Genomic DNA, 86,331 nt, shown 5'->3' with positions numbered 1-86,331 from the left:
GGGTACTATCAAAACAGATCAATCACTTAAAGTCATGTCCGAAAATCGGGGGCCACTTCTGTTATGCCTAATTTGAATAAGAAAAAGCGGCTTTAAGCCGCTTTTTCTATGGTATTTTGAAGTGCGTTTTCACACTTTTGAAGATTAATAGCTCAACGAAGCGAATCCAACTGGAGATATGTAACCGTGATTAACTTTTTCGGCGACAGTCTTCGATATTGGGTCTATGTAAAATTCTACAACTTCATCACTGTTGATTCGATTCATATATAACATGACACTTTGATCAGATTGAACCACGACACCATCGTTTGCTGTTAACCCAAGCTCACCATCTTGGTTAAGTGAGGTAAAGTCATCGTAAAGCTCAATTCCTGTATCAAAGTCATAAAATGTCTGAGTCTTAGTATCAAAAGCTGACACTTTGACTGTTACCCCTTTTTCTTGCCAAGATTGAATGTAATCGACACAAAACAAGGTGTGTTGCGACGCTCTTAACGCATCAAATGATGAATAGGGGCGATCTACTGATATAAGACTACTTTGACCAACGTAATCGTAACGAGTCCCATTTAATCGGTTGACGATACAACTCATATTCATATCGAAACCATCAATTTGTGGACTGCGCTTGTTGTACCATACTCGACTGTTTTCTGAGTCTGTAATTAGGTATTGACTAAGTGTAGATTCAAGCTTGTTTCCAACTGGCTCAACGAAAGAAAAATAGTCAGAGTTTGCCTTATCAATTCCTGCGAGTTTGCCATCAATTACTCTAAGGCCGTCATAACGTTGAAGAGTGTCTTGGTAGTCTATCTCCTGAAATTCATCTAACTTTGAAATATAAGCATAATGATTATATTCCTCGATTTCATATTCTGGAGGATCCTGATACTGAGCAAGAATGTTACCCTCTTTGTCTATCTGTATGTCTCGCTCATCAGCATAAACATCACTTTTTAACGTTTTAAATACAAAGGCATTATTTTTTAGCTCAGCTTTGAAAATACCTCGCGTATGCCAGTGAGTTCTATCGGTAATATCAAAGCTATACAACATATTGTTTGGGATTATATCACCCTGCTTCTGCTGACTAAGAAATGGACTTTCGTTTTGCAGGCCGTAGTCAAACTCTGATACTTTGCCATCAATAACGATAGGATAAAGTCGGCCAGTTTGCTTATCCATAATGACTGGGTAATCGCCGTGATAAACGATGCCATTCCAAGCTACCGTTGAATCCTTCATATTGAACATAATGTACTTTTGGTTTATATCAAAAACACGAGTAACGTTGGGCATTACTGGGGCATCACACTCCTCACATTCTTGAAAATCCACCTCGAACATTCGTTTATCGTCTGCTTCGTTACTGTAGGCCATCGCATCCAATGAAACGTCATTGGAGTCAACAAGCTCTATATCAGAAGGCTGAATAGTCTGAAAATTGACTTCCGGAACGCTGAGAGATTTTAGTGCCGGAAGGTTTGCAGGCTCAGGACTACTTCCTCCTCCCGTATTGGTAGAACTACCATCACCACCTGAGGAACCGCCACCACATCCAAATAACAAGGACGTGACCATCATAGGTAAAATAATTTTTGTAAACTTTGAACTTATACGAATACTTTGCTTCATAACTCATTACCCAGTTATTGCTAACAGAATTTGCAGCACGGTAACGAGGTGAAGAATAAAACAACAGAGAAACACTCCGAAACGCTCGGAAAAAATATAAAAATAGACAATTGCAGATATCAAGAAAAATAAAAATTATTTAAGCAATTGATTTTAAATAAACTAAAGCCATGGCGTGTTCAATTTTTGCAATCACTCTTTTTCTACAATCTTTCCCCATTTAAACTTTCTAGCCACTTAATGTGCAGTGATTGACGGTCAAGAAAGTTCAGCATCAACTCGCTATCGACCATTCATTAAGCAAAATTCGTTTCGCTAAGATTCCCTTAAGTTTCGCTTCTTACTTTTCTGATAGAAGAAAAAATAAAGGGGAATATCATGACATATCCAGCGACCACTGATACCAACGACTTCATATTAGACATTGTTGGCCCTATGCATCCTCTGTGGAGCAAAGTAACGAATCATGTGTCTCAACGTTATCGAGATGCATTCTTTGCCAACCTCAAACAGTTTATGCCAGCGTATCTGACGCTCATTGAAGGTAACGAGATTATTTCAGTGTGTGGCTTTCGTATTGCCCAAAACGAACCTTTGTTTCTTGAGCAATATCTTGAAGATGATGCGCACAAGCTCATTTCAAATGTTTTTGATTGCGATGTTAAACGCGCCAATTTAGTGGAGTTTGGCCACTTAGCCTCCTTTGCAAAAGGCATGTCATCACTGCACTTCTACCTGATTGCACAAAGGCTGGTCAGTCTTGGTTTTGAGTGGTGTATTTTCACTGCCACCGACCCTCTTCATGCCATGATGACGCGCTTAGGTTTAGAAGCTCACATTATCGCACCAGCTGATCAAAACAAAGTACCGGATGCTAAAGCGACTTGGGGATCGTACTACGAGCACCAGCCTCGCGTTCTTGCTGGCAATTTGGTTAAAGGGCTTGAACGCCTTAAAGCCGTTCAAAAAAGAATGCGTAAACAAGCTTAGTTATCAGTAGTAAATCACAACGATGACAACAAACAGGGGCGCTATGAACATTATCCTCAATGCCATCCAAAAATGGGCAAAGACACATCCAAACCACATTGCTTTCGTGGGTGTTCACGAAGGGCAAAGGGTGGAAATGACCTACTCTGAACTCATAAGCCAAATAGAACACGTCGCCAAACAGCTAAAAGCACAAGACATTAAAGCGCTGGCGTTACGAGCAGAAAACAGCATTCACTGGGCCGTTGTCGATTTAGCCGCTATGTCGGCAGATGTCGTTGTGGTGCCAATTCCAACATTCTTTTCTGATGCTCAGGTGTTACATACATTAGAACAATCGTGCGTCGATGCTCTGGTGGGTGATTGGCAAACATGGTTAACGGCTCACACCGAGCAGAATAAAATAACGTCCCCCAGCTCACTTTCAATCGCTCATTTACCTTTGCTGCGTAGACAGTCCGTTGGGCAAAAGGCTTACCTTGCTGGCACAGGGAAAATCACCTTTACCTCAGGCTCGACCGGTCAGCCAAAAGGCGTGTGTCTGAGTTACGAGCATTTAGGTAACGTGGCTCAATCTCTTGCTTTGACTGTACAAGGCCATGCTCAATCGCATTTCGTATTACTGCCGCTATCAACGCTACTTGAAAATATCACCGGCCTATACGTACCACTGCTATTGGGTGTAACCTCATCCATTCTGCCAGCCGAACAAACGGGTCTATTGGGATCAAACCAGTTCGACCCACACCGTTTTGCCAGCGCCTTAGCCACAATAAAACCAGAAAGTTTAGTTCTAACGCCTGCTCTCTTGCTTGCCCTAATTCAGATAGCCAAACAACAGCCAAATCTCACCAAATCGCTGAGCTTTATTGCGGTCGGCGGCGCAAGAGTCTCAGAGCAACTTATAAAAGCAGCTCAGGCTTTGGATCTTCCTGTTTTTGAGGGGTATGGACTCTCTGAGTGTGGTTCTGTGGTGTGCCTTAATACACCATCGGATTTTAAAATAGGTACATGTGGAAAACCATTGCCACATACAAAGGTTCGTCTCGCACAAGACGGCGAGCTCTTGGTCAAAGGCAACACAGCACTTGGATACTTAAATGAGCCATTCACACAACAATGGTTAGCGACAGGTGATTTAGCACAAATCGATGAGCAAGGGTTCGTCAGCCTACTAGGTCGCAAAAAGAACCTCGTTATAACCCTATATGGGCGAAATGTTTCACCAGAGTGGATCGAGTCAGAAGCAATGGCTTTTTTGCCAACAGTGCCACTGATTGTTACCGGAGACCATCAGCAAGCCTTATGTGCAGTTGCAAAACGACATAAGAATATCGAGCACGAGATTGCGAAATTAAACAGCACGCTGCCTGATTACGCTCAAATTCGCACATTGCTGCTGCTAGATAATCCAGCGGCGATCTCTGCTTGGTTCACAGATAACGGCAAACCCAAACGCCAAAACATCGAACAAGACGTGGAACACTTACTCAAGCGCAAGACCAACAACTTCACATGGGAACGCCAAAACATCCAACGTGTCGAGGTTCCTGTTTGCCATACACACGCCCATTTTCAAACCGCATCTTAATAGGAGAAGATCATGAGCTTATTTTTCGAACAACTCAAACAAGATACTGCCAAGGCGCAACAAGCCATGTTAAGTGCGCCAGTTATTGAGCAAGTGCAGCAAGGCAATATTTCTGAGCAAATGTACGTCGCTTTTCTCACTCAGGCTTATCATCACGTTAAACACACAGTGCCACTCCTTATGGCATGTGGCGGTCGTTTGTCAGCAGACTATGAATGGTTACGCGAAGCCATTGCTGAATACATTGAAGAGGAACAAGGTCATCAAGAATGGATCTTAGATGATATTCAAGCTTGTGGCTTCGATGCAGACCTCGTGCGCAATAATCAAGGCATGGGAAAAGTGTGTGATGCCATAGAGCTGATGGTGTCGTATTTGTACCATCATATCGACCGACGTAATCCCCTCGCCCTATTTGGTATGGTGTGGGTGTTGGAAGGCACCAGCGTTGGCATTGGTGGTCAAATGGCGGAGAAAATCCAGCAAACGCTAAACCTGCCATCAACCGCAATGACTTATCTGGTTTCACACAGCGTGTTAGACCAAGATCATTTGCAATTTTTTGCCTCTTTAATGAACCAAATCACCCGAGACGAAGACAAGCAAGTGATCATTGAGGCTGCAAATATGGTGTTCTCACTCTACGGACAAATGCTGCGAACTCTTCCCACCCAATCCACTCAGCAAGCGGCATGAGGTGTACCATGAAGATAGATAACAGCACAATCATCCTAACTGGCGCTACGGGTGGCATTGGCCAAGCCATTGCTCAGGCGTTGTCCAAACAGGGGGCGAACTTAGTACTGATTGGGCGAAATAAAAAGCGCTTAGCCGCACTCAAGCAAGCACTGCCCAATCAAGACAAGCATGCCGTCATTGAGGCTGACATTACATCAAAAGAAGGGCTAAACGCCATCAATGAATGGGTGCGAAGCAATACCAAAATCAACGCCTTGATCAACAATGCGGGCAGTAATGACTTTTCACTGCTCACTGATCGACGCCAAGCTCAAATCACAGATGAAATTCAACTCAACCTGATCGCCCCTATTTTGCTCTGTCAGTCATCATTGTCGTGGTTGGCGCAGCCGGGCGTTATATTAAATATTGGGTCAACATTTGGCTCCATAGGTTTTCCTGGCTATACCTCGTATTGTGCAGCGAAAGCTGGATTACACAGATTCACAGAAGCACTAGATAGAGAATTATACGCAACTGGCATCCGCGCTCTGTATTTGGCGCCCAGAGCAACAGAAACATCTCTCAATAGTGATGCTGTCAATGAAATGAATCGGCAACTAGGTAATAAGACAGACTCTCCGCAGGTTGTGGCAAAACACGTCATTACCATGCTGGAGAAAGAAATCTCTGCAAAGTGGATTGGGTGGCCAGAAAAGCTATTTGCTCGAATCAATCAGCTACTACCCAGTTTGGTTTCTTCTGCCATTCGCAAACAGCAAGACACCATCCACCAGTATATCAACAGAGTCAGCCACTAAGAGGATAGCAATCATGAATATCAAACCACGCGTTTACAGTTTGGCAATGTGTTTCGCGTTAGCTGCGCCAGTCACATTGGCAGAAAATACCCCTTTGCAAGAGATACAAGCTAAATGGGCAGAGTGCCAGTACCAAACACCTGACGGGGACGAAAAGGAATATTGTTTCCATCGCGCGATTGCCAAAACCAACATTTATCTCGACCGTACACCAGAAAACCCAGAACTCACCGTATGGCTAGCGATAAACAAAGCTTCTCTTGCTGGCGCTCAAGGTGGATTAGGCGCGCTCTCTCTTGCCGAAGAAGCTAAAGATCTGCTTGAGAAAGTCATCGCCTCCGCGCCACAAACTCTCGACGGTTCTGCATACACCAGCTTAGGTTCGCTGTATTATAAGGTTCCGGGATGGCCGATCGGCTTTGGCGATGATGAAAAAGCCGAAGATATGTTGAAAAAAGCGTTAGAGATCAACCCAGAAGGTATAGATCCTAACTATTTTTATGGAGACTTCTTAGCCGAAGAAGGCAGAGACAAAGAAGCAAAACTCTATTTGACTCGCGCCATGCATGCATCACCCCGCCCAGATAGACCTTTAGCAGACCAAGGTCGTAAGCTGGAAATTGAACAAACACTCGGGAGATTAAAATAATTCATGCGATTATTACTCGTAGAAGATGACAAGTTACTCGGCCAATCCATGGTGTCTTCTCTTGGGCACCATGGCTACACTGTGGATTGGGTTGAAAAAGGTACTATCGTAACCAGTGCCTTAAAAACCGACGACTTCACAGCGGTTATTTTGGATCTAACACTTCCAGATATCGACGGACTCAAGGTACTGCGTGATATTCGTAAAAATGGATTTAAACTGCCAGTGATGATACTCACCGCACGGGATGACATTCGCGATCGAGTGCAAGGCCTTGATGGTGGTGCCGATGATTACTTAGGCAAGCCTTTTGCACTCGAAGAACTACTCGCCAGATTGCGCGTGTTAATTCGTCGTCAATCTGGTTGCGCCGAGGAAATCATTCAAGTCGGCCAGCTGTCTTTATCATTGTCTAAACACATTGTTCTATATAACGATCAACCGCTTAAACTGACCGGCCATGAATTTAAAATCCTCACTAGCTTAATGACAAATGCCGGACGAGTACTCAGTAAAGAACAATTGCAGCAATCACTGCATGGCTGGGGTGAAGGTTCAAGTGACAATGCCATAGAAGTACATATTCACAACCTGCGCAGAAAAGCGCCTGATGTGATCATAAAAAACATACGCGGTGTTGGCTATGTCCTTCAAAAATAATAAATCTTACTCTATTAAACGGCAATTAACCTTGTCGGTTGGAATACTGGTTAGCGTACTCTTATTGATCTCTCTTTACTTTAGTTTCCATTCTGCAAAGCATGAAGTAGAAGAGGTTTATGATGCAAGGCTTGGGCAATCGGCAAAATTAATCTTACTCTCTCTTTCTCTCTCAACAGAAGAGCAAATATTTGCAAACCAGGGAGAAATCTACTTCGAGTGGATGAAAGACATTCAGTCCATGTCTCAAATCGAAGAAGATAAAGCAACAGAATTTGGCCACCCTTACGAACAAAACCTAGTGTTTCAATTTTACCGCAATAACCAGATGATCTGGAGCTCTGCTAGCGATCTAGAACCCCTTTCGTCATCTTTTGGCGACAATGGTTATGCAGATATCACCCGAGATGGTGTTGAATGGCGCACTTTCCAACTTTCTTTACCGAAAAATAAGCATAAAAAAGAATATGTTGTCGTTGCAGAGAAACAAGAAATACGCCAAGAAATCATCCAAGAAATTGCCTTATCAACCTCAATAGAACAACTGCTGTTGCTCCCCACTTTGCTCGTGTTACTTTTTTGGTTGATCGACAAACACTTCAAACCGATAGATGATCTTAGAAGTGCTATTGCACAAAGAAACGTGCACCGCTTGGATCGCATTCACGTCAAAGACGATACCACAGAGCTTTCCCCTTTAGTGGAGGCCTTAAACTCGTTATTGTCTGAACTTGAGCTCGCTTGGCAAAGAGAAAAACGTTTCACTCGCGCAGCCGCTCATGAACTGAAAACACCTTTGACAATTTTGCGACTCAATGTAGAAAGCGCGCTCGGTATTGATGATCCTAAGGAGCTTGAGCGATGCTTACAAAACACGCTATTAGGCATTGAAAGAACCGATCGACTTATTCATCAATTACTTACTTTAGCCAAAGTCGATAGTGTATCCGAGTGCATCCATGAACAAGTCCAACTGACACCTTTGCTACAAAACGTGGTTGCAGAGCTGGCTCCATTGACACTCAAGCATGATCAAGAGATTAGCCTGCTGTGTGAGAAAGCAATCACCTTATACGGAGATAGCATGTTATTGGAAGTGCTGTTTCGAAATCTTATCGACAATGCCATTCGTTACTCTGGACCTCGTAGCGATATCCAAGTAACCGTGTCCGACGATGAAGACTCACTGAAAGTGTTGGTTGCAGACACAGGTCCTGAGATACCGCTAGAAGTAAGAAATAGGCTATTTGAACAGTTTTACCGAGGCCATTCAGCCGAAGGGGATGGTGCTGGGTTAGGGATGTCTATTTGCAAAGATATCGTGGCTTTGCATTGTGCCGACATAGAATTACTGCCAAGAAGCAACAAGCAAAATACCTTTGTTGTCACCTTTCCCTGCAAAAACTAAACAGCCATCTTTATCTAAAAACAACTTACTGGATTAAAATAGCACTTCCAATAAAAGCCACCGTCATCATTGTCTGCAAGCGCGTTCGGAGAAGAAAAGGCCAATAATGTTAGTCCTGTTAGCACTAATAATCTGATTTTTGTCATATCAAAACCTCAAAATTTAATAAAAAATTAACAAAAACGAAACAATTCGATCGGATTTTATACATTATTTAAATGAAATCAAGTGCATTAGGTTAGTTCTAGAACGAATATCTATATCCAATCCTTTACGCTCACAAAATATGAAAGAGGATTTATGGTAATCGTGAAACTACGGTGTTGCCCAAGCCAGTATATTCCGGCTAGGCAGTTAAGAGGTGGCCATATGATCAGCGGTTAAAGTTGCTCAATCCAAATGCATCCCAAGAGGAAGGCTCTCCTTCCTTCGTCAGTGGATGTAACTTTTGATCAGGCTTTGCATAGCTCAAACGCCCGATTCTCTGTGTAATGTGGTAGCTGTCTAAGCCAGAAACCGTGACAATATCCAGTGCTTCAACATCAACATATCCGTCAGGCATCACTGCTGTATCAGACACCAGCACATTTTGTATCTCACCGATAACCATTTCAGTGCCATTCACAGCCAAAGTTTGATGGTCAACCAAATTCATCGCCAGCTTAAGTGGACTTTCCCTTACAAAAGGGGCATTAAATTCACTAATGTAATAAGGTGTTAGATTCGCCTTTTCAAATTCTGATTCAAGCTTGCTGTATCTTGCTGATGTCTGGTGCGCAGAAGCAAGAAAATCATGTGATACAGCATTTATCGTGTAACATTTAGTCGCCAAAATGTTTTGAAGGGTATGACGTTCAACACTGCTAGGCCTTATGATAAGCCCCATCAATGGTGGCGTTGACCCCAAGTGAAATGCTGAACTCACAATCGCCAGATTTTCATTTCCCTCCAGATCGCTTGTCCCTATTAAGTTTGCACTTTTAAAACCTGACAAACTGTTGATGAAACGAGATCGAATTCTTGATTCCATCATGGCGATGCTGTGAGCGTTGTAATTCATTCGCTGACTCCTTGACTACTTATCCTTGTGAGTTTTTTCTGGGCACACTTTGTATTGGGCATCGCAACGTGACTGGCCAGTAAAAAGACGCGAAATAAAATAACGATTATTTGCAAAGTATAGATAAAACCGGTCCGCTACAGGTTTGATAAATCGCCACCTTAACGGCGCATATATCCATCCACGACCGAGAATATCCCAAGCTCGATAAGCAGCATCGAGTCCAAGCCAAAGATGTCCTTGGTCATCAAGTGCATGGAGTATGTTGTTAGCTTCCAGTGGATCTATATTCGGATACGCGCTAAACGCGTCGCTGTGTATATCTATGGTCGCAATTTGGTCACGAGTATCTTTGTTTCTAATCGCGAGCATTTCTTTTACACACAGTGGGCAGGTCCCATCATAAAATAGCGTCAATTTAGTCATAGCTTTATTTTCGGTTTCTCTGAAAATGATTACGCAAGCCGGTTGCTATCGATCAGCACGTGAGCCCATAAGTAATCAAAAAATCATCATCGCTTTCTTATCTTACATTAGCTTATGTCCACCTATACTGTAAAACACAAGTCAATTAGACCTCAGATTATAGAGAGGGGACCATGACACAACTCACTACGCACGTTCTCGATACGATGAGAGGACGTCCTGCAGCTGGTATTAACATCGAGATATACCGTAAAGAGAGCCAAGACTGGATAAAGGTTGGCACAATGATAACTAACCGAGATGGCCGAACTGATAATGCCTTGTTGCAAGGGAGTGAATTCAAAATTGGGAAATATCAGTTGATTTTTTATGTAGGAGCGTATTTTGAGCAAAGCGAAGATCCCAGCTTTCTCGACGATATCGTTATTCGTTTTGGCCTGAATGATCCTCAGTCACATATCCATGTTCCCCTGCTGGTCTCTCCCTATAGTTTTTCTTCTTATCGAGGAAGCTAAACAAGCTGGGAGCTCGGCCATTCCATGCTCGTAATCGCCACACTTAATGGTGTGGTTTATCTGCGGTCAGATTATACTCCAGCGAAGGAAAGAGAAGTTTTGGCTTGGGCAGCTGATGATCTCGGCTCTCTCTGAGAATCACAAAATCTTGTTGTGTTGTGCGTATATTCATCATCGGGTTGTTTTGCTTTTCCTCGCCGATGGTGGTTTTGTAAACAAGCTCGCTTTCTTGACTAGGATAGTTGTGGCAAAGATAAACGGCTGTCGCGTCAGTGAGCTGATACAGCTTAGATAACGACTGGTACATTGTCAGCGCGCTCCCACCAGGGAAGTCAGCTCGTCCGGTGCCGCGATAAAACAATGAATCGCCGACAAAAATGGCGTCACCAATTTTAAAAGTCAAATCAGACGGAGTATGCCCTGGGGTCTCAATCACTTCAAGACGAGAGTGACCAAACGTCAAACATTCACCTTCCATTAGAAAAGAATCAAAAGGATAAAGCTCAGATAAACCAAGCTCATCTTTCCAATTTTCATAAATCTCTCTCACGCGATCAGAAATGTAAATCGGCGCTTGAAACACTTTGTTTAAATGAAAGCAACCAGACAAATGATCAGCATGAATGTGCGTTTCTAAAATCGCCGTGATGTGAAAATGGTGCTGCTCTACGTATTCAATGATACTCTGTGCAGACTCAAAGCTGATTTTGCCATGTTCCTCATCATAGTCAGCCACAGGGTCGATAATAATAGCATCACGAGTAGTTGAATCAGAAACGACATAGCTAATCGTACCTGAAGGTGGGTGAAAGAAATGCTGAATTTTCTGATTGTTCATGGTGACCTTTCCAGATTCGCTGTTTAAACCGAGTATCTAGTAGTTTAGCTATTTTAGCGTGATGGTAAGAAATATTGGCCATAATATTGTATTGCAGCCCCTCGTTACAGTGTCAAAATTAGGGGACAAACTCGAGGGGGGCTCATCTAAGTTGAAACAACAACATCCAATCATTGGCCCAGCCTTTTCCAGAATTTACAATGTGAATTTAGGAGTGTACTTGGATATAGAAAAACCATACTGATCGATGGTTTTTCAATTACCTAAATCCCGCCGCTTCTAAATAATGACTTTAAAACGATTGCACTCTAGTGATCATTTCCAGCATAAATCCACATGGGCTCCGTATGTCCAGCTCGTTCAAAACCAAGGGTCTTATAGAACTCTATTGCTTCAATATCTGAGGTTAACATTTGCTGGTGGAAATCTTTGTACTTAGACTGCATAACTTGCATTATCTTTCGCCCAACACCTAAGCCCTGATATTTAGGATGAACAAGTAAGTGTGGAAAATACACAACAAGAGAGCCATCGGATATTGCGTTACCCAGTCCTATTAACTCATTATTTACCCTTGCAGTTACTAAAGTGTCTGAATTCAATAATGCCGGTATTAGCTTGTCTGGACAATCCGCTGAGGACCACCCATTCTCTCGATACAAACTCACGACTTCTGATTCGTGAATTTCGTTGCTAATTTGCACTAATACGTCCATATATCCTCTTTTTGAACTAGGTATAACCGATACGCTCGCGATGTGACCGTAACCTAGAGTCTTGGTTCTCAAGCTTCACTAATCACACCGAAGTGCCATTTAAATTTTGTTTAATATCAGCAGATTATATTCAAAACTATAAACAAAAGCACTCGGATACTGTTAAGAAAAACAGATGCTCACAAGTGACAATTCCCCTCATGGATTGAACGCTTTCTTCTGCAAGAAGAAATATTGGACTAAGCGTAGTCAAGCTGAAAGTTAGACGACAGTACCTTACAAAGGTGCTAATTTGATATGAACGGAAAATCAACCGGTTACTGAATTGAAAGGTTTAACTCACCGTTTGTAGAGTTATTCTAAGACATGGTTGACGGAGTATAACCTAAGAAAACACCACAAAGTCATCGTTATCTGGATCATCATTCCAAACGTATTCCGTTAAATGGGCGACTTTCTCTGCATGATCGCGGCCATATAATTCTTCTAGCAATGCAAGCGACATATCGATTCCAGCGGATACACCTGAGGAAGTATAAATGTGTTGTGATTTAACCCAGCGAGCTTTTTTTCTCCACTCGGTTGACTCACTAAAGCTACTAACCCATTCAAATGAAACCTTATTCGTTGTTGCAGAATGGCCATTTAAAACCCCAGCTTGCGCCAATAAAGCGGCTCCTGTACACACGGAGACCACATATTTAGCTTTTCTACTTTGCTCTTGGACCCAGTCGATCAGGGCCGTGTTGTTGACTTCTTTCCTCGAACCAAGACCTCCTGGAATCATGAGAATATCGCATGGTTCAAAGTCATTAAAGCTATAATCACAGACGCTTTTTGGTCCAGCGCTACTTGCTACGATACCACCATTCTCAGATACGAACTTAAGCTCGATACCATTATTGATGTATCGAGACATACCAAACATTTCAAGAGGTCCAAACACATCAAGTAACTCAAAACCTGAATATAGGAGAGTTGCTACAGTCACCTTCTTTACAGATGTCAACGAGGTTTTATCCAAGCTTTCTCTACTAGACGCATTGTCACTTGTCATGTTAACGCACTCCATCAGGTTAGAATCATGATATCCAAAACAAAAAGCGCCCCTTTCTACTTCACTCACACAAACATGCCTTGGACAAATCTTGGGCTTTACCAATCTATCGGCATAGTAAAGTAAAAAAGGGCAACTATTTATTAAATAGGCAAAGAAATGAGTTCAACACCGAGTACGCCACTGATACCCATTACAACCAACAAAGACACTTTAAATACCGCTTTTGACCACGGAATATAGCTTTCTTCATCAATTTTTCTAAAGGTAACTTTCATCCACATAAAACATGCCAATGCGGCCACAACTAAGTATTCATACCCAGCTTCACCCAACACAAACAATGCCATTGCACTCACAGTGAAAGCGACAACATACGCCTTCATATGACGATGGGCCTTATGAATACCCTCTTTTACCGGTAACACCGGTATACCAGCATCTCGGTAGTCTTGCATCCGAAACATGGCAATAGCATAGGAATGAGGCATTTGCCACAAACAAAACATAGCGAAAAGCAAAATGGCTTCCAGACTAATGTAATTGGTTACCGCTAAATAGCCAACCAGTGGTGGAACGGCTCCTGAGATACTTCCAACCAAAGTACCGTATACAGAAGTACGTTTGTACCACATAGTGTAGAAAAAAACGTAAAAAATGTAGCCCAATAGGACAACAACCGCAGACAAAGGATTGGCCATCTGGAACAAAATGGCGGTTCCACTGAGCAGCAAAATCAGAGCGTAAACAAAAGCAACATCAATATTAATGTTCCCTTTGGCGAGCTCACGATTTTGTGTGCGCTTCATTTTCTGGTCGATATCTCGATCAAAAATGTTGTTCACCACACAACCCGATGCAATCACTAGTCCTACACCAGCAAGAGTTGCCAATAATAAAGCTACACTGACGTTCTCCGTTTTTGCGGCAAGGAAGAACCCTGCCGCAACAGATATCAGGTTGCCGAAAATGATGCCTGGTTTAGTAATAGACAAATAACTTTTCAGCATGCTCCGACCTACAACTTCATGTTCACGGTCATGTTGTAGATGATCCACACAGAACCTGCGATTAGGATCAGAACAACAATAGCGGTAAACATCAGCGATACAAAATTCCAGCGACCATCATCGGTCTTCAATTCCATATGCAAGAAGTACTTGAAGTGAACAAATATCTGCACAAGCGCACAGCCGAACAATAACACATAGGTTGTCGTATCAGGCAGTGATTGAGACCAGACAAAGTAGAAAGGTATTACGGTCAAAATCAAAGAGGCAATAAAGCCTTTGACATAATCTGACGCACCAGTTTCTAAATGTTGAGCCATTACATTACCCCCAACAAGTAAACGATAGTGAAGACACAGATCCATACGATATCAAGGAAGTGCCAAAACAGGCTTAAACAGTTAAAGCGCATTGCCATGTTATCGTTGAGACCTTTGGTCGATAGCTGGTGATAGCCAATTGCTAACCAGATAAGACCAAAAGTCACGTGAAGGCCATGTGTCCCTACAAGGGTGAAGAAAGCAGATAAGAACGCACTCTTCTCAGGACCGTAACCTTCAGCAATCAGGTGATGGAACTCGTAGATTTCCATACCAATGAAGCCAAGACCAAGTAGGAAGGTAACTTTTAACCAACGTTTTAGTCCCGCCACATCTTGGCGCTTCATGGCAATCATACCGAAACCAAAAGTAATACTACTAAATAGCAGCAGCATGGTTTCTACGAACACAAAGGGTAGCTGGAAGATGTCCTTACCCGTTGGACCGCTAATCGAGCCCGTCTCAAGTACCGCGTATGTCGCAAATAACGTCGCAAACAATACACAGTCACTCATCAAATAAACCCAGAAGCCAAACAGTTTATTACCATTTGCATCATGATGGCCGTGAGCTACAGGATTAGCTTGCATACGTCACCTCCAGTTCATCCTTCTTGTCGCGTTGTTGGGGCTGCTTTTTCGCTTCTTCAAGCTGAGCACGACGCTCTGCTTCGATTGCTTTGATTTCTTCTACTTCAACATAGTAATCAACATCATCGTTGTAGCTATGTTGGATACAAGTCACGACGATACCGATAAAGCTTGCCGCGGCTAGCCACCAGATATACCAAATCATTGCAAAACCAAAAATCAAAGCCCAAGCAGAAACATAAATTCCTGTCGGTGTATTCTTTGGCATGTGAATGCGCTCGTATTCAACTTCTTTGGTTGGGTCAAACTCACCGCTTTGCTTTTGATACCAAAATGCATCCAGTTCATTACCTTTTGGTAGGTGAGCAAAATTGTAAAATGGTGGTGGTGAAGAAGTCGCCCATTCAAAGGTACGTCCACCCCACGGGTCACCGGTAAGATCGCGGTTCTGCTCGCGGTCACGAATACTCACATAAATTTGAATAAACTGACACACCACACCCATAGCAATCACCCCTGTACCTGCAGCAGCAATCGCCAATAGAGGGAAGAACTCTGGGTTAATATCCTGACTCAAACGACGGGTCATACCCATAAAGCCAAGCGCATATAGAGGCAAGAAGGCCATCAAGAAACCAACGATCCAAAGATAGAAGGCACGTTTACCCCAAGCCTCATTCATCATGAAACCTGTGGCTTTCGGGAACCAGTATGTGATTGCCGCAAAACAGCCAAAGACAACACCACCAATGATGACGTTATGGAAGTGCGCGATCAAGAACACAGAGTTGTGCAATACAAAATCAGCACCAGGTACGGCCATCAGCACGCCTGTCATACCACCAACTGAGAAGGTAATTAGGAAACCAACCGTCCACATCATAGGCGTGGTAAAACGAATACGACCTTTGTACATGGTGAACAGCCAGTTGAAAATCTTCACCCCTGTTGGGATAGAAATAATCATGGTAGCGATACCAAAGAAGGCGTTCACATTAGCGCCAGACCCCATGGTGAAGAAGTGATGTAACCAAACCACAAATGCCAAAATGGTAATTACAACCGTTGCCCATACCAGTGAGGTATAGCCAAACAGTTTCTTACGAGAGAATGTCGCCGTGACTTCAGAGAACACACCAAAAATCGGAAGTACAAGAATGTATACCTCTGGATGTCCCCACGCCCAGATCAGGTTGACATACATCATGACGTTGCCACCAAGATCATTGGTAAAGAAGTGGAATCCTAAATATCTATCCAGCGTCAAAAGCGCAATCGTAACCGTCAAGATAGGGAACGATATGATGATAAGAATATTGGCACACAGAGAAGCCCAAGTGAACACTGGCATCTTCATTATTGGCATTGAAGGTGTACGCATACGCAAAATCGTGGCGAAGAAGTTTACACCCGTTAACGTCGTACCAACGCCAGATATCTGCAACGCCCATATCCAGTAATCGACACCGACGCCCGGACTGGCCTCGATACCCGATAGAGGAGGATAAGCCAACCAACCGGTGCGACCAAATTCACCCAAACCAAGTGACATGTTAGTCAAAATCACACCAACAATAAATAACCAAAAGCTGAGGTTATTTAGATATGGGAAGGCCACATCACGCGCACCAATTTGCAGTGGTACAATAATGTTCATCAAGCCAATAACAAGTGGCATGGCGACGAAGAAAATCATAATCACACCATGGGCGGTGAAGATCTGATCATAGTGATGAGGCGGTAAATACCCGGCTTCTCCGGCAGAAGAAAGCAATTGTTGACTGCGCATCATGACCGCATCGGCAAAGCCACGAATCAGCATTACCATAGCGACGGCAATGTACATGAAGCCAAGCTTCTTGTGGTCTACTGATGTAAACCACTCGTTCCACAGGTACTGCCATTTCCCTGCTTTAGTTATCGCGACCATAACCGCTAAACCAACCAAAGCGACAATCGCCAAGGTGATAACAATTATTGGTTCGTGATAAGGAATTGAGTCTAGAGTTAATCTTCCAAACATTACGATTATCCTTGGTTTTCAGGCAAACAGTTCATTGAACCAGGATGCTGTGTCACGACATCAGTAAACAAAAACGGTGGCACACTTGAGAATAGAGTGACTGGCTCTGCAACACTTGGTGATGCTAGAGAGCGGAATTGCTCCCAGTCTTCAATACGATCAGGGCTTGCTTTTACTTCTTGTACCCAATTAAGGAAAGCGGTTCGGTCAGTCAAAGCTGACGCGGTAAACTTCATCTGAGAGAAGCCCTCACCACTGTAGTTAGAAGCAAATCCTCTGTAATCACCTTCATGGTTAGCAATCAAATTGAGCTTGGTTACCATGCCTGGCATCGCGTAAATCTGGGTACCTAAACGTGGAATAAAGAATGCGTTCATAATGTTGTCAGAAGTAAGTCTGAACGACACAGGTACATCTTTGGGGAAAGCGACATAATTGACAGTGGCAATATTCTCTTCCGGATAAATAAATAACCACTTCCAGTCTAAGGACACGACTTCAATGGTAATGGGTTTTACATCACTCTCAAGCGGCTTAGAAGGCTCGAGTTCATGCGTTGAACGCCAGGTTATAACGGCAAGAATAGCGATAATAATAATAGGAATCGTCCATACGACGAGCTCTATCTTGGTCGAATGTGACCAATCAGGCGCATACTCTTGATCGGTATTAGTATCCCGGTATCGGTATGCGAAATACACTGTCATTAGAATCACAGGTATGACAACAATCAGCATCAATAAAAGAGCGGTAATAATTAGCTCTTTTTCTTGAACACCAATCGCGCCTTTAGGGTCCAGCAAAGCAGAATTACATCCTGAGAGAAAAAGAACGACCGCCGCCATACTTCCCCTCGACAAGATGCGTTTATATCTTGAGGCTTCCATTAACTTTCTCGATGTTTGTCCGAATGCAGTGTTAAACCACTGAAACTCGGTTGTTATATTCATTAGAATGTTTATGTGTTGAGCGTGTAACATCAGCCACAAAGAAAAAGAACAAAGTAAACAAATCAGCTAAATAGTTAATAACCATGCTATTTATGCGGTTTATTCTTTACACTTTGAAATACAATGTTACAAGCAGCGCATTATGCTCAGTTCAAGATCGAAGCTCACCCCTCGAATGCGCAAACTAACATTTCAATAATGAAAATAAAAACATAAACATCAATAAGGTCTAACCAAAATGAAAATAAATATCAATATTTACAAAGGGTAAGCGGAAATTTCTTCACCTAAATTGCTTGGGGAGACGCCACATGCCGGACAAATTACCACCAGATAGCTAGAGTGATCAACGTCTCAAATATCAAATCACATATTATCAATATGGTATTTGAGTCGCCTCTGTTTGACTTTAAAGTGCATTCATAAGAAGAGTTCAACTTGGAGGGATATGCTTGAAGAGCAGAAAGCTAAAACTTCACAAACAAAGTCTAATTCAGGTCTGTTAGCATAAGGTGACACTAACAGACCCAACAGTTAACATCATACAGACCAATCATTTAATACCATACTTGGCCAAAATGTTATCAAATGTGCCGTTAGATTTGATTTCCGCTAAGCCTTTATTAAAAGCATCAATATATTTGGCATTATTAGGGTTAGCTAATCCAGAGGTGACATGGAGAGGATTAACCGACAAGGCATTATTGGTAAATTCAAAATCCGCCAGATTCATTCCCGCCCCAGATAGCGTCGATTTCGCCACTAATTCATCTTCTAGAGTAAGATCAATACGCCCAGCAATGAGCTTTTTGGCGTTTGAAACTAAATCATTGGCTTCTGGTTTTTTGAAATTGCTCGCGCCAAGAAAATCATCCCCGTACCCATAGTTACGAATGATACCCACTGTCTTTCCCGAAAGGCTATCCATACCATTGTATTCATAGCCATCTCCCTTACGCTTGATAAACTTGAGCGAATTTTCAAGATAGGGCTCGCTATAGTTGAGAAAAGACGTTCTTTCTTTTGTAAACCAAGTTGCCACCAGCACATCAATACGACCATCTTTCACTTCGTTTAATGCTCTAGTCCACGGCATAATTTTGAAATCGACCTCATGGCCTTGAGACTTCATAGCTTCAATCAAAATTTCCACAGAGACACCTGGACTAGCGGTATCTTTTTGAACAAATGGAGCCCATGGATCTTGAGCAGCTGTTACCGTATCCGCAATGCTCTGTGCTGAAAAAAAAGTCACAATGACTAGAAGTAAAACGTTTTTCATAACAAATCCTCAATGATCTAACTTAAGTTCTGAATTTCGCCATGTGCTTAGCGATGCTCTGGCTCAAACTCAAAACTTCCTCTGTCGTTTTTGCATTTTGATCGGCACCAGAAGATACTTCATTGGTTGCTTCAGAAGCTTCAACAATCGCTCGACTGATTTCCTCTACTGCCATCCTTTGCTCATCGGTTGCTTGAGAGATTTGACCACTACGATCTGAAATAACGGTAATCAGGCTTTGCACTTCCCCAACTGAAGCTTGAGACTCACTCACTCGTGCTGCGGTGTCTTCTAAAAGAGTCGCGATACGTGTAAGTTCATCTTCAACTGATTTGGTTGCTGACCCTAATGCTGCAATATTTTTCTGAATCTGCTCTGTAGACTCACTGGTTTTCACCGCAAGATTACGCACCTCGTCGGCGACCACAGCAAAACCCCTGCCTTGCTCTCCCGCACGAGCCGCCTCAATCGCAGCGTTGAGAGCAAGCAGGTTAGTTTGTTCTGAAATGTCATTGATCACATTGAGCACGGTCGTTATCTTCTCACCTTCCTCTATTAGGATATGCATCTCAGCATTGACGTGATTCATCTCCTCACGCATGTTAATGATGTCAGCGGCAGAGTTTTCAATTGCATCATTAACACTTGACGCAAGCTCAGTTGCAGATTGTGCCTGATTGGCAGTTTCGGAAGCAGTATCTGCGACAATAGCCACAGATTGGTTCAACTCCGTTGCTGCCGCAGCGACTGTGGTGAGCTGGTGTTTCTGAGAATCTAGGCTATCGGCGTTTGAGCGCGCTATTTCCCCATTGGCCAGCGCTTTTCTACCGAGCACCTCCGACGATTCATTGACTTCTTGAACAATAACTCTCAGTGATTCGGTAAAGCTGTTTATTCCCTTGGTAATAGCATCGAACTCTTTGTATTTCGCTGGCGCTAATTTATTGGTTAAATCACCATCACCAGACGATAGATCTGATATGACATTAGTAAGCTGAGCGATCGGCCTAAGCACGGTGAAAGTTAGGGCTAAAATAATGACGATAGATAAAATGAGATCCAGCACCACGAGCTCTATAATGCTAGTGCGAAGAGAGTCTGAAAGCTTGGCGTCCATGGCGTGTGTATCAAAGTATACAACGACTTTACCCACACTGTTTTCTTCACCATAATCAACAAAGGTGAGTTCTGTCGTTTGACTCAGCTCCTCAGGGTAAGCTTCTTTATCTGCCACATCAACGAGCTGCCTCTCTTCCCCTTCGCCCTCTTTAGTCAAAAACAGTAGTTCTGTGCCTTGTGCATCAATGAGTTTGATAGCAGCAATCTCTGGAAGGTCTAACTCAGCGGACATGGCAACTTTGGCAGTATCCAAGTCAAAATCCCACACTGCCTTTGGTAAGCTGATCGACATGCGCTGGCTGGTGTTGTGAACATTGATTGCTAACTCTCGATGCAAATCCTGCTTAAAATTCTGGTATTTAATGAATGCAGAAACGAGCAGCACTAATGTCAGCGCCACAATAACTTGGACAATAAATACTACCTTTAACCTTTTCAAAACTGACCCCTCATGATTTTCGGCAGTTAATAAAAAAGTAGTAAGTGATTTATCAATTAGCAAATAAGATAGTAGAAGAGATTTAAATCACTATTATATGCTATTGATAGCATTAAAAATTATATAAATTGAAAACTGGGCAAAGTTTAGACGTGTATAAAATTGTGCCTAAACTTACGTGTCAGTGATGGACATTACTAAACCTAGAAAACTGGAAATGAAAAAGTAAAGAAGACTTATTTATAACAATCCTACCCGTCAAGCTATATAAAGCTACGGTAGACGCATACCTCCCGCTTTTCTCCTCTTACCGTGATTGAGCGATTTTCTTTGAACTGTATGCCAATCTTTTTAATCACAGAACGGGATTGTTGATTCTCAACAAGATGCTGGACTTCAACTTCAGAAACCTTGAGCTCACGCTTTGCGTAGCCAATCAGAGCTTGTGCCGCTTCTAATGCAATTCCCCGTCCCCAGTAATCACTCCCTAACCAGTATCCCAAAATAGCAACCCCATCCTTTAGGGAAGGAAAACTTACTGCACCAATAATGCTATCACTTCCTTTGAGGGTAATAGCAAAAACAACAGCACTCTTATGCTCAAATTTCACTGAATGAGTCTCTATCCACTCAGTGGCCATTTTTTCGGTGTAAGGATAAGGGATATTTGCTGTCATGTCCGAAATGGTTTTTTGGCCCGCCAGTAAAGCAACTCTCTCGCTATCTGATACACGAAAAGGCCTTAAAATGAGCTGTGGTGTCTCTATCGTGGGTTGCATAATTTACCTCTCTGAACATTTACAGTGTAAACAGCTAAAAAGTTTCGTTTGAAAAGCAAAATCCCAATAAAATATGGCCCTATTTCGTCAAACATGGATTTTCCTCAAACTCAAACATCAAATATTTCAAGTGTTGATTGAGCTGCTGTTTCTGATCGTGGCTCATGCTCTGAAACAAGCTATGTTGTACCTGAACATGCTTTTCTATCACCTCGTCTATCAAGGTAACTCCTTGTTCTGTCAGCTGAACGGGAAGGCTACGACGATCAGATTGGTTGTGAAGCCTTGAAATCAATCCTTTAGAACTAAGCTTATCTAGACGATTAGTCATCGCCCCAGAAGTCAGCAGCATAGAGTCGATAAGTTCAGAGGGAGTGAGCAGAAATGGCTCACCACTGCGCCTTAGCGTTGCCAATACATCAAACTCACCCAGCGTAAGATCATAACTTTTATGAAGCTGAGCAACTTGAGTCTCTATATGTTTGGCAACCCTTAGAAGCCTTCCCATTATCGCCATTGGTTCAGTATCTAATGCAGGCTTTTCTCTCGCCCATTGCGCTATCAGCTGATCAATAGCATCCATAAGCCACTCCTAACCGTGTTTACCAAATATCTTAATGTTAAGATACTTTACAAGAGTACACATACAGCGTACATTTCTGGAAAAGTATCTTAACATAAAGATAAATTAGCATGAATATACTATTAGCCATGATTCCAGCTTTTTTCTGGGGAACAACCTATGCTGTCACTCAGTTTACTTTGACAGATTGGCCCCCTCTTTTGCTTGGAGCTTTAAGAGCACTGCCAGCAGGGTTGCTTCTTTTGATGATTAAGCCATCGCTACCTAAACGGAGAGAATTATCAAGTCTTATTAAACTTGGACTGATTAATATCGCAGCTTTCTTTGGCTTGATCTTTGTTATGGCATTGAGGCTACCATCTGCGATTGCCGGCGTAGGTATGGTATCTGTACCAGTGTTTGCGATGTTTTTCCATTGGCTGGTACATAAACATCGCCCAAATTTTATTCAGGCTCTGTCTGGGGCAGCCTTAATTATTCTTGCTTGGTTGTTATTTTCACCAAGTCAGATAGCGCTCGATCCTATTGGACTAAGCGCTATGTTTTGCGCCATTATGTGTATCGTTATTGGCAGTGCTTTGACTAAATCACTAGGTAACAGAATACATTGGTGGACGGTTTTAACTTGGCAAATGATTTTCGGTGGTTTCATGCTATCAATTGCCGCAGTGATTGATGCGAATTTCTCACCGGATCAATATACTGACGCAATCAGTCATTTCTCTGCACAAAATGGACTGGGTCTTATCTGGGTGATCGGCTTAAATACCGCTCTTGGTTATGGTATGTATGTTTGGTTACTTCAACGCATGACTGTGGTTGATTTCACATTCGGTGGCATTGCCAACCCAGTCGCTGGAATTGTATCAGGAATGATATTGCTTGGTGAATCATTCACATACATGCAATACGGCCTGATGTCAGGAATGATTGCCATGTCTTTGCTACCACAAATCATATTGGCGATCAGGCAACATAAACCTGCCGTGGATAAAGTCGAGCTTAAGTGAGCAAAAAAAACCGAGTGCACAGCACTCAGTTTTAATCTTTGGGACTTAAAGCTCAGCGTTATGATAAACCTGCTGAACATCATCACAATCATCCAAAAGGTCTAAAAACTTTTGGAATTTCTCTGCATCTTCACCGGAAACAGGCGTATGATTCTGAGGAACAAAAGTGATCTCTTCAACATCCAAAGTTAAGTCTGGATATTCTGCGTTGAGGGCTGTTTTGGCTTTAAAGAATTCAGTATGAGGAGCAAATACTGTAATTACTCCCTCTTCCAGTTCAATGTCCGTTACATCCACATCCGCCATCATAAGTGCTTCTAACACCGCCTCTTCATCATCACCCTTAAATTGGAATACAGCTTGATGATCGAACATATGAGCCGTTGTGCCTGGTGAGCCGATTTTGGCACCGGTTTTAACAAAGCACTGACGAACATCTTGGAAAGTACGGTTGCCGTTATCAGTCAAACAATCAACGATAACGCTAGCGCCTCCTGGTGCGAAGCCTTCATAACGTGCAGGTTGGTAGTCTTCACCACCACCGCCACAGGCTTTATCAATTGCTTTATCTATCACATGCGCAGGAACCTGATCTTTTTTCGCTTTCGCTATCAGGTGTTTTAATGAAAGGTTCATATCTGGATCTGAACCGCCATTCTTGGCACACATGTAAATTTCTTTACCGTATTTGGAATAAACTTTAATTTTTGCGCCTTGAGTTTTAGCCATTGAGGCTTTGCGCACTTCAAAACTTCTTCCCATCGGGATGTTCTCTCTAAGTCAATTTAACGCGAAGGATTTTAGCAAAAAACAAAACCATTTCAATTTCTCGATTGGTTGCACTGGAGATTCAAGCCAGCCCCATTACTCGCTTATATTTAGCAACTGAGTCGAGAAAAACCTGTCTTTCATCTGGATCGTGAATCTTGTCGGCATTGTGAGTGACTTCATCGGGACTTGCTTTTGCTTCCCTAAGTTTCCAAACCAGAAATGATGCTTGTTTATCAAGCTCGATTTTGTTTTTTTCTTTTGTTGGGAGTGTGGATAGGTTTATCGACATTTGACCACAAAGTTATTTTAACAATAAGTAGCCATCATATCATATGCGATTCAGTGTGTGGTAAATCCCGGAAAAAATAAAGGGTAGCCAGCATGCTACCCTTCTGTTGACTGTGTGTGGAATAGAAACTAGTGCCAAATCCCAAGTTCTTTGGCTTCTTCGAGCGTCAAACCGCTTTCTCGGATCTCCTTCAAGGCTTCGATACGACGGCGAGCTTCCGCGGATTTGACAGTTTTTGTTTGTCTTTGCGATTCAACTTCATCCTGAATATCCCACTTATCAGTGATCTCAGTCATTTCATCATGGTCAATAGAATTAATGGACATTGTAACCTCCGAACAAACCATGCATTGACAGCTAACGTATAGCAAAACCATACTGCCCTTGTTAACAATTTTAGACTGATAATGTGATTAAGCTAATATTTTGAAATCGATTAATGCTAATTCGATTAGTAAAGTTAAAAATAAAGAGCGGATAGAAGCATTTAACCTGTCACTTATACCCTGTCTTACTAACTCAATAAAGCACTAATAAGCCAAGAAAAACTCTAAATTATTTATCAGGTGAATAACTCAATTTGTATAGCTGGTGCTAACAATCTTACGATTGCGTTTATTAGACTAAGTAACCGTGCAAACCTACTATTTACCAATCCATCAATAGTGTTAGCCTTCCGTAGATTTATTGTCCAAAACTCTACGGGAGAGAAAGTGCATGATTTCACCACAGGCAGAAACAAATCTGACGAACCAAATAATTGAAATAGAAAGTTTACAGGGGTTACTTGCAAGAAACTCTGAAAATTTACAGGTAGACTCTGGCCCATTATCAATTCGTCCCGCACTGACTATATTTGAACCAGCAAAAGGCCCTCTGCGACTCTATTGGGAATTATCTCTAACTATTACCGCTATTTCACAACTTCTAAAGAGCAACACTCCCAACCAAGAGAAGCTCACTCTGCTGGAAACAAGTATCACTGCTTTATCAGATCAAAGAAAACAACTTAAAGCTGTTTTGAATGAGCATAGCTCCTCCGCAAGGATAAAAAACAGTCTAAAAATTAATAGGCTTAATCGACAGCTTTGCAACCAAGCCATTAACTATATTAAGGCCCCAAGTCATCCTTCGGCAAATATAAAAAAAGCGCTTCTTCTTGGGGAACCGGAAGAGTTTAGACTGGTATCTAAGCCTAAATATAGTGAATTACCTCAATCTTCAAATTACCAAGGCCACCCACTTCTTCCTGATATTACTGCGAGCGAGAATTATGTTCATTTTGGTGATGAGTTAACGCCAGATCAACAACGATCAGTTCGTCTAAAAGCGCACCTTCTCGATTTGGAGTTCGCAGACCGACTCAATATAACGAATCACGATGACGAAATAAGTGACACCTTACAAAAAGCAATTGAACATGCCGGTTTGATCAAAGATGGGTTATGGGAAACCTTCGCATTGGGCAGAGTCAAAGACCAAAATAGGTTTGAAAATGAATACCGAATACTCTGCTCCTCACACTTCATGTTATATGCCGCGAGAATGCACCATATTACCGAGTGGCAGCACCCTCAGGTAATAAAGGATTATCTCGAACGCAACGGAGAAAGCCTCCCTTCGAAAGTACTTTGTCGATTCAGCGATGATAGTAGCCGTTTAGTTAGCTACTATTCGATACATACACGCGATATGCTAAAGAGTGTTTTCCCCAAGCATGCCAGTACAGGTAACATTACCCTCTTTCTTGATGATAATAGTAAAATTATCACCGACAACTTGAAATGGATTTTTAACATCTACACCACAGGTCAACGTGATTCACTCCCAGCATTACCAAACTTTCACTTTACCCAGCTGAAAAAATGGAGCGAATGTGCCGATCAGCATGAATACTACCAACAGTTCTCCGATTACAAAAACGACACGCTCCCTGATGCCCTTCTGCTCAAAGACTCACAAACCTTTGCATCTTCTACCTTTGCACAATCTTCCATCAACCCCATAGACACTCAAGAGAAGGTCGAAGTCCTTGGTCGTTTTGAGCTCATCAGGCCATTTTATAAATACGATGAAATAGAACAAATGTGGCAGCGGTTTGCGACTTTGGATAGTGATGACAAAAAAGCGGTCGCAATCTCTAATTTTCTCGTTCAGAGTGACGATCCACTCTTAGTCCTGTTCGGCGTTTTTTTTAGGGGAAAAGTCGTAGTAGAAAAAACGGGAGAAGCCATTTCCAATGTTTTTGCCACAATTAAAAACCTGTTCAAGAAGTATCATACGATTTCTGGGCGAATGACCCTAATCAAGTTAAACACAGATCAGGTTATGATCGTCTCAACACTCATGCATGATGCTGCTATTGCCTACGTAGACCTGACACAAGACAATGAAATAACTCAACTCGTCAATGAGTTAATCAACGCAGGAAATCAATCTGTCAATTGGATCAGCGAAACCAAAGACAGCGCGAGAGCCTTGCTGTCTCACCTTGGTTACAACTCGGACACCGTCCTACCAACACCAAAAACGGACTCTGATGACAACCATGTCATGTTCAGAAACTGCGCATTTGATAATGAAGCATGGGAAGTCAAGAATGAAAGCGTTTTAGTCAATCTCAACCTCGTTACCGCCCTTACACTCAATGCGATTCCGGGGATTCCCATCAACGACATTGTCACCTCGTACGATACTCTATATGACTGTGTTGAAGATGAAGCACGCGAAGTCATGCTATATAACGCTAATATTTATAAAGCATTTCTCAAGGACGCCGAGTGGTGGGAGAAGCTTCCCTCATTCGTGCCTTTCTTCGATTTATTCAACTCTCTAGCAAACGATCCAAGTTATGAGTTTGATCTTTCCTCTGAAATAGATGGTATCCTCTTTGACGTATTTGATCTTATCATTACCGCCGTATGTATTGGCATTCCTGTCGCAAAGCTCGCCACAGCAGGCAAAGCGGCATTTAGATCTTCAGTAAAGCTTCATATCAAAAACGGGCTGAAAGGCAACGCTTTTAAACGTGCTGTCTCTAGAGATATGTTGAAGCTCGCCATGCCAGTGGTGAAAAATACCACTCGAGAGTTGTTCGAGTTCCTCGTAGTACCGCTCCCTTCACTCAGCAGCGCACCAAAACGCATGAGAGAGTCTAACCTCTACTCAGATCCTAGCCGTGCTCGATACGCAAGTAGTACTCGATATGAGCTCGATTTAGCTCCCAGCAGAGATCCTTCATTTAAAACACTCGAACAAAAGCACACCTTGAAAAGTCATTTTATTCAAAGAGATTTGCGTGACGAGTTGATATCAAAAGGTTCAAACATCCCCAATAGAGGTGCTTGCCAGCAAATTTCGGCATTGTGGATAAAAGAAAAGCTGGCTAAAAAAATTTTTGGTCGAACGGAATTTCCCGCCCTTAAACACAAACCCGTTCAAGAAAGTAAGCGGGCAAAAAAATTGTTCGAAAAAGCCTCTCAACTACAACAAGCTGAACGCAAAAATAACCTTTATGATCCTCAGGATACGTTAGATTCAATCAAGCTAGAGTATGATCCACCGATATCAATAGTTCCCAAAAATCCATCGAAGCCGAATATCACTGATCAACAAAGATGTGTTAACAGTTTAGTGGGGGGGATTTCCCGAAGAGCCGCGCAAGGTGACCTTCCGGTTGGCTTTTCTCTCAACTTTACTCTCACTGGCTCAGAAGCGGGTCACAGCGTCAGTTTTTTATTGGACAAAAAAAGAGGTCTGCGTTTTTTTGAGCCAAACAGTGGTGAGTATTTACTTAAAGTATCTAGCGGCAACAAGGGCATAGATTCAGACAAGCTAACAGAGTTCTTCAATGACTATTTCCAATGCTTGCAGGAGAAATGGCCCAACTATATGCCGATAAAGTACGATGACATCATTATGATTCCGGTAAGGAAAGCAGGTGGCCAAGGCACTAGTTCTAATCCCCTACTCCGATATTCAAGCAACCGATATGAATTAGATACACCTCTATCACGTCCGCAAGCGAATATACATCAGGAAGGGGGAATAATAACCGAAAGATCTAGGGCATCAGTCGTAGAGCAAGGGAGTTTGGGAGGCATACGTCAGCACAATCAACCAGTTCCAGCAGTGAGGAGTAGTCGAGGAGATTATATCTTCTCGGATACTCCTATTGGCTCCAAAGACATCATAATTTCAGGCAATAGCCGCAGTAGTATTTTGGATCACCTAAATAGTAACGCGACACAAAGAGTTACCAATGACGTCGATAGCGGTGCAATCTATGCTGGGTGGACAAACGCCCCCAGACCGAATAATAGAATATTGAACCCTATAGGGGATTCAGCAAAAGCCACAATTAATGGTACAACAAACTTAGCAGTGAGAGTTGGAGGAATACCATCTCCAGATATTCCAGGTACAGACTTGAGTGCTGGAGGGCTTGCTAAACCAGCGGCAGGAGCTGGAGCTCGGGCAAGGATGATAAAAAAATGGAGAGGAGAGCAAGCTGCTCGCAATGTAAACTCACGAGCAGCACTTGGTATTTCCTACATGCCCCAAGACGGATTTGTTGAAGTTGGACGGGGCTCTGTCACTTTTGGTGATATTGCAAACAAAGTTAATCCGCTTTAGGCATATTATGAAAGCATGATCAAGTGAGAACCTTGATCATGCTTCTGAAAAAATCGACGAGGCAAAAAAAAAGCGAGTTCTAAGAACTCGCAAAAATATTCAGAATGAATGTAACAATATGAGCCAATCTACAAGGGATAATCCAGATCCCTCATTTATTAGAAAGGACAAAAGGTTGTCTATTCGTGATAGATAATATCTAACCAACACAGCATAAATGTCAGTTCACTGTCAGCAGAATGTAGTATGTATGTCTGATATTTTCTGCTGACCTTTTACTTGGTTAAAAAAATGAAACGTCTGCAAAAACTGATTCTAGCATTCATAGACACTACAACCACATTCCCAAAATCATTCCGTTCAAACCGAGACTTCGTCCAAAGCACGGAAAACGCTCTCATCTAAATGCCCTTGATAAACCTGTTTACACACTTTTCTTCTCACTGCCAGTCCTGCAATGAGGCGCTCGATAGAAAGATGTTTAGTCTCATTTTGACTGTTATAGAGCTCGATAAGTTTACTTAGGGTTTCATATGGAATAACGTCTTCCCCTACCCTTAAAAAATCAAGCTTCTCCATAAGCTCTTTACACTCTTCAAGAATAGAACTGTGTGAATGGCCAGTCATTGCAGCTAAAGCGGTTACAGAGCGTTCTAGAGCCTCTGACGAGGTATATTTAGACAAGGTAATGGTTATCTCATCAGCATTTATCTCGACCAAGTGTTTTTTCACCTTAACTCGACGTCCAAGTTTTCCTTTTGGTGAACGTTCTTTTCTCTGTATCGGTTCAAACTCTCCATCGATAATCTGAGACATTTCATCAAGCTGCTGCTTAGTCACCATTTCATTTCGTAATGGGTTCGGAAGCGTTGGAGCCATGTTACGTTTGCCAGCATTTGTCATTCGGGCTCGGGCATAACGCAATACCTCGTCAGCATCGCATTTTATGTCCACCTGATAATCTTGATTCTTACTACTTTGATTAACTGGAGAAATAGTTAAGTGATAACCCCAAAGATTGACTTCAAAGATCTCATCGCCTTTAGACTGATCTTCCGATAGCTTTCTCAGCTCGCGAATAAGATCCATTGAAAAACGACGCCACTCTATATTGCGTGCCAATTTCTGGTTCAAGGTGCTCAACAGCATTACATCCGTGTGGCGACGAGACATACGGCTGCGAAAATAGCTATACAGTTGGAAAACAAGTGTATGCTGTCTAAGTATTTCCGGAGGGAATAGAAAAAAGTAATCTCGCGTTAGCAATTCTTCATAAAAAGAAGGCTCCCAAACCAAAATATACAGGTTGGGTTTGATACGAATCTCACCATCTTCGCCTTCCGTTGGTGCTTCCTCTGATGCTGTAATTGTGCGTGCTAAAAAACGAAAACGATCACTTTTGAATCCTTCAGGCATATTTTCGCTAAGCCATCTGCCTGTCAATTCGTGCAGTTGAAAGTCTGTAAACTCGATTCTATCAATACTATCTCTTATCGAATCTCTCGCAGGACCACTGTCTTTCTTCCCTCTTAGTGACAAAATATCTGTGATATATAACGGGGTTTTGTTTGGCGCATGTCTAGCGTCAATATGATAATCGTGTTGATGGTGCTCATGGTATTGAACTGTTAGGGTGAACAAAGCGAACAAGGTCATAAGATCATCCACGGTCATAATATTTTTCGATGAGCGTGTTTCTATAACCGCTTTGGTACCAGAAATCGAAACTAAACTTTTTTGGTATTGTTTTCGAGTGCGAGGTGGAGCTAGAGCCTGATCAATAATCCCAGCCCAATTTGTTGGCGAAACAACAAATTGATCGGCTTCATCCTTCATCGCTGGTGGATTGTTTAATCCATGCTCATTAAGTAATCTCTTGTTTACATGAGTTTGTGCTAAAGCTTTTGAACGCTTTTGTTTCTCACTTTGTTTAACGGATTCTGTCATCAGACTTGTTGCACCCAAAACGGAGATCAACTTATTTGGGTTTACAAAACGGTGCAACATGGTTTTGCCTGCTAATCCGTGTTCAAACCTGACAGGAACTTGTTGAAATAAACCTATATTTACCGCAGCACGTAATCGTTGTTGAATTGCTGCTCGAGTCAGTTGTCCGTCAGTTGCATCAATCAACTCTGTTGTTGAAACCAGTCCATCTTTACTTGTAAAACCTTGCAGTGAAATGAGATTGAGCAGTTCAATTATACTTTTCGTTACACCCTTAAAATGCTGATATTGTTCAATCCAACTCACAGCAGCTTCTGACACTTCAAACATGTGCCCATCTTTGTGACTTCTAGGCGCTTTAATTAGGATTTTATCTTGTGAGGCCATGGTAAGACATCCATATAACGTAGACCGTAATTTCAATATTATTCCGAAAGGATAGGGAAAGTCACTTCATAAATAAAGAAAAAAATTGATCAATACTTCAGATTGTTGCCTGTATCTAGTTGGAGATGAAAACATCACTCATTTGGGTTCAGCTTTCATTCCACACTTAGCTGGCAAGTTAAAAAAATAGAATTCACTTTGTTGAAAAATATTCCAAACTGATCCTAATGATTAAAGTGATCTTATTTGATTAATTGATCTATTGATCTGGGTGTGTTTTTTTCAATAACATCTTGTTTTATAACATTAAAAAATAAGATGGCATGAAAGTATGATCAAGAGTACAACGAAACAATGATCATTGAATGATAGAAACATGATCAATCTTTTGTGAAACGATGATCACAATGGGAACGTATCTATGATCAGTATGACACTGAAAGTATGATCATCATATATTCACATATTGTCCACAGCCGCGAATCATGAAATTGTAAGTGTTTGTCGTTTTTGGTTTTTTGTAGAGCAATTTTTTCGAAACAATGATCAAGGGTACAATAAAAGAACTTTCGAACAGCCACATATTGGGAACAATAAACACCGAATTTACAATAACAACTCGCTGTACATTCTGCGGTTTATTATCTTTTTTTACGAAAGCATGATCAAGATAGTTGCTGATTTTTGTTTTGTCGTGTCTTTTGTCGTTTGAATCATGGGTGTATTTGTACCTGTTTGCTAAATGTCAGAGTTAATCTACGTTCGGCCGTAATCTGGTACGTTTTACTCATGCTTCCGTAAGGCTAAATTACTTGATCATTGATCCGATGTCTGATCAGTGAAGGAATGGTAGAGGTGATTTGCAAGCTATTAGATAACTAAGCTTGATCATTGTTCCTACCAGGCGTTTTATTCCCGAAAGCATGATCAACATGTTGTTCTTGATCATAGTTCCGACTTTAGGTTGCCACATATCGGGGAAATAAGGAAATTGCTTGTTAGTCGTTATGAAAGGAGTCCACTATTTTCGTTGTCGTAAGTCAAAATTACACTGACCGTAAAGTATGGTTAAGTATCAATCGTTCCGAGTTATTATTGATTCTATTTACATTGTAAATAAGTGACAGCGTGACATTTTAAATCTGCCCCATTGTAAGGTAAATACATGTTGTATTTTTTCAATTTTCTGACAGGTTTTCCTTTTAATCTGTTATTGTAGCTAGAAAACATGATATTAATGTGATTTTAATTCATAAATGTCCGTTCAGCTTTTTGTTGTTTTTGTTTTGTGTTGCTGTACAATTGATATCAGTGACTTAAAACGGATTGTGATAATGAAGAGAGATAAAACAATTGAAAATCTTGTTCAACTCGCAGAGCAAACTGCTCAGGTTCAGGCTGACCGCATAGAAATTGTTTTAGAGGAACGTAGTGACGACCATTTTCCTCCCATGTCAAAAGCTTTAATGGAAACTCGTTCGGGGCTTACTCGTAGAAAGTTAGATGAAGCGATAAGTAAACTTGAGGCTGCTGGCCATCAGTTTACAAAAAATAATGCGAATCATTATTCTATCTCACTCCAGGAAGCTCATATGCTTATGGACGCTGCTGGAGTGCCCAAGTTTCATCAAAGGAAGAATGCTACTGACAACAAGCCTTGGGTTATAAATGTACAAAACCAGAAAGGTGGTACTGGAAAGTCAATGACGGCGGTACACCTTGCTGCTTGCCTGGCTTTGAATCTGGATAAACGCTATCGTATTTGTCTGATTGATTTAGATCCTCAGGGTTCTTTACGTCTGTTTCTCAATCCTCAAATTAGCCTGACCGATCACGATAATATTTATTCTGCTGTCGATGTGATGTTAGATAATGTTCCGCAAGGTGTGAACGTTGATAAAGAGTTTCTTCATAAGAACGTTTTACTGCCAACTCAATACCCAAATTTAAAGACAGTGTCAGCGTTTCCCGAAGATGCGATGTTTAATGCTGAAGCATGGCAGAATTTATCTCAAAACCAATCTCTTGATATTGTGAAGCTATTGAAAGAGAAATTGATCGACCAAATTTCCGATGACTTCGATATCATCATGATAGACACTGGACCTCATGTCGACCCTTTGGTGTGGAATGCTATGTATGCATCCAATGCATTGCTTATCCCTTGCGCGGCTAAACGCCTTGATTGGGCATCGACGGTAAACTTCTTCCAGCATTTGCCAACGGTCTATGAGATGTTTCCTCAAGATTGGCAAGGACTTGAATTTGTTCGTTTAATGCCAACAATGTTTGAAGACGACAACAAAAAGCAAGTTGCTGTGCTGACAGAAATGAATTATCTACTTGGTGATCAAGTTACAATGGCGACGATACCCCGAAGTCGAGCATTTGAAACCTGTGCAGATACATATAGTACTGTGTTTGACTTAACAACAGGTGATTTTGAGGGGGGGAAAAAGACACTCGCCACAGCGCAAGACGCGATCCAAAAAAGTGCGTTGGAGCTTGAACGCGTCCTCCATAGTAACTGGTCATCACTTAATCAGGGATAAGTAAATAATGGCAATCAAAACTTCAGATCTAAATGCACGGCTATTTGGGAAAGCGAATAAGCGCCATGTTGCGAGTAGCCAAGAAGCCCAGAAGGCCGCCAAGGACCAAGTTCAGGTTATAGAATTGGCGGTCGCGGGTGAAGATGTTGTCACCTTTGAGCTGATGAGAATACCAGCTGATAAGGTTGCTGATGAAACTACAGTGTTTGCGGAGAATGCAAGGGAGCAAGCATTTCTAAACGAACATGCTCTGTCTGACATATTAAGCACACTCAAAGAGAGAGGGCAACAATACCCAGCTGTGGGCCGTAAAGGCTCTGATGGCAGAATAGAAGTACTAGATGGTAGCCGTCGTCGTATGTCTTGTATTTTAGCCAACAAAGACTTTCTTATTTATGTAGCGGAAGATATTAATAGCGAACATGCGAAGTTCCTATCCGATGTTGCCAATGCTCATAAACCTTTGTCTCTGTATGAGAAAGGTAAAGAAATGCGCGCTAAGCTCAAGAATGGAGAAGCGGAGGATCAAAAAGCGCTGGCAAAAATGTTTCAGTGCAGTGAAGCGTTAGTTAGTGGAGCGCTAAAGGCCGCTGATTTGCCTTTGTCCTTGCTGCAAGCCTACCCTAATGTTTCAGATCTTGGTCGTCCGACCATAGTGAAATTACACAAGCAGTTCAATGAATTGAGCGAATTCAATCAAGGTCAGTTGCTTAACAGATGCATGTCTTCTGAAGGACATGTATGGCAACGAAGTAAAGCTCAAGGAGTGGCCCGAATTACCAAAGAAGTTTCTGAAACTATTGAGCAGTGGATTGAGGAGCTTGCCCCTAAACAAAGTTCAGGTAATCGTAAAGTAGACTTTATTAAAGGCAGAGTAAGCTATAGCCGCAAAGGCACTGATTTGGCATTAAATCTTAAAAAAGTGGACGACCAATTGATGCAGGAGATTCTCAACTTTGTCTCTAACAAAATGCACGAATAAAGTGCTTTGCTATTTCGTTCTTTGACCGTTTTATTTATGTATTTTCTTTAAGGCCGCGGATCGCGGCTTTTTAGTACTCTTAATTCATCATCCTAGTTGTTATAATTCTTTTATTCTCTGCGGATTATTTTGCCATGTTTGATTACTTCTCTCACCTTATTAGATGCGCGCACCAGTCCAACCATAGATATGGTTTAGTTTTGAATGGGGATTCTGATTGGACCAATAGCACTATTGATTTAGTCAAAAGTTTCTATTCTTGTTCTGATATTGTTCAGTTAGGGGGGGAATGTAAGGATCTCCACACGCGCTATATTTCTTACAAAAATGGAAAAACGTTGTTAGGACAGGAGTGTGCACTACTGGTTTGCTATCTCTCTGATGGTTTTGATGCTAATTCGTTTTGTGCCGCAATGGGGGGGATACGAGGAGGTGGCCTAGTTCTCATCGTACCGTCATTCAACCATGTGGCTTTATTAGGGCAATATTGGCTGAACGCGGTTTTCAGTCATTTGATTAATATCGACCAGTTTAAGCCTCTACCCAAAGTAGAAGATGCTCGCTTATTGTCACCAACTCCCTTCTCTGATCAAACCATTGCGGTTGAAAAAATTCATAAAGTATCAACAGGGCATCGCAAGCGTCCATTTGTCATGACAGCCGATAGAGGTAGGGGAAAAAGTAGTGCATTAGGTATTGCAGCGGCTCAGCTGATGAAACAGCGACAGATGAGGATTCTGGTTACCGCACCTAGTTTAGCGACAGTCGCCGCTGTTTTTGAATTTGCGCATAAGAATCTTTGTGGTGCTAATGCTAAAAAAGGTCAGGTTTACGACTCACAATCATCGTTAGAGTTTATTGCCCCAGACGAACTACTGAAAAGCCAACCTGACTGTGATCTACTGCTTGTCGATGAAGCGTCTGCCATTCCAGTTCCTATGTTGAAGAAAATGGTAGCTCACTATCATCGATGTGTGTTTTCGACCACCATTCATGGATATGAGGGGTGTGGCAGAGGCTTCACAATGAAGTTTCAAAAATGGTTGGAGAAGAACCGGCCAGGAACGTCATTTTTCCATCTTAAGCAACCCATTCGTTGGGCCGAAAACGATCCATTGGAAAACTGGCTATTTGACGCTTTTCTATTAAATACAGAACTTGATTCGTTACAGTTTTCAAAGGGAACAGAAATTAAGTTGGAAAAAGTCAATAAGCAGGATTTGGTGCATCAGCCTTCGATACTGCGGGAATGCTTTGGCCTTTTGGTTAATGCGCATTATCAGACTACCCCGAGTGACCTTATGTTACTGTTAGAGCAAGCTTCGATACAGCTGTACTTAGCCTTATCCAATGGTTCATGTGTTGGCTGCATGATGACAATAGATGAAGGGGGATTAGACAACGGTTTGATTGATGCAATTCAACAAGGTAAGCGAAGGCCGAAAGGTCATTTGGTGCCAGTCACTCTGGCAAATCATTTTGGGATATCTCAAGCAGCACATCAACATAGTACGCGAATCATGCGTATAGCAACACATCCTGATGCCCAGAGATTAGGCATTGGGACGGAAATGATATCTCAGTTTATGCAAACTTTTGTTGGTGACTATGTATCTACCAGCTTTGGCGCAACCAAAGAGTTAATTCAATTTTGGGCCAAAGTCGGCTTTTATCCTGTTAGAATTGGCACCCAGAAAGATCATGTGAGTGGCTGCTATTCAGTTATCATGGTGAAAGGGGATGTTGATTGGCTAAAATGTGCAGTTAAGTGTAATTACCAATATCTACACTATATGCTAAGTACACTCTACTCAGACATTGAAGTAGACATTATTCGTAGTTTACTTGTGATAGATAATGCTTCCGACGGTTACAAAGAATATCAAGCTATGATTCGCTACTATAGTTTAGGGGGAAGTAGTTTTGAAAGCGTTGCCCCATTTTTGGCCCATTGGATTTTGTCAGATACTTCCATTGCCAAAAAAGCATCTGATTTGCTTCTACGTAAAGTATTGCAGCAAAAAAACTGGCATGAGTGTAGCAAAGAATTTTCAATTCACGGTCGAAAACAACTTGAGCACCAAATTAGAACGGATATAAGGCGTTTACTTAAAGCTGCTGAACAGTGAGTTTTTACAGTGTAAATTGTCCCTTTATTGTATGCTTTCATGTTTACACTGTAAATTCCCATATAATCACTCATCTATAAAAGTGCATTTACCATTAAAAAAATATGGTTTTTTACAAAGAAATTTGAACCATATAACATCTTGAAAATACAGTCTTTATAATTATTTTCCTATCATATCAAATGAAATCCGTTGCTTATTTTGTGTGAGCTTGGTTGGCGAAACACAGATTACTTTCTACACTCAAAATGAAGCGTAAAGCTTTCTTTAATGGCTAGGAAATATAAAATATAAAGGTTGAAACATGAATTGTTTACTTCCTGAGTCTCTAGACATATCAACAGTTCTAGATACAACGACTCTTTATCAAGAATGGCTTGCTGGCTCTGGCTCGATCGAACTGAACGCCGAAAAGGTTGTGAGGGTTGACGCGGCTGGATTACAACTGCTGTCTTGTCTTTTTATTTCCGCAAAAGAAAATCATCGAGATATATATTTGCTCAAGCCGACTGAGACACTGACGGATGGAATTCAAACGTTAGGGTTGTGTGATGTCTTTGAGCGAACTACGTCAGTTGGGGAGTAAGCAATATGACTAAGATTCTTGCAGTAGATGACTCTGTGTCCATTCGTCAAATGGTTAGCCACACATTACGGGATGCCGGATATGATGTGGAAACCGCAAATGATGGCCAAGACGCACTCTCAAAAGTTGCTCGCCATAAGTTTGATGTTGTTATTTCAGATGTCAACATGCCGATAATGGGAGGTTTTGAGTTAGTTAAAGCATTGAGAGACCAACCACAGTACAAATTTACCCCAATTTTAATGTTAACAACAGAGACGAGTACAGAGAAAAAACTACAGGGAAAAACAGCTGGAGCAACGGGGTGGTTAGTCAAGCCATTTAATCCAGAAACGCTATTAAAAACTCTAAAGCGCGTTATTTGATAATACTGCTCCAAACAACGTCATTGGGCAAAGGGTAGGCTTATGGCTTTAGACATGGAACAATTGCGCAAGATGTTTTACGAGGAATGTCGTGAAAATCTTGGGGTGTTGGAAGAGGTACTCCTCAATTTAGACGTAAATTGTGTCGAAGAGGAGTCCATTAATACTATATTTCGAGCGGCTCATTCAATTAAAGGGGGAGCTGCTACCTTTAATCTTCTGGATATCAGCGAATTCACCCATTCGGTTGAAGCCTATCTGGATTTAGTTCGCAACCACCAACGAGAGCTCACTGCCGAAAGCGTCGATCTACTACTTAAAAGTGGTGACTGTATTCATGCCATGCTTGAAGGGCATGAGCAGGGCAGTGAAGTTGATACTGAACTCAAAAATCAGGTCAGTGTGCAACTTAACTCTCTTTTGCAAGAAGATACCACTGCACATCACAACGCTCTTCCGGCTGATTCAGACAAATCAGTCGATATTCAGTCTGATGACAATGCGTGTTCAACTGATTGGTTAGTGAGGTTTGAACCCCACTCAGAAATGTTTTTTAGTGGTAATGACCCGTTAAGAATATTGAGAGAGCTAAAAGATCTCCATGAGTCGTGCGTCATCACTGCCAATCTTGAAAACCTACCTGAGCTTGACGGCGTTGAAGCAGAGCTTTGTTACTTGAAATGGCAAGCATATTTGCCCAGTGACGTCACTGAAGAAGATATACGTGAGATTTTTGAATGGGTAGAAGACGAATGTGATCTTTATATCGAACGAGTCTCTCCTAGAGAACAAAAAGACCAGCTTAAAGAACATGAGTCAGTAACTACGGCATCCGACAAGCACGACATTGAGAACTCTTCGCTTATTCCAGTAAAGCCTGATACCAAAGTTCAGAAAGCGGCTAAGTCAGATTCCAGTGTTAGCTCCATTCGCGTCGATATTGACAAGGTCGATGGTTTAATCAATTTAGTTGGGGAGCTGGTTATTACCCAATCCATGCTTACAGAAATTGGCAATGATTTTACTATCGACAAATTGGAAAAGCTCAAAGTTGGATTAGCCCAGCTGTTACAAAATAGCAAAGATCTACAAGAAAATGTATTAAATATCCGTATGTTACCTATGAGTTTTGCCTTCAGTCGATTTCCTAGGCTGGTACGTGACTTATCAAGCAGGCTTGGTAAACAGGTAGATTTGCAAATTCAAGGTGAACAGACGGAATTAGATAAGACGGTGCTAGAGCGCATCGTTGATCCTTTGGTTCACCTAGTAAGAAATGGCATCGATCATGGAATTGAGCAGCCAGATACTCGCGTAGAGCGAGGTAAATCTCCTCAAGGAGTTCTGAAACTCAACGCTTTCCATCAAGGAGGCTCTATTGTTATTGAAATCAAAGATGATGGTGCTGGGCTTAATTGCGACAAGCTGTGGAGTAAAGCGGTTGAGAAAGGAGTGTTAGCAGCAGACGTTCGTCGTGAAGACATGACTGATCAACAAATTATGAACTTGATCTTTGCTCCGGGTTTTTCAACGGCTGAAGAGGTCTCTGATATTTCGGGCCGAGGTGTTGGAATGGACGTCGTTAAGCGAAATATTGAAGAACTTGGGGGGCATATTGAAGTTGAATCAGAGCTTGGTATCGGTAGCAGTTTCACCATTAGCTTGCCATTAACTTTGGCTATTCTCGATGGTCAGTTAGTCAAAGTTGGTGGGGAAGTATACATCATTCCGCTTTTGACTATTGTTGAGTCCATTCAGATAGATACAAGATGCATAAAGTTGGCTTCTGGTGGAGTAGAGCTATATCGGTTGCGTGAGGAAAACATCCCTATATTGCGTCTTCAAGAAGAGCTAGAAATGGGGAAAAGTGGCTCCTTGGATGAAAGAATACTTTGTTTTGTTGAAGCGGCAGGTAACCGAGTGGGTTTGCTCATTGATGAACTTCTGGACCAACAACAGGTGGTTATTAAAAGCTTAGAGTCTAACTACAACAAAGTGTCAGGTATATCGGGAGCAACTATTTTAGGCGATGGCTCTGTTTCGCTTATCTTAGATGTTCAGGGATTGATAACGCATTTTCTTAAGCGTGCTTCTGATTCACCGCACAAAGGCCTTGCGGCGTAGAGGGCGATTAAATGGAAACTGAATTGGTTATTGATGATTTAGCACAGAGACAATCTTCTCCGGTTCAAGAGCATATGCGCCTTGAGAACACCAACCAAGAGGGAGTTTCTGAAAGTGCGGATTTCCTTAGCTTCAAGCTAGATAGTGAACTGTATGGTGTTGAGATCAAAGATGTTGAAGAGATCCGAGTTTGGGAAAGGCCTACGCCAATTCCCCGCTCCCCCAACTTCGTCAAGGGTGTAATTAATTTGCGCGGGATGATAGTGCCTGTGGTTGATCTTCGCAGTCGTTTTGGAGTGGGACAGTGTGAGTATCTACCAAGCACAGTCGTTATCGTGCTTCGTTACGCATCCGATGATAGTGAGAGACTTATGGGACTAGTTGTGGATGCGGTCAGTGACGTTGTTAGTCAAGGACAAAATGAGTTATACCCCAGTGTTGGTGAGTCTGTTGTGACCCCCTACCTCCAAGGGTTACTGAATGTCGGTGACCAAGTGATGTCTCTATTGAATACGGAAGAGTTACTTAACATTGAACGCGTGTTGGAGAGAGAATCATGATCATGCCGCAGGAATTTCTCAGCTTTGTGTTAGGTGAAGATGAGTATGGTGTGCCCATCCTTGATGTTCGAGAAGTGAGAGGATGGGGGGCTGTTAGAGAAGTTCCTAATTCCCCTTCTTATATGCTGGGTGTATTGGAAATTAGGGGTGAGTACGTTCCTATCGTTGACTTACGTGCTCGCTTTGGTTTGCCTCCAGCAGAAATTGGTGCAACGACCGTTGTGATTGTACTCAATGATGCTCAGATGCACCCATTAGGCATTATTGTTGATGGGGTTTCTGAGGTATACCCACTGACAGATGAACAAATAAAACCTGCGCCACGTGTGTCGCATTCGGTTGACCATAGCTATATCCGAGGAATTGCCTCGGTTGAGAATGGTCATTTGATTTTAATAAAACTTGAGGCTCTGTTCGATGTGGCAGAGTTGGCCGAATTTGAACAGCAAGAACAGAGTTTGGCTTGATAAGTTATAGGAAACAATCAGTGAGAGGTGACTCATGGCATTTTGGAATCGCACAGCCAAATCGAATGTGGTGGATCAGTTTGAAACAGCCGCATCAGACAGTTTAATGGAAGCATATGAACCTGAAGAAAGAGGGCCATCAAAAGAGCAACTGTATTCAGCTCTTAATGCGGCTCAAACAGCATTAATGATGATCGATCGAGACTTTAACATCACGTATGTGAACCAAAAGTCGATAGATTTACTCAAAACTCACGAAGCCTTGTTTCAATCGATTTGGCCAAACTTTCGCGCTGATGAAGAGTTTTTGATGGGCTATTGTATTGATGGCTTTCATGCGAACCCCGCCCATCAGCGTCAATTATTGTCAACGCCATCTAATTTGCCTTACACCACCAACATTACCGTAAAAGATGTCCAGATAGAGCTAAATGTTGGCGCAATAATAGATACAAACGGAAATTACATTGGTAATACCTTGGAATGGTCTGATGTGACGGATGCACTTAAGCAACGTGATGATATAGCGCGTTTACGTGCAGCGGTGGATCAAGCTCAAACTGCAATGGTAATGATTGATCGTGATTTCAAAATTACTTACGTCAACCAATCGACCATTGAGTTATTTGGTAAGCATGAAGCAACCCTTAGAACGGTTTGGTCTGGCTTTTCCGCCTCTGAAGAGTGGTTAATGGGACGATGCATTGACGAGTTTCATAAAAATCCAGCGCATCAAAGACAGCTCCTATCAACACCAAATAATCTGCCTTATAAAACCGATATTGATATTGCTGACATAAAAATTGAGCTGAATGTTGCCGCAGTGATGGACTCAAAAGGTAACTACATCGGCAATACCCTTGAGTGGGAAGATGTGACAGAAAAACGGGCCAGAGATCAAGAGGTGGGGCGATTAGCATCGGCCGTAAAAGGGATGACAACTAACCTCATGATGGCAGATAAAGAGGGCATAATTCAATACATCAATCCGTCGTTAGCTAGTTTATTGAAGTCGAGAGAAAGCGAGTTGCAGAAAGTGCTACCCGGTTTCGATGCTAGTAATTTGGTTGGCAAAAATATCGATGTGTTTCATAAAAATCCAAGTCACCAAAGAAACATTATCAATAATCCAGATCGTTTACCTTTTTCCTCAAACATTGCGGTTGGGGGATTGGAATTCAATTTAACCTGTATAGCCATGCATGACACGAGAGGTAACTATATTGGGCCTGCACTCCAGTGGGAAGATATTACTGAACAGCAAGATGGTCAAAGGCAGGTGGAGTCCTTGATTCAACGTGCTATTTCTGGTGAATTGAATGAGCGCATTAATACCTCTGTATACAGTGGTTTTATGAAAGAGTTAGGGGATGGAATCAACAATCTGCTTGATACTATGGTTGCACCTATAGGCCAATGTATTGATGTGATGAGCCGAGTTGCTGATGGTGATTTAAATACAAACATGCCAGAAAACAAGGGTGAGTTTGGTCGGTTGTCAGATGCGGTCAACACCTCGATTATTAATCTTCGCAATATGGTGGAAAAAATTACTCACTCTTCTGCTCGAGTCGCGACTGCTTCTACCGAAATTGCGGAAGGTAACAACGACTTAAGCCAACGTGTAGAGGCACAAGCTTCCAATTTAGAAGAGACGGCTGCCAGTATGGAGCAGATGACTGCTACGGTTAGGCAAAATGCAGACAATGCGAAAGGTGCCAATACATTAGCGGAAGATGCGGCTAAAAAAGCCAGCAAAGGTGGAGATGTCGTTGGGCAGGCTGTGTCGGCTATGTCTGAAATAAATAATGCCAGTAAGAAGATTGCCGATATCATTGGTGTTATCGATGAAATTGCCTTTCAGACTAACTTACTAGCACTTAATGCTGCGGTTGAGGCTGCTCGTGCTGGAGAGCAAGGTAGAGGTTTTGCTGTCGTAGCGGGTGAAGTTCGTAATCTCGCACAGCGAAGCGCTGCAGCAGCCAAAGAAATTAAAGGCTTGATCAATGACAGTGTAGAGAAGGTCGATGAGGGGTCTAGACTGGTTGATGAATCTGGTGAAACGCTCAATGAAATAGTAGAAGCGGTGGAAAAAGTGACTGAGCTAATCGCTCAGATTGCGTCTTCCAGCTTGGAGCAATCGACAGGAATTGACGAAATAAATCGTGCTATTTCTACTATGGACGAGATGACTCAGCAAAATGCTTCCTTGGTTGAACAAACCTCGGCAGCTAGCCAGTCACTGAAAGATGAAGGTAAGCAGTTGCTTCATCTAATGAATTTCTTTGCATCTGATGACAATGTGGCAACTTTTGAAGCCAAAAGACCAACAAAATCTAAAAGCAATGTAAGAGAAATTCGAGCTCCAAAAGTAGCGAACTCCGGCTTTAAGGCCAGTGAGGAAGGGGACGAATGGGAAGAGTTCTAAGCCGTGATGATGAGGCTGTGTCTGACAGAGAGTTTGAGCTAACCGACCAGGATTTTAGATTCATTCAATGGTTTATGCACAAGCACGCGGGCATCTATTTCTCAGATCGTAAACGCACTATGGTTTATGGACGAATTAGCCGTCAACTGAGACGGCTAGGCTTAAATCGTTTTACGGATTACAAACAGCTTATTGAACAAGATAGTGAAGAGCGTGTTGGCTTCATAAATAGTTTGACGACGAACAAAACCCAGTTTTTTCGTGAATATCATCACTTTGAATTTCTTGAAAATGTCATGTTCAAAGAATGGGAAAAGCAAGGACTGAAAAATATTAATGTGTGGTCTGCGGGTTGTTCAACAGGAGAAGAACCCTATAGCTTTGCTTCTTCGCTCTTTGTCAAAAAAGCATTTGACCTGTTTCAGGTCCAGATACATGCAACGGATTTGGATACTAAGGTCCTTTCTCATGCTAAGCAGGGTATCTACAGCGATGAGGCGATTGCCTCTATTCCTGTGAAGTACTTGCAGCCGTGTTTTTTTAAAGGGAAAGGTGCTCAGCAGGGAAAAATAAAAGTCGCGAAAGGTTTACAAAACTATATAAATTTTCAGCAACTTAATTTGTTGGACGAGTGGAAATGGAAGGAGCCTTTTGATCTTATCTCATGCCGAAATGTGATGATTTACTTCGATAAGCAAACTCAAGAAAAATTGATCAGTAGATTTTACCAACAACTTAAGCCTCACGGAATCTTGTTCTTAGGTCACTCGGAAAGCGTCGGGTCTTGTAGCGACCTCTTTAGGCATCTTGGGAAAACCATTTATCTCAAGCAATAGGAAGGATTATGAATGGGCTAAAGGATGTAAAGCTCGTTAATGATGAGCGACATTTTAACCGCTTCTATCACCCTCAAAGGGAAATGCATATGGTAAAAGTATTTCCGGGAGGGCTTTATTGGACGCAGCAAGAGGATGAATTAATTGCCACGGGGCTTGGTTCTTGTGTTGCGGTATGCATTTGGGATGAGTTTGCGAGTATTGGTGGTATGAATCATTTTTTGCTCCCATTTTGCAGTTACTCTGAGATCAATGCTTGGCGGCCAGCTGAACTTATTTCTACGCCTTCTCGTTATGGTAGCCATGCTATGGAAATGCTCATAAATGCTCTAGTTTCTCATGGTGCTCGTCGCTCAGAGTTAAAAGTCAAACTGTTTGGTGGCGCACAAATGATGGGTAGACATTCGATGATTGGCGAAAAAAATGTTGCTTTCATTCTGGATTATGCTGAGCGCGAACAGCTCAATGTAGTAGCTCAGGATTTGGGAGGCATGGAGCCCCGAAGAATTATATTTAATCCTATTTCAGGAAAGGCTTGGCTAAAGAGAGTGCCATATACAGAAGTTCACCACCTTCAGCAGCAAGAAGACAAGTATGCAAGTCAGTTAGGCAGAGAAACTCTCAGCTCACACGATGATGAAGTGGAGATGTTTGAATGAAAAAGATCAAAGTATTGATTGTCGATGATTCACCGGTTTTTAGGGCCTTACTTGAACAATTGATCAATTCAGATCCCATGCTTGAAGTGGTGGCATCTGCAGAGGACCCTTATCAGGCCCGTGACCTCATCAAGCAATACAATCCGGATGTGATCACATTAGATATTGAGATGCCGAAGATGAATGGTGTCCAATTTCTTAAAAATTTGATGCGGTTGCGACCGACCCCCGTGGTGATGATTTCTACGTTGACTCAGCATGGCGCAGAACCAACACTTACCGCTTTGGAACTTGGAGCGGTGGACTATTTCCCTAAACCCGCTGTCCAAAATACGGCTGAAATGGTCGATTACAAAGACCTTGTTAACGATAAAATAAAAATGGCAGCGGGAGCGAATGTATGCCAAGAATCAGGTCATGCGTCATCGTCTCAAGCTATCGTCTGCAAAGGCAAAACGTCCGTCGAAATTATTGCAATTGGGGCGTCAACTGGCGGTACAGAAGCGGTTAGACAAGTTCTTTCGGCTTTGCCTGCAGGTCTTCCTCCAATAGTAATTACCCAGCACATTAGTGCCATGTTTAGCGCTTCTTTTGCCCAAAGATTGAATGAAAATTGTGCTATCGAGGTCAAGGAGTTGTCAGTGAATAAAGCTCCTCTCGTCAATGGGTGTGCTTACGTTGCACCTGGAGACAAGCACCTTGTCGTTGTTAAGCAAGGACATCATCTATATTGCCAGCTTGATGATAGACCAAGTGTTAATCGACACAAACCTTCAGTTGACGTGATGTTTGATGCTGTGGCAGAGACCGTTGGGCCGAATGCTATTGGTGTCATACTCACAGGAATGGGGCAAGACGGAGCAAAGGGAATGCTCAAAATGAGACAGCAAGGAGCAAAAACAATAGCACAAGATCAGGCATCTTCAGTGGTTTGGGGAATGCCTCGTGTAGCAGTTGAAATGAATGCAGTGCAGGAAGTAAAAAGTCTTAAGCAAATTCCACAACAGATATGTGATTGCCTAGATGGTCATTCATGAGCTGTTCGAGTGAGGGTTAGGGGGAAGTTATGAACAAAATAATAATGGTTACGAAACATCGCTACGGTGTTGCAATCGCTATTCAGCTATTGCTGCTGTCAATAGGCATGGTTCTGTCTTCTTCGCTAGCCAATGTTGCCATGATGATTCTTGCGGCGGCTGTTCCTTGGTTTGTTATTCCTAGAAAACCTCTCGAAGAGCCTAAATCTGAGCCTAGCTTGAAACCTATTAAAGATGTGCAGTCTGCGGCGAAGGACATCAGTGAATTGATCGGCCGCATATCACAGCAATTGAATGAGCCGCTGACTCTACAAAACAGTGTTGTATCTGAGTCGGTTGAGACTTTAAATAATAGCTTTTTTGAGCTGCAAAGTATGGCGGAGAATCAAAATCATATTGCTGAATCACTTGTGGTTAAGACATTAGGAAATAAAGATGATGCTTATGATATCACGCAAGTTTTACCTAAAACCGAAGCCATCATCCGTCAGTTTGTCGATACACTCATCACAGTATCGGAGAAAAGTATTTCAGCAGTACACAGTATTCACGATATGTCGGATAAGCTGAACACAGTATTTAAGCTGCTTGCGCAAGTTCGAGGGCTTTCTGAACAAACGAATTTGCTTGCTCTTAATGCAGCGATAGAAGCGGCGCGCGCAGGTGATGCAGGACGAGGCTTTGCCGTTGTTGCTCAAGAGGTGAGAAACCTTTCGGTTAAAGCGGAAGAGTTAAACAGTCAGATCGAAAAAGAAATCAACATTGCACAAGATACGGTTAAAGAGGCGAACAAGACGGTTGGTGAAATGGCTTCGATCGATATGACGGATGCGATAGAGTCAAAAGAAAAAGTGGATGATATGTTGCTTGGAGTGCAAAAGACCAACGCTATGGTTGAACAAGAAGTCCAGAAAATTAAATCGATTGGTGTGGAACTACACAGCAAGGTTGGTGATGGTATTCGAGCACTGCAGTTCACTGACATTATTATACAGCAAGGTCAATACGCGAAAGCCAGTACCGAGTTCTTAGATCAGATGAAGAGACTCTTTGGTGACTATGCCAGTGGTAAGGTCGATGGGCATGGCTTTAATCAGGCTATTGGTGATATTTGGACTAATATTGAACACAGAAGTGCACCTGCCGCTTCACAAGCGAGTATAGATGAGGGTGAAGTCGAATTTTTTTAGCGTTTTAAGTGGATAAGAAAAAGCATATAAGCCTTGTCGGCTTAATAAGGAGATACTATGTCAGTTGAGTCAGAAATCGATATGGGCGCCAAACATGTCACTATCGTAATAGAAGGAGCATTTGGTTTTAGTCTTGTTCAGGATTTTCGTCGTTGTTATTCCGATAAAAAGGACTATCGGTTTACGATCGATTTGCGCAAAGTGGATTATATAGATAGTGCGGGCTTGGGAATGCTATTAAATATGCATAATTACCTTGAGCAAGATGATGGCATGATCCGAATTACCAACACTCTCCCTCAGGTTCGAAAAATACTTTCCATTTCTCGTTTTGATAAAAAATTTGCCATCGAGTAAACATCAAGGAGAGTCGTATGCATGTCATGATAGTCGACGACCACGCGACGAACAGAGAGTTGTGTCGGTTTATGTTAAGTGGCATTACAGAAAAAGTAACCACTTTTGAAAATGGTGAGGGAGTGGTTAGTGCTATGCGGCAAATGCCACTCTTGCCTGATGTGATTCTTCTTGATGTTGTAATGCCAGTGAAAGATGGATTTAGTACCGCTAAAGAAATTCGAGAGGCATTTCCAGGCACACATATGCCGATCATTTTTCTTACGGTCTTAGACGATCATGACTCATTTGAGAAATGTATGGCGCTTGGTGACGACTTCATTCCTAAACCAGTAGAGCGCAGCGTATTGTTAGCTAAGGTTCAGGCCCACTATCGTATTGTAAAGATACACAACCAAGTGAGAGAACAAAGAGATGAGCTGAGTCGTTTTCATGAGCAGGTCCGTTATGACTATGCGATTGCCGAATCGATTTTTTCTAATTTGATGGATGAAATGAGTTCTCAGCTAAGCAACATCTATGGTATCGAATACAAATCGACGCCATCGACAGTCTTTAACGGTGATATGATAGTGGTTGCTAATCGTCCTCATGGGGGCGTTTATGTCATGATAGCGGATGCCACGGGTCATGGGCTTCCCGCTGCTATTTCTGCTATACCGGCAACACGCGCTTTCTTTTCTATGGCAGCCAAAGGTTTGTCACTTGGAGAAATCGTTCGCGAACTCAATGACGTTTTAGTTAGGTTTTTGCCTATGGGAATGATGTTAGCTGCAAGCGTGTTTGAGATAAGAGCGAATGGCTTCGAGGTCTCGTGGTGGGGAGGTGGATTACCTGACGGCTATTTGTTAGATAAAGATGGCACTATTGTGCGGAAATTAGTGTCAACCCATATGCCTCTTGGTGTGTTAAAAGAACATGAGTTTGAAACAGACCTTGTACACTATAAGCTGGAGCCGGATCAAAAGATAGTGTGCTACACCGATGGTGTGGTTGAAGCTGAAAATGGTATAGGGGAGCAATATGGTCAGCTGCGTCTTGAAGAAGCGCTGACTTCTGGACGTGCAATAATTCCGACCGTTTTTGAATCAGTGAAAAATTTTTCCAACCGAAATGTGGGTGATGACTTATCCATATTGTCGATGACGTTTCCTATTTCAAATATCGATGATGGAAATGTCAAACAAAATTATTTCTATCTGAGTCAGACGCGATCTCAGTCCACAATACAATTTCCAGCTTCGGTACTAAAGTCAGTCACTGTCATGAATGAAGTTCGGCAGTTTATAAGTGGTGTGATGTCGGGGCCACATCTTGATTTAGTTTGTTCTGTATTGTCTGAATTGTTTGCCAATGCTATTGAGCATGGGTTGCTTAGTATGGACTCACGAATCAAAGAAGAACCAGATGGCTTTTTTACTTTTTATCAGCTCCGCGAGCAAAAGCTTCAAGAGTTGCCTGATAAATATTGGGTCTCTTTGTCCATTGATTATCAGCCTGAGAATAAAAAGGTAATTATGGTTCTTGAACATAATGGTGAAGGTTTCGATCACGTTAAGTTGAAAGCAGGAACCGATAAATCATTGACACATGGCCGTGGTATAATACTTGCTTCCGAATTATGTGATTCTTTGGAGTATTCAAAGCAAGGTAAATGTGTGACAGCGGTCTATTGTTTGGATTCTAAGCACCATTTTCCTAGTTCTGACTAATGATATTTACAGTGTAAAAGTAGCAGAGAAGTGACCTAGCCCCTACTTTGCTATAAATTAAATATTGTATTCCAATAGGATTATATAAACTAAACTTAAAGGGGCAAACGCAAGCAGGCTGTAAATGTGGAACGAGTTAGTCAGCTTATCTGATGATAATAAACATGTTATAGCCAAGTTACCACAGGATATGAATCCTGAGGGGAAGCTTGACTATAAGGGTGTTGAAGAAGCGTTGAAAGAAATTGGCGCCACCGACTTTTGTATACTAACAGACGAAGTCACTCGTTTTGTAAATTGTGCAAATGAAGGGAAAAGTGAAGCGCTGATCGGATTCTCTATTGCCGAAGTTAGGGATGCTGAGGTTGAAGTCGTATTATCTGAACAAGATATGCTAGCAAGTATGGTTGTGACGGGAGCTTATCGTGGTGCTCCCCTTAAGGGGCCCCAAATTGTTCATGCGCTTGCTCGGGCCCATGTTATCAAGGGAATAAATAAGCTTGCGTTAAAGAAAGTGCTCGTTATGAGTCATCAACTCAAACCCGGTGAAACCTTTACACAGCCTGTAGCAAAGGGCAAAAATCCAGTTCAAGGGCAAGACGCCAAGTTTATTCCTCTAGTCAAAGACGTTACTAAACAAGTTCTCGCGCCGAAAGAAGATGAAAGCGGCAAAGTCGATATGTTAAACCTTGGTGAAACCGTAACGATTGAAGCTGGTGCTGGTTTGATGAAACGCATCCCGGCAACTAAGGGAGTGCCTGGGGTGACTGTTCAAGGCAAGCCTATTCCACCTAAACCTGGCAATGATGCCACCCTCAAAGTTGCAAAAGGCTCGGAAATCTCTCCTGATGACCCAAATTTGTTAATCGCACAGGTTTCTGGTATGCCGATTATAAAAGAGCGTTCTGTAGAAGTGGAAGATGCCCTTTGTCTTCCATCAATAGGTGTTGCGACGGGGCACATAAAGTTTAAAGGCAACTTGATTGTTACTGGAAATATTGAATCAGACATGGTCGTTCGTACGACAGGAAATCTCACAGTGGGTGGTTTTATTGAATCGGCAGACATACAGGCACAGGGAGATATTGAAGTTGCAAAAGGCATCATAGGGCACAACGTTTCTGAAGGTGAGGAGAAAAGCTGTAAGGTTAAGTCGGGTGGTTCGATCACCGCTAACTATGCTCAGTTTTCAGAGCTTCAAGCCGCAGAAGACATTAATCTCGCCATACACTGTATGAGCAACGAGTTGAGATGTGGCAAGAACCTTACCGTTTCCGATGACGCTGGCAAACAAGGCACATTGAGTGGTGGCAGTGCGAAAGTAGGCGGGAAGATTGTTTGTGTCAATTTAGGTGTAGAAGGGGATACTGCAACTTATGTAAACGCCTTTGCTCGTTATGCGAACTTCAAAGAACGACAACAAAAGTATAAAGAAGAATATACAGCGGCCCAAGAAGCGACGATGAAAGTCGTGAGAAAAGAGCTTGAGTTCAAGAAAAGACCCAAAGCAGAGCGTACTGAAGAGGAAGAAGCTGACATTGCTAAACTAAAGCAAGAGTCTAATGAAAAATTAGAAAAAGCTAAGATGGCGAGAGATCGGCTAGAAATTGAGCTTGAAGAGGCGTTAGAAGAAAATACCATAGAGGTTAAAAATAAGGTATACACCCATGTTACCGTGCAGTATGGGGAAGAAAAGGTTATTACAAAACGTGTCCATGGAACCAGTACGTTCAGCTTTAATCAGTATGAGATTAAATGTGCTTCAGCCATGGACGAAGAAGCGTTAGAGCAAGATTAATCACCAAATCACATAACAACCGCTTTGACATGGAATCAAAGCGGTGAGAGTCATATCTCGATGACCGTCATCTTTAACTGTTTTCTCCTGAAATTGGTACGACCAAGATGTCGACTGGCGAGCGATTGATGAGCTGCCGGGAGTAAGAAATAATTTTGCTCCAAAAATCCTGATGGTGTCCACACAGCAATAAATCCACATGATACTTTTCTATCGTTTCAGAAAGTTTATTGGCTAAGTTACCGGTCCCAACGAGAAAATGCCGGATTGGAAAGTCGACATTCGCTTCAAATGACCTTAATTTTTTCATCGCAAGATCACTGACTGGCCTAACACTAATATCAGAGTGAATATCGACAAGGTCTGGATAAATCTCCCCATGAGAGCCGTCAATGTGAATAAATGAGATATCAGCGTTATGCTGCTTAGCCATGAATATTGCCCTTTCTATCAGCAAGTTGCTGTCATTTGATAGCTCTAACGCAACCATTATATGTTGATATTGCATTGCCATTTCCTTCTGTTGTCCCTGACGCCTACATCATAAAATTAACGCAAAAAAAATAGTGTTCACGAGATCTCGAATATACAACTTGATGAATCTTTGGCTAGCAACAGTTGACACTATCAATACAAACTTGTCGCCGAGTTTGTTAGAGTATCGCCAATTAAAACAGCCTCTCCCTTTCATTTTTTGCCCTGCTTTTGGCAGCTGTATTTTTATAAGATTCTATGAAGCTAAATCGATGTATAAACCGCCTGCGTAACTACGACTTTGAGATTAGTTTGTTCAAACGCCGAGCTGGTGTAGCCTTTATCACCATGATAGGGTTATGTTTTCTGCTTGTTGCAAACTTATATCAACTTGAAGTCAAAAATTTTTCTTACTATCAGACACGAGCAAACGATAACCGAATTCAAGTTTTACCTATCTCTCCGCCACGAGGGCTGATCTATGATAGAAATGGTCATCTTGTCGCTCAAAATGTGCCTGTTTACGTTTTAGAGGTTATTCCAACTAAAGTGACCTCTTGGCGCGATTCTGTGCTTCATGTATCAAATTATATTAATCTATCGTCGGAGCAACGCCAGGCACTTCTTGAACTTCGCCCGATAGGACATAAACCACAAATCATAAAGTCAGATATCAGTGAAATAGAAGTCGCTCAATTCTCTGCCCATCAACATGAATTCCCAGAGTTTAGAATCAGTGCCGAAATGAAGCGATATTATCCTTACGGGGATGCGTTAACTCATGTTGTGGGATACGTAGCACACATTAATGATCGAGATATAGAAAATTTGAAACAAGAGGGAGAGTTTGGCAATTATCGAGCAACCAAAACCATTGGTAAGCTTGGTATAGAACGATATTACGAAAAACTCTTACACGGACAACAGGGTTATGAGGAAGTCGAAGTCAATAGCCGAGGGCGCGTGATACGCACCTTGAAGTATGTTCCTCCTATTGCAGGAAAAGATCTTGTCCTCAACATTGACATTGGATTGCAACAACATGTCTACCAACTTTTGGGAGATAGGCAAGGAAGTGCTGTTGTCCTTGATCCTAAAGACAACAGTGTTCTCGCAATGGTTTCAAGCCCTAGCTATGATCCTAATCCATTTGTTGGGGGGATTTCGAGCTCCGAATACAGTCAACTATTAAAAGATCCGCGCCACCCACTGCTCAACCGAGCAACGTTAGGAGTCTATCCACCTGCCTCAACGGTAAAACCATTTATCGCTATTGCGGGCTTAAGTGAAAAAGTTATCAGTCCTGAGACTGTACGTAATGATCATGGCCGTTGGCAAATTCCTGGCTCTGGGCTTCACTCAAAGGCTTGGAGAGATTGGAGGCGTTGGGGACATGGTAATGTCGATGTTACTTTGGCAATAGAAGAGTCGGTTGATTCGTTTTTTTACCAAATTGCATACGATCTTGGCATAGACAGAATATCAGACTGGATGGGAATGTTTGGATTTGGTCAGCGCACTGGTATTGATGTTTTTGAGGAAACGGCGGCAAATATGCCAACCAGAGAGTGGAAGCAACGCAGGCATCATCAGCCTTGGTACAAAGGAGATACGGTTCCTATTGGTATAGGGCAAGGGTATTGGACGGCCACGCCGCTTCAACTGGCCAAAGCAACATCAGTACTGGTGAATCATGGTAATGTAACCTCTCCCCATTTGCTTAAAGCCGTTATTGATCATGGACAAAGCCTTGAGTCTGCTCAACTTGTCGACTACCCAAAAACCAATGCCATGAATCAAGTAAAGGATATTTATTGGAACATATCACTCAATGCTATGCGGCTTGTGAATCAGGGCTCAAGAGGTTCTGGACGAAGATCGTTCAAGGGCGCGCAATATTGTAGTGGAGGAAAATCAGGGACGGCACAGGTCTTTGGATTAAAGCAAGATGAGATCTACAACTCGAAAGAGTTAAGTCATCATCTACTCGATCATGGCCTGTATACAGGATTTGCCCCATGCAATAACCCTGAATATGTGACTTCTGTCGTTATAGAGCATGGCAATGGTGGCTCTAAGGTTGGTGCGCCGTTTGTTCGGAATGTTTTTGATTATTTGCTGGTTAATAAAAATACCTAGTGGACGTATAAATTTTCTTTTGATGCCAAAACAAATGATGTGACTTTTGAGATTTTACAGATATAAAACTAGACTCATATGGTCTATTTGTTTTCTAGAGAATGCTCAAATGAAAAACATTCTGTCCAATATTTCTGTGACCAATCGATTGCTGACTATTTCCATCGTTTTCGTTTTGACAGTCGTAATTATTGCCATCAATGTGGTATCAACACTCGAAATGAATGCGCAAGATGGGACGGTGATCAACGTGGCTGGCCGCCAGAGGATGCTAACCAAAAAGTTTGCCAGTGAAGTGATGCTCTCTTTGCAAAGGGAGAATAAGGTGACGGCTCCCCAGCTTAGTTACGACAATACAATTAAGCTCTACGAAATATCACTCCAAGCGTTAAAAACAGGAGGTCAGACATTTTCAGACTTATCCATGCAGACGCCCATTGATTTGGTGAAAAGCACTGCGACGGAATTTAACAACAAGCTGTATACTGTTGAGCAGTTATGGTTTGCACAAAAGGCAATGGCTCTAGAGTTACTACAAAGTTCAAGATTACCTTCCGAGGAAAAAATTGATGCCTTCATGCTGGCGAATCATAAAACGTTGGCAGCCATGAATCAGGCGGTACTCAGCTACAATAAACACTCGGATAACAATATCAGTGCGTTGAAGAAAGACATTACCCTAATATCACTGGTCAGTTTATCGCTGACGATCATTCTTCTCTACCTGATTGGGCGAAGTTTAATAGAGCCAATTAATAAGTTAGTGACTATTACTCGAGAAATTAGTAAAGGTGACTTAGAAGATAAAAGTCACTCCGCAGAGCTGACCAATAGGAGTGAATTAGGGTTATTGGCGACCAATATTTTTTCTATGAGACATGCCTTGTCGTCGGTGGTTAAAGGACTAAAAACGAGTGCAGACAGCATTTCGCGTTTATCTAACCGAGTTGAATCCTTGGCCCAAGAAGTCGACAGTAGTTATGACGATGAAAAAAGAAAATATGATGAGATTGCAAAGATATCTGATGAATTATTTGCATCATTTGAGCGTGCTTCTCAAGTGGTGGAAAATACACTGGAGTCTGCGGCTGAAAGTCAGAAAAGTGCCCAGCTCGGTTTAGAAACCATCCATAACAACATAAAGGCAGTCGAATTGGCCTCGGCTGAATCAGAAAAAGTATCTCAAAATATTCAAGAGCTTAGCCAAGTTGCAGAAAAAGTTTACAGTATTATCGATGTGATTCAGATAATCGCTGAGCAAACGAATTTACTTGCTCTAAATGCGGCGATTGAAGCGGCGCGAGCGGGTGAACAAGGGCGTGGGTTTGCGGTTGTTTCGGATGAGGTGCGTGTGTTGGCGAGCAAGACTAATCATTCAACTGGCGAAATCAGCAATTTGCTTAACGAATTAACTGAGCGTGTTAAGGTATCGGTAGACTCTGTTGCTCAGTTGCAAAAGGAAGTTGAGAACAGTAAGCAGTGCAGCAGTTATACGGCGCAAAATATCGAGCGAATTTCGAACTCAATTTCACTAACGGTGGGCCAGCAGCATGAAATAGCGGCATTGATTGATGAGCAGTCAAGACGTATCCACGAGCTCAGAGAGGCCCAGAGTTATTTATCGAACTTGCTGAAAAACACCAATAAGAAAATCAAGGACAGCTCATTTATTGCTGTAGATATGAACGATATGGCTAAGGGAATTTCCTCGACATTGGATGACTTCTCTTTATCAGCGAGCAAGTAGATCCGTCGTTCGATTAGATTTTATTTATTTTTGAAAAGAAAAGCTGGCAACAATGCCAGCTTTGCTCTTTGTGTTTGAAATTTATCTACTTTTGGATGTACTTTTGCTTACATCTTTCCAGAACTGGATGCGAATGCGGTGAAGCTGAGCTTTTCTCATTTTTTTCATCAAATTCCCTCATGTAGCAGCTTGGTTTTATCCTGATATCTATAAATCAAGTACTTAATGAACAAATTTACTGTAGTGAGCCTATTTGAAGAACGCCACATATTGAGATGCAATTTTTACTACGACTCAGAACTTTTTGCTGTGAAAGTGAAAGATAACGCACTTTCTTGGAACTGCAATGTAACTTTCATTAGATCAGGGATGCGTATTCATTACAAAAGAAACAATAGTTTAACCTCGTTGTCATTTTTTCGGTCTATCCTCTCCCAAGACTAAAAAAACATACACAAGGAATTTGCAATGAAAAACCACGAAGAGCAAGAGTCGCAATTTAGTCAAATGATCGATGCGAGGCTATCTCGCCGACGTTTTTTAACTGGGACTGCTGCTGTGGGCGCTGGCGCTTTTTTATCACTCAATCCTATTGCTAAAGCATTTGCTGCTAATAAGAAAAGCACTTTACTGAATTTTGATCCGGTACCTGCTTCAACTGAGGATACTCTCGTTGTTCCTAAAGGTTATAAAGCGACGCCTTTGGTATCTTGGGGAGATCCTCTTTTTGTAGATTCACCTGAATTTGATCCAAGTGGAAAGCAAAATTCGAAAGCTCAGTTACAGCAGTTTGGTGACAACAATGATGGTATGAGCTTATTTCCTATCAGCCAAGAGAGAGCGGTGATAGCAGTCAATAATGAGTATACCAATTATGAATACCTCTTTGACCATGGTGGCAAATCCATGACGGCGGATGATGTTGCTAAGTCACAAGCGGCGCACGGGGTAACGGTATTTGAAATCGTACAATCTAATGGCCAATGGCAATTGGACAAGAGTGGTCAGCGTAATCGCCGAATTACAGCGAATACGGAGATGAAGTTAACGGGGCCAGCAGCCGGTCATAGTTTAATGAAAACCAAGCTCGATCCATCTGGTATGAAGCCTCTTGGCACCTTTGCTAACTGTGCGAATGGACAAACTCCATGGGGAACTTATCTTACTTGTGAAGAGAATTTTGACGGTTATTTCGGGAGTGTTAAACCTGTCGAGGTATCGGATGATCACAAGCGTTATGGGATATTGCCAGAGCAGAGTGAATATCAATGGCATAACAAGGATGAGCGCTTTGATATTTCTCTTCACCCTAACGAGCCTCACCGCTTTGGCTGGATAGTAGAGATTGATCCCCACGATCCTACCTCAACACCTGTTAAAAGAACCGCTCTAGGTCGTTTTAAGCACGAGAATGCTGCGGTAGTTGTTAACGATGATGGTCATGTTGTGGTTTATATGGGAGATGACGAACGCGGGGAACATCTGTATAAATTTGTTTCTAAGAATAAGTATCAAGTCGGCAATGATCAACAAAACAGAAATCTACTCGAAGAAGGAACCTTGTACGTCGCTAAATTCGATTTTGATAAAGATGAGCTAAAGGGTCACGGTCAGTGGGTGGAGCTTACGTATGGGAAAAATGGTCTAGTTAAAGCGAATGGTTTTAGTGATCAGGCTGAAGTTGTGACGTTCGCGCGCCGTGCTGCAACACATGTTGGAGCAACAACAATGGATAGACCAGAGTGGGTTGCCGTTCATCCGGACAAGAAATTTGTCTTCTGTACCCTAACCAATAATAAGAACCGAGGTGTAAAAGAAGGGCAGCCAGTTGGTGGTCCTAATCCACGTAAAAAGAACCATTATGGTCAGATTGTTCGTTGGGCACCAGCAAACGGAGACCATACTGCTGAGTCGTTTGAATGGGATCTCTATCTTATTGCAGGTAACCCAAGTGTACACAAAGGCAATTTGTATGCAGGGAGTAATAATATCAACGCGGATAATATGTTTAACAGCCCAGATGGTATTGGTTTTGATAAAGCTGGTCGTTTATGGATTCAAACCGATGGTGATTATTCCAATAAAGGTGACTTTGCTGGACAGGGCAATAATCAGATGCTGTGTGGCGATCCTATTACTGGTGAAGTGCGTCGTTTCCTAACTGGACCAATAGCGTGTGAAATCACGGGATTAACTTTCTCTGAAGACTACAAAACGATGTTTATAGGTGTGCAGCATCCTGGAGATGGTGGTGCACCGTCTCATTTCCCTGCTGGTGGTAACACTAAGCCACGATCAACCATTATGGCTATTACACGCGAGGATGGCGGTGTCATTGGAGCATAGTGTTAATCGCTATAGAGTTGTAACTATATGAATGGAAAAGGAGCAGGAATGCTCCTTCTTCTTGTGCAAAATTTCTTTTGATAGAGCCAAGGTCTTAATCTGATCGGCCACGACCAGCAATCTTCCATTTATCAACCACCAGTCCGTTTTTCACAACATGCAAATAATCAAAGTTATTGAGTGTGGTATCGCAGTGACTTGGAGTCAGGACTATGGTTTGACCTATTTTTAGAGTCTGGTCAGAGCTAAGGTGCAATATACCGTGTTCATCACCGCCACATTGATAGGTAATATCTTGTCGAAAGTCGACCGTTGGCATTCCTAGGTCTATGGAAAGGGACTTCATTCCGGCGTCAATGACCGCACGATTTGGTGTTGGGTGACTGATCACTGTACTGAGCACTTTTAATGCGGGACTAAATTGCAAGTTTCTGTCTTGATGTTCTTCATCCCCGATGTTGGAGTACGAAGCATCCATAAATAGATAGGAACCAGCTTGTATTTCTGTGTAATTCAAGCCTTTATATGCTTGGTATGTGCCGGTACCACCGCCACTGATTATTTTTGGAGTCAGGTTACGTGGTTTAAGCTCAGTGTCTATATAATCAAATAAGGCAATAACAGCCGAACGTGCTTGTTTCTGCCGTTCATCAAAACCTTTGATAAGTTGAAGGTGGCCACTGTATGCTTGTATACCTAAGTAACGGACTCCGGCTGTGTTGGTGATTTTATCAATGAGTGCTGTTAGATTGTTACCGACAGCTACACCACATCTTTGTTGACCGCTTTCTACTTCGATTAACAGGTTGACCTCTACGTTTGATTGACGTGCTAGCAGAGCAATCTCATCAACATGCTGGGGGTGGTCTATAACCTGATACAACTGAGCTTCAGGATACTGAGTATGAAGCTCTATTAAACGTTGGATCTTTGTGTCGCCTGCAATAGGCGTTGTGATTAGGATATCTTTAATTCCCCCTTCGAGCATGACTTCTGCTTCACCAAGTTTTGAGGTACATATCCCTTTGGCGCCAAAATCAATTTGCTTTTGTGCGAGTTGTGGAATTTTATGTGCTTTGGTATGAGGCCTTAGTGTCAATCCAAGATGGTCAATTCTTCGCTGCATTTCTGCTAAATTTTTTTCGACAGTGTCTATATCAATAAACAAAGCTGGTGTATCTAGGTTTTCCAATTTCATAGTCTGATACTTATTAATTTATTGCGTTTTAGGAGTTATAAGATTTGTCGTATTGGCTTAGTTTTGCCTAAAATTAAATTATCGCCCTTTGCAGCCGTTAACAAGTTAGTAACCTTGTTTTGTTTTGCGACTCATTTTGAAAGCGAGATTGTTTTAATAATGCCATAACATCTATCTGTATGAACAGTATAAGTTTTTGGAGAAATGTGATGGATATATTTATGGCATACCGTTTGCGTCATTGAGATCATTCATGCATTTAGATTCAAAGGAGGCGGTTATGGCTCACTCAGTTAACTCTCATGCCAGTCATCGTAGTATCAACATCTCTGGACTACGAATGTTTGCCGACAACGCACCACATCTCTGTGATGCCAATAGATCCAACCTCAAGCTCGACGAATTCATTAATAGCTATGGCTTCCCATTACTCGTGGACTCTGGGTTATTTGAATTACCCGAACAAGCTTGCCCATACACTAAGTTTGATACTGACAGTGTTGTGGCGGGTAAAGAAACCTTGGGCTCGCTTACCGTTGATTGTAATGGCCGGTGGTGTTACTCGGTCTATAACATCAAGATGCAGTTTTTAAAACTCGGTGAGAAGAAAATGGAACAATTCTCCCTATATACGGAGCAAGGGCAACTCTTGACCATTTTCTTGACCCTAGTGGGGACACAAGGTGGTGCAGCAGTGAAAACAGTGATGACTGAAACAACAGGCTTTTAGAGTGTGTTGATATCTAGGCAGTGTTCAGTTGTACTGCCAATTCACGCCCATTTCCTCGGAATTGATCAATGGTTGAGGTGAACTCAGCTGGAATAAGGAGCAATCTCGAATCTGGGTGCTCGGCGAGATAGGTGATTTTTGATTCTTCATTATTGAGTTCGTCCCAATCACTATTGATTGAACGAGCCAGATGAATGGTTGTGGCCATTTGGGGAGATAATTCTGCATCTCTTGGTTCATGAAAGTTTGCTATCGCATCAATCATTGGTGCTGGAAACTTCCAAGTTTTTGCCAGTTTTGCGCCCAACGTTGGCGCACTGATATTGAGCAATTCTTCTTGAACAGATATGGCGTCTTCGCCATTTTGTGTTCTATTCGCTATTTCAATCGCAACGTCTGGCACGAGTGTATGAATCATGAGTTCACCGATATTATGAAGAATACCTGTTGTAAAAACTTCATAGGGATCGATTTGGATTTGCTCTGCTATTTTACTTGCGATCACCGATACCTCAAAGGTGTCTGCCCAATATTGATTAAGATCTAAGGTTTTAAGTTTGGGAAAAGCACTTGAAAGCACAGAGGCGACAACTAAGGTTCTTACTGGCCCTGTGCCGACACGCAGTAGAGCTTGATGGACGGAAGATACAGGGGTGCTACCACCAAAATGTGCAGAATTTGCCATGCGCAGCATCCGAGCACTGAGCACTTGATCGGTCGAGATTTTTTGAGACAGTTGCTCGAAATCGACTTCTTTATGATTAACCATGTTGAGCAAGTCCTGCAGTACTTTTTGTATGCGAGGCAGTTCGTTGATACGAGATAACAGACTTTCTTGTGCCATTGATACACCCTCTTAAAACTGGTCGCCACTTATAAAGGATAGCATGTTAGATTGAGTACAAAAGGGACGGTAAACGAGGCGGCTTGGCACAACAAAATGGCGCTTTGTTGTCAGCAATTTGAGTGTTCGTGAGTATGATTTATTGTTAGAATTAGTCGAGATAGTCGGGGAGCTTATGTAGGCATAGCCTTTTAAGCTGAGATCGCAGTGCGAGACCCGTAGAACCTGATTCAGTTAATACTGGCGTAGGGAACTATTTGCTCTAATCACGCAAAATAATCATGTTTAGGCTCTACTGATAAGCATTTTGTTGTGATGTCTTCACTTATGGCAAAGAGTTTTCTTCCCATTTAAAGATAGGAACTTTTATGTCACGCACACATTATGATTGCCCCATTGTACTTACCATTGCGGGGTCAGATAGCAGTGGAGGGGCAGGAATTCAAGCAGACATTAAAGCCATTTCAGCAACAGGCAGTTATTCGTGTTCGGTGATTACTGCCATTACTTCTCAAAATACCCTTGGTGTGAAGGCCATTCACCAAGTGCCACTTAAGCACATTGAAAGTCAACTCGATGCAGTATTGAGTGATCTGAATGTTGTCGCGGTTAAAGTGGGTATGTTAGTTGATTCCAATACCATTAAATTAGTTGCGGATAAACTTAGGCAATATCGACCTAACTATTTGATATTAGACCCAGTCATGGTCTCGACCAGCGGTCATATACTTTTAGAATATTCGGCTATTGCAGCGTTGAAAGAAGCGTTAATTCCACTGGCCGATATAGTAACGCCTAACTTACCTGAAAGTGCAGCGTTGACAGGAATGCGTGAACCCACGATGGATTCTCAAGTAGAAGACATTATTGAACCATTACGTCAACTGGGATGTAAGGCTGTACTTTTAAAAGGAGGGCATATGGAGTCCTCCTCAAGTAGCTCTGATTTGCTGATCTTGCGTGATAGTGTTGAATGGTTGTGTTCAAGTCGTTACGCAACCAACAATACGCACGGCACTGGCTGTACACTTTCCTCTGCTATCGCATCATATTTAGCTCAAGGATATACCTTACATAAAGCGGTTCATTTGAGTAAACAGTATATATCACAAGCGATTGCCCATTCGGGTAAGCTCAATGTGGGAAAAGGGAAAGGGCCTGTACATCACTTTTTTGATGGCCATGCCGATATTCGTGGAGGTCATTGAGAAAGTCTAGATATCGCTTGGAATTTACATTGTAAAGTCAAAGCTCGATGCTTTTTATTCAGTGCTGAACTTAAGTTATTGAATAATATAACAGTACTTTGTGATGGCTTTAACATGTTAGGGTGAACTTTCACTGATTTGACATTGATCTGGCAAATTGCAACTAATACTTCGATTAATATTTTGCCTCTAAAGGTTTTAGTGCGGAGTATGAATGGTGAGTCATTCTCTATCTAGCAAACAATATGGTGTGACACTTCTCGTCTTATTTTTCCTCGGAATTGTATTCTTGAGTGTGTTCGTTAGTGATATTAATTTACTTAGCTCTGTGCCCAGAATAACGGGCTTTAGTGTCACCGCGCTAACATTTTCTGCAGGTCCAATAGGTTTTGTTGTTTCTCTTACTTTTTTAGTGATGCTTACTTGGAAGATTGTGCCCAGTCGAGCTGAATGGGTGAAGAAAATGATCCATTTAGGTTTAATTCTGGTGGTGGGGTTCTTGTGTAAAACGGGGTTTAAACAAATGACCCAAAGCCCCCGACCATACACTGAAATTTTGGCACAAAACCTGTTAATTCCTCAGCCTTCTCACTTCTATAATTTGAGCGCATTGCAAAAACAGCAAGTGATTGATGAAATGGAAGGTATGGTAAGTCGTTGGAGAAGGGATCAGTGGCAAGGAGAAAGAGATTATTCCTTTCCTTCTGGCCACACCATATTTGCCGCAATTTGCTTGGCATTTTTTGGAAATATATTTCTTCAGAATCGACGTTATCTACTGACTTTGGCGCTAAGTACGTGGGCTATAGGGGTTGCGTATAGCCGTTTGTGGCTTGGCATGCATAGACCAATTGATCTTTTGGGTTCGGTGGTGTTTGTGCTGTTGGTTTACTTTGTTTCCGTTAAGTTGGAGAAATTGAGCAACAAAATCTTGGCTCGTTGTTTAAAAGCAAAAGTGGCATAGACAGTTTTTGTGGTAAACGGTTAGGAAACATATTCAAGTTTCCTAACCAGTAAAATCAGTGCTAAAGATCACGCATGAGCGTTTCATATTCTTCATTCGCCTCTGAGATAAGCTGATGCAGCTCATTGGCGTCTTTATCATCAAGGTCCAACTGCCATTGATGCTTTGCCTCTTTCCCTTTTACACGAGTCTTGCCGGCTAATTTCTCAAAGCTAATATCACAAAGATCGGTTTGATGATGTTCCTTTTTTTCAATAATATCAACATCTAAAACTCCAATAGGATTAACCTCTATATGAGCATGATAGTGATTTGTATCTCTTAGTTCGTAGTCTCTAAATGTCGAAATCATGTGTAACCTCCTGGAAATTTGTCGGCGAGTTTTTCAATTGTAGGTCACAGATCTAGGTATGGTTATAAATAATTTTGAAGCTTGATCTGGGTTAAATAGATGTTCAAAATTCCGTCACGGATTTCAGTCTTTTCTCAATCGCATTGATGGCATAAACAACAGAGGCGGGAGGCGATTTGGCATAAGGGTGCAAGACGTAAACATTGTTTATTGTTAAGTGGTGATCGTTGAAACAAGGCTTTATATCCGAATATTGAGAAAGGACAAAATCCGGTAGTAACCCTACGCCCATTCCATGTTGGATAAGATGAGCTACTTGGGTTACGCTGTTTGCTCTATGGTAAGCGGTATAGTTTAGCTCTGTGGCGACACAAGAGTCCTTGTGATAAAGATAGTGAACAATTTCTTTAGGCTGCCAGTGGTTTGCAATGTAGTTAGCTTTGGTGGCATCTTGGTGCGACTGTATAGACTGGCAAAGCACATCGTGAAAACGACCAATTCTTTTTTGTTTTATATTACTATCTGGCGACTTTCCAACTCGAACGGCAATATCAATGTCATGCTGAAGTAAATCCAGTTGCTGGTCATCAGCAATTAAATTGAGTGATACCTTCGGGTATTGAGAAAGTGCGCAGCTTAAAGCTGGAATGACGATGTTGTCCATTAAAGCAACCGGAGCGGTGACTGATAGTTTGCCTCTAGGCTCCTGCTGCAATTGATGAATATCTTCCCACGCTCGGGACATCACATCGTTTAGTGCCACGCAATGCTGATAGAATTGTTCACCTGCGGTAGTCAATGATTGCCGGCGTGTGGTGCGTTTGAGTAAATCTACATTAAGCTCACTTTCAAGGTGTTTAAGGTGACTACTGAGTACCGACTTAGATAGCTCAAGTTTCTCCGCTGCCTTAGAAATGGATCCCGAGTCCACAATTGTTTTGAAGATCAGCATTTGTTTGTGTTTATTCATAAGTGATTTCTTTTTTATGGATCGCGTTTCTAACAAGGTTAACCTATTGGTTATCTTAGCATTATAAAGTCAATCTCTTTAGGCGAGCACGTTGATTCCATCCAATCTTTTGGTGTCATACCAATGGCATTTTTTGTTTTCATTTGAACAGAGTCGACCATTTGCAGTAGTGCCTTTGAAAAAAGTAACTTGTTGACTCTCTTAACGCTGTTTTTTTCGTCGTTTTTTAGTGCCCAGTGAAGAGCAAAAGCGTTAAATACATTCTTTTCTTCGATAGACGGTACCATGGATTTTATATGGTTTGTATGGCCTAGTTCCGCTGAGATATGCAGAGGAGTAAAACCACGGCCATCACGCAGTGTGTCATTGGTGGGTAAAAACTTACTTAGATCTACATTGCTGTGAAACGCACCAAAATGGCATGGTAGTTGACCAAGTTTATTTCTTTGATGAATTAAACTTGGCAATCTTTTAGCGATTGAACTAGAAATAGGAGAGTTAATCATCAATGCGTAATGCAGAAGATTGTTATCTATTGAATCACGAATATTATGCATTTCTTTATTGGCTACCATGTCAATAAATTGCTCGGATTCTTGGTTGTCTAAAGCTTCAATAGGGTTGAAAAAGAGATTAAAAAGGGTAACGGAGCCTCTGTTTTAGAGTGAATGTTTCTTCCTACAGGGCTTAGGAGAGGGTAAGCTCTCCAAAGTAAGTTACCTAAGCTGTGTTTGTCCCCAATAGGTAAAGAGCTCATATAGTTTTGTTTTAATCACGAGAAAGCAACTTTTGCTCTAGTTGCATCTTGATATCTTCAATGGCTTCTGTCGCTGCACTGCCTTGCTGTTTCGAAAGGTTTAATGCCCATTTTCCAAGAGAGCAGTAAACATCGATGAGCATACCGTCATCATCTGTTAAAGCATCTAAGTGTTTCCTTACTGTTTCGGAATCCCCTCGTGCTATTGGGCCTGTCAAAGCGGACACGGTTCCCAATGTAAATACATTGGTAATAGTGCCACGAACAATGGGCTCCATCACTTTGAGCGCTGTTTGTCTATCAAGACCAGAATCAATATACATTGAGGCTGCAGCTTCTATCAGAGCAACGAGATTATTGCATGCCATCACTGTTGCGCCATGATAAAGGGCTTTTTTATTTGTGTTGATTGTAAAGATTTGCCCACCAATACTCTGAAAACATTCTTCTAATATGTCTAGCGCCTTTTTATCCCCTTCTACAGCGCAAAACGTCCCTTCAAAATCCGATACTGCGATAGCGGGATCGGCAAAGCTTTTGACCGGATGTACACTTGCTATATGGCACCCGTACTTTTGGGCTCGTTTAAAAAGGCTTGAAGGTGCAACGCCACTGCAATGAAAAATCACGCTACCTTGTTTAAAGTTGTGAACATCCAACATGTGATCGCAAACTTCACTAAGAACCCCGTCCGCCGTTGTTATCATATACAGGTCGGCTTGCTCCATGTCACTTAAGTTGGCAATTGGAGTTCCTTCGCCAATAAATAAAACAGATTTTTCAGCACTTAACTTGGTCCTGTTATAAATTGACCCCACTTGCACAACTCTGGCGTCGACAAGCAGTTTTCCTATGGTTTGACCAACACGTCCTGCGCCTAGAATGTTTATTTTCATACTGATTCCCAAGCTCGATTATTAACGCATATAAGCGGGACACTCATTTTGTCATTTCCTGATTAAGATAAGAATGTGGTCAACACATTATCGGGGAAGTCGTGCTAATTCAATGTTGACTTTTTTGTAGTGGTTGATTTTGCTAATTTAGCATTTCATGGATAGCTAACACGAATGCTAAAATAGTACTATGAATAAATCCACCTTATCACCTTTAATCTAGCCTACATTGACTCTAATAATATCAACTAATATAAACGTAAAAGATATTACAATCTGGGACTCAGCGTTTACCTCTATTAAAGCTCGAATCGATGACTTAGACAAACTGCTGGCTCAAGGTGTGAACTTAATTGGAAAAATTCCAGGTCACCGCAATAGGAAGTCAAGCACAAGCAATGATAGCTAAAATTGCTCTTAATAGGAAAAACTTCATTTATTCGCGTTTGGTAATAGGCACTAGAGCGTGCTCAGAAATAAATATCCACAGTTTGATGGCTGAATCAGCCTTTAAATAAATTTGCCGATATTCAGCAAAAACACCTTTTTCTAGCCTAAGTCGACGACAACATTTATCAAACTTGGCCGTTCATCAAAACAAACCTCAAGGTGATTAGGATAGTGGATTTTTTTCTTGGCTGGTGTGTCCTTCATTTTTTTAGGGCACACAATTACTCGCCGATCTTGTTGTTTGCTTAATCTGTTCGGAAATATTACGAAGACAGCGCCTAGCACTGGCACTGACTCCCGATAACTGATGAAATCCGTGAATAACACCTAAATAACGTTCACAATACGCTTCTACACCCGCATCGAGTAATTGTTTATAGCATTGCTCACCTTCATCTCTTAATGGATCAAATTCGGCCGTAATAATATAGGTTAGTGGCAGTCCCTTAAAATCTGCACAAACAAGTGGGTTTAGCTGGGAGTTTTGATCAATCGAGCTTTTTTCAATATTCGCAGTGTACAGTGAAAAACCCGAAAGTAGCATATTTGCTGTGATAATGTAATCTGTGCTGTTTTCGACGTAACTCATAGATTTACCGAAGGGGTCCAGCATTGGGCAAATCAAGATTTGCATTTGAGGCAGCCAGTTTTTGTTTTGTTTTAGACGCAAAGATGTGGTTAAGGCCAGCTGACCACCAGCACTATCCCCAACGAAAGCAATCATATTTGTGTCACCGCCGTAATTGCTACCGAACTCCTTTATTGCAAGTACAGCATCATACACATCATCATGTGCTGCTGGGTAACAATCTTCGGGTGCCAAACGATACTGGATACAGATAACTATAGTGTTCGACAAACTGGCTATTTGCCTCAATTGCTGCTCGTGAGTTTCAAATCCTCCACTAATAAAACAGCCGCCATGGAAATAGATAGTAATGGGTAAATCCGTTGTGCTATTTGGTTTGTATATCTTCAAAACAGTCCCATTAAGCTCATCAATGAACTCTTCAAACATTTCAGGACTTCTACCAGATAAAACGGTGCTAGATAGGTAACCCGCTCTTCTACTATCAATATCGAACGTTGAAGGGCATTGTTTCCCGTCAGCTATGAAGCCCTCGACCAACTCTTTGATTCCCGACTCTAATTCATTAAGCACTTAAACTGCCCCTAGACATTCAATTACGTTCAATCATTTTACGTTAATAGTGTATATATGCACAGTTTAAATTGGGTGTCTATTAGTGCTGGAATTCTAAGCAAGACTATTGGGAAAATTGGAAAGGGCCACTTATGCGCTATAGTGCCCTATGTTTAACTACTTATCTCTGCTGCAATTAAAACTTTTTGGCCACTTTTTCGACAGCGCATCCTTAATAAGTAGCTCTCAAGTTTCGGGTATAGAATAAAAAGCGCTTTAGCATCTGAGAGTTTTTCTAAATAATCTAGAATAGGTGTTAGCAGAGCATCTGCTATGCTGTATCGGTCACCACATATAAAAGTGTTATTGCCCAATTGTTGATTCAAGATGCTGAAAGTTTCTTCAACTTTAGGTTTGGACTGTTCAAGTTTGTCCCAGCGAATGTCTCCATCTCTGCCCTTTGGAAAACTAAATTCTAGTAAATAATCCCTTATCAGAGCCTTATCAATATAGGTAGAGATGGCTGCACACCATTGGTCCACTTGGGCACGTTCGAAGTGGTGGCTGGGTTGGAGCTTCTTGCCTGAGAATTCACTATCCAAATAGCGGCAGATAGTGGTAGATTCAAAAATTGTCCGTTCGCCATGTATTAGAATTGGGACCTTACCGAAAGGGTGTAGCCTGTAATGAGTGACGCCTTTATACTCTAGAGTATGATCTGGAAAATCGAAGCCAAGACCGTAGTTAATTCCTTTTTCTTCACAACACAAAGCAACGGCACGAACAAAAGTACTGTATTGCGCACCAATAATGTAAACACCTGACAACTTACTGTAACTCCATAGTTTTTTGTTATGAAATCATGTTAATTTCCCACAAAATATGTTCAAGAACATATTTTGTATTAGAATGACACTTCCGTTCCTTTCACTTTGAATGAGATTAGCAATGCCTTGGAAGCCGCAACATACGCTTGATACACGAGAAAAAATCCTATCAAGTGCTGCTAAATTATTTACCCATAGAGGTTATGACGGAGTGGGCATCGACGAAATCATGTCTGATGCAGGCTTAACTCGAGGGGTATTTTATAAGTACTTTTCTAGTAAGTCAGACCTCTATTGTGACGCGCTTTTAAAAGCTGCGCAGCATAGTCGTAACCAGTTATTGCTTCATTGTAAGGGTGATGGCGAGCTACTTGAACAAGTCGAGCAATACCTGAGTGTCGAGCATAGAGAAGGAAAGCATGCCTATTGCCCACTAGCCTACTTGGTAACAGACATAGCCCATCAGGACGAAAAAATAAGAGACACTTACACTCAAATTTTTCAAAAGTTTGTAATGCAAATTCAAAAGCAAGGCAACGGTGCAGTTAGCCACAGAAAAGCCATACAATCAGCAATAATGATGATTGGAGGATTGGCTGTATCTAGGGCTTTAAACGACGATGAGTTAGCTAAAGACGTTCTATTATCATGTCAGCAGCAATTAGATACGAAGGGTGATTTAGTCGAGCATAGTGCATGAGGGCCTAGAGGTTATCTATTTTCGCTGTGCTTTACGCAGCTTCTCATTAAGCCAGAGGGAATAACGCTTTTGGCCTTCATTCTCTCAAACAGTAGCGAGTGTTTGGGCAGGTACCCAGCCTACGAGCCCGTCTTGGTTTCTGACCAAGCACCATTCGTTCAATTCACATATCAATATCACTCGCTCACCCACAACAGTATCTAATTCTCGAGCACTGTAGTCTTGATTTGCGGTACCGACAGCAGAGCTTACATCGAAATCGATATATTGGATCGGAGCCCAACCCACATTACCATTGCTTGTTGTAGTTCGTATCCACCCTTCAAATTCTGTATCCATCTCTCCTATGGTAACTTTATCGCCGATGTGAAATTCTATTGGGTTGGGGTAGTTCGATTTATGCCCAGTGATTACGATATACTTCATTGTCATTGTCATTGTCATTGTCATTGTCATCATATGTTGCCAACATATATCGATTAGCCAATCAGCCCAACACGCTACCATTCTAAAAATTACGGCTAATCCCGGTGCGGGCAGGAGCTGGGGCAGAGATCACTCTTCTGTCGCTTCATGGATTGCTTGCTTGGTATCTTCCCATACTTTGGATGAGTCGTCTTTTACTCCCTGCCACGTATTTGAGCAGCCAGCCATGAACACAATTAGAGCGATAAATGCAATTCTCACGTTTTTTCTCCTTTAGATTGCTTGTTGCTTACTATATCAAAAGTGAAGGTACTGAACAGGCTCTTATGCCTTCTTTGCGCAGTAGAGCGAATCAAATGCATCGAGTAAGTGAATAATCTGGCTGTGCCAATTGAAATCGGTTTATACTTCGATTGTTTTGGAAATGCTTTTATTTAGGAGCGATGAATGAAACTTGAGGAAGTTGCCAAGGCGTTGAAAGAGCTTGGTCATCCCACCCGGTTGTCTATTTACAAGTGTGTTGTAAAAGCGGGAATGAAAGGGGTGTCTGTAGGCTCGATCCAAGACAAGTTGGATATCCCAGGTTCGACTTTATCTCATCATATTTCGAGCTTGGCGTCGGCAAATCTCATCACTCAGCGCCGAGAAGGGCGAATACTGTATTGCGTGGCAGAATATCAAAATCTTTCTGAGGTGATTTGTTTTCTTCAGGCTGAGTGCTGTGTTAATGAGTCGTGTTAACGAACCCTTTTTCGCTTAGGATAATTTACTTGGGAGAACCACATGATTTCAGCCTTTTATGCTTCGATATTAGCTGGGTTAATGATCTGGCTTGCTTTTCAGGTCATTAAGCAGCGTCGTAGCGCGAAAGTTGCTTATGCAGATGGTGGGGTCAGTGCGCTTCAAGTGGCACGCAGCGCCCATAGTAACGCGGTGGATTATGTTCCGATCACACTCATTCTATTAATGTTGGTTGAGTATAATGGGGCGAGTCCGTGGATGATTCACGCCGTTGCCATGTTGTTTGTGATGGGTCGATTGATACACGCTAAGGCTATTTTGGCAGAGAGTTTGAAAGGGCGAGTAAAAGGCATGAAGTTAACCTTTTTATCCATGGTGTTACTGATGGCTTTGAACATGTTCTACCTACCATATGACAAATTCTGGTCACTAACATAGAGCGAAGTTGAGTTTTCTCTGATAGCCGATTTCCGGTTTCGATTGTTGTGCGCTTGACATCATCATGTTAAGTCTTGAGGAGCTTAACGTTTTTCTAACAAAAAAACTATTTCACACAATTTCTGTGGGATCATCAAAGAAGCCGTTAGGCCTTGATGAGGAAATATTATAATGAATCGAAACGATAACGTCCCTTTGCCTACCAATACAAGCGAGTGGCTGTTTAATCGCAACAGTCTAATTGTACTTGCTGATATTGCCCTATTTGCAGTCTTATATTTCACCTTGCCATTCGACCCAAAAGTGGTACTGGGTTTAAGTATGCTCGCCTTTATTGCCATTCTTTGGCTTACAGAAGCCTTGCATGTCACTGTTACAGCGATTCTCGTTCCCGTGATGGCCGTTTTGTTTGGCATTTTTGATACGCAAACCGCACTTAATAACTTTGCCAACTCGATAATTTTTTTGTTTTTAGGTGGCTTTGCCCTTGCTGCGGCTATGCATCGCCAAGGGTTAGACAAAGTTATTGCAGACAAAGTGTTGCTGGTTGCTAAAGGAAAGTTGAGTATTGCTGTCTTTATGCTTTTTGGTGTGACTGCGGGCCTATCCATGTGGATTAGTAACACAGCAACAACAGCAATGATGTTACCACTGGTTCTCGGTGTTCTCAGTAAAGTCAATTCTGAAAGTGGCCACAAAACTTATGTTTTTGTTCTACTTGGTACCGCATACAGTGCCAGTATTGGTGGTATAGCGACGCTTGTCGGTAGCCCACCCAACGCCATTGCAGCAGCAGAGGTGGGGCTAAGTTTTACCGACTGGATGAGCTATGGCTTGCCTACCGCAATAGTACTTCTGCCCGTTGCTATTGCGGTGCTGTTTTTGGTGTTAAAGCCTAATCTATCCGGTCGGTTTGAATTGAATCATGCGCCTGTTACTTGGGATAAAGGCAAAATGGTGACGCTTGGAATCTTTTCATTAACCGTGTGTCTATGGATTTTTAGTAAGCCAATCAACGCGTTTATTGGTGGATATGCTAAGTTTGATACCCTTGTCGCTTTGGGGGCCATTATCGCGGTAAATTTTGCTCGGGTTGTTCATTGGAAAGACATCGAGAAAACCGCTGATTGGGGGGTGTTGCTCCTATTTGGTGGTGGTATATGTTTGAGTAACGTGCTCAAAGCAACGGGAACGAGCGTATTTCTTGCCAACGGATTGAGTGAATTGATCTCAGATTTTGGCCTTGTCTTTATTGTTGCAATTATTGCCGCTTTTGTGGTGTTTCTTACCGAATTTGCCAGCAATACGGCAAGTGCAGCTTTGCTTATCCCGATATTTGCCAGTGTGGCACAAGCGTTTGGTTTGTCGCCGGTTGTATTGTCAGTATTGATAGCGGTTGCTGCATCATGTGCGTTTATGTTGCCAGTGGCCACGCCACCGAATGCTATTGTGTTTGGATCTGGTCATATCAAACAGACAGAAATGATGCGAGTGGGCTTGGTGTTAAATATTGCCTGTACTATTTTGCTCACACTCATTGCTACGTTGTTTTGGACATAGTTATCGATTGCAAGTGGGTATCTATCGGAAATAGCAAGCCTTTTGGGCGGTGAAATTTTGCTTAGCTTTGATTTAGCTCAAGGTATGGCAATGGCGAAATCAAAAAGTGCCGCTCATACTTAACGGGAGAGAATAAGGAGATCTTTGGATGAAAAATGAACTTGATCTGACCAAAGTACTGCATGCCTACGAGACGGTGATATCAAAAGGTACACCTACTGAGCACGGTAAAATGTACGAGGGTGTAGAAGCCTTTTCAGATTATGACGGCTATAGTGTGTATTTGCGTGGAAATGGTGTAGAGCTTAAGGTGGGCTTTCACAATACCTATCATCTTGACTATGACCAAGAACACTTGCGCGATAGTTTCCTTAAAAAGGTGTCTATGCTGGCTAAATAACAAAAAGCCCCTAGGCGGGGCTTTTTGTTTCAGATTAATCTTCTTCTACTAAAGTGCTGTCGCTGGAATAGTCTTCAATTGCTTCAGGCTTGCTTCGACCATTCAATGTGTGGAAGCGCTTTCTTCCTCGAGCGAGCTGAACGTATTTTAACCATACTCGTTCTAGCTTTGATTTCGCTTTTGAGGGGTTCTCCAGTACTTTAATGAAGTGTTTTTCCTCGGCATTATCAGGCTCAATGAGTCCAGTTTCTAAACCCTGCATGGTGTCACCATAAAGAGTTAGAATTTCTTCTTCGGCCAGCGTAAAATCGCCAGATTTAGCGAAGCCACGCGGGAATTTATCATTGTCAAAAAAACGTTTTTTGCCGTGACGAAATAAAGTGTCAGACATATCAGGTCGCCTCTGTTACCCTTCTTAGTTGATCTAATTCGAAAAGTAGGCGTAAATTTAACAAAAGAAAAACAAAACGTTTTTATCGTATCCATTAAACACTTTTATTATTGTTATAATGCTGTTTATTTATCAGAAAATAGGTTGAAACCCTTAATGTTGGTTAGAATCGAGGTCTTTCATGGATGTTAAAGTCTTCAAGACATTTTTAGAGTTGGCGAATGTTCGCCACTTTGGGCGTGCTGCTGAAAACCTCTATATTACTCAAGCGGCGGTGAGTGCTCGTATCAAACAGTTAGAAAGCTACTTTGATACCCAACTGTTTATCCGAAATAGAAACAATATCAAACTGACATCATCTGGTGAACGTTTAGTCAGTTATGCTGAAGTCATGGTTGCAACTCTTCAACAGGCTAAGTTAGAACTCTCGCTTGAAAGTGGCAAAGCGCTGCAATTAACGATGGGGGGAACGCCCAATGTATGGGATGCGTACCTACAAAATTGTTTGAGTGTTGTGACCGATTCATTCAGTGGTTATGGTTTTATTGCCGAAGTCATGGGTCGAGAGTCTCTCAATCGTAGTTTGCAGGAAAGAACGTTAGATATGGCTTTTGCCTTCGATCAAATTAAGGCTGATGAGTTGTATTGTAAACGAGTGGCTGATGTCGTCTTGGTCTTGGTCTCTACCCATGTACACAGTGTAGAGACGGTTTTTGAGGATAAGTATGTGTATGTTGATTGGGGAACCAAATTCGCCTCAGAACATGCAGAGCGGCATCCTAAGATTCCTGCCCCCTATCTGAGAACGTCAACAGCACGTATCGCATTAGATTATATATTGGAGAAAGGTGGAAGTGCTTACTTACCTACATCACTTGTTGCTCCTTTTATCGCTAGCGAGCAGTTGTTTAAAGTGGATGGTGTCGATGACTGGAACAGGCCTATCTACTTGAGTTATCGTAAAGCGAGTTCTTCTATTGAGGCTATTGAACAGGTTGAAGAGCTGGTCAGTGATATCGATCCAACTACCGCATATTCATTACAACAAATGGCGGATTTTCCCTCGGATGAATAGTGTTTAGAGCTGCTGATTTTAGCTTATCTGATTGGAGGAGTTTGATTACCCCGAACTCCTCTCGTGACATAAAAAATCAACTCAAGATTTATTGCCCCATTAGTTGAAGTAGGTTTTCCGCTGTTGTGACCGCTTCTTTACGATTGGTAATCGCAAGTTTTTGATAAAGATTGCGAATATGGGTTTTAATCGTTGTCCCAGCAACATCGAGATCTTGGGCAATCTGTTCATTGCTAAACCCTGAATAAATTAAGCCGAGCACTTGCCACTCTCGCTGAGTCAAGGGGCTAGTACGCACTAGTTCGGGTACACTCGGATGGCGGATTAATTGATCAACAAACTCCTCGTCAAAGTGCACCGATCGGCTTCTTTGAGTATTGGAGATTTCCTTGAGTAATTGCAAAGCTCGATGGCGTACGAGCTCGCTCAGTTCATTGCTATTTACCAGCTTATCTAAAACAGAGCTAATACGTGTCCCTTCAACAAGAAAGTTGCCTAGAATCCCTGTTTGGTTGGTGAGTTCTAAAGCTTGTTTCAGCAGTAATTTTGCCTTTTCTTCATCGTGTTGAGTGGTGGCAAGGACAGTTTCAATAATTAAATTGCGATTTTTGTCAGTGACTAAATGATTTATATTTGCCTGTTGCTGTAAAAAGTCCAAGCTATCGGCGGCTTCGTCTAGCAGACCCAAATTTATTTGGGTGCGGGCAATGTTTCTCCATTGAAGCTGGGTAAAGTGGTTACAGGCTTTCTCTGGTCTAGAGGCTGTTTGTAACCAGTGCTGCATAGACTCCTTGTCATTTCGGGCTTGCCAGAACAAAATGAGTGACAATGAAGCGTTGGCAGTCCAGTCGAAGTGGTAGGTAGATTGTTGCAGTAAGTGAATGATATGATCGATAAACTTATTGGCCTTATCAAGCTCGCCTCGGGCAATTGAGATACGAGCCAACATAGAATAACAATGAAGATGTTTGTTTTGGCTGGCATCCCCAAGCACGGTGAGGCCTTTGTAGGAACACTCTTCAGCTTCATCAAGTCGATTCCAGCACCAAAATACTTGTGCGCGAAGACGCAGAAGAAATTCATGCATCGGTACTTGGTGCAATTGGTGCTCTTCTACCAACTTAAACGCATTCTCTTGTACTTCGAATGCGGCTTGTACGTACCCTTGGGCAATAAGTATTTCGCTTTGTTGGAGCATGGCCCATAAAGCTTGATGGTATACCTGATACTGCCTTGCTAACTTTTCTGTTTGTTGCATCATAGGAAGGGCTCGGCTTAGGTGCCCCAAAACATGATTCACTTCACCAATGACGGAAGTGGCGACTATGCGACTTCTATATACGCTGCTGTCGAGTTGTCCGAGGGCTAATTCCGCCAACTCCAACGCTTTTTCTGGCTCATTTTGGTTTATGGCTACCTGAGCTCGTAATGCGTTTAGCTCCCCCATCTGTTTTGTGCTTAATGAGACATTAAACGCTTCCATCTTTTCTTTGGCAACAGACAATAAATCACCGACATCATTATATCTATGCTGGCTTTGGGCTAGCCAAGCTTGAAGCATGAATAACTTGGGTTCACTGTATAGCAGCTCAGGAGTTAGACTCTCAATGGCATCTTCTAATGTTTGAAGCTCACCACGATTAAACATGTCCCAGCCATATTGGCATACTATTTCAGCTGTGAGTATCAAGTTACTGGCTTTTTGAATGTGATAGAGAGCTTGATGGGGAGACGATAATTTTAACCATGCTTGCGCGGCAGCTTGGTGGAGATCTTCCTCTTGGTGAGGGATAAGAGCTGCCCTTTGATGAGTCAGGAACTCTGCAAATAAGTTGTGAAAACGAAACCAGTTTTGCTCACCTTCCAAAGGGTGTATAAACAAACCATAGCGATTAAGAGACTCAATAATATTTAAAGCATCTTTTCTCTGCGTGAGTTCACACGCTAAAACATCATTAAAATGGTCTAGAACAGAGCACTGCAATAAGAATTGGCGGGTCTCTGAGTCGAGTTGTTCGAACACTTCTTCAACCAAATAATCCCATAAGTGACTGTGGTTAAATTGCGTGTATGACTCGAGTGATTGGGCTAAGCTCTTGTGTTGGTGCTGGGCTTGTAAGGCGATAAGCTGCAAAGCGGAAGGCCAACCCTCTACATAATCACGTAAATGACTCACCGTCGTATTATCGATTTTACCTGACACTCTAGAGCTAAAAAAGCGAGTGGTTTCCTCACAGTCAAAAGCAAGAGATTCATGATCGACTTCTATCATCAGATCGCGTACTCGTAAGTTGGCCGTACCTAGGGGAGGAGTCGCTCGGCTGGTGACAACCAAAGTGAGATTGTCGGGTATATGTTTAATAAAAAAGCGCAGGGACTCGTGGATATCGTTGTTTGAGATGAGGTGATAATCATCAAGGACAAGGTAACATTGATGATGGCAATGCACGAGTTCAGCACAAATTTGGCTAAACAGTGAATCAAGGGAAGAAAATTGTCTTTTTTCGGCTAACTTTTGTGAGGTAGAGCATGCGTTATGCGTCGTTTTGTTTAGCGCTCTTAGCAAGTAATTCACAAATCGAAAAGTGTCGTTATCACTCTCATCAATGTTATACCAGCCAACATTGGGCTTATCCGCTAACCATTGTGACGCCATGGTTGTTTTTCCGTATCCCGCAGGTGAGCGAAATAGTATCAATTTATAACAAGGTGCATTTTGCAGTAAATCGAGTACTCGCGGACGAATAATTGAATGGTGTAAACGACCCGGCCGGGTTAGCTTAGAAGGAATCCACATCTTTTTCCCCTCATCTCCGATAGCCCAAATAAGGAATTTAGCGTTGGAGAATATCTGATAGTGATATGGATGTTACTTGAGAACTAAAGTGGCAGTTATTGATCAGGCATCAAATTTTTGTACATTTCACATTTTGACCGCTTCTACGCCCTAAAACTGAGATGTAAATCACCGTGTGTTGGTTCAAATAAAGTGCTGAGCGTCATGCTCTGCACCTATTTTGATGAGAATTACTTTCTAGAATCAATCAATGTGTGATCAGATATGCATATTAATTAATTTGTTAGAATTTTGGCATCTGTCAGTTTCAAACAGAGATTATGGTTAAACACGTCGTGTGATGTGATCTCTGTCACCACAGCCTTGATTAACGTCAATGTATTTGAGAGTTAGATCACTGAGGTTATGAGTAGAAGTATTCTACGCCCTGAAAGCTCCTCCTAAAAGCTAACCAAATTGGGAGGATGTTTCTGTTATTGCGTCATTGCACGATACCACCTAAATGGATTAAACCCGACAAGTGAGATTTCTCTAATGAAACCGACTCAACAGAAAAATTTTGATACGGCAGCATTTAAGCAAAGCGTTAGGAAGCATTTAACCTCAACTTATGCCACTACCGAAGAAAAAGCGGGCAACCGAGCATGGTATTTGGCGATGGGAAGCGCGTTGGCTGAGCTGACGACTTTCGACATGCTTCAAACTGAGCAAGACAGCAGAATTAGCAATGCGAAAAGCGTCAACTATTTATCTCTAGAGTTTCTTATTGGTCGTTTAACCGGAAATAATTTAATTAGCCTTGGTCTCTACGAGCAAATTGGTCAAGCCATGACGGAACTTGGGCAGAATATCACGGATCTCCTTGAACAAGAGCGTGACCCATCACTTGGAAATGGTGGCTTGGGGCGTTTAGCTGCGTGTTTTATGGATTCTTTGGCGGCGCAAGAGTTTCCGACCGTTGGTTACGGCCTTCATTATGAGTATGGGTTATTCAAACAATCTTTTGTTGATGGGCATCAGCAGGAGGCTCCTGATGAATGGCGTTGTATTGAGGGGTATCCATGGGAGATTGCCCGTCCTGAGCTTGCACAAGAGATTGGCTTTTATGGGCATGTTGAGGTTTATCGAGAAGAGGGCAAAGAAAAGCGGCGTTGGGTGCCGAGTATGTCAGTTAAAGCTATGCCATGGGATTTACCTATAGTGGGTTACCAATCTGATACGGTATATCCATTGCGTTTATGGGAGTGTCGGGCCATCGCGCCATTTTCACTGGCGAGCTTTAACAATGGCGACTACTTTGAAGCACAGCACGCTTTGATCGATGCCGGTAATATCACTAAAGTACTGTATCCCAATGACAATCATGAGAAAGGCAAAACGCTGCGTCTTATGCAGCAATACTTCCACTCTGCGGCCTCAGTGAGAGATATTTTACGTCGTCATGAAGAGGCTGGACACACTTTAGCGTCTCTACCTAAATACGAGACTATCCAATTAAACGATACTCATCCAACCATTGCGATTCCTGAATTGATGCGTATCTTAATTGATGAGAAAGGTTTAGCTTGGGATGATGCCTGGGCGATCAGTTCACAAACCTTTGCTTACACCAATCATACTTTACTTCCCGAAGCGCTGGAAACGTGGAGCGAATCATTGATTCAACGATTACTGCCGCGTCATATGGAAATCATCTATCACATTAACCATTTGTTTTTAAATGAGGTACGCCGAAAATGGCCAGGGGATGTGGCGAAACAACAGAAGCTATCCATTATTGAGGAAGGTTTCCACCGCATGGTGAGAATGGCCAATTTGAGCGTTATTGGCTCTTATGCGGTGAATGGTGTTGCGGCCCTTCACTCTGAGTTGGTCAAGCGTGATTTGTTTCCTGAGTTTGATGAGCTGTATCCATCGAAGCTTCAGAATGTCACCAATGGTATCACCCCTCGGCGGTGGTTGAAGTTCTGTAATCCTGCTTTATCAGATCTTATTTCAAGCAAAATAGGCAATGAATGGCCCGCACATTTAGAGCAGCTAGAACAAATTGCTCAGTATGCCGATGACGAGCAGTTTCAAAAGCAATTTATGGCGGTTAAGAAGCATAACAAGCAACGTCTTGCTCATTGGGTAAAGGAGAATTTGGATATTGAGCTTGATACCAACGCCATTTTCGATGTGCAGATAAAGCGCTTACATGAGTATAAGAGACAGCACCTAAACATGCTGCATATCTTGTCTCTTTATCACAGATTACTCAATGATCCTGACTTTGATATGGTGCCGCGTGTCGTGTTCTTCGCCGCTAAAGCCGCTCCCGGTTACCATTTAGCGAAAGATATAATATTCGCGATCAATAAAATTGCCGATAAGATTAACCACGATCCGAGAATTGGTAATAAGTTAAAGGTGGTATTTATTCCTGACTACCGAGTGAGTATGGCCGAAATTATTATTCCTGCAGCCGATATTTCTGAGCAAATATCAACAGCGGGCAAAGAAGCTTCTGGAACCGGAAATATGAAAATGGCGCTCAATGGGGCGTTGACAATAGGTACGATGGACGGAGCGAATGTTGAAATTCGGGAAGAGGTTGGGGATGAGAATATTTATATTTTTGGTCTTGAAGTTGATGAAGTCGAAAGGTTAAAGGGACAAGGCTATAACCCATTCGATTTTTATCATGCTGATCCTCTGCTGAAAGCGTCGCTAGACCTTTTACTTGGCGATGAATTTACACCAGATGAGCCTGAAAAGTTACGAGCGACCTATGACAGTTTGTTGGATGGAGGCGATCCCTATCTGTGCCTTGCTGACTTTGCTTCATACGTACAAGCGCATCAGGATATGGATAGACAATACCGTGATTCTTCTGGTTGGGCTAGAAAAGCAATACTTAATACTGCATTGGTTGGCAAATTTAGCTCTGATCGTTCTATCAGAGACTACGTCAATAATATTTGGCAATTGGAAGCGGTTAAGCGCTAGTTATTCTTATTTAAGCCAAGTCTGTATGGTCTTGGCTCACTAGTCACAGCTCAATACATGGAAGGTTGGGAGTTTTGGGAGATAGCGATGACACACAAAAATGCATTAAAACAAGTCGCTGAAATGGCAAATATTGCCACGAGTTATGTCAGTGCATGGGGAGAAGAAGTCGAAGTTGAGGAGCAAACCGTTCGAGAGATACTGACATCCTTAGGTTACGATACCGCGTCAGATGAAAAATTAGTCAGCTCAGCGCAAAAAAAGCATAAGAAGGAGATACTTGACCCTGTGCTGGTTGTTCACGATAGTGAGCCTGTTTATGTGAACATGAACTTGGGATTGAGTGCTCGCGAAAGTGAGTTCAGTTGGCGTCTTGAGACAGAGCAAGGGAAAATACTTGAGGGTTATCTGCAGTCACAAATTGTACGTGATGAACGAAAGTTTGGTGGGCCTTTGATATTCGAATTGCCCAGTGGTTTAGAGTGGGGCTATCACAAACTCACAATGATTCGTAAACGCCGTAAGTCTCCTTATACAATGCAGTTAATTGTGACCCCAAAATCGTGCTTTAAGCAACAAGATATCGAAAACGGCAAAAAAATGTGGGGACCTAGTGTGCAGCTTTATACGCTTCGCACTCAGCACAATTGGGGTATAGGTGACTTTGGGGACTTGAAACAATTGGTGTCTGACATTGCATCAAGAGGGGGTGATTTTGTTGGACTAAACCCGATTCATGCGTTGTTTCCTGCTAACCCTGAAGCCGCAAGTCCATATAGCCCTTCCTCACGACGCTGGCTAAACATTATGTATATTGATGTTAGTTCAGTTGCCGAGTTTTCTCTGTGTATTGAGGCTCAGCAAACAGTGGGCAGTGCTGAGTTTCAACAGCGCCTTCAGAAAGTGCGAGATGCGCATTGGGTAAATTACACTGAAGTGGCTAAGCTGAAGCTCAGCGTTTTGCCACTGCTTTATCGCGAATTCAAAATGCGCCATCTTGATAAAGGCACTGAGAGGGCAGACGCATTTTTAGCCTTTGTTGAACAAGGTGGTGATAGCTTGTTACATCAAGCTGCTTTTGATGCACTGCATACTCGTTTATGCAATGGGGACTCCGAAGTTTGGGGCTGGCCCGCTTTTCCACAGGAGCTTCGCAGCTTTGACAGCAAGGCGGTTGAACACTTTATTGCTGAAAATATCGATCAAGTACATATGTACATGTATTTGCAGTGGGTTGCTGACATACAAATTGGTGAAGCTCAGGAACTCGCTGATGAGAAAGGAATGTCGGTGGGTTTATATCGTGATTTAGCGGTGGGTGTCGCGAACTCTGGTGCTGAAACATGGGCGGATAAGGGGAATCTAGTGATGGATGTCAGCATTGGGGCGCCACCCGATGTGTTGGGACCTTTGGGACAAAACTGGGGCTTACCTCCGTTTAACCCACAAACACTCAAATCCACGGGTTATGAAGCTTACATTAAACTCCTGCAAGCCAATATGAAGCATTGTGGTGCCTTGCGTATTGACCATGTGCTTGGACTGTTGCGTCTGTGGTGGATTCCAAAACAAAAAAAGGCGACTCAAGGGGCATACCTCTACTATCCGGTTGAGGATATGTTATCGATTTTGGCCCTTGAATCTCATCGGCATCAGTGTAGTGTCATCGGTGAAGATTTAGGCACAGTGCCAGATGAAATCGTTGAACTATTGGCTGACGCAGGTGTTCATTCTTACAAAGTGTTTTTCTTTGAAACATCGAAAGAAGATGGCGGGTATCTTTCCCCTTCTCACTACACCCAGCAGTCCATGGCGGCTCTATGTACCCATGACATGCCAACATTACGTGGCTTCTGGCACTGTGATGATCTTAAGATGGGTCAGGAACTGGGTTTGTATCCCGATGAACATCAGTTGCAAAATTTGTTTAGTGATCGACTCAAGAGCAAGCAAGGGATTCTTGATTCGGTCGCATGGCATGGTTATTTGCCTGAGGGAGTTGGTCATGATGCCCAATATGTTCCTATGGATTCCTATCTTGCTGAAGGCTTGCAACAGCATGTCGCGGCAGGTTCGTCGGCTTTGCTGAGCGTTCAGTTAGAAGATTGGTTAGAAATGGATAAGCCAGTCAATATTCCAGGTACGGTCGATGAATATCCGAATTGGCGGCGCAAACTGTCGATGAATCTTGATGATATTTTTGCTAGAGAAGGGGTGAATCGAATCACCACCAAGTTGACCCAAGAGCGAGCTAAAGCCAGTTAGGTATTGGTTGAATTATCATCGATAGAGATTTAGATATAACCCTAAATCACACTTTGAGCTTAAAAAGAAGCCCGCATTTTGAGCGGGCTTACATGGATAAAACGAGAGGTTGTCTCGTTTCAAAGACAAACTCAAAATAGAGTGTTTCGGCCTCGTTATTTGCGTGAATCCACATGTTGAATTGATCAGTTGCCGGCACAGTTAGGCTAGGGAGAAAATTTCTTGAAAACGGTAATGCGAGATAAAAATAACGCTATGTACAATCAACTCTCGAGCGCATCTTGCGCAGATCCTTTTTCATTCTTAGGTCCTTATCAGGCAACGACACGAGATGCATTGCGAGTTTGGATGCCAGGTGCAGATAAGGTTGAGCTGATTATTGAAGGAGAAAGTCGCCATGTGTTAAAGCGAGAAGGGGCATCCGGTTTTGTGCTTCGTCAACAACGCGACTTGAGTCAAACCCATTATAAACTCGCGGTGACATGGCAGAATCAAGAGCAAATTCTTGATGATCCGTATCAATACCATGCGATATACGCAGACTATGAGGACTTACATACGCCCAAACGCATGTATCACCACATGGGCGCCCAGTTTGTGACCTTAAAACGTGCTGATAAAGATATCAAAGGAATACGATTTCTTGTTTATGCACCCCACGCATCGGCGTGTAGCGTGGTTGGAGAATTCAATCAATGGGATGGTCGTCGTACGCCCATGCAAAGGCTAGATTACGGTATATGGGGTATTTTTATTCCAGACTTAGAAGAAGGCATAAAATACAAGTTTGAACTCAAAGGACCAGATGGAAAGGGATTACCACATAAGGCAGATCCTTGGGGGGCGTACGCTGAGCAGTACCCTTCATTTGCTTCATTGACATACGATCATAACCGATATTGCTGGCAAGACTGGCAGTGGAAGAATCGGCCTGTTACTCAAAAAACAAAGCAAGCGTTATCTTTTTATGAACTGCATCTGGGCTCTTGGCGTCGAAATGAAAATGGTCAGTTTCTTGGCTACCGAGAGCTAGCTGCGCAGCTTATTCCTTACGTAAAAGATATGGGTTATAGCCATATTGAGCTTATGCCAGTCTCTGAGCATCCATTCTATGGTTCTTGGGGCTATCAGCCAGTTGGATTGTTTGCACCAACGAGTCGATTTGGGTCACCGGATGATTTTAAGTACTTCGTTGAACAGTGTCATTTAGCGGGCATTGGTGTAGTGATTGATTGGGTGCCTGCCCACTTTCCTTCGGATGATCATGGTCTGGCAAACTTTGACGGTACACCTTTATTTCATGATCCCGATCCTCGTCGTGGTTGGCACCAAGACTGGAACTCATACATTTATGATTTAGGGCGTGAACATGTGCGCCGTTTTCTCGTTGCAAACGCTCTGTATTGGTTTGAGCAGTTCCATATTGATGGCATTCGTGTTGATGCCGTAGCCTCCATGTTGTATCTCGATTATTCACGCAGCCATGATCAGTGGCTCCCAAATGTGGATGGGGGAAATGAAAACTACGATGCCATTGCAACCTTAAAATGGCTGAATGAAGAAATCTATCTTCATTTTCCTAATGCAATGACCATTGCTGAAGAATCGACCGCTTTTCCTGGTGTTTCGGCTCCGACGTTTTTAGGTGGGTTAGGTTTTGGCTTCAAGTGGAATATGGGTTGGATGCATGATTCATTGTCCTACATGAAAGAAGATCCTGTGCATCGCCAATACCACCATAACACCATCACTTTTCCTATGGTTTATGCCCACAGTGAGAATTATATTTTGTCTTTATCTCATGATGAAGTTGTGTATGGTAAAGGTGCAATCCATAGCAAGATGCCGGGAGATGAATGGCAGCAAACGGCTAATCTTAGGGCATACTTAGGTTATATGTATGCTCAACCGGGTAAAAAGCTAAATTTTATGGGCACAGAGATAGGCCAAACAGCAGAGTGGAATCATGAGGATCAATTGCAGTGGTTTTTACTTAAGTTTGAACGCCATCAAGGTATCCAATCGTTAACTCGTGATCTTAATAGACTCTATGCGTCTCAGCCTGCTTTATATGAACTTGATTGTGAACCACGTGGTTTCGAGTGGCGGCTGCAAGACGCTGCGCAAGCGTCTATTTTGGCACATGAACGTTTGAGTGATAATGGCGAGCGTATTTTGGTAGTCACCAACTTTACCCCTGTCCCACATGACAATTTTCGTTTAGGTGTTCCATTTAGTGGTGAATATCAATTGTTACTCAATACAGATGACAGACGGTATGCGGGCAGTGGTTATCAGGTGCCGAGCACGATTATGTCAACGTATGTTGAGAGTGAAGGACAGCCTCAGTCTCTATCGATGCGTATCCCGCCACTGGCAAGTGTATTTTATAAGTTAAAACGCGCTGGCTGATATAAAAAGTAAACGCCCAATAACGTTAAGTTAATGGGCGTTAGGACACGAATTCAAGGTGTCATGTGAATTGAATGGCAACCTTTATTAGCTGTTCACCTGAGCGTGTTTGTGTTCCGGCTCGGTGTGCCTTCTACTCCAGCGATCGACAACCATTGCGCCAATTAAATCACCTTGGACGTTTACCGCTGTCCTAAAGGTATCAAGTGGTCTTTCGATGATAAGAAGAATAGCAATTGCTTCAAGAGGTATCCCCGCGGCTAAAAGAACTAATTGCATTCCAGACATCGAACCTGATGGCATTCCCGGGGCTCCCACCGATGATACCATGGCCATAAGGAAAATCATTACGATAGCGCCAGTTGAGAGATCAATCCCAAATAGCTGAGCGAGGAAGACCGCAGCGACACCTTCAAATAGGGCTGTGCCATCCATATTCATCACAGCTCCCATCGGCAATACCAGACTGCTAGTTGAATCGGATACGCCGAGCTTTTCTTTGGCGGTTTGCAGGCTAAGAGGTAAGGTAGCAGAGCTTGAAGAAGTCGCTAAAGCCATCGACATTGGGGCTGAAATCGCTTTAAACAGCGAAATTGGCGATGTACCTGTTGCCAGTTTTGCAATCACAGGCAGTACCACCAAGCTATGTATCATAGTGAGGCCAAACACCAATAGACCAAATTCAAACAGCTGGCTGAATAGAGCGCTGTCTGACTCAATCGTCAATTCAAAAACAATGGCAAATACAGCAAATGGAGCTAGGCGAATAATCCCACTAACAAGAGTCGATATGCTTTGGTTTATACCTTTGACAACCTCAAAGACTGGATGAGAATTGTCGAGAGTTGCAAGCAAGGCTATAGCAATCAGGATTGAAAAGGTCACGATGGCAAGTAGATTGCCGCCAGATAACGCTGCGATAGGATTCATTAACGCCATGGAAAGCAACTTATTCAAAATGCTCACGCCTTGAGCAGAAGAGTCGTCAATCAGGGTCACACTATCAGCGGGCGGCGGCGCTGAGGTTAGTGGTGTCCATTCTGGCATCATAAGAGCAGCGCCAAGACCAATACAAATAGCGACAGTTGTCGTGATTAGGTAGTAAACGACAGCAACAGAACCGATCTGCTTTAGTCTTACTAAGCTGCCGATGTTGCTAATACCTTCTATTAGGCTAAACATGACCATGATGCCAACAATAGCCTTTAGTAGCCCTAGATAAATAAGTTTAATGAGTGAAAGTGGTTCACTTAGCGCTAGCAAGGTGTGTTTTTCAACGGGCAATAGTTGAGTTGCAGCCCAAGCAAATAATGCAGCAATAACAATTTGGGTCGTTAATGATTGTTTTAAAAAGGCTCCCATGCCTTGTTCCTTGTATCTATGGTTAGTGCTACCTAACAGTAGGCAATGATAAATAAGAGGCGAAGAGTAAAATAAAAAGCATCTAGTTGAAACTAGCTTTTTGTTACATAGCCAAAGATAAAGTTATAAAAACGTACTCAGCTACCCAGATTAATCTGTTGTGGTTAAACCTGTAATTATTTTTTGTATTTCATCGCTGTATTTTGGCTATCTATCTATTTATGAGCCTTTCAGCCACTATTGTTAAAACTGATGAAAATCCTATCTATTCCTTACTCCCCCTAGTCTTTAGCGTTCTGATGATTCGGTATTAACCTGTTGATTTTAACAAAATTGACATTTTTAAAAGGAAGAAAAAACTTCCTCTAAAGTTAGAAAATTCCCATCTAAAGGTCGTTTTTATACTTACAAATAGTGTTTTTATAAAGTTTTATTACACTTTTATTTCACTTAGCGTTACTTTTTCTGTGGTTATTTTGCGTGTTAAAAAAACCAATATAAATAACTTTACTAATAAAATGGTATGCATACGTTAAGGATATATATTATGAAATTCAATAAGCTTAGTATACTCATCGGTGTCGCTTTGCTCCCGTCATGGAACGTACTAGCGGATACAATAGAGCAAACATTAACTTTCTCTCCTGATAATTGTGCGCCAGGCTGGTATTGCCAATATAAAGCAAGCCCTAGTGATCAAGATGGAGAAGTGGACCCCAATGGTTGGACACATAAACTAATTCCTTAAGTGGTTGATCCAGCTTATG

Annotated in this window: 75 protein-coding genes and 1 riboswitch; of the genes, 42 read left to right on the top strand and 33 right to left on the bottom strand. The window is 42.2% G+C overall.

The features are described 5' to 3' along the window. Positions 1–144 precede the first annotated feature (144 nt). Complete coding sequence (locus QQK21_RS03650; protein ID WP_284190839.1) at positions 145–1,638, bottom strand: hypothetical protein; 1,494 nt, start codon at positions 1,636–1,638, stop codon at positions 145–147. Positions 1,639–2,016: 378 nt separating this feature from the next. Here QQK21_RS03650 and QQK21_RS03645 point away from each other — a divergent pair, with 378 nt between their 5' ends. The 7 genes from QQK21_RS03645 to QQK21_RS03615 are packed head-to-tail and all read left to right on the top strand — an operon-like array spanning position 2,017 to position 8,435. Continuing rightward, positions 2,017–2,628: a thermostable hemolysin gene (locus QQK21_RS03645; RefSeq protein ID WP_284190838.1), complete on the top strand. Its 612-nt coding sequence runs from the start codon at positions 2,017–2,019 to the stop codon at positions 2,626–2,628. Positions 2,629–2,671: 43 nt separating this feature from the next. Continuing rightward, positions 2,672–4,219 carry an AMP-binding protein gene (locus QQK21_RS03640; RefSeq protein WP_284190837.1) on the top strand — a complete coding sequence of 516 codons (1,548 nt, stop codon included), beginning with the start codon at positions 2,672–2,674 and terminating at the stop codon, positions 4,217–4,219. A 12-nt stretch (positions 4,220–4,231) separates the two neighbouring features. Then, positions 4,232–4,915: an iron-containing redox enzyme family protein gene (locus QQK21_RS03635; RefSeq protein WP_284190836.1), complete on the top strand. Its 684-nt coding sequence runs from the start codon at positions 4,232–4,234 to the stop codon at positions 4,913–4,915. 8 nt (positions 4,916–4,923) lie between these two features. Then, positions 4,924–5,718, top strand: coding sequence for an SDR family oxidoreductase (locus QQK21_RS03630; protein ID WP_284190835.1), 795 nt, complete (start codon positions 4,924–4,926; stop codon positions 5,716–5,718). 46 nt (positions 5,719–5,764) lie between these two features. Then, positions 5,765–6,367, top strand: coding sequence for a tetratricopeptide repeat protein (locus tag QQK21_RS03625; RefSeq protein ID WP_431313097.1), 603 nt, complete (start codon positions 5,765–5,767; stop codon positions 6,365–6,367). 3 nt (positions 6,368–6,370) lie between these two features. After that, positions 6,371–7,027, top strand: coding sequence for a response regulator (locus QQK21_RS03620; protein ID WP_284190833.1), 657 nt, complete (start codon positions 6,371–6,373; stop codon positions 7,025–7,027). Continuing rightward, on the top strand, positions 7,011–8,435 hold the full coding sequence (locus QQK21_RS03615) for a sensor histidine kinase (RefSeq protein WP_284190832.1): 1,425 nt from the start codon (positions 7,011–7,013) through the stop codon (positions 8,433–8,435). Before QQK21_RS03620 ends, QQK21_RS03615 begins: the two co-directional genes overlap by 17 nt. Positions 8,436–8,808: 373 nt before the next feature. Here the strand turns inward: QQK21_RS03615 and QQK21_RS03610 are convergent, their stop codons facing one another. Then, positions 8,809–9,495: a flavin reductase family protein gene (locus QQK21_RS03610; RefSeq protein WP_284190831.1), complete on the bottom strand. Its 687-nt coding sequence runs from the start codon at positions 9,493–9,495 to the stop codon at positions 8,809–8,811. A 15-nt stretch (positions 9,496–9,510) separates the two neighbouring features. Further along, on the bottom strand, positions 9,511–9,921 hold the full coding sequence (locus QQK21_RS03605) for a thiol-disulfide oxidoreductase DCC family protein (RefSeq protein ID WP_284190830.1): 411 nt from the start codon (positions 9,919–9,921) through the stop codon (positions 9,511–9,513). A gap of 173 nt (positions 9,922–10,094) precedes the next feature. On the opposite strand from QQK21_RS03605, the gene uraH reads away from it, so the two are divergent. After that, complete coding sequence (uraH, locus tag QQK21_RS03600) at positions 10,095–10,436, top strand: hydroxyisourate hydrolase (protein WP_284190829.1); 342 nt, start codon at positions 10,095–10,097, stop codon at positions 10,434–10,436. Positions 10,437–10,479: 43 nt separating this feature from the next. On the opposite strand, the gene QQK21_RS03595 is transcribed toward uraH, so the two are convergent. From QQK21_RS03595 to QQK21_RS03540, 12 genes are all read right to left on the bottom strand, one after another. Further along, the gene (locus QQK21_RS03595) at positions 10,480–11,274 is read right to left on the bottom strand and encodes an MBL fold metallo-hydrolase (RefSeq protein ID WP_284190828.1); all 795 of its coding nucleotides are present in this window, start codon (positions 11,272–11,274) and stop codon (positions 10,480–10,482) included. 308 nt (positions 11,275–11,582) lie between these two features. After that, entirely contained in the window at positions 11,583–11,990 is a 408-nt protein-coding gene (locus QQK21_RS03590; RefSeq protein WP_284190827.1) for a GNAT family N-acetyltransferase, read from the bottom strand. 385 nt (positions 11,991–12,375) lie between these two features. Continuing rightward, entirely contained in the window at positions 12,376–13,047 is a 672-nt protein-coding gene (locus QQK21_RS03585) for a DJ-1/PfpI family protein (protein WP_284190826.1), read from the bottom strand. A gap of 143 nt (positions 13,048–13,190) precedes the next feature. Next, the gene (gene cyoE / locus QQK21_RS03580) at positions 13,191–14,057 is read right to left on the bottom strand and encodes a heme o synthase (RefSeq protein WP_284190843.1); all 867 of its coding nucleotides are present in this window, start codon (positions 14,055–14,057) and stop codon (positions 13,191–13,193) included. A gap of 8 nt (positions 14,058–14,065) precedes the next feature. Next, entirely contained in the window at positions 14,066–14,377 is a 312-nt protein-coding gene (gene cyoD / locus QQK21_RS03575) for a cytochrome o ubiquinol oxidase subunit IV (protein ID WP_284190825.1), read from the bottom strand. Beyond that, positions 14,377–14,967: a cytochrome o ubiquinol oxidase subunit III gene (cyoC, locus tag QQK21_RS03570; protein WP_284190824.1), complete on the bottom strand. Its 591-nt coding sequence runs from the start codon at positions 14,965–14,967 to the stop codon at positions 14,377–14,379. Before cyoC ends, cyoD begins: the two co-directional genes overlap by 1 nt. Then, positions 14,957–16,990 carry a cytochrome o ubiquinol oxidase subunit I gene (gene cyoB, locus QQK21_RS03565; protein ID WP_284190823.1) on the bottom strand — a complete coding sequence of 678 codons (2,034 nt, stop codon included), beginning with the start codon at positions 16,988–16,990 and terminating at the stop codon, positions 14,957–14,959. Before cyoB ends, cyoC begins: the two co-directional genes overlap by 11 nt. Before the next feature lie 5 nt (positions 16,991–16,995). Then, a complete protein-coding gene (gene cyoA, locus QQK21_RS03560; protein ID WP_284190842.1) occupies positions 16,996–17,877 on the bottom strand; it encodes a ubiquinol oxidase subunit II in 882 nt (293 codons plus the stop codon). Positions 17,878–18,493: 616 nt separating this feature from the next. Next, on the bottom strand, positions 18,494–19,222 hold the full coding sequence (locus tag QQK21_RS03555; protein ID WP_284190822.1) for a transporter substrate-binding domain-containing protein: 729 nt from the start codon (positions 19,220–19,222) through the stop codon (positions 18,494–18,496). 22 nt (positions 19,223–19,244) lie between these two features. Next, positions 19,245–20,780 (bottom strand): methyl-accepting chemotaxis protein, encoded by a 1,536-nt coding sequence (locus tag QQK21_RS03550; protein ID WP_284190821.1) that lies wholly within the window; start codon positions 20,778–20,780, stop codon positions 19,245–19,247. Between the two features lie 263 nt (positions 20,781–21,043). After that, complete coding sequence (locus tag QQK21_RS03545; RefSeq protein ID WP_284190820.1) at positions 21,044–21,559, bottom strand: GNAT family N-acetyltransferase; 516 nt, start codon at positions 21,557–21,559, stop codon at positions 21,044–21,046. A gap of 79 nt (positions 21,560–21,638) precedes the next feature. After that, on the bottom strand, positions 21,639–22,142 hold the full coding sequence (locus tag QQK21_RS03540) for a MarR family winged helix-turn-helix transcriptional regulator (RefSeq protein WP_284190819.1): 504 nt from the start codon (positions 22,140–22,142) through the stop codon (positions 21,639–21,641). 110 nt (positions 22,143–22,252) lie between these two features. Between QQK21_RS03540 and QQK21_RS03535 the strand changes: the two genes are divergently transcribed. Next, positions 22,253–23,152, top strand: coding sequence for a DMT family transporter (locus tag QQK21_RS03535; RefSeq protein ID WP_284190818.1), 900 nt, complete (start codon positions 22,253–22,255; stop codon positions 23,150–23,152). Positions 23,153–23,197: 45 nt separating this feature from the next. Here the strand turns inward: QQK21_RS03535 and QQK21_RS03530 are convergent, their stop codons facing one another. The 3 genes from QQK21_RS03530 to QQK21_RS03520 all read right to left on the bottom strand — a co-directional run bounded on the left by QQK21_RS03530 (position 23,198) and on the right by QQK21_RS03520 (position 24,538). Then, the gene (locus QQK21_RS03530; RefSeq protein ID WP_284190817.1) at positions 23,198–23,914 is read right to left on the bottom strand and encodes a YebC/PmpR family DNA-binding transcriptional regulator; all 717 of its coding nucleotides are present in this window, start codon (positions 23,912–23,914) and stop codon (positions 23,198–23,200) included. Between the two features lie 88 nt (positions 23,915–24,002). Further along, positions 24,003–24,212 carry a DUF3283 family protein gene (locus QQK21_RS03525; protein WP_284190816.1) on the bottom strand — a complete coding sequence of 70 codons (210 nt, stop codon included), beginning with the start codon at positions 24,210–24,212 and terminating at the stop codon, positions 24,003–24,005. A gap of 128 nt (positions 24,213–24,340) precedes the next feature. Next, the gene (locus QQK21_RS03520; RefSeq protein WP_284190815.1) at positions 24,341–24,538 is read right to left on the bottom strand and encodes a PA3496 family putative envelope integrity protein; all 198 of its coding nucleotides are present in this window, start codon (positions 24,536–24,538) and stop codon (positions 24,341–24,343) included. Positions 24,539–24,929: 391 nt separating this feature from the next. On the opposite strand from QQK21_RS03520, the gene QQK21_RS03515 reads away from it, so the two are divergent. Beyond that, positions 24,930–28,847, top strand: a complete 3,918-nt coding sequence (locus QQK21_RS03515; RefSeq protein WP_284190814.1) for a hypothetical protein — start codon at positions 24,930–24,932, stop codon at positions 28,845–28,847. Positions 28,848–29,207: 360 nt separating this feature from the next. Here the strand turns inward: QQK21_RS03515 and QQK21_RS03510 are convergent, their stop codons facing one another. After that, positions 29,208–31,181: a replication initiator protein RctB domain-containing protein gene (locus tag QQK21_RS03510; protein ID WP_284190813.1), complete on the bottom strand. Its 1,974-nt coding sequence runs from the start codon at positions 31,179–31,181 to the stop codon at positions 29,208–29,210. A gap of 1,334 nt (positions 31,182–32,515) precedes the next feature. On the opposite strand from QQK21_RS03510, the gene QQK21_RS03505 reads away from it, so the two are divergent. The 16 genes from QQK21_RS03505 (at position 32,516) to QQK21_RS03430 (ending at position 50,963) form a co-directional block, all read left to right on the top strand. Next, positions 32,516–33,733 carry a ParA family protein gene (locus tag QQK21_RS03505; protein ID WP_284190812.1) on the top strand — a complete coding sequence of 406 codons (1,218 nt, stop codon included), beginning with the start codon at positions 32,516–32,518 and terminating at the stop codon, positions 33,731–33,733. Between the two features lie 7 nt (positions 33,734–33,740). Then, positions 33,741–34,715, top strand: a complete 975-nt coding sequence (locus QQK21_RS03500) for a ParB/RepB/Spo0J family partition protein (protein WP_284190811.1) — start codon at positions 33,741–33,743, stop codon at positions 34,713–34,715. Between the two features lie 134 nt (positions 34,716–34,849). After that, entirely contained in the window at positions 34,850–36,844 is a 1,995-nt protein-coding gene (locus QQK21_RS03495) for a tRNA(Met) cytidine acetyltransferase TmcA (RefSeq protein ID WP_488803713.1), read from the top strand. A gap of 304 nt (positions 36,845–37,148) precedes the next feature. Continuing rightward, a complete protein-coding gene (locus tag QQK21_RS03490; protein ID WP_284190809.1) occupies positions 37,149–37,430 on the top strand; it encodes an STAS domain-containing protein in 282 nt (93 codons plus the stop codon). A gap of 5 nt (positions 37,431–37,435) precedes the next feature. Continuing rightward, a complete protein-coding gene (locus QQK21_RS03485; RefSeq protein ID WP_284190808.1) occupies positions 37,436–37,795 on the top strand; it encodes a response regulator in 360 nt (119 codons plus the stop codon). A gap of 42 nt (positions 37,796–37,837) precedes the next feature. Further along, positions 37,838–39,919, top strand: a complete 2,082-nt coding sequence (locus QQK21_RS03480) for a chemotaxis protein CheA (protein WP_284190807.1) — start codon at positions 37,838–37,840, stop codon at positions 39,917–39,919. Positions 39,920–39,993: 74 nt separating this feature from the next. After that, complete coding sequence (locus QQK21_RS03475; RefSeq protein ID WP_284190841.1) at positions 39,994–40,479, top strand: chemotaxis protein CheW; 486 nt, start codon at positions 39,994–39,996, stop codon at positions 40,477–40,479. Beyond that, positions 40,476–40,946, top strand: a complete 471-nt coding sequence (locus QQK21_RS03470) for a chemotaxis protein CheW (RefSeq protein WP_284190806.1) — start codon at positions 40,476–40,478, stop codon at positions 40,944–40,946. The genes QQK21_RS03475 and QQK21_RS03470 overlap by 4 nt, the downstream gene beginning before the upstream one ends. A 34-nt stretch (positions 40,947–40,980) precedes the next feature. Further along, entirely contained in the window at positions 40,981–43,374 is a 2,394-nt protein-coding gene (aer2, locus tag QQK21_RS03465; RefSeq protein WP_284190805.1) for an aerotaxis transducer Aer2, read from the top strand. Next, positions 43,359–44,210: a CheR family methyltransferase gene (locus QQK21_RS03460; RefSeq protein ID WP_284190804.1), complete on the top strand. Its 852-nt coding sequence runs from the start codon at positions 43,359–43,361 to the stop codon at positions 44,208–44,210. The genes aer2 and QQK21_RS03460 overlap by 16 nt, the downstream gene beginning before the upstream one ends. An 8-nt stretch (positions 44,211–44,218) precedes the next feature. Then, on the top strand, positions 44,219–44,869 hold the full coding sequence (locus tag QQK21_RS03455; RefSeq protein ID WP_284190803.1) for a chemotaxis protein CheD: 651 nt from the start codon (positions 44,219–44,221) through the stop codon (positions 44,867–44,869). Continuing rightward, positions 44,866–45,906, top strand: coding sequence for a protein-glutamate methylesterase/protein-glutamine glutaminase (locus QQK21_RS03450; protein WP_284190802.1), 1,041 nt, complete (start codon positions 44,866–44,868; stop codon positions 45,904–45,906). Before QQK21_RS03455 ends, QQK21_RS03450 begins: the two co-directional genes overlap by 4 nt. A gap of 29 nt (positions 45,907–45,935) precedes the next feature. Beyond that, positions 45,936–47,096 (top strand): methyl-accepting chemotaxis protein, encoded by a 1,161-nt coding sequence (locus QQK21_RS03445; RefSeq protein ID WP_284190801.1) that lies wholly within the window; start codon positions 45,936–45,938, stop codon positions 47,094–47,096. Positions 47,097–47,153: 57 nt separating this feature from the next. Next, positions 47,154–47,453 carry an STAS domain-containing protein gene (locus QQK21_RS03440; protein ID WP_284190800.1) on the top strand — a complete coding sequence of 100 codons (300 nt, stop codon included), beginning with the start codon at positions 47,154–47,156 and terminating at the stop codon, positions 47,451–47,453. A gap of 17 nt (positions 47,454–47,470) precedes the next feature. Next, a complete protein-coding gene (locus QQK21_RS03435; protein ID WP_284190799.1) occupies positions 47,471–49,165 on the top strand; it encodes an ATP-binding SpoIIE family protein phosphatase in 1,695 nt (564 codons plus the stop codon). Between the two features lie 124 nt (positions 49,166–49,289). Further along, positions 49,290–50,963 (top strand): flagellar assembly protein A, encoded by a 1,674-nt coding sequence (locus QQK21_RS03430; protein WP_284190798.1) that lies wholly within the window; start codon positions 49,290–49,292, stop codon positions 50,961–50,963. 73 nt (positions 50,964–51,036) lie between these two features. Here QQK21_RS03430 and QQK21_RS03425 read toward each other — a convergent pair whose 3' ends face one another. Continuing rightward, complete coding sequence (locus QQK21_RS03425) at positions 51,037–51,471, bottom strand: universal stress protein (RefSeq protein ID WP_284190797.1); 435 nt, start codon at positions 51,469–51,471, stop codon at positions 51,037–51,039. A gap of 224 nt (positions 51,472–51,695) precedes the next feature. On the opposite strand from QQK21_RS03425, the gene mrdA reads away from it, so the two are divergent. The 3 genes from mrdA to QQK21_RS03410 all read left to right on the top strand — a co-directional run bounded on the left by mrdA (position 51,696) and on the right by QQK21_RS03410 (position 57,669). Next, on the top strand, positions 51,696–53,576 hold the full coding sequence (mrdA, locus tag QQK21_RS03420) for a penicillin-binding protein 2 (protein WP_284190796.1): 1,881 nt from the start codon (positions 51,696–51,698) through the stop codon (positions 53,574–53,576). Positions 53,577–53,685: 109 nt separating this feature from the next. Beyond that, positions 53,686–55,323, top strand: coding sequence for a methyl-accepting chemotaxis protein (locus QQK21_RS03415; RefSeq protein WP_284190795.1), 1,638 nt, complete (start codon positions 53,686–53,688; stop codon positions 55,321–55,323). Between the two features lie 468 nt (positions 55,324–55,791). Further along, complete coding sequence (locus QQK21_RS03410) at positions 55,792–57,669, top strand: PhoX family protein (protein WP_284190794.1); 1,878 nt, start codon at positions 55,792–55,794, stop codon at positions 57,667–57,669. 94 nt (positions 57,670–57,763) lie between these two features. On the opposite strand, the gene QQK21_RS03405 is transcribed toward QQK21_RS03410, so the two are convergent. After that, a complete protein-coding gene (locus QQK21_RS03405; RefSeq protein ID WP_284190793.1) occupies positions 57,764–58,867 on the bottom strand; it encodes a DSD1 family PLP-dependent enzyme in 1,104 nt (367 codons plus the stop codon). A gap of 280 nt (positions 58,868–59,147) precedes the next feature. On the opposite strand from QQK21_RS03405, the gene QQK21_RS03400 reads away from it, so the two are divergent. Beyond that, a complete protein-coding gene (locus QQK21_RS03400; protein WP_284190792.1) occupies positions 59,148–59,597 on the top strand; it encodes a VCBS domain-containing protein in 450 nt (149 codons plus the stop codon). Between the two features lie 13 nt (positions 59,598–59,610). Here QQK21_RS03400 and QQK21_RS03395 read toward each other — a convergent pair whose 3' ends face one another. Beyond that, positions 59,611–60,441: an HDOD domain-containing protein gene (locus tag QQK21_RS03395; RefSeq protein ID WP_284190791.1), complete on the bottom strand. Its 831-nt coding sequence runs from the start codon at positions 60,439–60,441 to the stop codon at positions 59,611–59,613. A 155-nt stretch (positions 60,442–60,596) separates the two neighbouring features. Then, positions 60,597–60,710, top strand: a riboswitch (TPP riboswitch). A 99-nt stretch (positions 60,711–60,809) separates the two neighbouring features. On the opposite strand from QQK21_RS03395, the gene thiD reads away from it, so the two are divergent. Both thiD and QQK21_RS03385 read left to right on the top strand, forming a co-directional pair. After that, on the top strand, positions 60,810–61,649 hold the full coding sequence (gene thiD, locus QQK21_RS03390) for a bifunctional hydroxymethylpyrimidine kinase/phosphomethylpyrimidine kinase (RefSeq protein ID WP_284190790.1): 840 nt from the start codon (positions 60,810–60,812) through the stop codon (positions 61,647–61,649). 214 nt (positions 61,650–61,863) lie between these two features. Further along, on the top strand, positions 61,864–62,613 hold the full coding sequence (locus tag QQK21_RS03385; protein WP_284190789.1) for a phosphatase PAP2 family protein: 750 nt from the start codon (positions 61,864–61,866) through the stop codon (positions 62,611–62,613). Positions 62,614–62,674: 61 nt separating this feature from the next. Here QQK21_RS03385 and QQK21_RS03380 read toward each other — a convergent pair whose 3' ends face one another. From QQK21_RS03380 to QQK21_RS03355, 6 genes are all read right to left on the bottom strand, one after another. Further along, on the bottom strand, positions 62,675–62,965 hold the full coding sequence (locus QQK21_RS03380) for a hypothetical protein (protein WP_284190788.1): 291 nt from the start codon (positions 62,963–62,965) through the stop codon (positions 62,675–62,677). A 103-nt stretch (positions 62,966–63,068) separates the two neighbouring features. After that, the gene (locus tag QQK21_RS03375) at positions 63,069–63,935 is read right to left on the bottom strand and encodes a LysR family transcriptional regulator (RefSeq protein WP_284190787.1); all 867 of its coding nucleotides are present in this window, start codon (positions 63,933–63,935) and stop codon (positions 63,069–63,071) included. A 50-nt stretch (positions 63,936–63,985) separates the two neighbouring features. After that, complete coding sequence (locus tag QQK21_RS03370) at positions 63,986–64,510, bottom strand: ankyrin repeat domain-containing protein (RefSeq protein WP_284190786.1); 525 nt, start codon at positions 64,508–64,510, stop codon at positions 63,986–63,988. A gap of 193 nt (positions 64,511–64,703) precedes the next feature. Continuing rightward, positions 64,704–65,588 carry a Rossmann-like and DUF2520 domain-containing protein gene (locus tag QQK21_RS03365; RefSeq protein WP_284190785.1) on the bottom strand — a complete coding sequence of 295 codons (885 nt, stop codon included), beginning with the start codon at positions 65,586–65,588 and terminating at the stop codon, positions 64,704–64,706. Between the two features lie 658 nt (positions 65,589–66,246). Continuing rightward, positions 66,247–67,200 (bottom strand): alpha/beta hydrolase, encoded by a 954-nt coding sequence (locus tag QQK21_RS03360; RefSeq protein WP_284190784.1) that lies wholly within the window; start codon positions 67,198–67,200, stop codon positions 66,247–66,249. Positions 67,201–67,355: 155 nt separating this feature from the next. After that, positions 67,356–68,009 carry a glutathione S-transferase family protein gene (locus QQK21_RS03355; protein WP_284190783.1) on the bottom strand — a complete coding sequence of 218 codons (654 nt, stop codon included), beginning with the start codon at positions 68,007–68,009 and terminating at the stop codon, positions 67,356–67,358. A 121-nt stretch (positions 68,010–68,130) separates the two neighbouring features. Between QQK21_RS03355 and QQK21_RS03350 the strand changes: the two genes are divergently transcribed. Further along, on the top strand, positions 68,131–68,709 hold the full coding sequence (locus QQK21_RS03350) for a TetR/AcrR family transcriptional regulator (protein WP_284190782.1): 579 nt from the start codon (positions 68,131–68,133) through the stop codon (positions 68,707–68,709). 84 nt (positions 68,710–68,793) lie between these two features. On the opposite strand, the gene QQK21_RS03345 is transcribed toward QQK21_RS03350, so the two are convergent. Both QQK21_RS03345 and QQK21_RS03340 read right to left on the bottom strand, forming a co-directional pair. Next, positions 68,794–69,135 (bottom strand): SH3 domain-containing protein, encoded by a 342-nt coding sequence (locus QQK21_RS03345; protein ID WP_284190781.1) that lies wholly within the window; start codon positions 69,133–69,135, stop codon positions 68,794–68,796. Between the two features lie 129 nt (positions 69,136–69,264). After that, the gene (locus QQK21_RS03340; RefSeq protein ID WP_284190780.1) at positions 69,265–69,396 is read right to left on the bottom strand and encodes an entericidin EcnAB; all 132 of its coding nucleotides are present in this window, start codon (positions 69,394–69,396) and stop codon (positions 69,265–69,267) included. A 186-nt stretch (positions 69,397–69,582) separates the two neighbouring features. On the opposite strand from QQK21_RS03340, the gene QQK21_RS03335 reads away from it, so the two are divergent. The 4 genes from QQK21_RS03335 (at position 69,583) to QQK21_RS03320 (ending at position 72,274) form a co-directional block, all read left to right on the top strand. Continuing rightward, complete coding sequence (locus tag QQK21_RS03335; RefSeq protein ID WP_284190779.1) at positions 69,583–69,876, top strand: ArsR/SmtB family transcription factor; 294 nt, start codon at positions 69,583–69,585, stop codon at positions 69,874–69,876. A 42-nt stretch (positions 69,877–69,918) separates the two neighbouring features. After that, positions 69,919–70,314: an MAPEG family protein gene (locus tag QQK21_RS03330; RefSeq protein ID WP_284190778.1), complete on the top strand. Its 396-nt coding sequence runs from the start codon at positions 69,919–69,921 to the stop codon at positions 70,312–70,314. Between the two features lie 171 nt (positions 70,315–70,485). Next, positions 70,486–71,874 (top strand): SLC13 family permease, encoded by a 1,389-nt coding sequence (locus QQK21_RS03325; RefSeq protein ID WP_284190777.1) that lies wholly within the window; start codon positions 70,486–70,488, stop codon positions 71,872–71,874. 148 nt (positions 71,875–72,022) lie between these two features. After that, positions 72,023–72,274 (top strand): DUF3081 domain-containing protein, encoded by a 252-nt coding sequence (locus tag QQK21_RS03320; protein ID WP_284190776.1) that lies wholly within the window; start codon positions 72,023–72,025, stop codon positions 72,272–72,274. 34 nt (positions 72,275–72,308) lie between these two features. On the opposite strand, the gene QQK21_RS03315 is transcribed toward QQK21_RS03320, so the two are convergent. Next, the gene (locus QQK21_RS03315; protein WP_284190775.1) at positions 72,309–72,665 is read right to left on the bottom strand and encodes a MaoP family protein; all 357 of its coding nucleotides are present in this window, start codon (positions 72,663–72,665) and stop codon (positions 72,309–72,311) included. 181 nt (positions 72,666–72,846) lie between these two features. On the opposite strand from QQK21_RS03315, the gene QQK21_RS03310 reads away from it, so the two are divergent. Then, a complete protein-coding gene (locus QQK21_RS03310; protein ID WP_284190774.1) occupies positions 72,847–73,740 on the top strand; it encodes a LysR family transcriptional regulator in 894 nt (297 codons plus the stop codon). Between the two features lie 88 nt (positions 73,741–73,828). On the opposite strand, the gene malT is transcribed toward QQK21_RS03310, so the two are convergent. After that, positions 73,829–76,537 (bottom strand): HTH-type transcriptional regulator MalT, encoded by a 2,709-nt coding sequence (gene malT / locus QQK21_RS03305; RefSeq protein WP_284190773.1) that lies wholly within the window; start codon positions 76,535–76,537, stop codon positions 73,829–73,831. 534 nt (positions 76,538–77,071) lie between these two features. Here malT and QQK21_RS03300 point away from each other — a divergent pair. The 3 genes from QQK21_RS03300 to glgB all read left to right on the top strand — a co-directional run bounded on the left by QQK21_RS03300 (position 77,072) and on the right by glgB (position 84,202). Further along, entirely contained in the window at positions 77,072–79,525 is a 2,454-nt protein-coding gene (locus tag QQK21_RS03300) for a glycogen/starch/alpha-glucan phosphorylase (protein WP_284190772.1), read from the top strand. Between the two features lie 87 nt (positions 79,526–79,612). Then, entirely contained in the window at positions 79,613–81,790 is a 2,178-nt protein-coding gene (gene malQ / locus QQK21_RS03295; protein WP_284190771.1) for a 4-alpha-glucanotransferase, read from the top strand. A gap of 234 nt (positions 81,791–82,024) precedes the next feature. Further along, a complete protein-coding gene (glgB, locus tag QQK21_RS03290) occupies positions 82,025–84,202 on the top strand; it encodes a 1,4-alpha-glucan branching protein GlgB (RefSeq protein WP_284190840.1) in 2,178 nt (725 codons plus the stop codon). Between the two features lie 87 nt (positions 84,203–84,289). On the opposite strand, the gene QQK21_RS03285 is transcribed toward glgB, so the two are convergent. Further along, positions 84,290–85,564, bottom strand: coding sequence for a dicarboxylate/amino acid:cation symporter (locus tag QQK21_RS03285; RefSeq protein WP_284190770.1), 1,275 nt, complete (start codon positions 85,562–85,564; stop codon positions 84,290–84,292). Positions 85,565–86,111: 547 nt separating this feature from the next. Here QQK21_RS03285 and QQK21_RS03280 point away from each other — a divergent pair. Continuing rightward, the gene (locus QQK21_RS03280; RefSeq protein WP_284190769.1) at positions 86,112–86,312 is read left to right on the top strand and encodes a hypothetical protein; all 201 of its coding nucleotides are present in this window, start codon (positions 86,112–86,114) and stop codon (positions 86,310–86,312) included. Positions 86,313–86,331 lie beyond the last annotated feature (19 nt).

It is taken from the genome of Vibrio zhanjiangensis (genome assembly GCF_030161235.1).
GTDB lineage: Bacteria > Pseudomonadota > Gammaproteobacteria > Enterobacterales > Vibrionaceae > Vibrio > Vibrio zhanjiangensis.
Note: the sequence above shows the minus strand (reverse complement) of the source record. Positions and strands in the feature narration are given on the sequence as shown.

Excerpts from the sequence above, each read along its gene's own strand:
- QQK21_RS03385 (WP_284190789.1), top strand. The coding sequence starts at position 61,864 with ATGGTGAGTCATTCTCTATCTAGCAAACAATATGGTGTGACACTTCTC.
- QQK21_RS03595 (WP_284190828.1), bottom strand. The coding sequence starts at position 11,274 with ATGAACAATCAGAAAATTCAGCATTTCTTTCACCCACCTTCAGGTACG.
- QQK21_RS03395 (WP_284190791.1), bottom strand. The coding sequence starts at position 60,441 with ATGGCACAAGAAAGTCTGTTATCTCGTATCAACGAACTGCCTCGCATA.
- QQK21_RS03500 (WP_284190811.1), top strand. The coding sequence starts at position 33,741 with ATGGCAATCAAAACTTCAGATCTAAATGCACGGCTATTTGGGAAAGCG.
- QQK21_RS03605 (WP_284190830.1), bottom strand. The coding sequence starts at position 9,921 with ATGACTAAATTGACGCTATTTTATGATGGGACCTGCCCACTGTGTGTA.
- QQK21_RS03510 (WP_284190813.1), bottom strand. The coding sequence starts at position 31,181 with ATGGCCTCACAAGATAAAATCCTAATTAAAGCGCCTAGAAGTCACAAA.
- QQK21_RS03485 (WP_284190808.1), top strand. The coding sequence starts at position 37,436 with ATGACTAAGATTCTTGCAGTAGATGACTCTGTGTCCATTCGTCAAATG.
- QQK21_RS03525 (WP_284190816.1), bottom strand. The coding sequence starts at position 24,212 with ATGTCGATAAACCTATCCACACTCCCAACAAAAGAAAAAAACAAAATC.
- QQK21_RS03440 (WP_284190800.1), top strand. The coding sequence starts at position 47,154 with ATGTCAGTTGAGTCAGAAATCGATATGGGCGCCAAACATGTCACTATC.
- QQK21_RS03470 (WP_284190806.1), top strand. The coding sequence starts at position 40,476 with ATGATCATGCCGCAGGAATTTCTCAGCTTTGTGTTAGGTGAAGATGAG.
- QQK21_RS03620 (WP_284190833.1), top strand. The coding sequence starts at position 6,371 with ATGCGATTATTACTCGTAGAAGATGACAAGTTACTCGGCCAATCCATG.
- QQK21_RS03280 (WP_284190769.1), top strand. The coding sequence starts at position 86,112 with ATGAAATTCAATAAGCTTAGTATACTCATCGGTGTCGCTTTGCTCCCG.
- glgB (WP_284190840.1), top strand. The coding sequence starts at position 82,025 with ATGCGAGATAAAAATAACGCTATGTACAATCAACTCTCGAGCGCATCT.
- QQK21_RS03405 (WP_284190793.1), bottom strand. The coding sequence starts at position 58,867 with ATGAAATTGGAAAACCTAGATACACCAGCTTTGTTTATTGATATAGAC.
- QQK21_RS03445 (WP_284190801.1), top strand. The coding sequence starts at position 45,936 with ATGAACAAAATAATAATGGTTACGAAACATCGCTACGGTGTTGCAATC.
- QQK21_RS03615 (WP_284190832.1), top strand. The coding sequence starts at position 7,011 with ATGTCCTTCAAAAATAATAAATCTTACTCTATTAAACGGCAATTAACC.
- QQK21_RS03315 (WP_284190775.1), bottom strand. The coding sequence starts at position 72,665 with ATGTCTGACACTTTATTTCGTCACGGCAAAAAACGTTTTTTTGACAAT.
- QQK21_RS03495 (WP_488803713.1), top strand. The coding sequence starts at position 34,850 with ATGTTTGATTACTTCTCTCACCTTATTAGATGCGCGCACCAGTCCAAC.
- QQK21_RS03325 (WP_284190777.1), top strand. The coding sequence starts at position 70,486 with ATGAATCGAAACGATAACGTCCCTTTGCCTACCAATACAAGCGAGTGG.
- QQK21_RS03535 (WP_284190818.1), top strand. The coding sequence starts at position 22,253 with ATGAATATACTATTAGCCATGATTCCAGCTTTTTTCTGGGGAACAACC.
- QQK21_RS03480 (WP_284190807.1), top strand. The coding sequence starts at position 37,838 with ATGGCTTTAGACATGGAACAATTGCGCAAGATGTTTTACGAGGAATGT.
- QQK21_RS03530 (WP_284190817.1), bottom strand. The coding sequence starts at position 23,914 with ATGGGAAGAAGTTTTGAAGTGCGCAAAGCCTCAATGGCTAAAACTCAA.
- QQK21_RS03505 (WP_284190812.1), top strand. The coding sequence starts at position 32,516 with ATGAAGAGAGATAAAACAATTGAAAATCTTGTTCAACTCGCAGAGCAA.
- QQK21_RS03650 (WP_284190839.1), bottom strand. The coding sequence starts at position 1,638 with ATGAAGCAAAGTATTCGTATAAGTTCAAAGTTTACAAAAATTATTTTA.
- QQK21_RS03350 (WP_284190782.1), top strand. The coding sequence starts at position 68,131 with ATGCCTTGGAAGCCGCAACATACGCTTGATACACGAGAAAAAATCCTA.
- QQK21_RS03555 (WP_284190822.1), bottom strand. The coding sequence starts at position 19,222 with ATGAAAAACGTTTTACTTCTAGTCATTGTGACTTTTTTTTCAGCACAG.
- cyoE (WP_284190843.1), bottom strand. The coding sequence starts at position 14,057 with ATGCTGAAAAGTTATTTGTCTATTACTAAACCAGGCATCATTTTCGGC.
- QQK21_RS03320 (WP_284190776.1), top strand. The coding sequence starts at position 72,023 with ATGAAAAATGAACTTGATCTGACCAAAGTACTGCATGCCTACGAGACG.
- QQK21_RS03435 (WP_284190799.1), top strand. The coding sequence starts at position 47,471 with ATGCATGTCATGATAGTCGACGACCACGCGACGAACAGAGAGTTGTGT.
- mrdA (WP_284190796.1), top strand. The coding sequence starts at position 51,696 with ATGAAGCTAAATCGATGTATAAACCGCCTGCGTAACTACGACTTTGAG.
- QQK21_RS03345 (WP_284190781.1), bottom strand. The coding sequence starts at position 69,135 with ATGAAGTATATCGTAATCACTGGGCATAAATCGAACTACCCCAACCCA.
- uraH (WP_284190829.1), top strand. The coding sequence starts at position 10,095 with ATGACACAACTCACTACGCACGTTCTCGATACGATGAGAGGACGTCCT.
- QQK21_RS03410 (WP_284190794.1), top strand. The coding sequence starts at position 55,792 with ATGAAAAACCACGAAGAGCAAGAGTCGCAATTTAGTCAAATGATCGAT.
- QQK21_RS03310 (WP_284190774.1), top strand. The coding sequence starts at position 72,847 with ATGGATGTTAAAGTCTTCAAGACATTTTTAGAGTTGGCGAATGTTCGC.
- QQK21_RS03585 (WP_284190826.1), bottom strand. The coding sequence starts at position 13,047 with ATGACAAGTGACAATGCGTCTAGTAGAGAAAGCTTGGATAAAACCTCG.
- QQK21_RS03515 (WP_284190814.1), top strand. The coding sequence starts at position 24,930 with ATGATTTCACCACAGGCAGAAACAAATCTGACGAACCAAATAATTGAA.
- QQK21_RS03545 (WP_284190820.1), bottom strand. The coding sequence starts at position 21,559 with ATGCAACCCACGATAGAGACACCACAGCTCATTTTAAGGCCTTTTCGT.
- QQK21_RS03540 (WP_284190819.1), bottom strand. The coding sequence starts at position 22,142 with ATGGATGCTATTGATCAGCTGATAGCGCAATGGGCGAGAGAAAAGCCT.
- QQK21_RS03640 (WP_284190837.1), top strand. The coding sequence starts at position 2,672 with ATGAACATTATCCTCAATGCCATCCAAAAATGGGCAAAGACACATCCA.
- cyoB (WP_284190823.1), bottom strand. The coding sequence starts at position 16,990 with ATGTTTGGAAGATTAACTCTAGACTCAATTCCTTATCACGAACCAATA.
- QQK21_RS03415 (WP_284190795.1), top strand. The coding sequence starts at position 53,686 with ATGAAAAACATTCTGTCCAATATTTCTGTGACCAATCGATTGCTGACT.
- thiD (WP_284190790.1), top strand. The coding sequence starts at position 60,810 with ATGTCACGCACACATTATGATTGCCCCATTGTACTTACCATTGCGGGG.
- QQK21_RS03610 (WP_284190831.1), bottom strand. The coding sequence starts at position 9,495 with ATGAATTACAACGCTCACAGCATCGCCATGATGGAATCAAGAATTCGA.
- aer2 (WP_284190805.1), top strand. The coding sequence starts at position 40,981 with ATGGCATTTTGGAATCGCACAGCCAAATCGAATGTGGTGGATCAGTTT.
- cyoD (WP_284190825.1), bottom strand. The coding sequence starts at position 14,377 with ATGGCTCAACATTTAGAAACTGGTGCGTCAGATTATGTCAAAGGCTTT.
- QQK21_RS03400 (WP_284190792.1), top strand. The coding sequence starts at position 59,148 with ATGGCTCACTCAGTTAACTCTCATGCCAGTCATCGTAGTATCAACATC.
- cyoC (WP_284190824.1), bottom strand. The coding sequence starts at position 14,967 with ATGCAAGCTAATCCTGTAGCTCACGGCCATCATGATGCAAATGGTAAT.
- QQK21_RS03430 (WP_284190798.1), top strand. The coding sequence starts at position 49,290 with ATGTGGAACGAGTTAGTCAGCTTATCTGATGATAATAAACATGTTATA.
- QQK21_RS03635 (WP_284190836.1), top strand. The coding sequence starts at position 4,232 with ATGAGCTTATTTTTCGAACAACTCAAACAAGATACTGCCAAGGCGCAA.
- QQK21_RS03335 (WP_284190779.1), top strand. The coding sequence starts at position 69,583 with ATGAAACTTGAGGAAGTTGCCAAGGCGTTGAAAGAGCTTGGTCATCCC.
- QQK21_RS03375 (WP_284190787.1), bottom strand. The coding sequence starts at position 63,935 with ATGAATAAACACAAACAAATGCTGATCTTCAAAACAATTGTGGACTCG.
- QQK21_RS03425 (WP_284190797.1), bottom strand. The coding sequence starts at position 51,471 with ATGCAATATCAACATATAATGGTTGCGTTAGAGCTATCAAATGACAGC.
- QQK21_RS03520 (WP_284190815.1), bottom strand. The coding sequence starts at position 24,538 with ATGTCCATTAATTCTATTGACCATGATGAAATGACTGAGATCACTGAT.
- malQ (WP_284190771.1), top strand. The coding sequence starts at position 79,613 with ATGACACACAAAAATGCATTAAAACAAGTCGCTGAAATGGCAAATATT.
- QQK21_RS03330 (WP_284190778.1), top strand. The coding sequence starts at position 69,919 with ATGATTTCAGCCTTTTATGCTTCGATATTAGCTGGGTTAATGATCTGG.
- QQK21_RS03285 (WP_284190770.1), bottom strand. The coding sequence starts at position 85,564 with ATGGGAGCCTTTTTAAAACAATCATTAACGACCCAAATTGTTATTGCT.
- QQK21_RS03365 (WP_284190785.1), bottom strand. The coding sequence starts at position 65,588 with ATGAAAATAAACATTCTAGGCGCAGGACGTGTTGGTCAAACCATAGGA.
- QQK21_RS03370 (WP_284190786.1), bottom strand. The coding sequence starts at position 64,510 with ATGGTAGCCAATAAAGAAATGCATAATATTCGTGATTCAATAGATAAC.
- QQK21_RS03455 (WP_284190803.1), top strand. The coding sequence starts at position 44,219 with ATGAATGGGCTAAAGGATGTAAAGCTCGTTAATGATGAGCGACATTTT.
- QQK21_RS03630 (WP_284190835.1), top strand. The coding sequence starts at position 4,924 with ATGAAGATAGATAACAGCACAATCATCCTAACTGGCGCTACGGGTGGC.
- QQK21_RS03450 (WP_284190802.1), top strand. The coding sequence starts at position 44,866 with ATGAAAAAGATCAAAGTATTGATTGTCGATGATTCACCGGTTTTTAGG.
- QQK21_RS03490 (WP_284190809.1), top strand. The coding sequence starts at position 37,149 with ATGAATTGTTTACTTCCTGAGTCTCTAGACATATCAACAGTTCTAGAT.
- QQK21_RS03590 (WP_284190827.1), bottom strand. The coding sequence starts at position 11,990 with ATGGACGTATTAGTGCAAATTAGCAACGAAATTCACGAATCAGAAGTC.
- QQK21_RS03460 (WP_284190804.1), top strand. The coding sequence starts at position 43,359 with ATGGGAAGAGTTCTAAGCCGTGATGATGAGGCTGTGTCTGACAGAGAG.
- QQK21_RS03625 (WP_431313097.1), top strand. The coding sequence starts at position 5,765 with ATGTGTTTCGCGTTAGCTGCGCCAGTCACATTGGCAGAAAATACCCCT.
- malT (WP_284190773.1), bottom strand. The coding sequence starts at position 76,537 with ATGTGGATTCCTTCTAAGCTAACCCGGCCGGGTCGTTTACACCATTCA.
- cyoA (WP_284190842.1), bottom strand. The coding sequence starts at position 17,877 with ATGGAAGCCTCAAGATATAAACGCATCTTGTCGAGGGGAAGTATGGCG.
- QQK21_RS03380 (WP_284190788.1), bottom strand. The coding sequence starts at position 62,965 with ATGATTTCGACATTTAGAGACTACGAACTAAGAGATACAAATCACTAT.
- QQK21_RS03300 (WP_284190772.1), top strand. The coding sequence starts at position 77,072 with ATGAAACCGACTCAACAGAAAAATTTTGATACGGCAGCATTTAAGCAA.
- QQK21_RS03475 (WP_284190841.1), top strand. The coding sequence starts at position 39,994 with ATGCGCCTTGAGAACACCAACCAAGAGGGAGTTTCTGAAAGTGCGGAT.
- QQK21_RS03645 (WP_284190838.1), top strand. The coding sequence starts at position 2,017 with ATGACATATCCAGCGACCACTGATACCAACGACTTCATATTAGACATT.